At 39.4% G+C, this 115,343-nt stretch carries 107 protein-coding genes and 1 other annotated feature (2 of these 108 only partly in view); of the genes, 79 read left to right on the top strand and 28 right to left on the bottom strand.

Going from position 1 to position 115,343, the window contains the following annotated elements:
- Nucleotides 1-495 carry the 5' portion of an aldo/keto reductase gene (locus PO903_RS20425; RefSeq protein WP_069328987.1) on the bottom strand. Its footprint begins 489 nt before the window's first position, so the window shows 495 of its 984 coding nt (coding positions 1-495); it begins with the start codon at nt 493-495; its stop codon lies off the left edge, out of view.
- A complete protein-coding gene (locus PO903_RS20420) occupies nt 467-880 on the bottom strand; it encodes a MerR family transcriptional regulator (protein WP_069328988.1) in 414 nt (137 codons plus the stop codon). Before PO903_RS20420 ends, PO903_RS20425 begins: the two co-directional genes overlap by 29 nt.
- A 342-nt stretch (nt 881-1,222) precedes the next feature.
- On the opposite strand from PO903_RS20420, the gene PO903_RS20415 reads away from it, so the two are divergent.
- The 9 genes from PO903_RS20415 (at nt 1,223) to murI (ending at nt 8,564) form a co-directional block, all read left to right on the top strand.
- The gene (locus PO903_RS20415; RefSeq protein ID WP_273594421.1) at nt 1,223-1,531 is read left to right on the top strand and encodes a hypothetical protein; all 309 of its coding nucleotides are present in this window, start codon (nt 1,223-1,225) and stop codon (nt 1,529-1,531) included.
- 231 nt (nt 1,532-1,762) lie between these two features.
- Nucleotides 1,763-1,930, top strand: coding sequence for a hypothetical protein (locus tag PO903_RS20410; protein ID WP_161594182.1), 168 nt, complete (start codon nt 1,763-1,765; stop codon nt 1,928-1,930).
- Nucleotides 1,931-2,482: 552 nt separating this feature from the next.
- A complete protein-coding gene (locus PO903_RS20405; RefSeq protein ID WP_069328990.1) occupies nt 2,483-3,097 on the top strand; it encodes a hypothetical protein in 615 nt (204 codons plus the stop codon).
- 224 nt (nt 3,098-3,321) lie between these two features.
- Nucleotides 3,322-4,101, top strand: a complete 780-nt coding sequence (locus tag PO903_RS20400) for an amino acid ABC transporter substrate-binding protein (RefSeq protein WP_273594420.1) — start codon at nt 3,322-3,324, stop codon at nt 4,099-4,101.
- Nucleotides 4,102-4,252: 151 nt separating this feature from the next.
- Nucleotides 4,253-4,912, top strand: coding sequence for an amino acid ABC transporter permease (locus PO903_RS20395; protein ID WP_137220729.1), 660 nt, complete (start codon nt 4,253-4,255; stop codon nt 4,910-4,912).
- 15 nt (nt 4,913-4,927) lie between these two features.
- Nucleotides 4,928-5,674 (top strand): amino acid ABC transporter ATP-binding protein, encoded by a 747-nt coding sequence (locus tag PO903_RS20390; RefSeq protein WP_069328993.1) that lies wholly within the window; start codon nt 4,928-4,930, stop codon nt 5,672-5,674.
- 108 nt (nt 5,675-5,782) lie between these two features.
- Nucleotides 5,783-6,538: an SDR family NAD(P)-dependent oxidoreductase gene (locus PO903_RS20385; protein WP_069328994.1), complete on the top strand. Its 756-nt coding sequence runs from the start codon at nt 5,783-5,785 to the stop codon at nt 6,536-6,538.
- A 106-nt stretch (nt 6,539-6,644) separates the two neighbouring features.
- On the top strand, nt 6,645-7,628 hold the full coding sequence (locus tag PO903_RS20380; RefSeq protein ID WP_273594419.1) for an alpha/beta hydrolase: 984 nt from the start codon (nt 6,645-6,647) through the stop codon (nt 7,626-7,628).
- A gap of 141 nt (nt 7,629-7,769) precedes the next feature.
- Nucleotides 7,770-8,564 (top strand): glutamate racemase, encoded by a 795-nt coding sequence (gene murI / locus PO903_RS20375; protein ID WP_273594418.1) that lies wholly within the window; start codon nt 7,770-7,772, stop codon nt 8,562-8,564.
- 158 nt (nt 8,565-8,722) lie between these two features.
- On the opposite strand, the gene PO903_RS20370 is transcribed toward murI, so the two are convergent.
- The gene (locus tag PO903_RS20370; protein ID WP_273594417.1) at nt 8,723-9,154 is read right to left on the bottom strand and encodes a hypothetical protein; all 432 of its coding nucleotides are present in this window, start codon (nt 9,152-9,154) and stop codon (nt 8,723-8,725) included.
- 224 nt (nt 9,155-9,378) lie between these two features.
- On the opposite strand from PO903_RS20370, the gene PO903_RS20365 reads away from it, so the two are divergent.
- Nucleotides 9,379-11,655 carry a glycoside hydrolase family 3 C-terminal domain-containing protein gene (locus PO903_RS20365; RefSeq protein ID WP_273594416.1) on the top strand — a complete coding sequence of 759 codons (2,277 nt, stop codon included), beginning with the start codon at nt 9,379-9,381 and terminating at the stop codon, nt 11,653-11,655.
- Nucleotides 11,656-11,839: 184 nt separating this feature from the next.
- Nucleotides 11,840-12,301, top strand: a complete 462-nt coding sequence (locus tag PO903_RS20360; protein WP_069328999.1) for a GNAT family N-acetyltransferase — start codon at nt 11,840-11,842, stop codon at nt 12,299-12,301.
- 96 nt (nt 12,302-12,397) lie between these two features.
- Here PO903_RS20360 and PO903_RS20355 read toward each other — a convergent pair whose 3' ends face one another.
- On the bottom strand, nt 12,398-13,138 hold the full coding sequence (locus PO903_RS20355; protein ID WP_069329000.1) for an MBL fold metallo-hydrolase: 741 nt from the start codon (nt 13,136-13,138) through the stop codon (nt 12,398-12,400).
- A 354-nt stretch (nt 13,139-13,492) separates the two neighbouring features.
- Between PO903_RS20355 and PO903_RS20350 the strand changes: the two genes are divergently transcribed.
- Both PO903_RS20350 and PO903_RS20345 read left to right on the top strand, forming a co-directional pair.
- Nucleotides 13,493-14,047, top strand: coding sequence for a stalk domain-containing protein (locus PO903_RS20350; RefSeq protein ID WP_069329001.1), 555 nt, complete (start codon nt 13,493-13,495; stop codon nt 14,045-14,047).
- Nucleotides 14,048-14,222: 175 nt separating this feature from the next.
- Nucleotides 14,223-14,531: a DUF1292 domain-containing protein gene (locus tag PO903_RS20345; RefSeq protein ID WP_069329002.1), complete on the top strand. Its 309-nt coding sequence runs from the start codon at nt 14,223-14,225 to the stop codon at nt 14,529-14,531.
- A gap of 100 nt (nt 14,532-14,631) precedes the next feature.
- Here the strand turns inward: PO903_RS20345 and PO903_RS20340 are convergent, their stop codons facing one another.
- Nucleotides 14,632-16,116 (bottom strand): aminotransferase class I/II-fold pyridoxal phosphate-dependent enzyme, encoded by a 1,485-nt coding sequence (locus tag PO903_RS20340; RefSeq protein ID WP_069329003.1) that lies wholly within the window; start codon nt 16,114-16,116, stop codon nt 14,632-14,634.
- 190 nt (nt 16,117-16,306) lie between these two features.
- Between PO903_RS20340 and PO903_RS20335 the strand changes: the two genes are divergently transcribed.
- The gene (locus PO903_RS20335) at nt 16,307-17,590 is read left to right on the top strand and encodes an MFS transporter (protein ID WP_273594415.1); all 1,284 of its coding nucleotides are present in this window, start codon (nt 16,307-16,309) and stop codon (nt 17,588-17,590) included.
- Nucleotides 17,591-17,660: 70 nt separating this feature from the next.
- Here the strand turns inward: PO903_RS20335 and PO903_RS20330 are convergent, their stop codons facing one another.
- Nucleotides 17,661-18,293 carry a YktB family protein gene (locus tag PO903_RS20330; protein WP_273594414.1) on the bottom strand — a complete coding sequence of 211 codons (633 nt, stop codon included), beginning with the start codon at nt 18,291-18,293 and terminating at the stop codon, nt 17,661-17,663.
- Nucleotides 18,294-18,625: 332 nt separating this feature from the next.
- Here PO903_RS20330 and PO903_RS20325 point away from each other — a divergent pair, with 332 nt between their 5' ends.
- The 3 genes from PO903_RS20325 (at nt 18,626) to PO903_RS20315 (ending at nt 21,567) form a co-directional block, all read left to right on the top strand.
- Complete coding sequence (locus PO903_RS20325) at nt 18,626-19,222, top strand: YkzI domain-containing protein (protein ID WP_069329006.1); 597 nt, start codon at nt 18,626-18,628, stop codon at nt 19,220-19,222.
- A gap of 202 nt (nt 19,223-19,424) precedes the next feature.
- Nucleotides 19,425-20,837, top strand: coding sequence for an NADP-dependent phosphogluconate dehydrogenase (gene gnd / locus PO903_RS20320; RefSeq protein ID WP_069329007.1), 1,413 nt, complete (start codon nt 19,425-19,427; stop codon nt 20,835-20,837).
- Nucleotides 20,838-21,033: 196 nt separating this feature from the next.
- On the top strand, nt 21,034-21,567 hold the full coding sequence (locus tag PO903_RS20315) for a shikimate kinase (RefSeq protein ID WP_241669243.1): 534 nt from the start codon (nt 21,034-21,036) through the stop codon (nt 21,565-21,567).
- 72 nt (nt 21,568-21,639) lie between these two features.
- On the opposite strand, the gene PO903_RS20310 is transcribed toward PO903_RS20315, so the two are convergent.
- Nucleotides 21,640-21,948 carry a rhodanese-like domain-containing protein gene (locus PO903_RS20310; RefSeq protein WP_069329008.1) on the bottom strand — a complete coding sequence of 103 codons (309 nt, stop codon included), beginning with the start codon at nt 21,946-21,948 and terminating at the stop codon, nt 21,640-21,642.
- Between the two features lie 163 nt (nt 21,949-22,111).
- On the opposite strand from PO903_RS20310, the gene aroA reads away from it, so the two are divergent.
- The 4 genes from aroA to ptsP all read left to right on the top strand — a co-directional run bounded on the left by aroA (nt 22,112) and on the right by ptsP (nt 27,813).
- The gene (aroA, locus tag PO903_RS20305) at nt 22,112-23,407 is read left to right on the top strand and encodes a 3-phosphoshikimate 1-carboxyvinyltransferase (RefSeq protein ID WP_273594413.1); all 1,296 of its coding nucleotides are present in this window, start codon (nt 22,112-22,114) and stop codon (nt 23,405-23,407) included.
- 75 nt (nt 23,408-23,482) lie between these two features.
- On the top strand, nt 23,483-23,914 hold the full coding sequence (locus PO903_RS20300) for a CoA-binding protein (protein ID WP_069329010.1): 432 nt from the start codon (nt 23,483-23,485) through the stop codon (nt 23,912-23,914).
- A gap of 264 nt (nt 23,915-24,178) precedes the next feature.
- On the top strand, nt 24,179-26,053 hold the full coding sequence (locus PO903_RS20295) for a glucose PTS transporter subunit IIA (RefSeq protein ID WP_069329011.1): 1,875 nt from the start codon (nt 24,179-24,181) through the stop codon (nt 26,051-26,053).
- Nucleotides 26,054-26,055: 2 nt separating this feature from the next.
- Nucleotides 26,056-27,813, top strand: a complete 1,758-nt coding sequence (gene ptsP / locus PO903_RS20290) for a phosphoenolpyruvate--protein phosphotransferase (protein WP_273594412.1) — start codon at nt 26,056-26,058, stop codon at nt 27,811-27,813.
- A gap of 129 nt (nt 27,814-27,942) precedes the next feature.
- On the opposite strand, the gene PO903_RS20285 is transcribed toward ptsP, so the two are convergent.
- Nucleotides 27,943-28,470 (bottom strand): type 1 glutamine amidotransferase domain-containing protein, encoded by a 528-nt coding sequence (locus PO903_RS20285; RefSeq protein ID WP_069329013.1) that lies wholly within the window; start codon nt 28,468-28,470, stop codon nt 27,943-27,945.
- A 300-nt stretch (nt 28,471-28,770) separates the two neighbouring features.
- Between PO903_RS20285 and ytxJ the strand changes: the two genes are divergently transcribed.
- Together ytxJ and ccpA are read left to right on the top strand one after the other, a co-directional pair.
- Nucleotides 28,771-29,112 carry a bacillithiol system redox-active protein YtxJ gene (gene ytxJ / locus PO903_RS20280; protein WP_069329014.1) on the top strand — a complete coding sequence of 114 codons (342 nt, stop codon included), beginning with the start codon at nt 28,771-28,773 and terminating at the stop codon, nt 29,110-29,112.
- Nucleotides 29,113-29,226: 114 nt separating this feature from the next.
- Nucleotides 29,227-30,234, top strand: a complete 1,008-nt coding sequence (gene ccpA / locus PO903_RS20275) for a catabolite control protein A (RefSeq protein WP_069329015.1) — start codon at nt 29,227-29,229, stop codon at nt 30,232-30,234.
- Between the two features lie 199 nt (nt 30,235-30,433).
- On the opposite strand, the gene PO903_RS20270 is transcribed toward ccpA, so the two are convergent.
- Nucleotides 30,434-33,583, bottom strand: coding sequence for a transglycosylase domain-containing protein (locus PO903_RS20270; RefSeq protein ID WP_273594411.1), 3,150 nt, complete (start codon nt 33,581-33,583; stop codon nt 30,434-30,436).
- A gap of 173 nt (nt 33,584-33,756) precedes the next feature.
- Nucleotides 33,757-34,024 (top strand) — a binding site (T-box leader).
- A gap of 93 nt (nt 34,025-34,117) precedes the next feature.
- Between PO903_RS20270 and tyrS the strand changes: the two genes are divergently transcribed.
- Nucleotides 34,118-35,371 (top strand): tyrosine--tRNA ligase, encoded by a 1,254-nt coding sequence (gene tyrS / locus PO903_RS20265; protein ID WP_273594410.1) that lies wholly within the window; start codon nt 34,118-34,120, stop codon nt 35,369-35,371.
- 216 nt (nt 35,372-35,587) lie between these two features.
- Complete coding sequence (locus PO903_RS20260) at nt 35,588-37,645, top strand: methyl-accepting chemotaxis protein (RefSeq protein WP_273594409.1); 2,058 nt, start codon at nt 35,588-35,590, stop codon at nt 37,643-37,645.
- 142 nt (nt 37,646-37,787) lie between these two features.
- Here PO903_RS20260 and rpsD read toward each other — a convergent pair whose 3' ends face one another.
- Nucleotides 37,788-38,387, bottom strand: a complete 600-nt coding sequence (rpsD, locus tag PO903_RS20255; RefSeq protein ID WP_069329019.1) for a 30S ribosomal protein S4 — start codon at nt 38,385-38,387, stop codon at nt 37,788-37,790.
- A 400-nt stretch (nt 38,388-38,787) separates the two neighbouring features.
- Between rpsD and PO903_RS20250 the strand changes: the two genes are divergently transcribed.
- From PO903_RS20250 to PO903_RS20235, 4 genes are all read left to right on the top strand, one after another.
- Nucleotides 38,788-40,761 carry a sensor domain-containing diguanylate cyclase gene (locus PO903_RS20250; RefSeq protein WP_069329021.1) on the top strand — a complete coding sequence of 658 codons (1,974 nt, stop codon included), beginning with the start codon at nt 38,788-38,790 and terminating at the stop codon, nt 40,759-40,761.
- 176 nt (nt 40,762-40,937) lie between these two features.
- Nucleotides 40,938-42,053 carry an aminopeptidase gene (locus tag PO903_RS20245; protein WP_137220717.1) on the top strand — a complete coding sequence of 372 codons (1,116 nt, stop codon included), beginning with the start codon at nt 40,938-40,940 and terminating at the stop codon, nt 42,051-42,053.
- Between the two features lie 213 nt (nt 42,054-42,266).
- Complete coding sequence (locus tag PO903_RS20240; RefSeq protein ID WP_069329023.1) at nt 42,267-42,524, top strand: HPr family phosphocarrier protein; 258 nt, start codon at nt 42,267-42,269, stop codon at nt 42,522-42,524.
- 195 nt (nt 42,525-42,719) lie between these two features.
- Nucleotides 42,720-43,019: an Fpa/YlaN family protein gene (locus PO903_RS20235; RefSeq protein ID WP_069329024.1), complete on the top strand. Its 300-nt coding sequence runs from the start codon at nt 42,720-42,722 to the stop codon at nt 43,017-43,019.
- A gap of 72 nt (nt 43,020-43,091) precedes the next feature.
- On the opposite strand, the gene cax is transcribed toward PO903_RS20235, so the two are convergent.
- A complete protein-coding gene (gene cax, locus PO903_RS20230; RefSeq protein ID WP_273594408.1) occupies nt 43,092-44,156 on the bottom strand; it encodes a calcium/proton exchanger in 1,065 nt (354 codons plus the stop codon).
- 192 nt (nt 44,157-44,348) lie between these two features.
- Between cax and PO903_RS20225 the strand changes: the two genes are divergently transcribed.
- Entirely contained in the window at nt 44,349-44,711 is a 363-nt protein-coding gene (locus tag PO903_RS20225) for an Asp23/Gls24 family envelope stress response protein (RefSeq protein ID WP_069329026.1), read from the top strand.
- A 78-nt stretch (nt 44,712-44,789) separates the two neighbouring features.
- Here PO903_RS20225 and ftsW read toward each other — a convergent pair whose 3' ends face one another.
- On the bottom strand, nt 44,790-45,962 hold the full coding sequence (gene ftsW, locus PO903_RS20220; protein WP_069329120.1) for a putative lipid II flippase FtsW: 1,173 nt from the start codon (nt 45,960-45,962) through the stop codon (nt 44,790-44,792).
- Nucleotides 45,963-46,465: 503 nt separating this feature from the next.
- Here ftsW and PO903_RS20215 point away from each other — a divergent pair.
- The 6 genes from PO903_RS20215 to PO903_RS20190 all read left to right on the top strand — a co-directional run bounded on the left by PO903_RS20215 (nt 46,466) and on the right by PO903_RS20190 (nt 51,399).
- Nucleotides 46,466-47,665 carry a M20 metallopeptidase family protein gene (locus PO903_RS20215; RefSeq protein ID WP_273594407.1) on the top strand — a complete coding sequence of 400 codons (1,200 nt, stop codon included), beginning with the start codon at nt 46,466-46,468 and terminating at the stop codon, nt 47,663-47,665.
- Between the two features lie 82 nt (nt 47,666-47,747).
- Nucleotides 47,748-48,188, top strand: coding sequence for a YlbF/YmcA family competence regulator (locus tag PO903_RS20210; RefSeq protein WP_069329028.1), 441 nt, complete (start codon nt 47,748-47,750; stop codon nt 48,186-48,188).
- A gap of 82 nt (nt 48,189-48,270) precedes the next feature.
- Nucleotides 48,271-48,519, top strand: a complete 249-nt coding sequence (locus PO903_RS20205) for a YlbG family protein (protein ID WP_069329121.1) — start codon at nt 48,271-48,273, stop codon at nt 48,517-48,519.
- Nucleotides 48,520-48,912: 393 nt separating this feature from the next.
- Complete coding sequence (locus PO903_RS20200) at nt 48,913-49,350, top strand: hypothetical protein (RefSeq protein ID WP_069329029.1); 438 nt, start codon at nt 48,913-48,915, stop codon at nt 49,348-49,350.
- A gap of 207 nt (nt 49,351-49,557) precedes the next feature.
- Nucleotides 49,558-50,460 carry a selenium metabolism-associated LysR family transcriptional regulator gene (locus PO903_RS20195; RefSeq protein WP_069329030.1) on the top strand — a complete coding sequence of 301 codons (903 nt, stop codon included), beginning with the start codon at nt 49,558-49,560 and terminating at the stop codon, nt 50,458-50,460.
- A 51-nt stretch (nt 50,461-50,511) separates the two neighbouring features.
- Nucleotides 50,512-51,399 carry a PHP domain-containing protein gene (locus PO903_RS20190; RefSeq protein WP_273594406.1) on the top strand — a complete coding sequence of 296 codons (888 nt, stop codon included), beginning with the start codon at nt 50,512-50,514 and terminating at the stop codon, nt 51,397-51,399.
- Between the two features lie 167 nt (nt 51,400-51,566).
- Here PO903_RS20190 and PO903_RS20185 read toward each other — a convergent pair whose 3' ends face one another.
- Nucleotides 51,567-53,327, bottom strand: a complete 1,761-nt coding sequence (locus PO903_RS20185) for an Rqc2 family fibronectin-binding protein (RefSeq protein WP_273594405.1) — start codon at nt 53,325-53,327, stop codon at nt 51,567-51,569.
- A 124-nt stretch (nt 53,328-53,451) separates the two neighbouring features.
- Between PO903_RS20185 and dapF the strand changes: the two genes are divergently transcribed.
- From dapF to rsmB, 11 genes are all read left to right on the top strand, one after another.
- On the top strand, nt 53,452-54,288 hold the full coding sequence (gene dapF / locus PO903_RS20180; RefSeq protein WP_273594404.1) for a diaminopimelate epimerase: 837 nt from the start codon (nt 53,452-53,454) through the stop codon (nt 54,286-54,288).
- Between the two features lie 115 nt (nt 54,289-54,403).
- Nucleotides 54,404-56,296: a bifunctional homocysteine S-methyltransferase/methylenetetrahydrofolate reductase gene (locus PO903_RS20175; RefSeq protein WP_273594403.1), complete on the top strand. Its 1,893-nt coding sequence runs from the start codon at nt 54,404-54,406 to the stop codon at nt 56,294-56,296.
- Between the two features lie 32 nt (nt 56,297-56,328).
- Nucleotides 56,329-57,225 (top strand): YicC/YloC family endoribonuclease, encoded by an 897-nt coding sequence (locus PO903_RS20170; RefSeq protein ID WP_273594691.1) that lies wholly within the window; start codon nt 56,329-56,331, stop codon nt 57,223-57,225.
- Between the two features lie 63 nt (nt 57,226-57,288).
- Complete coding sequence (remA, locus tag PO903_RS20165) at nt 57,289-57,549, top strand: extracellular matrix/biofilm regulator RemA (protein WP_020615370.1); 261 nt, start codon at nt 57,289-57,291, stop codon at nt 57,547-57,549.
- Between the two features lie 67 nt (nt 57,550-57,616).
- Nucleotides 57,617-58,189, top strand: a complete 573-nt coding sequence (gmk, locus tag PO903_RS20160; RefSeq protein ID WP_069329034.1) for a guanylate kinase — start codon at nt 57,617-57,619, stop codon at nt 58,187-58,189.
- A 48-nt stretch (nt 58,190-58,237) separates the two neighbouring features.
- On the top strand, nt 58,238-58,456 hold the full coding sequence (rpoZ, locus tag PO903_RS20155; RefSeq protein ID WP_069329035.1) for a DNA-directed RNA polymerase subunit omega: 219 nt from the start codon (nt 58,238-58,240) through the stop codon (nt 58,454-58,456).
- 202 nt (nt 58,457-58,658) lie between these two features.
- Nucleotides 58,659-59,888 (top strand): bifunctional phosphopantothenoylcysteine decarboxylase/phosphopantothenate--cysteine ligase CoaBC, encoded by a 1,230-nt coding sequence (gene coaBC, locus PO903_RS20150; RefSeq protein WP_273594402.1) that lies wholly within the window; start codon nt 58,659-58,661, stop codon nt 59,886-59,888.
- Nucleotides 59,885-62,410 carry a primosomal protein N' gene (gene priA, locus PO903_RS20145; protein WP_273594401.1) on the top strand — a complete coding sequence of 842 codons (2,526 nt, stop codon included), beginning with the start codon at nt 59,885-59,887 and terminating at the stop codon, nt 62,408-62,410. Before coaBC ends, priA begins: the two co-directional genes overlap by 4 nt.
- A 65-nt stretch (nt 62,411-62,475) precedes the next feature.
- Nucleotides 62,476-62,955, top strand: a complete 480-nt coding sequence (def, locus tag PO903_RS20140) for a peptide deformylase (RefSeq protein WP_137220708.1) — start codon at nt 62,476-62,478, stop codon at nt 62,953-62,955.
- Nucleotides 62,956-62,962: 7 nt separating this feature from the next.
- A complete protein-coding gene (gene fmt / locus PO903_RS20135) occupies nt 62,963-63,913 on the top strand; it encodes a methionyl-tRNA formyltransferase (protein WP_273594400.1) in 951 nt (316 codons plus the stop codon).
- Nucleotides 63,910-65,349, top strand: coding sequence for a 16S rRNA (cytosine(967)-C(5))-methyltransferase RsmB (gene rsmB, locus PO903_RS20130; RefSeq protein WP_273594399.1), 1,440 nt, complete (start codon nt 63,910-63,912; stop codon nt 65,347-65,349). Before fmt ends, rsmB begins: the two co-directional genes overlap by 4 nt.
- An 85-nt stretch (nt 65,350-65,434) precedes the next feature.
- Here the strand turns inward: rsmB and PO903_RS20125 are convergent, their stop codons facing one another.
- A complete protein-coding gene (locus tag PO903_RS20125) occupies nt 65,435-66,310 on the bottom strand; it encodes an alpha/beta fold hydrolase (protein ID WP_273594398.1) in 876 nt (291 codons plus the stop codon).
- Nucleotides 66,311-66,501: 191 nt separating this feature from the next.
- Between PO903_RS20125 and PO903_RS20120 the strand changes: the two genes are divergently transcribed.
- From PO903_RS20120 to rpe, 6 genes are all read left to right on the top strand, one after another.
- Nucleotides 66,502-67,065 carry a TetR/AcrR family transcriptional regulator gene (locus PO903_RS20120; RefSeq protein WP_083243609.1) on the top strand — a complete coding sequence of 188 codons (564 nt, stop codon included), beginning with the start codon at nt 66,502-66,504 and terminating at the stop codon, nt 67,063-67,065.
- A 258-nt stretch (nt 67,066-67,323) separates the two neighbouring features.
- Entirely contained in the window at nt 67,324-68,370 is a 1,047-nt protein-coding gene (rlmN, locus tag PO903_RS20115) for a dual-specificity RNA methyltransferase RlmN (RefSeq protein ID WP_069329042.1), read from the top strand.
- Nucleotides 68,371-68,376: 6 nt separating this feature from the next.
- Nucleotides 68,377-69,150, top strand: coding sequence for a Stp1/IreP family PP2C-type Ser/Thr phosphatase (locus PO903_RS20110; RefSeq protein ID WP_069329043.1), 774 nt, complete (start codon nt 68,377-68,379; stop codon nt 69,148-69,150).
- On the top strand, nt 69,147-71,321 hold the full coding sequence (gene pknB / locus PO903_RS20105; protein WP_273594397.1) for a Stk1 family PASTA domain-containing Ser/Thr kinase: 2,175 nt from the start codon (nt 69,147-69,149) through the stop codon (nt 71,319-71,321). Before PO903_RS20110 ends, pknB begins: the two co-directional genes overlap by 4 nt.
- A gap of 80 nt (nt 71,322-71,401) precedes the next feature.
- Nucleotides 71,402-72,331, top strand: a complete 930-nt coding sequence (rsgA, locus tag PO903_RS20100; RefSeq protein ID WP_137220703.1) for a ribosome small subunit-dependent GTPase A — start codon at nt 71,402-71,404, stop codon at nt 72,329-72,331.
- A gap of 3 nt (nt 72,332-72,334) precedes the next feature.
- Nucleotides 72,335-72,997: a ribulose-phosphate 3-epimerase gene (gene rpe, locus PO903_RS20095; protein ID WP_273594396.1), complete on the top strand. Its 663-nt coding sequence runs from the start codon at nt 72,335-72,337 to the stop codon at nt 72,995-72,997.
- Between the two features lie 207 nt (nt 72,998-73,204).
- Here rpe and rpmB read toward each other — a convergent pair whose 3' ends face one another.
- A complete protein-coding gene (rpmB, locus tag PO903_RS20090) occupies nt 73,205-73,393 on the bottom strand; it encodes a 50S ribosomal protein L28 (RefSeq protein ID WP_069329046.1) in 189 nt (62 codons plus the stop codon).
- 440 nt (nt 73,394-73,833) lie between these two features.
- On the opposite strand from rpmB, the gene PO903_RS20085 reads away from it, so the two are divergent.
- Genes PO903_RS20085 through recG form a run of 3 tightly spaced genes read left to right on the top strand, consistent with a single transcriptional unit; the run spans nt 73,834 to nt 78,580 of the window.
- Nucleotides 73,834-75,627 carry a DAK2 domain-containing protein gene (locus PO903_RS20085; protein WP_137220701.1) on the top strand — a complete coding sequence of 598 codons (1,794 nt, stop codon included), beginning with the start codon at nt 73,834-73,836 and terminating at the stop codon, nt 75,625-75,627.
- A gap of 27 nt (nt 75,628-75,654) precedes the next feature.
- The gene (locus PO903_RS20080; RefSeq protein WP_273594395.1) at nt 75,655-76,515 is read left to right on the top strand and encodes a DegV family protein; all 861 of its coding nucleotides are present in this window, start codon (nt 75,655-75,657) and stop codon (nt 76,513-76,515) included.
- A 13-nt stretch (nt 76,516-76,528) separates the two neighbouring features.
- Nucleotides 76,529-78,580: an ATP-dependent DNA helicase RecG gene (gene recG / locus PO903_RS20075; protein ID WP_273594394.1), complete on the top strand. Its 2,052-nt coding sequence runs from the start codon at nt 76,529-76,531 to the stop codon at nt 78,578-78,580.
- A 220-nt stretch (nt 78,581-78,800) separates the two neighbouring features.
- Here the strand turns inward: recG and PO903_RS20070 are convergent, their stop codons facing one another.
- Entirely contained in the window at nt 78,801-79,334 is a 534-nt protein-coding gene (locus tag PO903_RS20070) for a hypothetical protein (protein ID WP_273594393.1), read from the bottom strand.
- 277 nt (nt 79,335-79,611) lie between these two features.
- Here PO903_RS20070 and PO903_RS20065 point away from each other — a divergent pair, with 277 nt between their 5' ends.
- From PO903_RS20065 to PO903_RS20020, 10 genes are all read left to right on the top strand, one after another.
- Nucleotides 79,612-80,643: an ABC transporter substrate-binding protein gene (locus PO903_RS20065; RefSeq protein WP_273594690.1), complete on the top strand. Its 1,032-nt coding sequence runs from the start codon at nt 79,612-79,614 to the stop codon at nt 80,641-80,643.
- Nucleotides 80,644-80,805: 162 nt separating this feature from the next.
- Nucleotides 80,806-81,741 carry an ABC transporter permease gene (locus PO903_RS20060; protein ID WP_137220699.1) on the top strand — a complete coding sequence of 312 codons (936 nt, stop codon included), beginning with the start codon at nt 80,806-80,808 and terminating at the stop codon, nt 81,739-81,741.
- Nucleotides 81,741-82,535: an ABC transporter ATP-binding protein gene (locus tag PO903_RS20055; protein WP_069329052.1), complete on the top strand. Its 795-nt coding sequence runs from the start codon at nt 81,741-81,743 to the stop codon at nt 82,533-82,535. The genes PO903_RS20060 and PO903_RS20055 overlap by 1 nt, the downstream gene beginning before the upstream one ends.
- A gap of 213 nt (nt 82,536-82,748) precedes the next feature.
- On the top strand, nt 82,749-84,422 hold the full coding sequence (locus PO903_RS20050; protein WP_175425217.1) for a sensor histidine kinase: 1,674 nt from the start codon (nt 82,749-82,751) through the stop codon (nt 84,420-84,422).
- On the top strand, nt 84,419-85,264 hold the full coding sequence (locus tag PO903_RS20045) for a LytR/AlgR family response regulator transcription factor (RefSeq protein ID WP_137220698.1): 846 nt from the start codon (nt 84,419-84,421) through the stop codon (nt 85,262-85,264). The genes PO903_RS20050 and PO903_RS20045 overlap by 4 nt, the downstream gene beginning before the upstream one ends.
- A 148-nt stretch (nt 85,265-85,412) precedes the next feature.
- Nucleotides 85,413-86,756: an L-lactate MFS transporter gene (locus PO903_RS20040; RefSeq protein WP_273594392.1), complete on the top strand. Its 1,344-nt coding sequence runs from the start codon at nt 85,413-85,415 to the stop codon at nt 86,754-86,756.
- A 325-nt stretch (nt 86,757-87,081) separates the two neighbouring features.
- On the top strand, nt 87,082-87,669 hold the full coding sequence (locus PO903_RS20035) for a HEAT repeat domain-containing protein (protein ID WP_273594391.1): 588 nt from the start codon (nt 87,082-87,084) through the stop codon (nt 87,667-87,669).
- Between the two features lie 311 nt (nt 87,670-87,980).
- A complete protein-coding gene (locus PO903_RS20030; RefSeq protein WP_069329056.1) occupies nt 87,981-88,928 on the top strand; it encodes a serine/threonine protein kinase in 948 nt (315 codons plus the stop codon).
- 126 nt (nt 88,929-89,054) lie between these two features.
- Nucleotides 89,055-90,107 (top strand): hypothetical protein, encoded by a 1,053-nt coding sequence (locus PO903_RS20025; protein WP_273594390.1) that lies wholly within the window; start codon nt 89,055-89,057, stop codon nt 90,105-90,107.
- A gap of 322 nt (nt 90,108-90,429) precedes the next feature.
- Nucleotides 90,430-91,161, top strand: a complete 732-nt coding sequence (locus PO903_RS20020; protein WP_069329057.1) for a YitT family protein — start codon at nt 90,430-90,432, stop codon at nt 91,159-91,161.
- Between the two features lie 51 nt (nt 91,162-91,212).
- On the opposite strand, the gene PO903_RS20015 is transcribed toward PO903_RS20020, so the two are convergent.
- Nucleotides 91,213-92,415, bottom strand: coding sequence for an MFS transporter (locus PO903_RS20015; protein WP_273594389.1), 1,203 nt, complete (start codon nt 92,413-92,415; stop codon nt 91,213-91,215).
- 122 nt (nt 92,416-92,537) lie between these two features.
- Here PO903_RS20015 and PO903_RS20010 point away from each other — a divergent pair, with 122 nt between their 5' ends.
- Nucleotides 92,538-93,095 carry an RNA 2'-phosphotransferase gene (locus tag PO903_RS20010; RefSeq protein WP_137220695.1) on the top strand — a complete coding sequence of 186 codons (558 nt, stop codon included), beginning with the start codon at nt 92,538-92,540 and terminating at the stop codon, nt 93,093-93,095.
- Nucleotides 93,096-93,216: 121 nt separating this feature from the next.
- Here PO903_RS20010 and PO903_RS20005 read toward each other — a convergent pair whose 3' ends face one another.
- The 3 genes from PO903_RS20005 to hxlA form a co-directional block, all read right to left on the bottom strand.
- A complete protein-coding gene (locus PO903_RS20005; RefSeq protein ID WP_069329060.1) occupies nt 93,217-94,233 on the bottom strand; it encodes an LLM class flavin-dependent oxidoreductase in 1,017 nt (338 codons plus the stop codon).
- A gap of 175 nt (nt 94,234-94,408) precedes the next feature.
- Complete coding sequence (gene hxlB / locus PO903_RS20000) at nt 94,409-94,981, bottom strand: 6-phospho-3-hexuloisomerase (protein WP_273594388.1); 573 nt, start codon at nt 94,979-94,981, stop codon at nt 94,409-94,411.
- A gap of 4 nt (nt 94,982-94,985) precedes the next feature.
- Nucleotides 94,986-95,618: a 3-hexulose-6-phosphate synthase gene (hxlA, locus tag PO903_RS19995; protein WP_069329062.1), complete on the bottom strand. Its 633-nt coding sequence runs from the start codon at nt 95,616-95,618 to the stop codon at nt 94,986-94,988.
- 281 nt (nt 95,619-95,899) lie between these two features.
- On the opposite strand from hxlA, the gene hxlR reads away from it, so the two are divergent.
- Together hxlR and PO903_RS19985 are read left to right on the top strand one after the other, a co-directional pair.
- Nucleotides 95,900-96,268, top strand: a complete 369-nt coding sequence (hxlR, locus tag PO903_RS19990) for a transcriptional activator HxlR (RefSeq protein WP_069329063.1) — start codon at nt 95,900-95,902, stop codon at nt 96,266-96,268.
- Nucleotides 96,269-96,488: 220 nt separating this feature from the next.
- Nucleotides 96,489-97,133, top strand: coding sequence for an SDR family oxidoreductase (locus PO903_RS19985; RefSeq protein WP_273594387.1), 645 nt, complete (start codon nt 96,489-96,491; stop codon nt 97,131-97,133).
- A gap of 193 nt (nt 97,134-97,326) precedes the next feature.
- Here the strand turns inward: PO903_RS19985 and PO903_RS19980 are convergent, their stop codons facing one another.
- The 3 genes from PO903_RS19980 to PO903_RS19970 all read right to left on the bottom strand — a co-directional run bounded on the left by PO903_RS19980 (nt 97,327) and on the right by PO903_RS19970 (nt 99,295).
- Nucleotides 97,327-97,506, bottom strand: a complete 180-nt coding sequence (locus PO903_RS19980) for a DUF2188 domain-containing protein (protein ID WP_137220693.1) — start codon at nt 97,504-97,506, stop codon at nt 97,327-97,329.
- A gap of 181 nt (nt 97,507-97,687) precedes the next feature.
- Entirely contained in the window at nt 97,688-98,653 is a 966-nt protein-coding gene (gene msrA / locus PO903_RS19975) for a peptide-methionine (S)-S-oxide reductase MsrA (protein ID WP_069329066.1), read from the bottom strand.
- Between the two features lie 243 nt (nt 98,654-98,896).
- Nucleotides 98,897-99,295: a LysM peptidoglycan-binding domain-containing protein gene (locus PO903_RS19970; RefSeq protein WP_137220692.1), complete on the bottom strand. Its 399-nt coding sequence runs from the start codon at nt 99,293-99,295 to the stop codon at nt 98,897-98,899.
- 333 nt (nt 99,296-99,628) lie between these two features.
- On the opposite strand from PO903_RS19970, the gene PO903_RS19965 reads away from it, so the two are divergent.
- The 3 genes from PO903_RS19965 (at nt 99,629) to PO903_RS19955 (ending at nt 101,483) form a co-directional block, all read left to right on the top strand.
- Nucleotides 99,629-100,591: a Gfo/Idh/MocA family protein gene (locus tag PO903_RS19965; protein WP_273594386.1), complete on the top strand. Its 963-nt coding sequence runs from the start codon at nt 99,629-99,631 to the stop codon at nt 100,589-100,591.
- Between the two features lie 33 nt (nt 100,592-100,624).
- Nucleotides 100,625-100,999, top strand: coding sequence for a protein YxiS (gene yxiS / locus PO903_RS19960; RefSeq protein ID WP_069329069.1), 375 nt, complete (start codon nt 100,625-100,627; stop codon nt 100,997-100,999).
- A 223-nt stretch (nt 101,000-101,222) separates the two neighbouring features.
- A complete protein-coding gene (locus PO903_RS19955; protein ID WP_273594385.1) occupies nt 101,223-101,483 on the top strand; it encodes an AbrB/MazE/SpoVT family DNA-binding domain-containing protein in 261 nt (86 codons plus the stop codon).
- A gap of 84 nt (nt 101,484-101,567) precedes the next feature.
- On the opposite strand, the gene PO903_RS19950 is transcribed toward PO903_RS19955, so the two are convergent.
- From PO903_RS19950 to PO903_RS19935, 4 genes are all read right to left on the bottom strand, one after another.
- Nucleotides 101,568-103,577 (bottom strand): sucrose-specific PTS transporter subunit IIBC, encoded by a 2,010-nt coding sequence (locus PO903_RS19950; RefSeq protein ID WP_273594384.1) that lies wholly within the window; start codon nt 103,575-103,577, stop codon nt 101,568-101,570.
- Nucleotides 103,578-103,579: 2 nt separating this feature from the next.
- Entirely contained in the window at nt 103,580-105,070 is a 1,491-nt protein-coding gene (locus PO903_RS19945) for a glycoside hydrolase family 32 protein (protein WP_273594383.1), read from the bottom strand.
- 105 nt (nt 105,071-105,175) lie between these two features.
- Nucleotides 105,176-106,156: a LacI family DNA-binding transcriptional regulator gene (locus tag PO903_RS19940; RefSeq protein WP_069329073.1), complete on the bottom strand. Its 981-nt coding sequence runs from the start codon at nt 106,154-106,156 to the stop codon at nt 105,176-105,178.
- Between the two features lie 165 nt (nt 106,157-106,321).
- Nucleotides 106,322-107,146, bottom strand: a complete 825-nt coding sequence (locus tag PO903_RS19935) for an AraC family transcriptional regulator (protein WP_069329074.1) — start codon at nt 107,144-107,146, stop codon at nt 106,322-106,324.
- Between the two features lie 292 nt (nt 107,147-107,438).
- Here PO903_RS19935 and PO903_RS19930 point away from each other — a divergent pair, with 292 nt between their 5' ends.
- From PO903_RS19930 to PO903_RS19905, 6 genes are all read left to right on the top strand, one after another.
- Entirely contained in the window at nt 107,439-108,518 is a 1,080-nt protein-coding gene (locus PO903_RS19930) for a Gfo/Idh/MocA family protein (RefSeq protein ID WP_069329075.1), read from the top strand.
- Between the two features lie 51 nt (nt 108,519-108,569).
- The gene (locus PO903_RS19925) at nt 108,570-109,337 is read left to right on the top strand and encodes a sugar phosphate isomerase/epimerase family protein (RefSeq protein ID WP_273594382.1); all 768 of its coding nucleotides are present in this window, start codon (nt 108,570-108,572) and stop codon (nt 109,335-109,337) included.
- Nucleotides 109,338-109,574: 237 nt separating this feature from the next.
- The gene (locus PO903_RS19920) at nt 109,575-110,543 is read left to right on the top strand and encodes a sugar phosphate isomerase/epimerase family protein (RefSeq protein WP_069329077.1); all 969 of its coding nucleotides are present in this window, start codon (nt 109,575-109,577) and stop codon (nt 110,541-110,543) included.
- Nucleotides 110,544-110,563: 20 nt separating this feature from the next.
- Entirely contained in the window at nt 110,564-111,295 is a 732-nt protein-coding gene (locus PO903_RS19915; RefSeq protein WP_069329078.1) for a ThuA domain-containing protein, read from the top strand.
- A 187-nt stretch (nt 111,296-111,482) separates the two neighbouring features.
- On the top strand, nt 111,483-112,169 hold the full coding sequence (locus PO903_RS19910; protein ID WP_273594381.1) for a uracil-DNA glycosylase: 687 nt from the start codon (nt 111,483-111,485) through the stop codon (nt 112,167-112,169).
- A gap of 182 nt (nt 112,170-112,351) precedes the next feature.
- Nucleotides 112,352-112,669: a winged helix-turn-helix transcriptional regulator gene (locus tag PO903_RS19905; RefSeq protein ID WP_069329080.1), complete on the top strand. Its 318-nt coding sequence runs from the start codon at nt 112,352-112,354 to the stop codon at nt 112,667-112,669.
- A 111-nt stretch (nt 112,670-112,780) separates the two neighbouring features.
- Here PO903_RS19905 and PO903_RS19900 read toward each other — a convergent pair whose 3' ends face one another.
- Entirely contained in the window at nt 112,781-113,503 is a 723-nt protein-coding gene (locus PO903_RS19900; protein ID WP_069329081.1) for a Crp/Fnr family transcriptional regulator, read from the bottom strand.
- Between the two features lie 333 nt (nt 113,504-113,836).
- Between PO903_RS19900 and adhE the strand changes: the two genes are divergently transcribed.
- On the top strand, nt 113,837-115,343 hold the 5' portion of the coding sequence (gene adhE, locus PO903_RS19895; protein WP_069329082.1) for a bifunctional acetaldehyde-CoA/alcohol dehydrogenase. 1,106 nt of this gene lie beyond the right edge of the window; the window shows 1,507 of its 2,613 coding nt (coding positions 1-1,507); it begins with the start codon at nt 113,837-113,839; the stop codon falls past the right edge of the window.

Here is a 115,343-nt window from a genome sequence, read left to right as displayed (position 1 = left end):
ATGAGCACGTTTAATTTGATTGACAGAAGCTTCAGATAGACCCAAACAACGTACTTTACCTTCTTCTACTAACTTTGCCATAGCTCCAACAGTTTCTTCTATGGGAATGTTAGGGTCAACACGATGTTGGTAATAAAGGTCAATATGATCGGTTCCTAGACGTCTAAGGCTCGATTCACAAGAAGATTTTACATAGTCTGGATGTCCGTTAACCCCTAAAAATGAGCCATGTTCTCCGCGCATTGAGCCGAACTTAGTGGCTAATACAATTTCAGAACGTCTTCCCTTGAATGCTTGTCCAATCAGTTCTTCATTAGCTCCGACTCCATAGGTATCTGCTGTATCTAAAAAATTAATACCTAATTCAACAGCTCGATGTAAAGTACGAATCGATTCTGCATCATCTCGTCCACTATAATATTCTGACATTCCCATACAACCTAGTCCTAATACAGATATTTCAATATTACTCTGTCCTAATGTTTTGGTGTTCATTCAATTTCACTCCTCGAGTAGTTTCAATTAATGTTTTGAAATTACCTATTTTATAACTTAATAAATCATAGGTAGATTGTATACTTTTTAATTCGTTTTCTACTTCTTTTTGTTGATATTGAAGAATGTTATAACATTCTTCATATTGTCCGGCATCAGAATAACTGAGATATTGTTTGATGTCTTGAAGAGTCATACTTGTTTTTTTTAATTTCACAATAAATAGAAGACGATCTAAATCTCTTTGTTTGTATATGCGATGTCCATTCATTTTTTTATTAGGTACAGGCATCAACTCTAACTTCTCGTAAAATCGAATAGTCTCAGTTTTAAGCCCTGTTTTTTCGCCTAATTCACCTATACAATAAACTATTTCTGTATTCATATTTTGATTCCCTACTTTCTAGAAAGGGTGAAAGTTAATGAATCCCGCGCTTAGGATGTCCTCATTCTACTACTTGAAGTGCACATCAAGTCAACAAAGAATATTTGAAGATATATTTAAACTATTTACGTGATAACATTTTACTTATTTTCTAGAACAATATCATTTTATGTATTAAAATAGATATATTTAAAAATAAGTGTTAGTAAAAATCTTGATATTTAAGGCTTTTTTTGTTATTTTAAAACTTTATTAAGTACTAAATAAATAACTACAAATCATAATGATTGAAAATAGTGATTATGCATTAAAAGTAGTTTTCAATAAAAGGAGCGACATCATATGATTCAGCGTTACCGTATTACAAGAGAGATGCAACAACCCGAAGGTGAAATAGATCCGATTACTTTGGAAGAGTGCAAAGCTTATTTTGCACTACAACCGGATTTTACGTATACTCCTGTGTTCACAGTCAAAGGAGAAGCGACGATGTCGATAGACGGAGACTTCTTTTTGTGGGATATTGGGACAGCTTCGATTCCTTTCCGCCATTATGAAGGCGATTTGTACGTCTCAGGTACCAATGAAGCAGTGATCCCGAAAATGATCGAAGTGGCTAGTGCATTACGAGCAGATATAGCAGAAGGTTAATGTATTCAACAGAAAGTCCCAATATTATTTTGGGACTTTTTTTGTTACCAAAATATTCGTTAAACAAGCGATTGAACAAAATTGATAACGATTACAATCAATCTATGTATCGAAAGAGTTGCTAAGTATTTCCAATATTTTAATCAAAATGTGTTTTAAACGTCTGTAATCGGGGTCATATTAAATAAGCGTATCATTCGAGAACGTATTAATTGATGTGGAGGAATAATGATGAACTTAGAATCTATGGCAACAACACCTTTAATGGAAACAAAAGATACAGAAAATAGTTTTGTCGATCAAGTACATGCTATTTTGAAAAACCGTCAGAATTCCGACTTAGCCGTTAGAGGTAAAATTAGTGAATTGGTAAGCAGATATACATCCACTACTAACTAAACTTCATACTATACGACTTAATTATAACTATAAAATCGTACCCTATATAAAAACAGGCTGAACTTCACTGTTCGCCTGTTTTTTCATGTGTACAGATATATTACACAATGATTCACTTGTGTATATTAGTAAATTACATACCTTATTTCTTCATCTCATACCAGATGGATTTGATCATAAGCAGACAATAGATCAGTACACTCTTTTACATTAGGTGTTTACATGATAAGAATGATCTTTTCAAATACGACAATGTCTTATCTAGAAAAAGATGAAAAAAAACCTTGATATCTCTGGATACTCCAACAAAATAACAGATAATATCCACATAATCGAAGAAAAAAAGGTTTTAAATTTTGGCTTGTTGTAAATATATTTGTTAATAACTGTGCTTCATTTGATTTGAATTGTAATTTAAAGGTTAAATCTTTGTATAGATTACATTTATTTGGATACGATGGTAGCTTAGTACATTTATTTTAAAGGTATCCACCTTGTCGAATAAACGATTTACTAGCCCAATCAATTCAACAAGAAAAGGGGTAGAATCTTATGCGTCAACAGCACCGATATGTCAATATGGATGTGCAGTACAATGACCAGATTCTTGATGTTAGTATTGTTTTTTATATGTATGGTAAGTTATCCAAATCGTATATCCGTTTTCGTTACAAAAAAGTAGATATCTTTGAGTTATTTGATAGTAAAGAAGAAAATCACCAACAAGCGGTAAAAACAATCTGTGAATTGATTGATACCATCGGAGTCGAAAAATATAGAAAATTCGATCGTGTCATGGGCGAATTGAAACGTATCTATAGTAGACGTATTATTGTAGACAATAAAGTATATGCTAACTTTTATGAAAGCGAGTTAAGTGTAGGCGAACGTTATATGTATAGTCGCGAAATTATGATGAATGATGGTAATCAATTAGAAGATCATTTGTTAATCGAAGATCGCGAAGATGTAGAATCCAAACAGCAAGTTCTGCGTAATTTGCGTCGCAAAGTTAAAAATTATTTTGAGGAAGTTGAAGTGTTACCACATCCTCAATATTTAAATACAAAATATAGCTTGGTATATCAAGATATTACAGACTGGATGGAACAAAATATTCCTACTTATTATATCCAACGTTTTATGAACGCATTGGAAGCTGTATAATATTGATGTGATGAGCACCCTGAAATGGGTGCTTTTTATATGCCATTTTAATCTTTAGAACTTCTACTAGTGGTTGAATACATACTCCAAATCATGAAATCACCAAATATCTTTTTGTTCTCTACTCTAGCGCTCGACTTCAATTCCATGCTATGTTATTATAGTGGTTCTGATAACGTGGTAACGAACTAAAGCGTTCGGTAAATTGTAAGGGGAGCGATCATATGAAACAGAGAAAAATAGCAGGATTATTATTGATATTTAGTGTGGTTTTATTGGTATTAGCAGGATGTTCTAGTGGAGCTAACAAAGATGATAACAAGCTAGTCATCGGAATTGATGATAAATTTGCACCGATGGGATTCCGTGATGAACAAAATAATATTGTTGGATTTGATATTGATTATGCCAAAGCTGCCGCAGCTAAAATGGGTAAGCAAGTCGAATTTCAACCGATTGATTGGTCTGCCAAAGAATCTGAATTAAATAGTGGTCGAATTGATCTGATATGGAACGGATATACAATCACAGATGAACGCAAGCAAAAAGTACTATTTACCAAACCTTATCTAGCGAATAGTCAAGTAGTTGCTGTGCTTGCTAACTCGCCAATCACTACATTCAATGATCTAGCTGGTAAAACGGTCGGTCTACAGTCGCTATCTTCTGCTTCAGATGCTTTAACAGCTAATCCGATCAAAGCACAGCTGAAAGAAGTAAGTGAGTTCCCTGATAACGTACTGGCGTTAAGTGATTTGAAAAATGGTCGCTTGGATGCTGTCGTTATTGATGAAGTGGTTGCTCGTTACTATATGTCTAAAGAACCGAATACGTTTAAATTATTGGATGAATCATTATCGCCTGAAGAATATGGTATTGGTGTGAAGCAAGGTAATGAAGAATTGCTTAATAGTCTGCAAAAAGCATTAGATGAATTAAATAGCGATGGTACAGCTAGCAAAATTTCAACTACTTGGTTTGGTGAAGACAAAGTTCTTAAATAATCATCAAGATGATGTATACATGTTTTGCAAAGCGTACAAGAGTACACCCATATAAAAGTCATCAGAAAACCGGTTGAGTGATACAACCCGGTTTTCTTTTGTAAATAATCAGATGTAAATTAAAAATGTTGAGATGTAGGAGTCGAATACGATGAGTGTAGATTACTTATTACAAATTATAGGACCTATGCTAGAGGGAGCTAAAAATACAATTCTTCTGTTTTTGATTGCAATTGTGTTATCTATTCCTCTAGGATTTGGAATTACATTGTTAGCCAATAGCAGTATCAAATTGTTATCGTGGTTAGCGCATACGTTTATTTATATTACTCGTGGAACACCATTACTATTACAATTACTCTTTTTCTGCTTTGGATTACCGATGTTGCCGATTATAGGCGATTATCTGGTGTTTGATCGTTTTGTAGCGGCAGGGCTTGCATTTGTACTGAATTATGCAGCTTATTTCGCAGAGATCTTCAGAGGCGGATTATTGTCGATTGATAAAGGGCAACATGAAGCAGCGCAAGTACTGGGACTCAGCAAATGGCAAACGATGACCAAAGTGATTGTTCCACAGATGATTCGGGTGGCGTTACCTTCACTTGCTAATGAGTCGATTACACTGGTCAAAGATACTGCCTTACTCTATGCTGTAGCGGTACCAGAACTGCTTCACTTTGCACAAACAGCAGTCAATCGTGATTTTACGATCACTCCATTTGTACTAGCAGGTATTATTTATCTATTAATGACTTTAGTATTGACGTTGCTATTCAAAGGATTAGAACGTCGATTTAAATTTGAATAAAAGGAATGTCTATCTATGACAATGATTGAAGTACAACAACTCAAAAAAAGTTTTGGCGATCTCGAAGTATTAAAAGGTGTGAATTTTACAGTGGAACCGGGTGAAGTCGTTGCGATTATCGGACCTTCTGGTTCAGGTAAAAGTACGATGTTACGGAGTCTGATCCATCTGGAAGAAGTGAACAGCGGTAGTATTTTATTTCAAGGTCAAGCTTTAGTCGAGAACGGCAAATATGCCAATGCAAACACGATCAAAAAAATAACATCACGTATGGGGATGGTATTCCAGCACTTTAATCTATTCCCTCATCTAACGGTACAACAGAACTTGGAATTAGCGCCCAAAGCGGTGAAAAAAGAAAGTGTCGCAGATATCCGTAAGCGCAGTGAAGTGATTTTGAATAAAGTAGGATTGTTGGATAAAGCGAATGTACTACCAGCTAATCTATCTGGCGGGCAAAAACAACGGGTAGCGATCGCAAGAGCATTGATGCTAAATCCAGATATTTTGCTTTTTGATGAACCGACTTCAGCACTTGATCCAGAATTGACAGGTGAAGTGTTACGAGTGATGCAGCAATTGGCGCAAGAAAAGATTACTATGGTTGTGGTCACACATGAGATGAATTTTGCTAGAGATGTAGCTGATCGAGTTATATTTATGGACAAAGGTGAAATTGCAGAATCAGGTACACCTGCTCAAATCTTTGGCAACCCACAGTTAGATCGTACCAAAGCCTTTTTAAGTCGAGTAGAAAAGTAAGTCTAATGAGCCAGTAATAGATAGCAGGCTAATTGAGGATTGCGGAACAGAGTAGGTTCATCTAAGATCATATCGTAATCATAAAGACTGATCTGATGGAGGCGTACGATGAATACACAATCAAAAGTAGCTATTATTACAGGTGCAGGAAGTGGACTGGGTCAAGCTACCGCTCTCAAATTAAGCGGTAACGGCATTACGGTCGTTGTGGTAGATATCTCGGAAACAGCTGGGCAAGAAACGGTATCGATGATCGAAGCCAAAGGAGGCACAGCGCTTTTTATTGCTGCTGATGTTAGCCAAGCACCACAAGTAGAGCATTTTGTTCAGCAAACAGTAGCTACATTTGGACGAATCGATATGTTTTTTAATAATGCAGGGATTTCCGGTCCTGGACTCAAATTAGCTGATCATAGTATTGAGCAATTTGATCAGATTATTAATATTAATTTACGTGGAGCATTTTACGGGATGAAATATGTTATTCCTGAAATGCTTAAAATAGGTGGCGGGTCTATCGTCAATACAGCTTCTACCGCAGGTGTAGTCGGTGTACAGACAGTAGCTCCTTACGCCGCTACCAAGCATGGAATTATCGGTTTGACGCGTACCGCTGCGATTGAATACGGTCAAAACAATATTCGTGTGAATGCAATTGCACCCGGTACAATCGAGACACCGATGGTAGCTGAATTCGGAAGACAGAATCCAGAGACAATGAAAGCAACCGTTGATAGTATCCCTTCGGGACGATTAGGCAAACCCGAAGAAATTGCGAATCTAGTATCTTTCTTATTAGGAGATGAAGCACCTTATATCAATGGTGCTGTCTATGCCATTGATGGAGCTGTAACGGCGCAATAAGATAGAATAGGTTATCGTATCAGAATTTGGTACAATACGTATGCAAGAACCCTTGAATCATCATTTCAAGGGTTTTTCTTATTTTGACATTATAGGAGCTGAAGATATGACTACACTAACATACACACGTCTTATTAACCGGACACTTGAAATTTTGGCAGAGCAGAGCAGTCAAGAAGCTTATACTTATATAACTGAACATGCGAATGAAGTAAAAGGTAACGATGCACAAGTGTATAATTTCCGTTATTCTTTAGCGGCTGCTTCAGGTATGAATACAGAAGCATTACAACTACTACAAGAAGCTATTTTGGAAAAAGGATACTGGTATTCTTCCACATACTTACTGGAAGAAGAAGATTTGAAGTCTTTACGTGATCAAGATGAATTTCAAAAATTAGTCGAATTATGTGTAGAACGAGAAACGTTAGCACGCGAAGAGTCTACACCTGAATTGAAAATTCTGTACCCGAATGATCAAGAAGATCATACAATACAACAGACGATTATTGCTCTACATGGTGATCAGGAAAATATCGAAATTGCAGAACCTTATTGGATCAGTCTGTTAGATCATCATTATCGTCTAGCTTTACCTCAATCTTCGCAAATTCTGTTCACCGATGCGTATGAGTGGGAAGATGTAGAGCAAGGTGTAGAAGAATTGAAATGGCATCTTAGTGATATTATGACCGAAGATGCTCTAAGCCCTTCAACTACATCCTTGAAGCCGATTGTGGGTGGATTCTCAGCAGGAGCAAGAGTGTCTCTATATACTGCGATTCAAGACCCTACAGCGTTCAGTGGCTTGATTCTGGTCGCACCGTGGTTACCAGAAGCTTCAGAATGGGAGAAAGGGCTAGCGGCATTACAGGAAGCTGGTGTTAAACTTTCGATTATGTGTGGAGAATGGGACGATGATTGTCTACCAGGTACGATGGAATTGATCGAAGCTCTACAAGAAGCGCATGTAGATTACCAATATATTGAGCTTCCTGAACTGGATCATGATTATCCTGAATCTTTCGCTCAGTTATTACACGAATCGGTAACTTATATTCAATCGACAGAACAAGACCAAGAAGAATGAATATTAAGGAATAAAGTCGAACAGTGAGCATTATCTATTAAATAAGGTTTGATTTTAAAAAATAAACAAGAAAAGTTATAATGAAAGAACGACTTTATTACAAAGACAACAAGTTGCCGTCTTGAAAGAAGAGTGAATAAATTGAAAATTGGTGTGTTGGACTCGGGGATTGGTGGATTAACTGTTTTACATGAGATGTTAAAAGTATTGCCAGAGGAAGACTATATTTTTTATGCAGATACTCAGCATGTGCCTTATGGTGAAAAGCCGAAAGATGAAGTGCGTCAGTATATTTTTGAAGCGGTAGATTATTTAGCTGCGCAAGATATTAAAGCGCTGGTGATTGCTTGTAATACAGCTACCAGTATAGCAGTCAATGATCTACGTCAAGCTTATGACTTTCCTATTCTAGGTATAGAACCAGCAGTGAAGCCTGCGGTTCAGAACAGTATGATTAAGCGCAAAAAGGTATTGGTCTTCGCAACCACATTAACATTACAAGAAGAAAAATTTCAAAATTTAGTCCGTTCTATTGATACTGCTGATATTGTAGAAAGTTTGGCTTTGCCAGGGTTGGTACAATTAGCTGAAAAGCGTCAATTCGCAGAGGAAGAAGTGCAGTCTTATTTGGAACAAGCGCTATCTGGACTTGATCCCAATCAATACGGAACGATCGTCTTAGGATGCACTCATTTTCCTTATTTTAGAGAACACTTGCATCATTTCTTTCCAGAAGAAGTAGATATTATTGATGGTGGAGAAGGCACAGCACGAAATCTATACCGTATATTACAAGAGCATTCTTCAATCGGTGAAGGAACAGGTAAGATAATGTATGTAGAATCTGGCAAAGTTATTCATGAGGCAGAGCAGTTAGAAGCTTATCATCAATTGTTAGTCAGATTATCGTCCCCATCCCCATTTCGCTCATCCTAAAAAATGATTCTATCCTCATATATACCAAGTAAAGCGCAGCCTATCATGATAAGCTGCGCTTTTTGCTGTACTAATCAGCATAAGATGTAGTGTACATCAGCAAATATTTTTTGGATAAGCAGTATTCTAAAAAGGGAGTACACTTTCCACAGCTTTGGTTAAGAAACCTGAGTAGGAGAAGTAGAAGCAAGAGCAGACGGTGTAGAATGACGAAGGGAACGGGTAGCTTTGATCGACATAGATTTACGTTTGGTTGCAGGAGGTCTAACCACAGATGTATTGACAGCATGAGAGGATGAGCTAGTGAACGTCTGAGGAATAACTTCTGCTCTCGTCGGAGAAGCAGTGTATCCTGTTAGACGAGGATGAAGCGGTTGAACAGGCTTAATTGTAGGCTTCAGCTTGGACTTCGCAGGTTGCCATGCCAAAATCTGATCTTCACGAAATGTACGTGGACTTCCTGTACGTAGACAGTCTGCATATACCAGACCTTTACGAATATGCTTAATCTCTATACGTCGTTGAGTCAATTGATTCGAACGATCCATATACACAATTTCTACAATTTCGCCTATATATTTAGATAACATATCGTATTCTCCTATCCGAACATTTGTTCTTATTTATATTCTTATTATATACGAACATACGTTTCTTTTTCAAGTGTTATTTAAGCCTTATTTATAATCATTCAGATAAGTACCAATTACATATGGATCGTACCATACGAACTATTGATTTCAGTCTATGCTTATATTGGGTAAGTGAAGTGATAACGATTTATGGATAAGTACAGTTATTCAAGGAGGACATAATGAAAAATAATATTCCACAATTATTATCTCAAATGACGCTTGAAGAAAAGGCGAGTCTTTGCTCAGGTCTTGATTTCTGGAACACACAACCGATCGAACGTTTAAATATTCCGTCTGTCATGATGACCGATGGGCCACATGGATTGCGTAAGCAAGGAAAAGAAGCCGATCATCTAGGGTTAAACGATAGTGTACCTGCGACTTGTTTCCCATCAGCAGCAGGCATGGCTTCTTCATGGAACCGTGATCTTATCCGTCAAGTAGGGGAAGCACTAGGTCAAGAATCACAAGCAGAAGATGTGGCTGTGTTGCTTGGGCCTGGAACCAATATCAAACGTTCGCCGTTATGTGGACGCAACTTTGAATACTTTTCTGAAGATCCCTATCTTTCTGCGGAATTAGCTGCTCATCATATTCAAGGGGTACAAAGTCAGGGTGTCGGTACATCACTCAAACATTTTGCCGCTAACAATCAAGAAGAACGTCGTATGAGTGTAGATGCGATTGTTGATGAGCGTACATTGCGTGAGATTTATCTAGCTAGCTTTGAAGGAGCGGTTAAGCAATCTCAACCTTGGAGCGTTATGTGTTCTTACAATAAATTAAATGGAACATATACAGGAGAAAATGAATTTCTGTTAACCAAAGTATTACGTGAAGAATGGGGATTTGAAGGGTTTGTAGTCTCCGATTGGGGCGCTGTGAACGAACGTGTAGATGGTCTTCGTGCAGGATTAGAACTTGAAATGCCTGCTAATAATGGTATCGGTGATGCCAAAATTGTCAAAGCTGTTCGAGAAGGACAACTGGATGCAGAGGTATTAGATCAAGCGGTTACCAAGATTTTGGAATTTATTTTCAAAGCGGTCGAGCAACGTCAAGCAGATGCTACGTATAATGCAGATGAACATCATGCACTAGCACGCAAAATAGGACAAGAAAGTATGGTTTTACTCAAAAACGAAGATCACCTTTTACCTCTTGCTAAAAAAGGAAAAATTGCGGTGATCGGTGAATTTGCACAAAATCCTCGTTATCAAGGCGGCGGCAGTTCCCATGTGAATCCAACTCAACTGGATAAAGCATTTGACGAAATTACTCAATTAGTAGGTGATCAAGGTCAGGTATCGTATACAGCTGGATATGATCTCGATAGCGATGATGTCCAGACCGCATTAGTCCAAGAAGCGGTACAACAAGCAGCAGAAGCAGATGTGGCTATTTTATTTACTGGCTTACCTGATCGGTATGAATCTGAAGGATATGATCGAACTCATCTCAATATTCCGCAAAATCATCAACAATTAATCGAAGAAATTGCTAAAGTACAACCTAATCTCATTATTGTTCTTAGTAACGGCTCACCTGTAGAAATGCCGTGGATCAACCATGCCAAAGCTGTACTGGAAGGATATCTGGGTGGACAAGCATTTGGAGGTGCAGTTGCGGATCTACTCTTTGGTGAAGTAAGTCCAAGCGGGAAATTAGCAGAAACGTTCCCTATGCATTTAAGTGATAATCCATCATTTTTATATTTCCCGGGGGAAAAAGATCGGGTCGAATATCGTGAAGGTATTTTTGTAGGTTATCGTTATTATGATACCAAGCAAGTAGAGCCTTTGTTCCCATTTGGTTACGGACTCAGTTATACGTCATTTGAATATAGTGATCTACAGTTAGACCGTCAGCAATACAGCGATCAAGATAAAGTAAAAGTGAGTGTGACGATTACCAATACAGGCAAAACAGCAGGTAAAGAAATTGTACAATTGTATGTAAGTGATCATGAGAGTACAGTGATACGTCCGCAAAAAGAATTGAAAGGATTCGCTAAAGTTCATCTACAAGCAGGGGAAAGTCAGACAGTACAGTTTACTCTCGATAAACGTGCGTTCGCTTATTACAATGTAGATATTGCGGACTGGCATGTAGAATCAGGAACATTTGAGATTCTAATCGGTTCTTCTTCTCGTGATATTCGTGTGCAACAATCGGTAGAGATACAATCGACAGTAGAACTTCCGATTACGATTGACCGTAATACAACGATGGGTGATATTACAACACACCCAACGACTCAACAACTGGCTAAAGAATTGTTAGAACGTTCAGGAATGGGCGAATTATTTGATTCTAGTGATGATATGATGTCTGCTATGGTCAAAGGAATGCCTTTACGTGCTATGGTGAACTTTGGACAGGGTAAATATACAGAAGAAATGTTAGCTAAAGATATCGAAATATTGAATCAAGCATTTGCAAATAATCAACGTTAATTTGTAGATAAAACAGCCTTTTTCGCTATGGAAAAGGGCTGTTTTTTGCTGTCATCAAGCTGTTTTGGATCAGCATAGAAATAGAATTTATCCACCATATCCCAACAATAGCCGTCTATATCTTCCATTTATATGATACAATTATAAAGAGTCCACAATGGAAAGATCGAAGGAGCAAAACAAAATGGCGATAGAAGTGATACGCGTTCAAACTCAACAACAACTGGAAGAATGTTTAAAAATCCGGAAACAAGTATTTGTTGTAGAGCAGAAAGTTCCTGAGAGTCGAGAAATAGATCAGTACGATCATTTGCCTAATGACGGTGTAGCTTACCACTTTTTATTGCAAAAAGATGGTGAAAGTATTGCCGCAGGCCGTATGATTCGTTATGAAAATGGAGCAGCTAAAATGCAACGTATTGCTGTGTTGCCTGGTTATCGTAGAGGTGGATATGGCAAATCTATTCTTTTGGGTATGGAAAATTATGCGCGTCAAAATGGATTTGAAAAAGCTTTACTTGATTCTCAATGTCAAGCTGAAGGATTTTACAATAAAATGGGATATATCACGATTTCTGAAGAGCCTTTTGATGATGCAGGTATTGCTCATGTTAGTATGAAAAAGCAACTTGTTGTCACGATCTAATCTTTTCACCTATGTATAGACATGAATGAACGTAGTAAAACCGCGCCAGTTGCATAGGGCACGGTTTTTTGTTTTGTTGATCTGTCGATAGGAGGGTTATGATCCTAACGTGTATATTTTATGCTGTTCTAAAAATGTCATTTCTTTTGTTTTGCCTACAAAATCATCTTTATCGTCGTTATAATGCATCAACAGAATAGTCGAACGTACTTGTTCTGGTAAAGACAGCAATTCATCTAACGTGGCATGAACAATACCCGGAGGATGTAATTGGCAATCATGCAGAATGGTCTGCACCCCTCGCTCATATACCAAATGTTCCAGCAGATGAGGTTGGAATTTCATATCTCCGCTATAAAAAATAGTCTCATTCAGTAAAAAGGAATAGCTATTCTTGCCATCGATATGCGGAGTCTGAATCAATTCAATATCCAGTCCTTCGGTTAAAGTAATCGGTTGCTCAGCCACAATCGGTCTCACATCAAACACATCTTCGATTCGTTCTATTCCTTCTTGTGTCATTCCACCAGACAACGTGTGCTCCCATAGTGGACGAACCAATGTACTTGCAATATATAGAACCGGTTTACGATTATAGATAAATTTCATTTGAAAGCCTAGCTCTTCCAGTCCTCCAACATGATCTCCATGAATATGAGTCACTAGAATCGCATCTATTTCATTGACCGTTTTGCCCAATTGATGTAAAGCCAGTGGAGCTGTAATACCGCAATCCACCATCAACGTATAGTCGCCTACATGAAGAAGGGCATTGTTATTATGATAATTTTTGGCAAAAGCATTACCTGTTCCTAGCATTTGTAGTTCAATAGACACAGTATTCCTCCTGTCTGTATTGTACGTATGATCTAGATATGTCTTGTATGATCATTAGACATTCTTCCTTCTCAATGTACCATGAATAGAACCAAGAAGGGAAATGATGAATATAATCCTGTTATAGCCAACCCACGGAGATACAACTTTAATTCATTGGTTTAATAAGAGTTAAAAGTGAAAATGCAGAAGAGTGACCATATGTCAAAAGGTTACAATTTTTTCACCGCAACTGAACGGGACTAATGGAGTATATATGTATAAGAAGATCAGCATAGAGATACAATGCTTTTATAATACAGAAAGAATTGGAGTCGATAAGCTTTTTCTAAATATAAAAGGAGGGGTTCTTACGTGATATGGAAAAGAGTTGCAGTCTGTGCATTAGCCTTTTTCTTAATGAGCAGTTCAGTGCTATTTGCAGATGCTGTAAGTCAAAAGATTAAAGTCTGGATCAATGGAAGTGAGGTTAGTGATGGAGCGTACATGATCGATGGCAAAACCTATGTGCCTTTGCGTGAAATTCAAGGGATTGTCGATTATGATAATGATGCCAAAACGGTCAAACTTACCAAACCTAACGTACATATCTTTTTATTCAAAAATGATACGGCGTTTGGCAACGTCAGTAAAGGAAAGCTCAAATTCAACGTATTTAGTCAAGTCGACAATTTACAAACGGATATTGTAGCTGTGAAAGTAGCGATTATCGATCCTTCAGGGAATCAAAAAGATATCCAAAGTCAGGATATTACACAACAAAAAGATAACTTCTGGTTCCGCACATATGATTTCACATACGACTTTAATAGCGCAGGCAAGTATACAGTCGGATTTTATATGAAAAAGTCCAAAGCTAGCGATTATGTACTGGTATCCCAAAAGGTAATTACGGCGCTTAATCAATAATCATGATGTCTGATTAGTCTCTCATCGATTAGGATCTGTTCAAGGTATGACTCTCAATTGACCTGTCTAGGGGAAAGTGGTAAGATACACAAGTATTATTTCATGAATCCAAGGTATTGTACCTATTTATGAACCTAAATGACATTCAATTTTATACTGAAAGTAGGTTATCCTAATGAGCGATAAACATGTACATGATGAAAATTGCAATCATGATCACGACCATGACCACGAAGCGGAAGAATATGTATTAACATTGACTGACGATGAAGGTAATGATGTAGAAATGGTTCTTGTTGAAACATTTGATGTGGGCGAGAAATTGTATGCACTTCTACTAGAGCGTGGCAACCCTGAAGCAGATGGTTATATCATGCGTCTTGAGGAAGAAGAAGACGGATTCGAATTGCAAAATATCGAAGACGAAAAAGAATGGGCAGCTGTAGAGAAAGCATACGGCGAGCTTATTGAAGAATCAGAGTAAGATTCATCACTTTATAACTAAAGCCGGAATGGATATTGTATATTTCTATACAGTATTCGCTCCGGCTTTTTTTGTATGTTATAGAAAGGTAATTAAACGTTTAGAAAATAGCGTCTGTCTCGACAATCACTTTGACATGATGAACCGTACGATCTTCAGGCCCTTTAACAGGCAGACCGACTTCTACATGATCGGTAATATAATCGATATTTTCTTGTGAAATGACTTCACCTGGTAGCAAAATAGGAATACCCGGCGGATATACATAAATAAATTCAGCAATAATGCGCCCTGCGGATTCTTTGAAAGGAACCACTTCTGTATCCCCGTAAAAAGCATCACGCGGAATCAGTGACAATTGCGGAATCTCTGGAATTTTGACCACCAATTCATGAATTTCTTTAGAACCGTCTGTGCTGTAATATTGAGAAGCCATATCCGTTAACGAACGTACCAGAATATCTACACTATCCTGTGTATCCCCTGGAGTCACCAGACACAAAATGTTATACATATCACTAAGTTCAATCTCTAGATTGTAATGCTCACGCAACCAGTTCTCTGCATCATAGCCTGTTATTCCTAAATGACGGATATGAATCGTCAGCTTCGTCGGATCGTAATTGAAGGTAGCTTCACCACCAAGCAATTCTTTACCAAAGCAGTATAATCCCGGAATATCATTGATCTTCTGACGTGTTTCTTGTGCCAGATTGATCGTGCGCTCTGCCATATCATGTCCGTGTAGCGCTAGATTACGACGTGACGTGTCTAAAGAAGCGAGTAGGATGTATGAAGTAGATGTTGTAGTCAGCATGCTAATAATGGTCTGTACGCGGTGAGGATTCACATGACCATTTTTTACATTTAGATTCAAGACAGAACTTTGAGTCATAGAGCCACCAAGCTTATGTACACTGGTAGCAGCCATATCTGCACCGGCTTCCATCGCAGAGACCGGTAAGTCCTTGTGGAAATGAATCAATACACCATGCGCTTCATCAACTAATACAGGAACACCCCGGCTATGCGAAAGATCCACGATTTCTTTCAAATCTGCACACACACCAAAGTAAGTCGGGTTAATCACAAGAACAGCTTTGGCATCAGGATGACGATCTAGAGCACGGCGTACCGATGAAGTCGTAATACCATGATCAATCCCCAAGTTCTCATCACGTGCTGGAGACACGAATACAGGCTTCGCTCCTGCAAAAATAATCGCAGACATGATTGATTTGTGTACATTACGAGGAACAATAATTTTGTCACCGGGTGAGCAGACTGACAAAATCATAGTCATAATAGCACCACTTGTTCCTTGAACTGAGAAATACGTATAATCAGCACCAAAAGCATCAGCAGCTAATTTTTGTGCTTGCTCGATCACACCCATAGGTTGGTGTAAATCATCCAGTGGTGCGATATTGATCAGATCTATAGAAAGGGTATTGTCACCCACGAACTCTCGAAATTCCTGATCACTTCCGATTCCTTTTTTGTGCCCTGGAATATGGAATTGGACGGGATTGCTTGCCGCATGTTCTCGAAGAGCGGTAAAAAGCGGCGTTTGCTGATGATCCATTAAAGCTGTCACAACCTTTCTGATGTCAAATAATGATTCATAGGCTAAAATGCTTATACAACATTTTGCCAAACAAAATGAGTATAGCAAAACGTGGAGGGAATGCAATAGTTATTATGATAAGATAAAATGCATGATCTATAAAGAGGTATACATTCAGGGTTAGACTTGAAGGGAGTCATCTTCATTAATGGTATCGATTTCGAATTCTATCACAGACCAGCAGAATCAAGCAAAAAAGCGTCAACGTCATATTTTTGTATTTGTATGCCTATGGCTCCTTATTTTTTTAGTGGAATTTGTTAAAGGTGGATTATTAGTCACTTTACTGCCTGTATATATGGGCCATGTACTTGGATTACCTGCGTTTGCAATCGGTATTGCTTTTGCATTGCAATATGTAGGGGACAATGCACTTCGAGGTCCTGCTGGCTGGTTAGCAGAACGATTGGGCTTCCGAATGATTATGTCGATCGGTATGATTCTTGTACTGGGTGCTGTTTTTATTATGGCAACCGAAAAAAGTACAGGCTGGCTAATCTTTGCTTGTGCAGTGATGGGGATAGGAAGTGCTCCTCTATGGCCTTGTGTGATGTCGCAGATTACCAGTCTTTCACAGGCTGATGGCAAATATGGAACATCGATGAGCATTATAGAAATAGCTTCTCTTGGAGGCGCCGGGCTTGGACCCGTAACTGTCAATTGGATCAGTGGCACATCGTATCAATCGACACTTTGGATGATGTTAGTCTGTATGACCGTAGTACTAGGAATTGCTTTATGCTTACCAGGTCGTAAAAAAGAAGTCTATGCTCTAGAAGCTGATCCTGAATCGGATGAACAGCTACAGCACCGATCAACTTCTCGAATTACAGGTAAGCAACGGATACAGCAATATGTATCGTTGATTCGTTCGCTACATATCCATCCTTTATTATATCCGGCATTATTTCTACAATCTTTTGCATTAGGTATTCTTACACCTATTATCACGTTGTATGTGGTCAGCCAACTCGAATTAACGCCTGCGTATTTTAACGGCTTATTAATTGTAGGTGGCGGTGTGACTGCACTGGGTCTGATTCCAGCAGGTCGTCTGATCGATCGTTTTGGCAGTCGCTTTTTTCTGCATATTGGGTTTTTACTTGCAGGTACGGCATTAGTCGGAATGGCTTCTACTAGAATTTTATTTTGGATATGGATATTTGTAGTGGGTATAGGTTTGAGTTATGCGATGATTTTGCCCGCTTGGAATTCGTTACTCGCTAAGCTTGTGCCTACGCAAGAACGAGGTATGATCTGGGGGTTGTTTTTGACGTTACAAGGATCAGGGCTTGTGATTGGGCCTCTAGTCTCTGGAAAGTTATGGGATAGTATCAGTCCACAAGCTCCTTTTTTTGTCAGTGCTAGTTCAATGTTTATTTTGTTTTGTATTCATTGGATCATGATACGTCATCGACCTAGTCTTAGATAAACATACCAAAACACCTTATGTGCTTACATCGCAGATAAGGTGTTTTTATAGATTCATATGAAGGTCGATATTAAAATGCCATTCGGTACAACGGAAGTAATTGTTCGAAAGTTTGTTCTACTTTTTCGATAAAAGCTTTGCCATCTTGAAGCAATGGATCATCTTTTTCGATACGTAATCCACATACGATCTCGGATTTTTTGACATGCTGTAATCGTTCTGCGGTATCCAACCAGTACTGGTCATCCAATTCACCCTGAATATTGGCTTGTGGTGACATATGATCTGTAGACCAGTAGAATTCATCAGGAATCATTTGTTTTACTTTTTTCCAATTGGTTTGTAATGCTTTACCAAAATCTACTTTACGTGGACTTTCATAGATAATTGCAAATACAATAAAGACATGACTGCCAAACATACCTACTTCAAAGTGAGGTAATGCTTTGTATCCACGTTTATTCGATGCCCATGCTACCCATGTATCTTTAGGTGGATTCACCGTACGACGAGCGTGTTTGGCAACATGTACATACATTTCTTCACCACATAGTGTAGCCAGATAAGGCTGTATCTGTTCACCGATTGTTGTGAGTTTAGGTCGAATCGTCTGAATCAACGCATCCATACGTGGCTCCAAACCATCGATAGTAAATACATCAAAGTCTTTCGAATCAAATCCTTTAAATTCAACATTATTCATATTTAAAATGCCCCTCTTTCCAAATCCATCCATATAAGTGTACCGATAAGCCGCGTTTATTATAGCATAAGAGCATACGATTATTTCATGAAGATTACATGTATCTGTATGCTTTAGTGCTTAGACAACCTTGTAAAGGGGTAAAATTATAATAAGTATACATTGTACTAAAGTTTGCATATACAACAATACTCTTTATAGTGCTTATTTCCAAAATAGCATTCGTTATTTATACTTTTTTTTGTATATTTTATCAATTAATCACAGAACAGCTAGAAAGATATATAGAATGACATACAGATCAACCAATTGTTTGAAAAGGAGGGATTATGATGAATAAAAGTTATGAAGTGGAATATTGTAACTTGGAATTGCGTTTTGAGCGGCGTGATATTCAAAATTTGATTCGTGATTTGATCAAAGAAGGATATTCACTGTATTGGAGAGAAACCGAGGATTCATTTATCGTATCGATCCGTACAGATGATCATATGACCAAATTACGTTTTCAACAAACACAAGAAGGATACAAATTGATCGGAGATTATCGTATCCATGATTCGCGTTTGTCTGAATGGATGGAGAAGTTAATCGGCGATACACGTGGGCATGCAATCGTCAAACGATTTAAAGATCAACAGATTCTTGTTGAAAACATATTGTTTGGTGAAGTGATTCGTATGGTCGAAATATCGGGTTTCGAACAGCGTGTATTATATCAAAAAGAATCGACGTTAACGCATGAAGCATTACACACACTTTTTTTATCGACGGAAGGTGAACAGAGATTGGAAAATATAGAGACGCAAATTGATGAATCGTTAGATCGATTGAATGAAGCGATCAAAACAGGCGATACTGAAAAAATTGATGAATGTAAAAAAGTGTTGGAAAATCTTCGTTTTGAACTTATTCGTTTGGAAAAGTAAACCTTAAAACGTGATCTCCAAAATAATTTGTTGAGATAGCCAAAATATTCACAATTCTTTCAACAATTCTATGAATTTTGGTCAGATCATGTTTTGAGACTTTCCTTATGACATTAAAACCTGTAAAATGATGAATTGAACCTACTTATTTTATGCAAAATCATGAATACAAAATATTGAAGCAAAGGATGGAGAACCAGAAATGTCTAAACAACAAATTGGTGTAATCGGTCTTGCCGTTATGGGTAAGAACTTAGCTTTAAATATTGAAAGCAGAGGCTTTACAGTATCTGTATTCAATCGTTCTCCGCAAAAAACGAACGATTTGCTTGAAGAAGCAAAAGGCAAAAACCTAACAGGAACATTTTCTATCGAAGAGTTTGTTAATTCTTTGGAAGTTCCACGCAAAATTCTAATTATGGTTCAAGCAGGATCTGCAACAGATTCTACGATTGAACAATTGATTCCTTTCTTAGCTGAAGGTGACATCATTATTGATGGTGGTAATGCTTACTTCCCAGATACGCAACGTCGTAGCAAAGACTTGGAAGCTCAAGGATTCCGCTTTATCGGTACAGGTGTATCCGGTGGTGAAGAAGGCGCACTTAAAGGACCTGCTATTATGCCAGGTGGACAAGAAAGTGCTTATAAATTGGTAGAACCTATTCTTACAGCAATTTCTGCTAAAGTTGATGGCGATCCTTGCTGTACATATATCGGACCAGACGGCGCTGGACACTATGTAAAAATGGTGCATAACGGTATCGAGTATGGCGATATGCAGTTGATTGGTGAAGCATATAACTTGTTAACTTCTGTTCTAGGAACTTCTGCTGAAGAATTACAATCTATTTTCAGCGAGTGGAACAAAGGCGAACTAGATAGCTACTTGATCGAAATTACAGCTGATATCTTCTCTAAATATGATAAAGAAACTGGCAAACCTATGGTTGACGTTATTCTTGACTCTGCTGGACAAAAAGGTACAGGTAAATGGACAAGTCAAAGTTCATTGGATCTAGGCGTTCCATTGTCTATGATCACTGAATCTGTATTTGCACGCTTCTTGTCTGCAATGAAAGAAGAACGTGTAGCAGCAAGTAAAATTCTAAACGGACCTAAAACAGATGCTTTCACAGGCGACAAAGCTGAATTTATTGAAGCAGTTCGCAGAGCATTGTTTGCTTCCAAAATCGTATCTTACGCTCAAGGTTTCGCACAAATGCGTGCAGCTTCTGACGAATACGGTTGGGATTTGAAATACGGTAATATCGCTATGATTTTCCGTGGCGGTTGTATTATCCGTTCTCGTTTCTTGCAAAACATCAAAGATGCTTATGACAAAGACTCCGGTCTAAAAAACCTATTGCTTGATGATTACTTCAAAGGTGTAGTTGAAGAATATCAAGATGCATGGCGTGAAGTTGTATCTATCGCTGTGAAATACGGTATTCCGGTTCCTGGATTCTCTAGTGCATTGGCTTACTTCGATAGCTACCGTACAGAAAGATTGCCAGCAAACTTGTTACAAGCTCAACGTGACTACTTCGGTGCACATACGTTCAAACGTTTGGATAAAGAAGGTACATTCCATCACGAATGGATGCAAGAATAGTCTACAATATCTGATAATCATTATTTTAAAGCGCACTGGAACTCCTATGCAGATAGGAAAAGCCAGTGCGCTTTTTTGATGTCTACTTTGTCTGCTTCTAAAGGGATTACATCGAAGAAACGAATGATTGTCTTATGTTTTACCTCTATGATATGATGGGTGGAATAGCATAGTTGTTGAAAGAGGTGTAGACATAGTGCATCAACCAAAAGATTTGTTGCATTCCAATATTATTCTGGTTGGAATGATGGGTACAGGCAAAACAACCGTAGGTACATTATTAGCTGATTTACTGCAATATCCATTAGTTGATATTGATGCAGTGATTGCAGAATCAGAAGGTATGAGTGTACAGGATATTTTCGCTTCCAAAGGAGAATTGTACTTCCGTGAACTTGAAAGCCAAATGCTTGCCAAAGTGTTGGAGCAAAAAGGGCAAATCGTGTCGACAGGCGGAGGTTCAGTGTTGCGGGATACCAATTGCCAGCTCATGACCAATAAAGGGCTTGTGGTATGTTTGACCGCTGATATTGATCATATTGTACAACGTGTAGGTGGAGACGATAACCGTCCATTGCTAGCAGGAGACACATATGAGCGAGTCAGTAGTATTATGGAGCAGCGTAAACACGCTTATGAATTTGCCCATGTCACTGTAGATACATCGCTTTTGAATCCAGATGAAGTGGCTACACATGTTTTAACACGTTACCGCGTTCAAGCTTTTTAATGTTTAGGTACGAAAGTAAAAGACTTGTTACATGAAGTCAACAAGTCTTTGATACAGATAAAGAATATTCAATTAAGATTGATTTTCAACCCAATCAATCATACCACCAGACATATTTAAGCAATGATCGTAACCTAATTGTTGTAGATATTCGCGCGCACGTTCGCTACGGTATCCGCTACGACAAATTAAAACAGTCGGTATTGTTTTATCGATTTCATTCAGACGATCAGGAATTTGACCCAAAGGAATATGTTTGGCACCATCGATCATACCCTGGTTCACTTCTTCATCTTCACGTACATCAATTAATTGCAATTTTTCTCCTGCCGCCAAGCGTTCGCGCAGTTCATCCGTGTCGATCTGAGTAGGATTAGACATATAGGTTATACCCTCATTTCTGAATGTGTTTTTAACATCTTTATCATACCGAAGCGTGATCTTTACTGTCAATTGAAGTGACAGCATAGCACAGAAAATGAGTTAAACAAAAGAAGTATAACTATAATGACCAATATTATTTTATTTAAAGGAGCAGAAAACTATGGATGTTATTGTTACCCCTACCCCTGAACTCAAAGGAGAAATTGGAGCGTTATCTTCTAAAAATTATACTACACGTTATTTGCTAGTAGCTGCTTTAGCAGAAGGAACAAGTACGATTCATTTCCCTGCACACAGTGAAGATAGTGATGCAATGCGTCGTTGTATTCGTGATTTGGGAGCTATTTTAGAAGAAGATGATGAGAAAATAGTGATTACTGGATTCGGGAGCAAGCCTGTAGATGTGAAAGAGTTAAATGTAGGTAATGCTGGAGCGGTATTACGCTTTTTGATGGCGATTGCTGCATTATGCCCTGAAGTGACGTTTGTGAATACATATCCAGATTCACTAGGGAAACGTCCACATGATGATCTGATTACATCTTTGGGTCAATTAGGTGTCGAAGTAGAACACCAGAATGGAAGACTACCAATTACGATACGTGGAGGTCAGCCGCGTGGTGGCAAGATTACTGTATCGGGTAGTGTCAGCTCACAGTATTTAAGTGCATTGTTATTTTTGACTCCTTTATTAGAAGAAGATAGTGAAATTACAGTACTACATGATCTCAAGTCCAAAGTCGTTGTAGGGCAGACACTTGAAGTATTAGCGCAAGCTGGTATTACGATTGAAGCAAGTGAAGACTTGATGACTTACAAAGTACCAGGTCGTCAAAAATATGTAGCTCAATCCTACACCGTGCAAGGCGATTATCCGGGATCAGCAGCTGTACTTGCAGCAGCGGCAGTCACCAAGTCTGATGTGATTATTCATCGCTTACCTGTAGAAAGTAAGCAAGGGGAAAAAGCAGTCGTAGATGTATTACAAATGATGCAAGTTCCATTAACTCATGAAAATGATGTTGTACATGTCAAAGGAACAGGCATACTTAAAGCAGTTGAATTTGATGGTGATGCGGCTACAGATGCTGTACTTGCGATGGTAGCAGCGGCTGTATTTGCAGAAGGCACTTCACGCTTCTATAATGTAGAAAATTTGCGTTATAAAGAGTGCGACCGGATCACAGACTATTTAACAGAACTTCGCAAAGCAGGTGCTAATGTAGAAGAGCGTCAAGCAGAGATCATCGTGCATGGTCGTCCTGAAGGAGTAGAAGGTGGCGTTACGATTGATGCTCATTATGATCATCGTGTTATTATGGCACTGTCTATTGTAGGCTTACGTGCCAAACAACCGATCGTTATTCGTGATGCTCATCATGTAGCGAAGTCGTATCCGCAGTACTTTGATCACATCCAAGCGCTTGGCGCTAATATAGAATGGGTACAAGGTTAATATAAGCAATAGGTATAGCTTGAATTAATCAGCGTACTGTTCTCTATTAAATACAGATCAAGGAGGAAGATGAAGATGGCTTTTACTAATCCTTCACGAGAAGAAATTAAAACGATTTTGGAAAACGTAGGCAATATCGCAGTGGTTGGATTATCTGACAAAATGGATCGTACATCGTATATGGTATCCGCAGCGATGCAAAATCGAGGCTATCGTATTATTCCTGTTAATCCACAAGCAGCAGGGCAGAAGATTCTAGGCGAAACCTGCTATGCGAGCCTTAAAGATGTGCCTGAACCGATTGATATGGTCAATGTATTCCGCCGTAGTGAGTATTGCGCAGACATCGCTAGAGAAGCGGTAGAGGTCAATGCTCAGACGATCTGGTTACAATTAGGTGTAGTGAATAACGAAGCCGCACAAATAGCAGAAGAACAGGGTATCCAGATGATTATGGATCGCTGTATCAAAGTAGAAGAAGCGATTGTACGTCCTGTACGAGCTTAATCAATTATAGATAAGTGTCTTGAAATATACGATAAAAATGAAGCACTCCATCAAAATATAGAAAAGCCGGTTGATCCAATCTTAGGCTTTTCTATATTTTTTTGTCTTTTCGATATCTTTTGCATAATAGATATAGAATAGATGAACAATTAGGTGTATGTTATATATAAAAATGAGGAAATCATGGCATTCCTATCATATGGAGACGCTTTGACAAAACATGGCCTACAGCGTACCATCAGGTATAGGAAGGGGGAGGGCGCGTTGAATTGGCTAGGTTCCCTGCAACAGTTCGGAAGAGCAATTATGCTTCCTACCATGGTACTTCCGGCAGCGGCTATTTTGCTCAGTGTAGGAGGCCTTCCATGGGGAGCATGGGGCTTACCTGTCGTTTCTGAGGTAGCTACGATAGCAGGTCAAAGTATTTTTCATTATTTACCGTTTATTTTTGCGATAGGTGTTGCCTTAGGACTGGCTAATCAAGCCGGAACGGCAGGACTTGCCGCTTTTGCCGGAATGGCATTATATGATCAGGTGACCAAGCATTTTAGCAGTGATTTGATACAGCCTTCCACATTGATTGGAATCATGATGGGTATCATAGCCGGGGCAGTGTACAGGCGATTCAAAAATGTACGTCTTCCCGAAGCGATCCAGTTTTTTGGCGGATCGCGTTTTGTTTTGCTGTTTATGGGGTTATTTTCTTCTGTATTTGCTTATGGCATGTTATGGTTCGCCCCGATATTACAACATCTTTTAAATGGACTCACCTGGGGATTGTCTACGATGGGCGGGTTCGGGTTATTTTTATATGGAGCGTTATACCGTATTCTTTCCGCTTTTGGATTGCATCACTTATTGAATAATATTGTCTGGTTTCAAATTGGGTCTTATGAGACGCATGGAGATATTGTTCAGGGTGATTTGCCACGATTTTTCAGTGGGGATCCGACAGCAGGTATCTATATGGCAGGCTTATATCCTGTGATGATGTTTGCATTACCAGCGACAGCTCTTGCTATTATTCAAGAAGCACGCGAAGATTTGAAGCCCAAAGTGCGTAAAACATTTATGCGGGCGGCGCTCGTTTGTTTTTTGACAGGGGTATCCGAGCAGATTGAGTTTGCTTTTTTATTTGCTTCGCCATGGTTATTCGGTATTCACATTGTGTTATCTGGACTAGCGATGTGGATCACCTATGCATTAGACATTCATCATGGTTTCTCCTATTCAGCAGGAGCGATCGACTATGTGCTGAATTATCATTTGTCTAGTAATGCATGGATGTTGATTCCGATTGGAATAGCCTATGGACTGGCATATTACTTTATTTTCCGCTTTGCGATTCGGCGATTTAGGATTCCAACACCTGGTCGTGAAGAAGCTTCTACATTAGGCGATTGGGTGGGTAATATACCTTATCAGACCCCGCTTATCTTGCAAGCATTAGGTGGCAAAGAAAATATTGTCAGAGTGGAAGCTTGTATTACAAGATTGCGATTAACGGTAGTCAATGACCGTGCGATAGATAGTCGTGCGCTGAAGTCGTTAGGTTCAGCCGGACTGATCAAATTAGGTGGCGGTAATGTACAAATCGTATTCGGCACGTATTCCGAATTGATTCGTGAAGAGATTCGGAAGTTGATGGATCGCGATCTGACACATGTTCAATTTTGCGCACCTGTACAAGGTAAAATGATTGCTTTATCTGAAGTGCCTGATCAGATTTTCGCAGGGAAATTAGTCGGTGAAGGTGTAGCCTTTTTACCTGAAAGTGGTGAATTAGTATCACCGGTAGCCGGAACGATTATGCATTTGTATCCTACAATGCATGCGATAGGTATTGGCACAACCGAAGGTGTTGAAATATTGCTTCATATCGGTATTGATACCTCTCAGCAAAAAGGCTGTTTTGAAGCGGTTGTTGCTGCTGGAGATGTTGTCGAAGCCGGACAGTTATTGATCAAATTTGATTTGGAAACATTGCAAAAAAACGCACCGTCACTTGCGACTCCGATGGTTATTACTAACCCTGATCGTGTCAGATCATGGAGTTATGCTCCATTTAAAAATGTGAAAAAAGGACAAGGGGCTGTAATGTCGGTAGTATTGCATGATAAGAGCGGTGGGGGGGACTAAACATGATCAAAGGAATTGCAGCTGCTGGTGGAGTAGCGATAGGAAAAGCATTTGTATTACCAACTTGGGAATGGGATGTGCCGGATCAGTGTCTAGATCCAACAGACCTTGCGCAAGAATTTGAGCGTTTATATGAAGGGATTCGTACATCCAAAACGGAAATAGAGCTCATGAAAAATGAATTCGAGGAAATCGCAGGCCCCGAAGAATCAAGCATTTTCGATGCTCATTTAGCTATTTTGGAAGATCCTGAATTTATGAATGAGATTCGCGGTATTATTGAACGTCAATACAAAGCGGCAGAAGTGGCTGTACAAGAAGCGATTAACCATTTTGTAACGATGTTTGATTTACTGGATGATGAATATATGAAAGAACGTGCTGCTGATATCAAAGATGTAGGTAACCGCCTACTCAAACATCTACTAGGTGCGCCTGAAGTGACGTTACCTACAGATACACAACCTTATATTCTGGTAGCTAAAGAATTGTCACCTTCGCAATTAGTGCATTTGAATCCACATAATGTACTCGGTATTGCTACCATTCTAGGTGGAAAAACATCTCATTCGGCTATTATGGCAAGAGCGATCGGGATTCCGCTTGTCTCTGGATTGGAAAGTCAATTAGATCCACCAATTCAGACCGGTGAAATGATTATTGTCGATGGAGATAATGGTAAAATCATTGTTCACCCTGATCCAAAAACAATCGAACATTATAAGCTAATTAGAACCGCTCAGGATCGCCGTAAACGGCAGTTAGAGATGTTGTCTACGGTAGATTCAGTTACTAGAGATGGCTTTCCTATGCGTCTCTCAGCGAATATCAGCTCTATTAAAGAACTGGATATTGCTTTGAAAAATGGAGCCAAAGGTGTGGGATTATTCCGTACTGAATTTATGTATATGGATCGCACTTCTTTTCCAAGTGAACGTGAGCAATTCGAAGTGTATCGGTTAGTTGCTGAAAAAGCCAAAGGGCAAGCAGTCGTTATTCGCACACTCGATATTGGTGGAGATAAAGAACTGGATTATTTCCCATTACCTGAAGAAGAAAATCCTTTCCTCGGTTATCGAGCGATTCGAATCTGTCTGGAACATACGGACTTGTTCAAAACGCAATTACTGGCGATATTACGTGCAAGTGCTTATGGTGCAGTCAAAATTATGTATCCGATGATTTCTTCGGTAGAAGAAGTACAACAAGCGAATGTAATTCTCCGTGAAGCAATGGATGAATTGGATCAACGTGGAATGCCATACAACCGTGATATTCAAGTCGGGATTATGATCGAAATTCCTGCGGCTGTTGCTATTGCTGATCTGCTGGCTGAAGAATGTGACTTTTTCAGTATCGGTACCAATGATCTAGTTCAGTATGTACTGGCTGTTGACCGTATGAATGAACATATTGCCCATATGTATAATCCGTATCATCCTGCTGTGCTACGGATGCTTCGGAGTACGATTCAAGCTGCTCATGCAGAAGGTATACCTGTAAGTGTATGCGGAGAAATGGCTGGAGATGAACGTTCGATTCCATTTTGGTTACAGATGGGTGTCGATCATCTAAGCATGTCACCTCAATCGTTATTGCGGGTCAAACAGAGCATATTGAATACCGATTCCAAGCAAGCTTCTCATCAAGCATTGTCATGGATGAAATTAAAAACATCGCAAGCGATCGAAGAAGGCATTCAACACTATATGAATACATTAACAGATTCGGATGCTTCATTTGCTTCTTCAACTTCATAAATAAGTACCATATCAAATGATACAAAAAGAAGCAGACCATGTAGTTTAAGGTCTGCTTCTTTTTTTGTATTATTTTAGAGTGTACGGTTATTCCATTTTAATATGCTTGCTCCAAAAGAGAGTTTGTAGTTACACTTTTGCTGCCAGAGCATCACAAAATGCTTTACCGTACGGAGGAAGATCTGGCGGACGACGAGCTGAGATAATATGACCATCCACAACAACAGCTTCATCTTTCCAAGTAGCACCGGCATTTTCCATATCATCACGAATACCTGGTGTAGAAGTAACTGTCACTCCTTGTAGAATACCTGCTGAGATTAGTACCCAACCTGCATGACAGATTTGACCGATCGGCTTGCGAGCTTCATGCATTTCTCGTACCAATTCTAATACTTTAGGATAACGGCGTAATTTATCTGGCGCCCATCCTCCGGGAACAAGAATGCCATCATAATCCGCACTGTCTAATTCGTCAAAGCTATATTCTGCTTCAGCAGGCACTCCATATTTACCCATATACTTTTTACCACGATCTGCACCTGCTAGATGAACTTCAGCACCTTCTTCACGTACACGGTATACAGGAACCCATAGTTCCAGATCTTCAAATTCCTCATCGACCAAAGCAATCACTTTCTTACCTGCTAATCTCATATTCTCATTCCTTTCAGAATTATATTGATTAATGATCATCATACCTATAGCTCAACTGCGTTTATTCGGGTTCATTGTATCAAAATAATGAACATGGATCAAAAGAGGTCAAATGAAAAGCAATGGTATAACTATGAAAAGAAAGTGATTATGAAAATTACATTTCATTAAATTCAGCTAAAAAAACGTTAACAATGACAAAAAAATGGATTTTTACACTGTTATTTGTTAAGATACTTATGATAGTTATTCATGAAAACGTTCTTACATTAATTAATAGCAAAAGGGGATGTGTGCATAATGGCAAGTGTAACTCAGATGACTACAACCGATCAGTTACAAGAAGCATTGAATCATACAACACAAAAACCACTGCTTGTTTTTAAACATAGTACTCGTTGTCCGATTAGCGCTGGCGCTTATAATGAATTTAAATCGTATTTGGAAAGTAATCCAAGCGAAGATGTTGATTATGGTTTGGTCTATGTAGTGGAGAATCGCGATGTATCTAACGCTGTAGCAGAAAGTCTGCAATTGAAGCACGAATCACCACAAGTGATTTTGGTTAAAAATGGCGAGCCGATCTGGAACACCTCTCATTCTAAGATTACAGTCAGTTCGCTACGTGAAGCGCTATCTTAAGCGATAACCAATGATTGCAAGTCATAGTATTTTAGCGTATCATGAATCTAAATGAAAAATGAAGCAAATTCTTGAAAACATGAAGAAAATTTATTGGTAATGGAGAGAAGGACCGTGACAGTAACCATTTACGATGTGGCACGTGAAGCTGGAGTATCTATGGCTACAGTATCTCGTGTAGTGAATAATAATCCCAACGTGAAGCCGCAAACGCGCAAAAAAGTTTATGAAGCGATCGAGCGTCTGGGTTATCGCCCTAACGCAGTAGCACGTGGACTTGCTAGTAAGAAAACAACAACAGTAGGCGTTGTTATCCCGGATATCTCAAATTCTATCTTTGCAGAAATTGCACGTGGGATAGAAGATATCGCAAATATGTATCATTACAATATTATTCTTTGTAATGCAGATAAGAAAAAAGAAAAAGAAATTCGTGTAGTGAATACATTGCTAGAGAAGCAAGTAGATGGTCTGTTATTTATGGGCGGAACCGTTACAGAAGATCATTTGCAAGCATTCCAATCTTCAGCTGTACCTATCGTTTTGTGTGCCACTCGTGATGAGAATGGATTGATTCCATCTGTAGATATCGATCATGAAGCAGCTGCTTTTGATGCTGTGAATACATTGATTCGTCATGGACATCGTGAAATTGCAATGATCAGTGGTACATTACAAGATCCTGCAAATGGATATTCTCGTTTCCAAGGATACAAAAAAGCATTGGAAGCAGCAAATATTGAATATAAAGAAGACTGGGTACGTATCGGTAATTATCGTTACGAATCTGGCGTAGAAGCTATGAAATATTTTATCGGTCTGAAAAAGCGCCCAACGGCTATTTTTGCAGCAACAGATGAAATGGCGATTGGTGCGATTCACAGCATTCAAGATGAAGGCTTGAAAGTACCAGACGATTTCTCTATTATTTCGGTAGATAATATTCGTCTAGCTTCGATGGTACGTCCACAGTTAACGACTGTAGCTCAACCGATGTATGATCTAGGTGCTGTAGCTATGCGTTTGTTAACGAAGTTGATGAAAAAAGAAAACGTAGAGAACACTCGTGTTATTTTGCCACACGAAACCATCCTACGCTTGTCTGTCAATCAATTAAACTAATATTGAATATCCGCAATAATCAAAAGCATCTTTTCCTTTAAGGAGAAGATGCTTTTTTGTTATATCTTTAGGCTATACCTACTCAACGGAACTAACTTGATAGATATTAATGATTGATTACAATTTTTAATAAAAGAAAAACAGCGAGTACCGATAAATATTAAATCGGTACTCGCTGTTCAATCAATCTATTTTTAGTTTATTTCCCTTTATACTGAACAGGTGATGATGGAGAAGAAGAACCACTTTCATTAACAGCTACTACATAAAACCAACCATCAATTTTACGACTGGAATTATATTGGAACTTGGTATCTGGTGTTGATCCAGCTAGATTATAAGGACCCCCACTCGTTTTGCTAAAGTATACTTTGTAATTAGTGGCAGTTTGCGATGGAGCGCCCCAAGAGATCACGACTGCACTTTTACCTGCGCCTTTAGCGCTAAGTGAAGACGGAGCCGAAGGTGCTGCTTTTGCTTTAGCAGGAGCCGCTTCTTCGGTAGTTGTAGCAGGCTCAGTCGATTCGCCTTCTGCTGGTGGCGTCGTGCCATTCGTTGCAGGTTCTTCAGTCGTTCCATCTGGTAATAAAGTGCCTTCATCTGGCTCTTCTACCGGTACTGGTGCTGCACTGTAATCTGCCGTATTACTTGGACTCGATTCATGTCCGCCGACATCAACGGCTGTTACATAGAAAGAGAAGTTACCATTTGCAGATACAAATGAATTAAATTGACTACTACCTAGCTGTGCAGACTTCTGATATTGATAAGAACCATCACCGGATGAACGGTACAGACGGTAACCTACCACATCTCCTGAACCACCTGAGTTAAAGGTAATTCGTGCATCGCTACCACTGGTCGATAAGCGCACATTAGTTGGTGGATTTGGTGACCCACCATCATCTTGCCTTGGATCGATCCGGGTTGGAGCATCTGCACCTGCATCTTCAGGAAGATAACGCCATAGCGCATATTTAGGACCTGACATATTAGCTAGAGCATGTTGCAGATCTTTGATTAATTCTGAAATAGGCATTTCCCGTTTGACGACTGTACGTTGATTGACCATATCATCTGGTGTGCTATCTTGAGGAATATAATTTACGCCATTGTACGTAATATATTTCGCATAAGCTACACCATCATCAAAGTCTTTAGGTACATATTTAGCATTGAAAATATCGGTCACTAGATTACCGGATTGTCGTGTAGCCGATGTTGGTAATTTACCACTAAATCCAGACACTGTCTGTGTGACAATACCATCTGGCTTTTTAAAAGCATCGGTTTTGAACAACTCGGGATCACTATCAGTAACTTTGTTCATAATCGTTGCCCATAAGGTACGAGCACGCTTTTTACCATCCTCGGACAAGGTATTTACAGGCTCACGATAACCTGCCCATACACCAAGTGTAATATCCGGTGTGAAGCCCATAAACCAGACATCAGCATAGTTCTGAGTGGAACCTGTTTTACCGACAATCGGTATTTTTCCGTATTTATTAAATAAGGTCTGCATCGTTCTACCTGTACCACGAGAATCTGTGATAACACTGCGAAGCATATCGGTCATAAGATAAGCGGTTTGCTTCGAAAAGACTCGTTGTGGATCAGCTTTATGTTTGTAAACGATTTTGTTATACGGATCAACAATTTTATCGATCATATAAGCATCATTGAATATCCCTTGATTCGGAATGGAGCCATAGGCATTGGTTAATTCTTCTACAGTCACTCCATATTTAAGACCGCCCAGTACTCCGGTTTGAGCAGAGTAATCGGTATCTTGAATCGTAGTGATACCTAACTTTTTGGAAAATGCCCAAGCTTTATCAATACCTACTTTTTGATTAAATAATTTAAGGGCAGGTATATTGAGCGATTCATCTAATGCAGTCCGAGCAGTGACTAGACCTTGATAGCGTCCGTTCGCATTTGCAGGGATATGATAGCCTTTACCGCCGTCTTTCAAAATAATTGGTGCATCATCCAGAATACTTGCCGGTTGCACCAGACCTGCGTCTAGAGCAGGCAGATAAGCAGCGATCGGTTTCATTGTAGAACCCGGTTGCCGTGTCATCTGAGTAGCATAGTTCATCTGTTCTTCCTGGAAGCTACGACCTTCAATCATACCAAGAATAGCACCTGTCTTATGATTGATCATCATAGCCGCAGTTTGCTCTTTGCCTTTGGTATTACTATCTGGTGAGAAATTACTACTATCTTCAGCGACTTCATGCATCGTGTTATAGACTGTTTTGTTAATTGTTGTATAGACACGATAACCACCAGTTAACAATTTCTGACGTGCATCTTCAAACAGTTGATTCCGTTCTTCAGAAGATAGAGTGGACATATCCAAATCTGGATTTTCCATTTTTACAATCGTTTGCGCGCCTTGTCGTTCAATTTCCATCATTAAGTAAGGATATTGAGAATACGCTTTGGCTGTTGGTTTGGCGAGTGAACTTTTGAGATCAAAGTTAATTGCTTCATTATATTCACTAGCTGTAATTTTACCTAGTTCTTTCATCCGTTCAAGAACCAGTTGTTGTCTGCCGACTGCACGTTTAAATCCTTTTTCATTGAATTTACCGCTGCTGTCAAAAGCAGAGTAAGCGGTTGGCAATTGAGGTAGACCTGCAATATAAGCGGCTTCCGCGATATTGATTTTACTGAGATCGTTTACAGCAAAAATACCTTTAGCTGCTGCTTTGATCCCAAAAATATTGTATCCGCTTGAACCTTTACCAAAAGGCATTTTGTTCAAATAAGCAGTCAAAATTTCATTTTTGGTCATAAAGCGCTCGATCCGAAGAGAAAGCAACATTTCTTTAATTTTGCGATCATCTGTTTTGTCCAAGTTCAAAAAGACCCGTCTCGACAATTGCTGTGTAAGTGTACTACCTCCGGTTTGGACGGATTCATTCAGTACACGCTGTTTGACAGCACGCAGCGTACCATTCATGTCAACACCTTTATGTTCATAAAAATGATTATCTTCTATGGAAATAATGGCGTCGATGACAGGTTGAGGAATCTGTTCATAAGTCACCAATCGACGATCTTCTTCTGTACGAAGTTGTCCGATCGGGGAACCGTCATTAAAATAAGCAAAACCGGTCACTGCATTTTCGTTGATTTTTTTGACTATTTCTTCACGCGAACGCACCGGTTCGTCTTTTACAATCGAAGAAACGTAGCCCATCAAAATACCTCCACCAAACAGGCAAATGGCAAACCCAGCAATAACTACCCATTTCAAAATAGTGAGTAATTTGCGGAATCTAGCATGCTTGCTAGTGGACTTATTTGTTGGACGCTTGTCCTTCTTTTCAGCCATGTAACTTCCCCCTTTTACCAGCCACTATTATATCATAAAAATTACGCTATAATCAGTTTCTTATGACCGATAAAAGCAGGATGGGCACAAAGTCGGATGTGAACAAGCATTGACTTGTTTGTAAAAGGTATGTTATAAAAGTGATACGTTGAAGAAATCTACAATTACATAACACAAAGACGAAGAAAGACACCCAGTAGAAGTGGAGATTACCGTTCTCAGAGAACCGATGGTTGGTGCAAATCGGCAAGCGGACTTCCTTTGAATTACAGGTCTGGAGTCGTTTGATATTAGTAGTTCTATTGATAATATCAAGCCGGAATGAAGATTCCGTTATATACAATGAAGTGAGAAGCTGAATATATCTTATGATTTTATCAATATAGGTATAGGATCAGTCTTCTAATTAGGGTGGTAACGCGAGGCCTGCTCGTCCCTTTATGGGGATGGGTAGGTCTTTTTTGATGCGCATTTTCAAGCAGGCACTCCAGCGGAAGTGATCCGTATACTATCGAATAAGGGAGCAAATGAATAATGAAATGGGAAGAATTAACGTCAGCGCAACAAGCAGAAGTCGAAAAGCAATTAAGTGTGATTCAGCGAGGAACAGCAGAGATTATTCCTGAAGATGCATTACGTCAGAAAGTGATCAAGTCTGTAGCAACAGGCAAGCCATTAACAGTCAAATTAGGTCTAGATCCATCTGCACCGGATATTCATATCGGTCATACTGTTGTTTTGCAGAAATTACGTCAATTTCAAGAATTGGGACATCATGTTCAATTAATTATCGGTGACTTTACAGGACGTATTGGTGATCCTACAGGGAAGTCAGAGACACGTAAGCAATTAACAGAAGAACAGGTTAAACACAATGCAGAGACATACAAAGAACAGATCACCAAAATCCTTGATCCAAGTAAAATGAAAGTATACTTTAACTCGGAATGGCTAAGTCCGATGAATTTTGCCGATGTGGTAAATTTGGCAGCCAAAGTTACAGTAGCCCGTATGCTAGAGCGTGATGATTTTACGAAGCGTTACCAGGGCGGTCAGCCGATCAGTATTCACGAATTTTTCTACCCACTAATGCAAGGTATGGATTCGGTAGCTCTTGAAAGTGATATTGAAATTGGGGGTACCGATCAGAAGTTTAACTTATTGATGGGACGTACACTGCAAAAAGAATACGGTAAAGCTACTCAAGTTGCGATTACTTTACCTATTATCGAAGGTCTAGATGGTGTTCAAAAAATGAGTAAAAGTCTGGGTAACTACATTGGCATTGATGAAGAGCCGAACGAAATCTTTGGTAAATCAATGAGTGTACCTGATGAATTGATGCTTAAGTACTATGAGTTAACAACAGATATTTCGAATGAAGATTTGGCTACACTCAAAGCAGGGCTTGCAGATGGTTCTGTACATCCACGTGATGCCAAAATGAATCTGGCACAAAATTATGTACGTATGTTCCATAATGAAGAAGCAGGAGTAGCTGCAAAAAATCACTTTGTAACTGTATTCCAACAACGTGCATTACCTGATGATATTCAAGAAGTAGTACTGGACGAGAGTGTACTAGAAAATAGACAAATCGGGCTGATCAAACTGGTAATGACGCTTGGATTTGCAACATCTACGAGTGAGGCTAGACGCAGTATTCAACAAGGTGCACTCAAAATCAACGAACAAAAGCATGATGATGTAAATGCACGTATTGAACTAGCTGATGGTGATATTGTTCAAGTAGGTAAACGTAAATTTGCTAAAATCAAAAAAGCTTAATCCAGCTTAATTCAAAAACAAAAACCTTTATGATCGCTTCGGTGATGATAAAGGTTTTTTTGTTGCACTTGTTTATAGACTTTTGAATATATACTCCTTATTTTATCTATTATTCGTTCAATATCTCAAAATGAAACTGTTAACTTTATGTATCAATTTGTCGATATAAGTAGAATGTGGATTTTATTATAGATATAGAGAGGATAGGTAATTACATTGCGTAGATTTAAGTTTAAAAGCATCCAAGCTCGCACATTGTTAACGCTACTCCCGATTGTTATTATTGCTCTTGTGCTCATTAGTGCGCTATCGTATCAATTTGCCAAACAAAAACTCAATACCGAAATCAACACTAATGCTGCAACAACATTAACAGGCTTGAATGAAAATTTAAACAGTCAGTTAAAACAGAATTCAATGATTGTATCATCACTCGCCGCCGCTACTGGAGAGTTAGGGAATGCAATTAGCGTTCCTGACTATTTTAAGCTAGCAGAACGCTGGCAAATGTTAAGTTCATTTACGTATGGAACTGGTATTTTCTTTGCTGAGAATGCGTATGAACAAGGCGTAAAGTATCGTTCGATATATGCGGTACGAGATGGAGACAAAATCAACACCACCACAGAATATGATGATCCAGCTTATGATTATTTAACACAGCCTTACTATACAGGTACACTGAACAATTTTGATAAGATTTATTATACAGAGCCTTTTACCGATTCTGTGAGCAAAATGAAGATGATTACAGCAGGGAAAACGATTCGTAATAATGATGGGCAAGTATTAGGAATAGTAGCCGCCGATGTGAGTATGAATAATATTAAAGATTATATTAACAATCTCAAAATAGGCACAGCAGGTCGTGCATTCTTAATCAGTAGTAAAGGTGAAGTACTTGCAAGTGGAAGAAAAGAGATTGTAGAAGATACTCCGTTACAAGATGAGAAAATAGATGGTATTCAAACCGTAGCTAATTTGATGAACAAAAATCAAACAGGCAATACCGTATTAAATATTCAAGGAGAGTTGAATACGATTTTCTATGCAACTGTTGCAGAGACAGGTTGGAAAATCGCTGTTATTTTACCGGATTCTGAAATTAAACAGCCAACTCAAGAATTGTTACATATTCTACTGATTGTAGGAGCCATAGGTATTATTGTAATTAGTGCTGCTATTTTGTGGAATAATATAGGACTGATTCGTGAAACACGTAAAGTAGTAGACGTAAGTCGTAAAATGGCTGTAGGCGATTATTCTGAACGCTTGTCTAATCAACGAGCCGATGAATTTGGACAAATGGCTACCGAATTTAATAAAGTATTAGAATCGACAAGTGGGATCATGGCGCATCTTAATCAACAATCCACTATGGTTCAAAATGCCGCAGCTCAGATTGCTCAAGATTCAGCTATGGCGGCAGCCGATGCAGGGCATAATGTAAAAGAATTGCATGAGATGGAAAATGGAGCCGACTTGCAGTTGAAAGCAGCAGATGAGAGTACAGTTGCAATGGAAGAAATGGCTATCGGCGTACAACGGATCGCTGAATCGGTACAAGAAGTATCGGAAGCTACAGTTGTGATTGAACAGAAAGCTGAACAAGGGAATAATCGTCTGAACAAAGCAGTAGAGCAGATTGATAGAGCCAAAGAAGTAATGGATGAAGCAGGACGTATGGCAGCTTCGCTTAATGAACGCTCTCAACAAATCAGCAGTATTATAGATATGATTCAATCGATTAACAAGCAGACTACATTGCTGGCGTTAAATGCTTCTATTGAAGCGGCGCGAGCAGGAGAAGCAGGTCGAGGGTTCGCTGTAGTAGCCTCAGAGATCAGCAATCTAGCTAATAATGTTGGAGACTCTGCCAAGTTGATTACAGAGCAGATCGTTTCTATGCAAGCAGAGACGTCTGCGGTAGTCAGTGGGATGAAAGACGGATCTTTACAAGTCACAGAAGGAATTACGATGCTCGAAGATACGAAGCAGATGTTTGCTTCGATCAGTGAGGATATCGAAAGTGTAGCGGGTGAGATTCAAGAAGTATCTTCTGCATCCGAGCAGATGTCAGCTGGAGCAGAAGAAGTTACTGCTTCTCTCAATAATCTAGCTGATATTGCTAAATCTTCAGCAGTACGAGCAGCCAGTGCAACAGAACGTTCTACACAACAATCGCAATCGTTACAGAAACTTGAAGCTTCTGCGCAATCATTAGATGCAGTCTCGGATTCTTTAAATGAATTGATTTCCAAGTTCCGAACTTAATAACATTTAATAGGGTGAGATCATATAATAAAAGAAATATAAAACCCCCATCGGTGATTACTGATGGGGGTTTGCTATATTCACGTATATAGACAAATAAAAAAGCTATCAGAGCGAACTCTGATAGCTTTGGATTTAAATCTTAACGGTTGTAGAACTCAACGATTTGTTTTTCGTCGATTTCTTGAGACAATTCAGAACGCTCTGGCAAACGGATATATTTACCTTCAACAGCGTTTTCGTTGTACTCAACATAAGCAGGCAAGTGTGAACGGTTTTCGATAGCTTCTTTAACAGAAGACAAGCTACGGCTTCTTTCACGAAGACCAATAACATCACCTGGTTTTACGGAGTAAGAAGCGATATCTACTTTTTTACCGTTAACAGTGATATGACCGTGGGATACCAATTGACGTGCTCCAGCGCGGCTGTTAGCAAAACCAATACGGTAAGCCAAGTTATCCAAGCGGCTTTCTAGCAAGAACATGAAGTTTTCACCAGCAATACCTTGAATTTTTTGAGCTTTAGAGAACAAAGTACGGAATTGTTTTTCGCCCAAACCATACATGTGACGCAATTTTTGTTTTTCTTGTAATTGCATACCATAGTTACTCATTTTACGACGTTGGTTCGCTCCATGTTGACCTGGAGGGAAAGGACGTTTCAAATCTTTACCATTGCCGCTTAGGGAAATACCAAGACGACGACTTAATTTAAATTTAGGACCAGTGTAACGTGACATTTATAATAAGCTCCTTCGTAATTAAAGTTTTATTTTGAAAATAAACATTCCGGGGCTTTGGGTCTGTGATTCATGTTGCCGCGTTTTGTTTGTCGTAGGCTTGGATAGGAAGCGTACTACTAGCAAAAATGTTCAGCCGCAGTCTTGCTAGCAACAAAAAGCGTGAGGGTGAAACAACGTTACCCCAAATTAAAGTCTATCCAGTCTTCATCAATAATAAATTATATAGGAAACAATCATCTGTCGTCAATAGGTTTGTAAATATTGTTTATGTAAAATTTTATGGAGGTATTGTTGAATTTAAATATTGAGTGCAAACTATAGTATAAAATTGTAGAATGGGTGTATTAATGTTAAGACATTTAGTGACTTACATTCGTTGTGAGAGGAGGCATTTTATATGTCAGACAATCAATGGAATTATCCGGTGCAAGCCTGGCGTACCGAACAAGGACATGCCTCCTATCCGGTCGTATCAACTACTGATAACACATTCTGGCTTCAAAATCTGGATATTAGTCCTGAAGATTTTCCGTATATCGAACCGTTGTTGCAAGAAAGCCTTAGTGATTGGCAACAACAGAATAGTTCTCAAACACGGATAGGTAATGCACATTGGTTTTTATTTAACCATATGCATAAATATATAGGCGGAGATCAGACAAGTGATCACTTGATACCACAGATAGATATAGCAGTCTTAGATCGTTCAATCTCTAATGAGCATCTTATTGAATATCAACAGGAACAGTATCAGTTTACGATTGTTCCTATTTATACACGTCATCATCAAAAACCATTTGCAATGATGGGTTGTATCCAATTATGTAATCAATCCCAGTTGTTATCTAAAGAAGAAATTAATATGCTTGTTTTACATTATAAAAGTTTGTTTTATCGGCGTTTTGAATATACATTTATAGCCGATATGCTTCATTCCAAAACGCTGGCAGAACGTGAAGCTCAGCGCCGTTCCGTATTATTCCAAGTCATCCAACGTATGCACGACAAATTTGAAGTGGATGCGTTGATTACAGAACTGTTTGCTATTGTGGGTCAGATGTATCCGCAAGTCGAATTTGAATTGCTGGTATCTCAGGACAATAAGAGTAACAATCCCAAAGTAAAACCTTTACTATTGCAAAATCCTAAAGAGGATATGTGTGTACGTGCTTTTACAGCAGGTCAGCCCTTGATTGAAGTGCATTCAGAATCTTCAGGGCTGTCTGATCGAATGGAAGTAGCGATTCCTTTAAGTGGCAAGCAAGCGATCTATGGCGTTTTTCATTTGTTGTCTGATTATCCTTTAGAAGAAGAAGATATTGAACTGATGCGCATTATGGCAGAAGCGGCTGGACGTACATTTGAAAATGCTAAATTATACGAACAATCGCAATTGCTCAATGAAGATCTACGTTTGATCAATGAAATCACTAGAAGGTTAAATCAAAGTCTGCAATTGAATGAAATTTTTGATATCGCAGGCAAAGAGTTATTAGACGTATTCAAAGCAGAAACGGTGGCTGTACTCCATCTGAATCCAGAAACCGAACAGTTCGAAGTCGTAACAGGCAACGTTCCAAGTATGGAAGGTAAGTCAGTAGGCAAAGATCATGGATATACCGGTTTACTTTACCGTACCAAAGAACCGGTGATTTTATCAGATTATTGTAACAATCCCAGTCTGGAATCTTTATTTATGAATGCATCGGGTTCTTGCTCAATGATTGCTTCTCCTTTAATCGGTGGTGGCGAAGTCAAAGGATCGATCTTTTTGGGCCACCGGAAAAGTCATTATTTTTCATATGGCAATTTTAAGCTGCTACAAGTCATTACAACGCATATTGGGCTCGCGGTTGATAATGCAACCCTACATGATGAAGTAAGACGTATGGCAAGCCGTGACGCGCTTACAGGGTTGTATCTACGTCGCTATCTGGATGAAAAGATTCAAAGCTATCAAAGTAAAGAGGATAGCGGTGCTTTGCTAATGGTAGATATTGATAAATTTAAACAGGTAAATGATACGTATGGTCACCAGATCGGTGATGAGATTCTCAAACAGGTGAGCTTAATCATTCAGTCTTCTATTCGTGAAGGTGATATTGCGGCAAGATGGGGCGGAGAAGAGTTAGCCGTGTATTTCCCACAGATTGATGCAGAGAAGACAGAAGTGATCGCTGAACGTATTCGTGAAAAAATCGAAAATGAAACTCATCCAACCGTAACCGTTTCTTGCGGAATTGCTGCGTGGGATCGAGAAGATCAAAAAGTCAGTGTAGAATCTTTGTTCTATCGTGCAGATATGGCACTGTACCAAGCGAAAAAAAGCGGACGGAATCGTATATGTATTGATGAGAGTCCAAGAGAATAACCAAAGGGTAGTTCTAACGATATGTGGCGATTAGCCATAGATCATAGAGCTACTTTTTTATTTTATAAGGGCAGATGAAGACAAGAAACTTAACATCGTGATACAATATTTTTTGAATAATTAACCGTTGTTCAAAAAAATGTTTTGAAAAAAACACCAAGAGGGGAAGATATACTATGCAAGATCCTAGAGTAAAAGTATTAGCCAAAAATTTGGTTGAATATTCAATTGATGTACAACCAGGCGAAAATGTATTGGTCGAAATGATCGGTACAGAGCGTGATCTACTGAACGCAGTGATTCATGCGATTGGCGAAAGAGGCGGTAATGTTTTTGTTCAATTAACAGATCGCAAAGTACAACGTGCTATGTTGATGAATGCAACAGAAGCAAGTATGAATACATGGGCTGCACTTGATCTGGAACGTATGAAGCAGATGCAAGGGTATATCGGTATTCGTGCAGGTGAGAATATTAATGATCTATCTGATGTTCCTGATGACAAACAAAAGCTATATAACAGCATTTACCAACATGCGGTTCATAGTGAGCAACGTGTTAAACATACTAAATGGGTCGTTCTTCGTTATCCAAATGCAAGTATGGCGCAACTCGCAGGTATGAGCACAGAAGCATTTGAAGATTTCTATTTTGATGTATGTAATCTAGATTACGCTAAAATGGATAAAGCTCAAGATGCTTTGGAACAATTGATGACTCGTACAGATAAAGTACGCCTAGTCGGTAAAAATACAGATTTGAGCTTCTCTATCAAAAACATCGGTGCTAAAAAATGTTCCGGTCAACGTAATATTCCTGATGGTGAAGTATTCAGCGCGCCGGTTCGTGATTCAGTTAACGGCGTTATTAGCTACAACACACCAACTGTATATAACGGAACGACGTTTGAAGGCATCACATTCCGTTTTGAAAATGGTAAAATTGTTGAAGCAACAAGTAATGATACAGAGAAATTAAATAGCATTTTGGATTCAGATGATGGTGCTCGTCATATCGGAGAATTTGCGATTGGATTCCATCCACACATTTTGCATCCAATGAACGATATTTTGTTTGACGAGAAAATCGCAGGTAGCTTCCACTTCACACCAGGACAAGCGTATGAAGAAACAGATAATGGTAATCGTTCTTCGATTCACTGGGATCTTGTATTTATTCAACGTCCAGAATACGGTGGCGGTGAGATTTATTTTGATGATGTATTGATTCGTAAAGATGGAATCTTTGTTTTACCAGAATTGGAAGCTCTTAATCCAGAGAACTTAAAATAATATTTGGATTGAATCTACAGTAAAAGATTGAAAATGGTAAAAGAGGTTATATATTGGTGTGAGCATCTTATGTGCTAACCCGATAAGATAACCTCTATTTATCACTCTTACCAGAAGTAAGAAATGGGTTGCATAAGAAAGCGTATTCAATTATGATGTAAATGGAAAACCTGAATTGTTGAAAAATTTTAGTCGGAGTAGGAGGGTTCTCAAATGGCAACAAGTAATACGAATAATGCCGCAGTAGTTGAAATCGCACAGACAGCAGGTCAGTTCACTTCTTCTATTGTTTTACAACATGAATCTAAATTTATTGATGTTAAAAGTATTTTGGGACTATTTACAACACTTGTAAAAAACCAAGATTATGAGCTTCATGTACATGGACCAGACGAAGAAGAAGCTAAAAAAGCAGTCGTTGCTGCTTTTGAAAAACATGGACTTGCTGTAAAACTTGCAGAAGGTCAATGATTAAGAGTGCTGATGATCCCTTGTGGATTGTCAGCATTTTTTGTTGGAATCGATCTTAAATAGATTCACGGATCAATTGTTAAAATCTAAGGTAAATTCCTTTAATTTCGTTAGGGGTTCTTGTATTAGCCTCCAATTTCGTCTAATATTAAGAGTAGTAGTGACTGACGATTCTCGAACATGGGGGGGAAGAGCATGACTTCATCTGATTTACAAGAACAGTTGAATATAAAAGCATTGAATCTTCTACAAGAAGATGCAAATAAAATTGAAAAATTAATTGAAATACAGATGGAGAATTTGGATACTCGTTACTGTCCTCTGTACGAGGAAGTTCTGGATACTCAAGTATACGGCTTTTCCAAAGAAGTAGATTTTGCGATTCGTGCCGGATTTGTTTCTGAGCCTGTAGGCAAACAGTTAATCAGCAACTTGGAACGTAATTTATCTGTGTTGTACGAAGCTATGAATAATAAACAACAGTCTGCTGAGTAGCAGACTTTCGTTACATAGAAACGCCTGTACCTTCATCTGAGGGTACAGGCGTTTTTTGGTTTGGAATATTATTTAGACGAGATAGAACGATACACCCAGAATAATATAAGTGACTAATAATAGTAATCCTTCATACCAGTTGGTCGAACCATCTTGAATAATGGATTTGGCGATAAATACAGACACCATAATAGCAACCAGTTCAAGTGTCGTAAATACAATATCCATCGTATTGCCTAAGAAAAAGCTAATAAAAATCAGTACAGGAGCAACAAACAGAGCAATTTGTAGACTACTACCTACTGCAATTTCAACCGATGCACCAATTTTGTTTTTCATCGCTAACATAATAGCTGCACTATGTTCAGCCGCATTACCAATAATGGCAACAACGAATGCACCGACAAATAGTTCACTGAATCCAAAGTCTGTCGTAAATGTCTCAAGCGTACCGACAAGCCATTCACTGACAAATGCAGTCATCACTGTAGCCACCACTAAAAACAAGATTGATTTGTTTTTAGACCATTTTGGTTGCTCATGATCTTCAGGTGCTTTGGGATCTTTGACATCTTCCAGATACTTTTTGTGTGTCACCATCGAGAAGATCAACCATGCAATATAAGCAGCAATCAACAATCCTGCGACAATTAAGCTAAGTGTATCGACTTCTTGAGGCGTAATAGAATGAGTATTTAAAAATAAAGCAGGAACAAATAATGCAATCACAGCTACGATCATCAATGAACCATTCATATTAGCTAATGCCACATTAAAGTTCTGTACTTTATGTTTGACTCCACCTGCAAAAATACTAAGACCCAATACCAGCAATAAGTTACCGATAATCGAACCAGTTAAGCTGGCTTTGACCATATCGTATAATCCTTCACGTAGCAACATAATAGCGATAATCAGCTCGGCGGCATTACCAAATGTAGCATTCAGAAATCCACCCAAACGTTGTCCTGCATAATGAGCTACACTTTCCGTAGCACGTCCTAGAAATCCTGCGACTAAGATAACTGCAATAGCCGATACTACAAATTGTAGAATAGGATTCAAATGTGCATAATGAGCAATAGCACTAAACACAAAAAAGATGGCTAATAAAATAGTAGATAAATGTTTCTTCATTGTGCACCCCTTTTTCTATATATTTTATGTAAATTCTTTAACATTATAACCAAAACAGTAGGGTATTTAAACCGATTGTATCGGATAAAGTTTAGATTTTGCTCGAATGCTGATACAATAGAGAAGAAAACATCAGCTCGATATGAAGTTATTTAGACAGATGACGTTTTAAGCTTTAGAGGAGGATGGGACATGACCGAATCATTACAATTGGAAATGGGTAGTATCAAAATTGCCGATGACGTCGTAGCAAAAGTAGCGGGCATGGCCGCGTTAGAAACGCCAGGTATTGCTGCTATGTCTGGAGGATTATCCGATGGATTTGCCAAACGTCTAAGTGGTAAAAATGTACAAAGAGGTGTGACTGTAGAAGTTGGACAATTGGAAGCAGCGATTGATCTGCGTATTATTGTTCTCTACGAAACTCCGATTCATGAAGTATGCCGCATGCTTCAACAAAATGTACGTGAAGCTGTAGAAAATTTAACCGGACTTAAAGTGGTTGAAGTGAATGTAAAAGTAGAAGGCGTCGCTTTTAAAGACGATATTTTGTAGAAATCTCAAGTCTAACCATATAAAAAAACGACGGATATGATCTCCGTCGTTTTTTTTACTTTGTATGCAGTTATTTTATTATTTCATGCGCATAGAGACCGAAGAACGACTACTTATGCGTGAATTTGTTGTTTGTGCTTTTTCACTAGCTACCCGATTCGTTTCGCGAGAAATACTTAACATGATCCCCATACTGGTCATCATCATAATTAATGATGTACCTCCATAACTGATAAATGGTAATGTAACCCCTGTAATAGGAATCGTATTCGTAACACCACCGATATTAATAAACGCTTGAATAGCGATCAGACTCATAATACCGACTCCAACGAGTGTTCCAAAGATATCGGGACATCGCAAAGCGATAAACAAGCCTCGCCAGATAAAGTACCCGTATAACAATAAGAATAAGCTGGTGCCTATAAATCCGAATTCTTCACCAATGACGGCAAAAATAAAGTCATTGTAAGGGTTAGGAAGATAGTGAAGCTTCTGAATACTTTGACCAAAGCCTGAGCCTGTAAATCCACCCACTCCAATAGCAGTTAGCGATTGAACAAGGTTGTAAGAACTTCCTTTTTCATCAGCCATGGGATCAAGAAACGCTTCAATCCGTCCTGCTTTGTAGCTACTTTCATTACTGCTGTTATCATCATGATTAAAGAGGGCACCTATACCAAGTACAAGTGATGCTCCCAGAACCAGTAAAAGAACAGAAGCCATAATATGTTTGACACTAGCGCCACCAGCAAAAATAATTAAACCTGCTGTTGCGACCAAAATCATACAAGAACCCAAGTCATTTTGTAAAAAGATTAAGCCAGCAATTAAGCCAACTACAACCATGACTGGAATATAACCACTGCGTAAATCTCTAAGTTTATCTCCTTTTTTGGAGATCAGAGCCGCTAAATACAAAATAACAGCTAATTTGGCAAATTCAGAAGGCTGAAGTGAAAATCCAAAAATATTCAACCAGCTTCGAGCACCGTTCAACTCTTTACCTACCATAAGAACGATAACCAATAGCGCTAAAGTAATCAGAAAAAAGGGCGCAAACCATTTTTTATATTTACTATAGTGAGCTTTCATAGCAAAAAACATACCGACCAAACCAATAACGGCGTATAAAATATGTTTTTTCGTAAAATACAAGGAGTCGAAGTTATAGTTTTTGTTCGTCCATGCGATGCTTGAACTTGCACTAAAGACCATAATAATACCGAAACAGACCAAAATGACGGTCATGATTAACAATTGAAAATCAGGAGCCCCTTTTTTGGTGATTGTCTGCGCAGGTTGCTGTATATTACGCACATTGGAACTTGATTGGGTATTTGTATTCCGATAGCGATTGGCTGTAGTCTGGTTGTTTAGTGTTCGTTGCGAAGTATGTCTGATTTTATTCATAACGAGTCTCCAAGGATAGAACGGATATGTACAGGTCATCATTCATAGAGGCAGTTAACAAACTGCTAATTTTCATGCACAAATCCTCCTTTTGTAATAAAAAACGTATATATGTTGTATTATCATATAAAATTATGGTTAAGTTCACTTTTCATGATAGTACGTTTTGTAGGTAGGCGCAAGCTTTGAAAAGCTATATTGACGCACTTATCAAGCAAATATGTTACGGTTAAACAGAAATTGGTCATATAAACTGTTATTTAACCAACACACAGGTATTGAAACTTACCAATATGTGTATAATGAAATAACGAGAATCACATTGAAAGGATGAAGAGCAGATGGGGAATTATAATTGGGAAGCTTTATTTCCAGATATGGTAGAATGGCGCAGGCATCTTCATCGTAACCCTGAGTTATCTTATCAAGAACACAATACAATGAAATTTATAGCAGACCAATTAATAGCTTTTGGTATTGACACACAGTCCGGTGTTGGCGATACCGGAGTGATAGGTACAATTAAAGGAAGTCTGCCCGGCAAAACAGTAGCGCTACGTGCTGATATTGATGCATTACCGATTCAAGATGAAAAAGAATGTGAGTATGCTTCACAAGTTGAAGGTGTCATGCATGCTTGTGGACATGATGGTCATACCGCAGGATTATTAGCAGTAGCTCGTTATTTCAGTGAAAATAGAGATACTTTGAAAGGCGAAATTCGTCTTATTTTCCAACCGGGAGAAGAAGTCTGTCCGGGTGGAGCGTTAAAAATGATTGCGGCAGGTGCGCTTGAAGGAGTCGATGTCATCTACGGTGTTCATTTATGGTCGCCTTTGCCAGTACACACGTTAGCAAGTGCAGCAGGGCCGATCATGGCATCTGTAGATGACTTTGTGATCGATATTACAGGTAAAGGTGGTCATGGCGGTATTCCTCATGTGACGGTGGATAGTGTATTAACAGGCGCGCAATTGGTAGTACAGTTACAATCGATTGTAAGTCGCAATGTGAATCCTCTTCAACCTGCTGTGTTAACGATCGGAACGATCAACAGTGGAACAGCCAAAAATATTATTGCCGAAACGTGCCGGATTACAGGGACAGTGCGGACGTTTGATGAAGAAACCCGTGCTGTTATTCGCAAACGGTTCGAAGAAGTGACTCAGCATACTTGCGCTATGAATGGAGCAACAGTAGAAATTGATTATATGATGGGATATCCACCGCTTGTGAATCATGCCGGAGAGACAGAACGCTTTTTCCAAGTAGCTAAAGCCGTATTTGGAGAAGAACAAGTTCAGGTGACACCACCGATGATGCCTGCTGAAGATTTCTCTTACTATGTTCAACAAGTGCCGGGCTGTTTTATTTTTGTAGGTGCTGGTAATGAATATAAAGGGATTACTTATCCACATCATCATCCTAGATTCGATATTGATGAAGCAGCGATACTGAATGCAGCCAAAATCTTAGTCTCTATGGCTGAAAATTATCTCGAACAGCAGGATGAAATACCATTTTTGGAAAAGCACTTCTAATCTGTTCTAGGCTTATGCTATGATAATAGAGACAACTAAGAAGATAGTTGTCCACTTTATATACAGAAACGAGATGAATTTCATGAGCGTAACCGAGATTAGGACGGTCGATATGGCCGAAGTCTTGACAAACGCCTATGAACTAGGCGATATGATCAACAATTCTATCGAAGTCGCGAATTACCTATATTGGGAAGAGCGTATGCTGGCTCACCCGGACGTTATAAGCTTGATGCACAAGCTCAACAGTAAAAAAGAATTATTTGAAGAAACACAGCGGTTTGGTCATTTCCATCCAAACTTCCATGAAGCCAAAGAACAGGTGGAAGCGGTTCAACGGGAAATGGAACAAATTGAAGCAGTATGGCGCTTCAAAGACGCTGAAAATAATTTGGATCAAATGTTATACGAAATGTCAGAACTGATTGCACATTCCGTTTCTGAAAGTATTAAAGTTCCAAGTAACAACCCTTTACCGAAAGGAGGCGGATGTGGTAGTGGAGGATCATGTGGATGCAGTTGAGAATGAGCAACAAGAACAAGTTCAAGTCCAGCAAGAACAAGTTCCAGAACAAGAGGAACAAGGGTTAGCTCTACCTGAACGTATCGGTTATATTATCTGGGTCAACGATGTCAAAGCAGCGCGCAATCTTGAAAAATATGGCTGTGTTCATTATATTTCACGTCGCATGCATTATGTGGTTATGTATCTGTACACTGAAAAAGCCGAAGAAACACTCAAAAATATCCGTCGTCTTTCTTATGTACGTAAAGTTGAACGCTCTTATCGTAATGAAATTAAGACCGAGTATACCAAAGCAGTACCGGATCAGACTCAATTTTACGGTATTTAATTAATCCCTTTGGGAATGATTACCTTTAGCAATAAACAAAAAGCGACCTTAAACGGTCGCTTTTTTATATTTAATTTGCAGCAAACGGTTTCATTTATGAGTGGTTAAAGGTATTTAATAAGTATTATTTACGATAATTTTGAAGAATTATCATTTATGGGTTAAAGAAACGTGACTAGCTGTCGATATAATATTTAGTGGGACTACAGAACTGTAAGATAACAAAGACAAATAAATTAATAACATGAAATGACTTTAAAAATGTCAAATATTTAGTAAAAAACGTTAAAAATGGTAGCTTTTTCGTCTTGTGTAGGGCGAACGATATATATATCTTAATAGGTATAAATACTTAGACGGAAAGACCCATACAGAATGGGGAGTGAATAGTTAATGAGAGATAAAGTAATGGAACGCTGGAGCACGTACGAACCTTTTCACGTGGAATTGGGCGAGAAAAAGGTAGCTGATATTGTGATCACGAATCATGCGATCAGTCGTTATAATGACCGTATTGCCAAAGCTCAAACCAAGCCAGAAGAGATCGCTTCCTTCATGTGGGAAACACTTAAACAAAATCGGATTATATCTTATTACCGCAAAGAAGAAGATGTATATTTGATCGATGAAGACCTTGTTGTTGTCGCTGAATTTGCTGATCTGCCGGGTGAATACGATCTTACAGGTAATCCACTGCACAAAATGATTATCGTTACATTTTTGGGTAAAATGTCCGAAACGATTGAACTGCGCGATCTTAAATCTTACTATTCTTGGTTAAGACACTCTCGCCGTATGACATTGATCAAAAACAGTCGTAAACGTAAATAAGGATGATAAACTTCATTCATGATAAACCTACCTTAATGGATGTTATGAACCCATTATAGTCATTTGCGCAATCATGCAATGAATATCCAATCCACTATAAATAGAGTCGGTATACTTTGAGAAGAAGCTGCTATTCAAGCAAGCTTCTTTTTTGTATGCTTATTTGAAAATGGTACACTATATACATAGCAAGGAGGGGAAACGGTAGTGGCATTTAATTTTCATCAATTGCATATTTTTTATACAGTTGCTGAACGAGGAAGTTTTTCAGCAGCAGCCCAAGCGCTTCATATGACTCAGCCTGCGGTAACGATGCAAGTTCAGTCGTTGGAAGATCATTTTGGCACGAAATTGTTTCACCGTACAACCAAAAAAATTGAATTGTCTGAAGCAGGACATGCTTTGATGCCATTTGCTTCTCAAGGTATCCATTTGATGCGAGAAACAGATGCGGTCATGTCACGCTTTACAGATACATTAGCAGGGCGATTGGTATTGGGGGCAAGCAATACGATTGGCGAATATGTATTACCACGTCTATTAGGTCCACTAGGTCAACGATATCCACATATGAAAGTGATGCTTAAAGTGATGAATACGACTCAGATTTTAGATGAGATCAGTCGTAATCAATTGGATTTTGGTCTAATCGAAGCTCCTGTTGAACATCCTGATATGACGATTAAGCCTGTGATGCAAGATGAACTAAAGCTTATTGTGCCAGGTAATCATCCTTTAGCCACGCAGGAGATAGTACAGTTATCCGATATGCTAACGTATCCTTTTGTATTACGGGAAAAAGGATCAGGTACACGACAGGTAATGGAAGAAGAATTGATTAGACATCATGTCGATCTCTCTCAAATTCAGACTGTCATGGAACTTGGAAGTACAGGCGCTGTTAAATCTGCTGTAGAAGCAGGATTAGGCATTACAATTTTATCCCCATCATCCGTAAAGCATGAAGTAGCATTAGGGTTACTGAAAGTACTAACGATTGAAGGGGTCTCCTTTCAGCGGCAATTTTACTCGATTCATCTCAAATCGACATTGCTAACCATTCCAGCAGTGACTTTTTTACAATTTGTGCAAGAGTATGAGTGGGTCTGAATAAGAAAGTGTAATCAATATATAAAGGAATAGAAGAGGAGTGAATAAGATATGGATATGTCTTCAAAAGAACGTTATGCAGATTTGCATACACATAGTCAGGCATCTGATGGGATGAATACCCCATCGCAAAATGTGAAATTGGCTGTAGAAGCAGGACTAGGTGCGATTGCTGTCACAGATCATGATACTGTTGCAGGTGTAGCTGAAGCAATCGAAGCAGGCAAGCTATATGATATTGAAGTGATTGCCGGTGTGGAAATTAGTACAAGAGAAGCTAACAAAGATATTCATATTCTAGGATATTATCTGAATACAGAAGATCCTATATTATTAGAGCGTCTGCAACAATTGCGTGAAGTTCGTGATCATCGTAATGTACAGATTTTGCAAAACTTACGTGACCTTGGCGTGGAGATTACAATGGAAGAAGTGATTGAACAGTTAGGCAGAGAATTAATGCCTGACGAAAGTATCGGTCGTCCGCATATGGCTGATGTATTAGTTGCCAAAGGATATGCAACGGATATGAAAGATGCGTTTAACAAGTACTTAGCAGAAGGTGCAGCCGCTTATGTCTCACCCCCACGTATTACTGCTGCTGATGCGGCTGTATGGATTCGTGAAGCCAATGGAGTTCCTGTAATGGCTCATCCGGGTATTTATGGTGATGATACATTAGTGGAGCATATTCTGGATCACAGTTCGATAGCAGGCTTGGAAGTATATCATTCCGATCATTCACCTGAAGATGAACAACGCTATTTGGAAATCGCACAACGTCGTGATCTGATTGTCACAGGTGGATCTGATTATCATGGGGAGCGCCAAGGCAAAGTATTTCATGGCCCATTAGGCGGTAAAAATGTACCGATGTCTACATTAGTTCAATTGCGTCAATTACAGACAGCGATCGAGACAGGCATTACAGCAGAATAATCACAACGTAATCAAATGGAATATTTCTGCATCATAAGAAAAATGATAAGAAAAAGAACGGCTTGAAGATCACCTGTAACAAAGGTGTTTCAAGCCGTTCTTTATTTGTAAATCATCATCGCAAAAGCAATATTAGATAGTTCTAAAATATCATTAAAACATACGGATTAAGATTTGATCGAACTTTCCAAACCTTTAACGACATCTTCTTCAGGTGTGATAAACAAAGTAGTCTGTTGCTCATAGATGACAAATCCAGGCTTCGCTCCGCTGGGCTTACGCACATGACGAATCAATGTGTAATCGACAGGCACACTACTGGATTCTTTAGCCTGACTAAAATAAGCGGCAAGCTGTGCAGCTTCTGCTAATGTAGCTTCACCAAATTGTTGACTACGGATAACCACATGAGAACCAGGAATATCTTTGGTATGCAACCATGTGTCATTGGAATGAGCTAATTTGTTGGTAATATAATCATTTTGTAAATTGTTTTTACCTACATACATTTCGATACCTTCACTAGACGTATAGACATGAAGAGTCGGACGATTGTCTTTACGTTTCTTTTTGGCACGTTTATTACGATTACGTACATATCCTTGCTCCGCCAATTCTTCACGAATCTCGTCAATATCTTGCAAAGAAGCACTGCCTAATTGTTGTAGCAACGAATCCAAATACTGAATTTCAGCATGTGTTTTGATTAATTGTTGATCGATAACCGCTAGACTGTTTTTGTATTTGTTATACCGTTTGAAATAACGCTGTGCATTATCAGAGGGTGTCAATTGCGGATCAAGAGTGATCGTAATTGGACGCTGTTCTTCATCATAGAAATTAATCAATTCGATCTGTTTATCGCCACGTTTTAGTTCATGTAGCGAAGCGAATAACAATTCACCTTGGATACGGAATTTTTCAGCACCTTCAGCTTCTTGAATATCTTTTTGTAGATTGTCTAACTTTTTAATATTTTTGCTGCGCTCATTTTGAAGAAAACGTAATAGATCACTTGTTTTCTGTTTTACGGTATCACGTTCTGCTTTGTCACCATAATAAGCTTCGATACATTGACTGATCGAATCGTAATGCTTTTCTTCCTCTTGAATCAGAGTCAACGGCACTGCTGAAAAAACGATTTTACCTTGAGCATTCAGACCACTGACAGGAGCGAATTCTCCTTTGGATACTTGCTCCATTAAAGTAGAAAAAGCTTGCCAGATATACTGTACATCTGGATACGGATTTTCATTTGCTCCATTAGCACTCACATCAGCTTGCTGAGCACGATATACAATTTCTTCAGCGATCAAAGGGCTCAGACCACTAAACGTATTCAAAATAAAACGAGCAGGCGGATCAATATTTTCACGATGCAGTTCCATAAACTGTTGTTCGCCTGTTTCTAACGGATTCAATTTGTGCTGATCTGGCGGTTCTACATAGCTGAATCCAGGCATAATCACACGGTAGCTACTAATAGCGGGTGTAATATGATGAATTCCGTCTAATATCGTATTGGTTGCCGGATCGATTACAATCATATTACTATGACGACCCATAATTTCGATAATTAACCGTTTGAATGAAACATCGCCTAATTCATCACGTTGACGCACATTGAAATGAATGACACGTTCCATACCTACTTGCTCAATGGATTCTATAATTGCGCCTTCACAATGTTTGCGGAGTAACATACAGAACATCGGTGCTTCTTGCGGATTCATAAATGATTGTTCGGTAAATTGAACACGTGGATAAGTAGGGTTCACACTTAGAATTAATTTGCGATTCCCACGTTGTGCACGAATCTGAAAAACAATATCATTACCTGTCGGTTGGTGAATTTTATTAATACGTGCGCCTTGTAGAGACTGAAGCTCATGAACAATCGCACGGGTAACAATGCCATCTAATGCCATATCTAATATTCTCCTATTCTTACTATCATAATCATCTTCTATCATGCCACAAACCCATAGCAATTTATAGTGCCATCATGTATGCTTACCCAATAGAATGTGTTTTTCGGAGGAGAGGATTGAGATGGAATTTACCAAAATGAATGGTCTGGGCAACGATTTTATCGTTGTTTATGGAGAGCCATCATTGCCAGCAAATGTAGCAGAATTGGCGATTAAGCATTGCAATCGTTACTTTGGTATCGGTGCAGATGGTTTAGTCTATATTTTGCCGTCCGCCAATGCAGACTTTATGATGCGTATTATTAATTCAGATGGATCAGAAGCAGAACAATGTGGAAATGCGATTCGTTGTGTTGCCAAATATGTATATGATCGCGGTCTAACGCCGCATACTGAAATTACAATAGAAACGATGGGTGCAGGTGTTCAATCGGTAACGGTTCAAGCCGAAGATGGCGTTGCGCATACCGTTCGTGTCGATATGGGAGCACCCATTCTGGATAGCACTTTAATTCCAGTGGCAGTAGAAGGTAATCCTGTGATGAATCAAGAGATTGAAGTGGAAGGACAGATTTTCCATTTTACAGCGGTATCAATGGGTAATCCTCACTGTGTTATTTATGTCGATGATGCAGTCAATATTGATCTGAATAAATGGGGACCACTGCTTGAAAATCATCCGTTATTTCCACGCAAAGTCAATGTAGAATTTACAACTGTACAAAGTCGTGATCGTATGGATATGCGTGTATGGGAACGTGGAGCAGGGCCAACACTGGCTTGTGGAACAGGTGCTTGTGCAACATTGGTTTCTTCGGTGCTTAATGGATATTCAGATCGTAGTGGATATGTATCTCTTAAAGGTGGAGACTTATATATCGAATGGGATGAGTCCAGTAACAAAGTCTATATGACAGGTTCTGCGGCTACGGTCTATACAGGAGAAACAACCGAATAACAGCTTACAAACAGTCTGGTTATATAATTTAGCTATATCACCGTTTGAACGTCTTATAGCTCTTGTTTTTGTGCTACATTAGAACGTAAATGAATCCAGTGGGGTGGACTATACAATGAAGCCAGATTTGCGTTCCAAATGGACAGATAGCGTGATTATAGGTGATGGAGCGATGGGAACCTATTTATATCAATTAGGATTTCCAGTAGGGATCTCTTATGAAGAACTTAATTTGATTCGTCCACATATTATAGAAGATGTACATCGTCAATATGTTAATGCAGGTGCTCAAATGATTGAGACCAATACATTTTCTGCTAATTATGACCGATTATCTAAATATGGGCTTGAAGATAAAGTCGATGAAATTAATCGCGCAGGGGTACGTATTGCCCGGGCAGCAGCTGGGGATCAAGCTTATGTCGTTGGTTCAGTCGGAGCGATTCGCAATGGCAAACGTACCAATATTCCGAGGTCTGAATTACGCCAATATTTTAGACAACAAGTATCTTCTTTATTAGATGAAGGTGTAGATGGAATTTTGTTAGAAACTTTTTTTGAAGTGGAAGAACTGGCGATTGCTTTACGGCAGGTACGCAAACTTACTGATATTCCTGTCATGTGCCAATTAACAGTAGAAGATGCGATTCGGACGTTAGATGGATTTGCTTTGCCAGATGCGTTTGCTTTGTTGACGGATGCAGGAGCCGATATGGTTGGTCTTAATTGCCGTGTGGGTCCTAATGGAACACTACATGCACTTGAAGCGATTCAAGGAAAAGTATCGTTACCGTTATCTGTTTATCCAGATGCAGGTGTCGCTGATTATGTTGATGGTGAATATCGTTATGGAGCAAGCCCGGCTTATTTTGGTCAACGGAGTGTTCGATTTGCCGAGTTAGGTGCCAGAGTGATCGGTGGATGTTGTGGAACTACACCTGAACATATCGCTGCAATCGCAAGAGCACTAGAAGGATATACACCGGGGACATTAGACTTTTCAAATGTACAAAAACCTACTCCACAGATCAGTGTAACCATAGAAAATGCAATTATGGATGAAAGTGATCGCAATGGAGAAGATGTACCTCCAACACTGGTTGATCTGGTGCGCGAACGTCCAACCGTTATCGTTGAACTGGATCCGCCTCGTGATCTGGATATCACTCGCTTTCTCAAAGGAGCAGCTGCGCTTAAAGAAGCAGGAGTGGATGCATTAACTCTAGCAGACAATTCGCTAGCAGTTACTCGAATGAGTAATATGGCACTTGGACATATTGTGCAACGTGAAGCAGGTATTCGCCCTTTGATCCATATTGCTTGTCGTGATCGCAATATGATCGGTAGTCAATCGCATATGATGGGATTCGATGCATTGGGTATTGATCATGTTCTAGCGGTAACCGGTGATCCGTCTAAATTTGGTGATCTGCCAGGAGCAAGTTCGGTCTACGATATGACTTCATTTGATATGATCAAAATGATCAAGCAATTGAATGAAGGCATTGCTTTCTCAGGTAAACCACTCAAACAACGTGCCAAGTTCGTTGTAGGGGCAGCCTTTAACCCGAACGTAAAACATCTCGACAAAGCAGTCGTTCGTCTGGAAAAGAAAATCGCTGCCGGTGCTGATTATATTATGACTCAGCCTGTCTACGATGTGCAGTTGATTGCTGATATTCGCGAAGCGACCAAACATTTGGATATTCCTATTTTTATCGGCATTATGCCACTTGCGAGCGGGCGTAATGCAGAATATCTTCATAATGAAGTTCCGGGTATCCAATTATCGGATGAAGTACGTGGACGAATGGCTGGACTCGAAGGCGAAGAAGGCAGAGCTACAGGCGTAGTGATCGCTAAAGAACTGCTGGATGTTGCTATGGAACATTTTAATGGAATATATATTATGACTCCGTTTATGTTTTATGATATGAGCGTACAGCTAACTGAATATATATGGACAAAAGCAAAGCGCCGTCCAAACCCCTTGTTTCACACTAGATAATCAATTACAATAGGATAACGGATGTGATGCCGATGTCATTCAGTATGACCGGATACGGTCAGTCCGCCGTGCAATTTGGCGGCTACAAAGTCCAGATTGAAGTCAAATCCGTCAACCATCGTTATTGCGAAATCGTGATGCGTATACCACGCGAATGGGGTCAAATGGAGGACAGTCTCAAACGACTGATTCAAGATGCGATCAAGCGTGGACGGATAGATGTATTTATGAACAAAGAGCAAGATACAGGGCAAGTTCCGTCTCTGAAGCTCAACTATGCGAATGTCCAGTCTTATTTACAAGCAGGTCAAGAGCTAACAGAGCGTTATGGCATGAATGGAACGTTGGATATTAACCAATTGCTTGCATTACCGGGAGTAATGACGACTGAGCAACCTTCGGAATTGGCAGATGAAGAAGGACAAGCACAGTGGCAACAGATTCTTGGTCAGGGGCTACAAGAAGCACTTCAGAATTTACTGGAAATGCGTGCACGAGAAGGGATTCATTTAGCTAACGATTTGCGGGAGCGTCTGAATTTACTAGAGCAGCATTATCGGAAGATGTGTGAATTAGCACCTACTGTAGTAGAAGAACATCGTGTACGTCTGGTACAGCGATTATCTGAACTTCAGGATGGAAGTTATCATTGGGATGATTCCAGAATCAGCATGGAGATCGCCGTATTTGCAGATCGTTCAAATATTGATGAAGAATTGACACGTTTGAATAGTCATTTTCAGCAGTGCAGGTTATTGCTCGAAAGTAATGATGCGATAGGGCGTAGACTTGATTTTTTGATTCAAGAAATGAATAGAGAAGTGAATACAATTGGTTCCAAAGCAAATCATCTGGCTCTGACTAATCATGTGGTTGAGATGAAAGCGGAACTGGAAAAAGTCCGTGAACAAGCTGCAAATTTGGAATGAATGCAAGTCAGCGACCTCATTTCGGCGTAAATGAGTCAAATGTATAGGGGGAAAAACCTGAAGATGGCCATCAAACTTATCAATATTGGCTTCGGAAATATTGTATCCGCTAATCGGATTATTTCTATAGTAAGCCCTGAGTCTGCACCAATCAAAAGAATTATTCAGGAAGCACGCGATCGTCATATGCTCATTGATGCCACATATGGTCGTCGTACTCGTGCTGTTATCATTACAGATAGCGATCATGTGATTCTTTCCGCAGTGCAACCGGAAACCGTAGCACATCGTCTATCTACCAAAGATGATGATCACGACGAATAAACAAAAAGAGGCTGTTGATCAATCCAGTACAGACCGTACGACGCAACAGCCTAAAATGGAGTGTACCATGTCTAAAGGATTATTATTTGTGTTATCCGGCCCGTCTGGTGTCGGTAAAGGGACGGTATGCAGTGCTCTTCGGACGCGCATGCCCGAGTTGATCTATTCTGTATCTGCAACCACTCGTCAGCCTCGTGCAGGGGAAGTGGACGGAGTGAATTACTTTTTCAAAAGTCATGAACAATTCCAGTCAATGATCCAAAATGATCGATTGCTGGAACATGCGGAGTATGTAGGTAACTTCTATGGCACTCCACGTGATTTTGTAGAAGATACGCTGAATGCGGGTAACGATATTTTCCTTGAAATCGAAGTACAAGGTGCTTTGAAAGTCATGGAGAAGTTTCCAGAAGGCGTATTTATTTTTTTGACTCCACCTTCGTTTGAAGAATTGGAACAACGTCTGCATGGGCGTGGAACTGAAACCGTAGATACGATTATGAATCGGATGACGGTAGCTGCTGACGAGTTGGAATTGATGAAGCATTATGATTACTCTGTAGTCAATGATGAAATTGATCTAGCATGTATGCGAATCCAGAGTATTATTGTCGCAGAACATTGTAAGATTACAAAATAAGTCCTGCGGAAGTTTATTTCGCAGAACACGAAGAGGTGTGTGTATCTAATGTTATATCCTTCTATTGATGAAATGATGACTAAAGTCGACAGTAAGTACTCTCTTGTTGTTGCAGCTTCCCGTCGTGCAAGACAATTGCGCGAAGGTAGCACTAGTGAATTGAAAGATGCTCATGCGAGCAAATATGTAGGTATTGCATTAGAAGAAATCTATAACGATATTCTTCGCATTGAACGCAGAACAGAAACAGAGTATGACGACGAGTAAGAAGTAAGGGTCTAGGTAAAGGGGTCCGCTATCTAATGTATAATTAAATACGGTCCCCGGCGCCACTTGCTAACAACCGAAAGGTTGTTATTTTTTTTGAAAAGTTCTCGAAATGATCACTGTTATTCCCTTTTTACTACAAAAAGCGGTATAATAAAGGGATGAATAATTGCTCAAACTAAACGAAAGCGGGGAGATAGAGATGCTGCAAGGTAAAAAGATTGTGCTAGGGATTACTGGCGGAATCGCTGCTTACAAAGCGGCAGCGTTATGTAGCGGATTGGTAAAACAAGGAGCAGATGTACATGTTATTATGACACGTTCAGCTTCCAAATTTATTACCGAACTTACCCTACAGACGCTCTCTCGTAACCCGGTTCATATAGATACATTTGACGAACGTGATCCAGAAGTAGTCACGCATATTAATCTAGCCGATCTAGCCGATCTGGTATTAATTGCTCCAACCACAGCAAATACAATAGCTAAAATGGCTCATGGACTAGCAGACGATATGCTTTCTTCAACTTTGCTTGCAACGATGGCTCCAATCATGGTAGCTCCAGCAATGAATGTACACATGTATCAGCATCCAGCCGTGGTGCAGAATATGAATACACTGGTTAGTAGAGGTGTGCTAATGATCGAGCCTGGAAGTGGAATGCTTGCTTGTGGTTATGTTGGCAAAGGACGTTTGGAAGAACCGGAGACGATTATTAGAGTAGTACAAGACTTTTTTCAAGCTCAGGCTCATCGTAATCAGTTAAGTCAAGCATTAGCAGGCAAAAAAGTAACAGTCACCGCAGGTGCAACCGTGGAACGGATTGATCCTGTTCGCTTTATTACGAATGATTCTTCCGGCAAAATGGGGATTGCCATTGCTAAAGCGGCTCGTGATATGGGTGCATCGGTACGACTGATCGCAGGGACGGTTCAAGTACCTTTACCTGAAGGGATCGAGACTGTACGTGTTCAGTCTGCTCAAGATATGTATGAGGCTGTATTAGGAGAATGGAACAGCACCGATATTATGGTTCAAACAGCAGCTGTTGCAGATTATCGTCCACGCACTGTATACGATACCAAAATGAAGAAAAAAGACGAGGGGCTTACATTAGAACTCGAAAAAACAGTCGATATTTTGGAAAGTCTGGGTCAACGCAAACAGGGACAATTCCTGATTGGATTTGCCGCAGAAACGAATGATGTGGCTGAACATGCTATGGGCAAATTAAAACGCAAAAACTGTGATCTATTAGTCGCTAATGATGTCACCACAGTTGGAGCAGGTTTTGGTACAGATACCAATGTAGTTCAGATTTATGATGCTGATGGATTAGTAGTGGATTTGCCTTTGATGAGTAAAGATGACGTAGCGATCCAATTGTTGAGTGTAGTAGCTAAACGGCTGAATGGAGTGTCTACCTCATGACGCTTATTGCTCAGGTGATTGTTGATGTACCTAGCCGGGGCACAGATCGTCCATTTGATTATATTGTGCCGGAATCGATGCAAGGATGGTTAGAAGTAGGGAGTCGTGTCGGTGTTCCTTTTGGCCCACGTACATTACAAGGATTTGTTATTGGATTAAGTGGAACATCAGAGACACCTGCTGCAAAGCTCAAAGCATTGCAGGAATTACTTGATCTTGTGCCTCCACTTTCAGAAGAATTAGTAGAATTGTCTGAATGGATGAGCGCCAAATATGCGTGTCATCGGATTACTGCCCTTCAATCGATGTTACCTGCGGCTTTGAAAGGTAAAGCAGAACGGTATATTCGAGTGGCTGAACGTGAATCTTGGGTAGGCGAAGATTCTCTTTTTGATGCTACAACATCTTTATTAACCGATGAAGAAGAACAGATTATCTCTCATATTCAAAAGCAACAAGAAGTGCGAATGGAATTGTTAAGTCGACGTTTTGGTGAACAAGCGCATATTATCAAATCGTTGTTACAACGAGGCATATTATTAGAAAGCCGTAGCATACGTGATAAAGTGCAAAAGAAAACTGTTCGAACGGTTTCTTTACATTTGCCAGAAGATGAGATTCGTACGATTATTGAAGAATTTCCTGCCAAAGCCAAACGTCAGCAAGAAGTACTAACGTATATCGCAGATACAGGCGGCGATGTACCGTTGAAAGAAATTATGACGGTGCTTGGCGTAACAGCCAGTACAGTGAAAGCTTTAGCCGACAAAGGATATATCGCTATTATGGATATGGAAGTGTATCGTGATCCTTATCAAGATCGTAACTTTACACCTACTACTCCATTTACATTAACCGATGAACAGCAACAGGTATATAACTCGATCATCAATCGGATTAACAAGTGGGAAAAAGGGGAATATTTAATTCACGGGATTACAGGCAGTGGTAAAACAGAAGTGTATCTGCAATGTATTCAGCGTGTGATTGAACAAGATCGACAAGCGATTATGTTGGTACCTGAGATTGCACTGACTCCGCAGATGGTTGAGCGATTCAAAGGTCGGTTTGGCGATCGTGTAGCAGTGATGCATAGCCGTTTATCCAGTGGGGAACGTTATGATGAGTGGCGCAAAATCCGTGAAGGCAAATCGCAAGTTGCTATTGGGGCACGATCAGCGATTTTTGCTCCTTTTTCTAATCTGGGCTTAATTATTATGGATGAAGAGCATGAGACTTCGTATAAGCAAGAAGAAAGTCCGAAGTACCATGCTCGTGATGTAGCTATTCATCGTGCTCATCAGCATAATGCAGTGGTTATTTTGGGATCAGCTACCCCTTCATTGGAAAGTTATTATGCAGCTAGATCCCAAGCAAATGATGAATTTATGCCAACCTTATTGGAAATTCATGGACGTGCACTTGGAAGTGAGCTTCCAGCTGTAGAGATTATTGATATGCGTGAAGAGTTGAAAGAAGGCAACCGCTCGATGTTTAGCCGACCGCTTCACCAAGCGATAGAAGATCGGCTAGAGAAAAAGCAACAAACGGTTCTTTTGCTTAATCGACGTGGTCATTCTACTTTTGTTATGTGTCGTACTTGTGGATATGTAGCTGAATGTCCGAACTGCGATATCTCACTCACCTATCATCAGCGCTCGAACAGTCTACGTTGTCACTACTGTGGACATGCTGAACCGGCTCCGCAAATATGCCCGGAATGTGGTAGCGAGCATATTCGTTATTTTGGCACAGGAACACAGCGTGTCGAAGAAGAATTGGCGAAGTTATTTCCCGGTATTCGTGTTGTACGGATGGATGTCGATACAACCACACAAAAAGGGTCACATGAGAAATTATTAAATCAATTCCGAGATAAAAAAGCGGATTTACTGTTAGGTACCCAAATGGTAGCGAAAGGATTGGATTTTCCAGATGTGACATTGGTCGGTGTTATTGCTGCCGATTCGGCGTTACATTTACCTGATTTTCGAGCAGCGGAGAAAACGTTCCAACTACTTACACAGGTAGCCGGTCGAGCCGGTCGTCATCATTTACCGGGCGAAGTGATTGTGCAGACGTATAATCCAGAGCATTATTCGGTCATACATGCCAGTCATCACGATTATCATTCATTTGTACGTGAAGAATTAAAGCATCGTCAGACATTAGGGTATCCACCTTATTGCCGTCTAGCACTGATTACCTTTTCTCATGAGAAGTTGGCTTTGTTAGTACGAATTGCTGAAAATTATACACAGATGATTAAAGATCAAGCCTCTAAATTGGGTTGGTTAGGTAGTCTGGAACGATTTTCAAATGAAGCTCTGGATGTATTAGGTCCTGTCGCTTCGCCAATCCCACGCTTAAAAAATAGATACCGATTCCAATGTATGATAAAATGGCGTGGAGATATGGACGTTGCCAAGCTTGCAGAGCATGTGGCAGAACAATTGCAAGACAGCGTACGTGATAAAGAATTATTAATCAGTATCGATGTCGATCCACAGGTATTAATGTAAAAAGGGTTTATGCAAAATAGTAACAACGCAAAAGTAGAGAGATGACATAAAGGACGGGATAAAGAATGGCTATACGTATTATTGTAACTGAACCGGATGACGTGCTTCACAAAAAAGCAAAAGAAGTGACTAAAATTACACCCAATGTACAAAAGTTGTTAACCGATATGGCGGACACGATGTATGATGCAGATGGTGTAGGTCTTGCTGCGCCACAAGTTGGGATTTTGAAACGTCTGATTGTAGTTGATGTAGGCGATGATAACGGATTGATCGAACTCATTAATCCTGAAATTATAGAAAGCAATGGCGAGCAATTAGGCACTGAAGGCTGTCTGAGTATTCCAGGTCTAAATGGTCAAGTTCGTCGTGCGTTGGAAGTAACGGTTAAAGGGTTAGATCGTAATGGTGAAGAAGTGACAATCACAGGTCGTGATCTATTAGCACGTGCTTTTCAACATGAGATCGATCACTTGAACGGTGTACTGTTTACTGATATCGCAGAACGTGTCTATGACCGTAAGCTAGATGAGGAAGGGGAATAAGTCTATCGTGAAAATTGCATTTATGGGCACACCTGATTTTGCTGTGCATAGCTTGAATGTTCTGATTGAAGAAGGCATGAACGTAGTCTGTGTCGTAACTCAACCCGATCGTCCTCAAGGTCGTAAAAAAGTATTAACGCCTACGCCTGTCAAAGCGGCAGCTGTAGAACATGGTATTCCTGTTCTTCAACCACAGCGGATGAGAAATCCAGAATCTATTGCAGAACTGGCCGCTTATGAACCTGATTTGATCGTAACGGCTGCTTTTGGACAGATTTTGCCCAAAGCAGTACTTGATCTTCCTCGTCTAGGTTGTGTCAATATTCATGGTTCTTTGTTGCCTAAATATCGTGGTGGTGCACCGATTCAGCGGTGTATTATTAATGGTGAGACAGTAACAGGGATTACACTGATGTATATGGCAGAGGGACTTGATACAGGGGATATGATCTCCAAGATTGAAGTTCCGATTACCGATGAAGATACATCGGGTACCTTATTTGCCAAAATGAGTGAAGCGGGAGCAACAATTCTTCGTCAAGAATTGCCACGTTTGTTAGAAGGTAAAGTTGACGCAGAACCGCAAAATGATGATGAATCAACCTATGCTCCGAACCTAACTCGTGAAGATGAACAGTTGGATTGGTCGAAAACCAGTCGTGAATTATATAATCAAGTGCGTGGTCTTGTACCGTTTTCCGGTGGATTCACGTTATGGAACGGTGAAGTATTCAAAGTATGGAAAATGAGCAAACCTGCTACCGATGTCACTTTAACAGGTGCTGTACTCGATGCCAAACCTGGAACTGTTTTAGACTTGTCTCCAGAAGGTATCGTTGTTCGTACAGGCGATAACACAGTGACACTTACAGAGATTCAACCTGCGGGTAAAAAAGCGCTCAAAGCGTCTGAATTTGTACGCGGAACGTCAATGACTAAAGGTACGGTGCTCGGGTGAATAATCAAAATCATAACAACAAATCCAAACGTCAACCGAATGCAGATAGCCCATTAGCAAATAGCACCAAAACGAAATCAGATCCAAAAAGCAAATCGGTTCGCCCCACAACAGCTCGTGAAGTAGCTTTGGAAGTACTTACTGCTGTGGAAGAAGAAGGTTCATATAGTAATCTTGTTCTCAATCAAATGCTCAATCGTATTCGTTTGGAACGTGCGGATATTGGACTCGCCACAGAGCTAGTGTACGGTACGATTTCACGTCTGAATACGATTGATTATTTCCTTGGACAATTTGTGGCTAAAGGCTTAAATAAACTTCAACCATGGGTACGTAATCTGTTACGGTTTAGCTTTTATCAAATCTATTATCTAGATCGTATTCCTGCGCATGCGGCTGTAAATGAAGCGGTTAATATTGCGAAGCGTCGTGGACATCAAGGCATATCAGGAATGGTTAATGGTGTCTTGCGTAATGTAATTCGTCGTCGTGAAGAATTAGTTATTCCGCAAGATTTGCCAGCAGCCAAAAGAATATCATTGCAACATTCATTCCCTGAATGGATGGTAGCACGTTGGATCAAGCAATATGATGAAGCGACAGCAGAGCAAATCTGTATTTCTAATAATGAAGCTCCATCGGTAAGTATTCGTGTAAATACGCATCGTACTTCTCGTACAGCGATGTTGGAATTGCTACAAAGTGAAGGATATGAGGTAGAAATTTCTCCATTATCTCCAGATGGTATTCTGGTACATGGTGGCGGTAATATGGCGTTAACATCATGGTATCAAGAAGGATTGATTTCGGTACAAGATGAAAGTTCGATGTTAGTGGCAGAAGCGGTACAAGTTCAAGCTGGAATGAATGTACTCGATTGTTGCGCGGCTCCCGGTGGGAAAAGTGTTCATTTGGCAGAGAAAATGAATAACAGTGGCCATATTGTAGCTAACGATATTCATGAGCACAAGCGTCAGTTGGTTGATGATCAGGCAGAACGTCTACAACTTTCGATTATCGAAACGACCGTTGGTGATGCCTTAACACTAGCAGAACGTTATCCTGCGGGTTCTTTTGATCGGATATTGTTAGATGCTCCATGTTCCGGTCTAGGTGTTATTCGTCGTAAACCTGATCTTAAATGGAATAAAAGTATGGCGGATATCAAAGAAATCGTACAGTTACAACAACAGTTGTTGCAGAATATGTCTACTTTACTCAAGCCTGATGGTATTCTGGTATACAGTACATGTACGATTGAACGTAGTGAAAATGAAGCGATTGTGGAATCTTTTTTACATCAAAATAAGCAGTTTGAAGTGGTTCCTTTTGCACCGATCACTACCAATCATGCTACAACAGGTGTACAGATTTTACCGCAAGATTTTCATTCAGATGGATTCTATATTGCGGCACTACGTAAAAACAGTCATTAAAATAAATGATATACAAAGAAAGCGCCTTTTGGGCGCTTTTTATGTTGGAAAAGAAATTCACTTTTAAACAGACAGGTCTGCATATTTATGAGGATGAACCGATTAATCGAGTCTCTAAAAAGTGTCGAATCAGATCAACGCTAATCGCTAAATCTTCTTCCAGTGGAAAATGCCCTGTGTTCAACAAATGAACATCTACATCTTCAAGATCATCCATATACGCTAAGGCTCCCTTGACTCCAAAAAACATATCATTTTTACCCCATGCGACAAGAACAGGTGGTTGATAAGTACGGAAGTATTCATGCCATGTTGGATATTGCTTCAGATTGTTCTGATAATCAAAATAGAGCGCCAGTTGAATCTCTTGATTACCTTCTCGATCCAGATGAATCTGATCGTTGTTCCAATTGTCTGGACTAATGGATTCAGGGTCACGCGTTCCATTTACATATTGATGTTTTGTAACTTCGATTGTTAATATGTCAAGCACATCTTGACGAATCGCAGCATCGTTAGGATTTTTCCAAAAAGCTTGGATAGGTGCCCATGCAGATTCAAGTCCCACTTCATAAGCATTACCATTCTGAGAAATAATCGCTTGAACACGTTCTGGATGCATAACGGCTAGACGATAGCCAACTGGAGCGCCGTAATCATGTACGTAGATACTGTACGTAGCCAAGTTTAATTGTTCAACAAAATCGTTGATCAGATGAGCAATACTGTCGAACGTATACTCGAAATCAGCCATTGGCGGTTGATCGCTGTTACCAAACCCTGGATAGTCAGGAGCAATAACATGGTAACGATCAGCAAGTTGAATCATAAGATTACGGTACATATGCGAGGAAGATGGGAATCCGTGTAGTAACAAAATCGTGGGATGATTGCGATTACCTGCTTCTCGATAAAAAATGTTTAAACCATTAACCAGCTCATACTTATGCTTCACGTTCATAGAGATCACCTCAGTTTTAGTTTTGAATTGCAATGTGTAATGGTGCTATCACTTTTTAAATTATACATACAGGTCTGTATAGTTTCAAGCTATTTTATTTGTATTTACATTGGAGTCGATTTAATATAAACTTACAGGTCTGTATATATTGATAATCAATTGCAAAAGCTTTTGGGAATAGAGGTTATGTGATGGTTAATAAAAGTAAAAAAGAACAGATTCTGCGAGTCGCTTCTGAACTTTTTAATAAACAGGGGATTCGTGCTACAGGTGTCGATCAAGTCGTCGCCGAATCTAAAGTCGCCAAAATGACGTTATATAATCATTTTCCATCCAAAGATGAACTTGTTTTGTCTTATCTGAAAAGACAGGATGAACAGTGGAGAGATTGGTTCGAATCTTCTGTTGATCGTCGCGGAGGTACACCACAAAATCGTTTGCTAGCTGTCTATGATGTGTTAGGAGAATGGTTTGTAGCGCCAGATTTTACAGGCTGTGCTTTTATCAAAACAGCTTCGGAATTTTCAGATGATAATCATCCTTACTTTGTAGCTTCTCATCAATATAAAGTGTATCTACGTGATTATATTGCATCACTGGTAGAACAGTGCAATGTTAAACAATCGCAAATGTTAGCTAGCACTCTATATATGTTAGTAGAAGGAGCTATAATGACTTATATGCTACAAACAGAGCCAGAGGCAGCTGTTCATGCTCGTGAAGCAGCACAAATTCTGATTCAGCAACTATCGTAATGGATCTTGGCTGGATATCTTAGGATAACGAAATATGCCTTGAATAAAGCGACTTTTGCTATGTTTATAAATAAATATGAGTCTATAATCTGTAAAATGAATAAAGTTGTGATAAATATGACGATATCTTAATGAACAGACTCTTTAGGGTTTGATTGTTTTATGCTAGAATAGTAAGGATGAAATTCAATGTTGACCGTCATGTAATCAGTAGTATCAAAAAATGAAAAGAATTTGAGAATAGGTGTGATAATTGTAATGAAACCTTTTATATATGATTATGCTTTGGAAGATCTACAGAACTGGGCAAAAGAAAATAATGAACCTGCTTTCCGTGCAGGACAAATTTTCGACTGGCTGTATGTGAAGCGTGTGACTTCGTTTGAGGAAATGACTAACCTTTCCAAGGAACTTCGCGCTAAACTAGACGACCAGTTTTCTTTTGTTCTATTGGATGAGATTACAAAAATGCAGTCTAAAGATGGTACGGTTAAGTTTTTATTTGGTCTGCATGATGCTCATGCGATCGAGACGGTTATTATGCGTCACAACTACGGAAATAGTATCTGTGTAACGACACAGGTAGGTTGCCGTATCGGTTGTACATTCTGTGCATCCACACTGGGCGGATTGAAACGTAATCTGACAGCAGGTGAAATTGTTGCTCAGGTTGTTCAAGCACAGAAGATTTTGGATGAAACAAATGAACGGGTAAGCAGTATCGTTATTATGGGTTCAGGTGAACCTTTTGAAAACTATGAAGCAACAATGACCTTTTTACGGATTATGATTCATGAAAAAGGATTGAATATCGGTCAACGTCATATCACTGTTTCTACAAGTGGAATCGTACCGAATATTTACAAATTTGCAGATGAAGATACGCAGATCAATCTAGCGATCTCTATTCATGCACCGAATGATAAATTACGTTCTAAATTAATGCCGGTTAACCGTCGTTTTCCTTTTGATGATGTAATGGAATCTCTTCGTTATTATTTGAAGAAAACAGGTCGCCGGATTACGTTTGAATATGCGTTGATTGGTGGCGTTAATGATCAACCTGAGCATGCAGAAGAATTAGCAGATGTTCTCAAAACAATGATGTGTCATGTCAATTTGATTCCTGTTAACTATGTTCCAGAACGTGATTATGTGCGTACCCCGCGCAAAGATATTTTTGAATTCCAGCGTATTTTATCAGACAAAGGTGTGAATGTAACGATCCGTCGTGAGCAAGGACACGATATCGCTGCTGCTTGTGGACAATTACGAGCGAAACACATGGAGTCGACTGCGAGGTGATCACATTTGATTAGAACAGCGCAACATAGTGATAGGGGACACGTTCGACAAGTGAATGAAGATTCAGTATGGATTGGTTCAATTCAACAGGAATATACATTAGGTATAGTTGCTGATGGTATGGGCGGACATCGTGCTGGCGATACAGCAAGTCAACTGGCAGTGCAGACGATTATTGGTGATCTGCAAGGGCTAGAAGCGGGCTTATCGCTTGAAGCATGTCGTGCCGCATTACATGATGCTATTTTACATGCGAATAATGTTGTTTTTCATACTGCTCAAATGGACGACAGTTACCACAATATGGGAACGACTGTTGTAGCTGTATTGCTACGCGGTAATAGCGGCATTATCGGTCATATCGGTGATAGCCGCGCTTATCTGGTAGGCGAAGAAGCATTACGTCTATTAACGCAAGATCATACACTGGTCAATGAATTACTCAAAAATCATCAGATCACCCAAGAAGAAGCAGCTGTTCATCCGCGCCGTAATGTATTAACACGTGCGCTGGGTACAGATGCAGAAGTTGTCGTTGAAATTGACGATATTCAGCTTAAAGTTGGCGAAGTGTTATTACTATGTAGCGATGGCTTAACCAATATGATTGGTAATCAGCAGATCGAGACCGTTGCGTTAGCAGGTATTGCACTTGAAGAACGCGCGAAGCATTTAGTAGCATTAGCCCTAGAAGCTGGTGGCGAAGATAATATTACTGTTGCCCTGTTCGAAATGGATGACTCTACAGTAGAGTTAAGCACGAAGGGGTGGGAACAATGATCGGACATACGCTAGGCGGCCGTTATGAAGTCATCGAGGAAATCGGTGGCGGTGGTATGGCGCTTGTATATAATGCGCGCGATGTGCTGCTTAATCGTCATGTTGCCATCAAAGTTTTGCGCCAGCAATTTGTATATGATGAAGAATTTATTCGCCGTTTTCGTCGTGAAGCTCAATCGGCGGCTTCCTTATCACATCCTAATGTGGTCAGCATCTATGATGTCGGACAAGAAGGCGATATTCACTATATCGTGATGGAATATGTACAAGGTTACAATTTAAATGAAGTGATCAAAGAACGTGCGCCTTTGCCTGTAGATGAAGCGATACGAATTGCTTCCCAAATCTGCGATGCACTAGATCATGCTCATCATAATCAGATTATTCATCGTGATATCAAACCGCATAATATTTTGATCGGACGTAATGGACGGGTCAAAGTAACCGATTTTGGTATTGCTCGTGCTGTCACCTCTACAACGATTACACAGACAGGCTCTGTGGTCGGTTCGGTGCATTACTTTTCACCTGAACATGCTAAAGGTGTGGCTACAGGCGAGAAGTCTGATCTGTATTCACTGGGTATTGTATTGTATCAAATGCTCACTGGGCGACTTCCTTTTCTGGGCGAAAGTCCTATTAGTGTAGCGCTTAAGCATTTACAAGATGAATTTGAAGAACCGCGGTTGATCAATCCGCTGATTCCGCAAAGTGTAGAAAATATTATTTTGAAATCTATGCGCAAAAATCCTTCGGAACGTTATAACTCGGCGCATGAAATGTTGCAAGATTTGGACACTTGTCTTTTACCAGAACGTCGTAGTGAAACCAAAGTGTATTTCCCTACGATTGATGATGATGAACAGACACGAGTTATATCCGCAATTCGCCCGACTTCGATTCCTGTTGGGGATGATGATCGTAAGTCTGATCGTGAAATGTCACGCTCGTCTGCGCCTTCGAAGAAACAGCGTAGATGGGTGAAGCCGACGATTTGGATTTCTGCGGTTGTCGTCTTGCTGGCACTGATGACGATTGCGACGATGTATGTTCGCTCGACTTTAGAAGTGGCAGATGTGGCTGTACCGAATCTGATCAATCAGACACAGGATAACGCTAAGCAGCTAGTGAAGGCTCAGGGGTTGGAAATCGGTCAGGTCACAAGTGAATACAAAGAAGGACAGCCTGCCGGTATTGTGATCGCCCAGAGTAAAGACGCGGGATCGATGGTCAAAGAGGGCGCTATAATTGATATTACGGTTACCGCTGAAAAAGAGTTATCCAAAATGCCTGATCTGAATGCCAAAACATATGAAGATGCACGTAAACTCTTACTTGCTGAAGGATTCAAAGAAGATCAGATAACACGTATAGATGCAAATAATGACAATGTAGATAGTGGAACCGTATTTGATCAGACTCCAGGAGCGAATGCAGATGTTGATCCCGCAACGACAACAGTCACGGTGACTGTAAGTAAAGGAACAGCTACAGCTTCAGTACCTGATCTAACCGGTATGAGTCAATCAGAGGCGCAATCCAAACTATCTTCTAACGGATTTGCTATAGGCGATGTAGGGCAAGAAACCAGCTATACTGTAGCGAATGGTAAAGTGACCCGACAAAATCCTGCTTCCGGTAATTCATTAAGCAAAGGAAGTAAAATATCGTTCTGGGTGAGCTCTGGGTATCCGCCAGAAGCATTCGACTATACGTACTCCGTATCTATTCCGCCAGCTACAGCAGGCAAATCAAGCAAAATCAATATTAAATATACCGATGCTACTGGTGAAAACAAAGATTGGGGAACCAAAACAATCAATTCACGTCAATCGCTAAAAGTGAATATGGTTTTGGGACCGAATCGAGATGGCGCTGTATCGATCTATCGTGATGGTGAATTTATTGATACGTACGCGATTGGGTATAACGAAGCGAAGCAAGGTACTGTACAAGAAACTGTAGTCGAACCAGACGCTCCTGTTGAAGTTCCACCGGTCGATAATGGTGGAAGTACAGGCACAGGCACGGGAACAGATGATCCTGCCGTAGATCCACCAGTAGACGGTCAAGGCACTACACCGACTGATCCAGCTACAGATGGAACTGCGACGACTGATCCAACAACAGAAGAAGGAACAGCGGATAGTGGAGATACCAGTACACCGTAATAGTGATCATGTATAAACCAGTAACCATAAGAATGCACAATCCAAAGAAATAAGCTTTATCCATGAGGGGACGTAATCACATGCTACAGGGCTTAATCGTCAAAGCTTTAAGCGGCTACTATTATGTACAACAACAAGTCGATGATATAGCCTCGGGCGGGGATCACCGGAAAACAGTTCAGTGTCGTGGACGCGGTATTCTTAAGAAAAAAGGGATTGCGCCTTTAGTCGGCGATCAAGTGTTGTATTCGTTAACTGAAAATGGAGAAGGTACAGTGGAAGAATTATTGCCTCGAAAAACAGAGTTGATTCGTCCACCTGTGGCCAATATTGAACAAGCTGTTCTTCTGTTTTCAGTGAAAGAACCGGATTTGAGTCTACATTTATTAGATAAATTTCTGGTTCATGTGGAAGATGCGAATCTAGAACCATTGATTTGTTTTAGCAAAATGGACTTGATCGATCCAGACGATACCCAAACATTAGCTGAAGTGGAGCAAGCACGTCTACTGTATGAACAAATTGGTTATAAAGTCATTTTGACCAGTGCGGAAGACGGTTTAGGTACAGCATCGATTCGTGCAGAATTATCGAATCGAATCAGTATGTTTGCAGGACAATCAGGTGTGGGTAAATCTTCTTTACTGAATGCTATTATTCCTGGAAGTACAATCAATACTAGCGAGATCAGTATGCGACTTGGACGTGGACGGCATACGACACGCCATGTCGAGCTGATAGAGCTTGATGGCGGTGGTTATGTAGCCGATACTCCGGGATTCAGTCAGATGAACTTTACACAGCTTGGTGTAGATTTAGAAGACTTGGGATCATGTTTCCGTGAGTTCAATGAATACTCAGACGGTTGTAAGTTCCGTGGATGTACTCATTTACACGAACCGGGCTGTAAAGTAACCGAAGCATTAGCTAAAGGTGAAATCGCAGAAAGTCGCTATAAGCACTATCAATTATTTTATCAAGAAATGAAAGATGAAAAACGGAGGTATTGAACGATGAATCCTATCAAAATTGCGCCTTCGATCTTGTCTGCTGATTTTGCCAAATTAGGTGCAGAAATCGCAGAAATCGAACGTAGTGGAGCAGATTGGTTACATGTTGATGTAATGGATGGTCATTTTGTACCTAATATTACATTCGGTGCTCCTGTATTACAGGCGGTGGCTCCGCATACAGGATTGTTTGTAGATGTGCATCTAATGATCGAAAATCCAGAAAATTATATTGCTGATTTTGTTAAAGCAGGCGCACATATGATTACTGTGCATGCAGAAGCATGTGTACATTTACATCGTGTTATTCATTTGATCAAAGAGCATGGTGTGAAAGCAGGGGTAGCCTTGAATCCTGCGACTCCGATCTCTGCGATTGAAGAAGTATTGGATGATTTGGATATGGTGCTTGTGATGACCGTTAACCCGGGTTTTGGTGGACAAGCGTTTATCCCACGTATGGTCGATAAAGTAAAACAATTACGTGATTGGGCTAACGCGAAAGGTCATACGGCTTTTCATATCGAAGTCGATGGAGGCATCTCCGCAACAACTGCCAAATTGGTCGTGGATGCAGGTGCAGATGTGTTAGTAGCAGGAAGTGCTATCTTTGGAGCTCCTGATCGTGCTAAAGCGATCCAAAGTATTCGAGATAGCTTGAACTAACCAACTCATGATCTTGTAGTGATTGCGTATATATCATAAAAAAACCAGTAACGTTATCAGTACGATAATAGTTACTGGTTTTTTATATAGGTGTATATGTATATTTGGAATGTTTGAGCCATACTTTAAAAATGAAATCAAAAAAACATCCCTATCGCTAGAGATGCTTTTCATCATTACATATAATACAAATGTATTAGCCGTAAATTATACGCGAGTCACTTTACCGGATTTCAAAGCACGGGTGCTGACATATACGCGTTTTGGTTTACCGTCTACCAAGATGCGAACTTTTTGAACGTTCACGCCCCAAGTACGACGATTGCGGTTATTAGCGTGAGAAACAGTATTACCACTACCAGGTTTTTTACCTGTTACATAACATTTGCGAGCCATAGTTACACCTCCTATTTCCAAAAAAACTGCATGAAAACAACACTTCTACCATATTAGCATAACGATTTGACTATAGTCAACAGTGTCAAATACTTTATTTATTTCTATGGTAGGTTATAGTACAATGTAAAATAGTCCGACGTATATCTTTTTGTTGGATCTTAAAGGTAACTGACTTGATGATTTCTGGATCGTTTATAAGAAATCGTCTATTCTTTATACCTTCTCGCCTATTTTTGGTACTTGGTACAAGGACAAGGTTCTAATTTGTAGTTATGGTGGTAATGGATAGAGTGGCATTGATAGAGAATAGTCTGTTATAGTCCTTATGAAATACAAATATGGCTTTTCAACAATCTTAACTACAACTAAAAATGAATATCCTGACCGAAATATGATCCGGCAGGATGTATAGGTATGATGAGGAAGGGGAATTTTCATTGAGTAAGCGTTTTTTAAATGGGACTGATTTTACCGCTATGGTACTGGCTGGAGCGGAGCGATTGCAACAACATGCAGAGCACGTCAATTCCCTCAATGTGTTTCCGGTACCTGATGGAGACACAGGCACTAATATGAATTTGACGATGACTGCGGGCGTTACAGAACTAAAGCGTAATCACTCGGCTGCTATTGGATCAACTGCAACCGTATTATCTAAAGGGTTATTGATGGGAGCACGTGGTAATTCAGGTGTTATTTTATCTCAATTATTCCGTGGATTCAGTCGTTCTGCGGCTTCATATGAAGAATTAAATGCGAATCAATTTGCAGCAGCTCTTCAAAGTGGAGTGGAATCAGCGTATAAAGCAGTCGTGAAACCGGTAGAAGGAACCATCTTAACGGTTGCCAAAGAAGCTGCCAAACATGCACTCTATTATTCACGTCGCACGACCGATATTACCGAGTTGATGGGCGAAGTGCTCAAGCGTGCTCAAGAAACATTGGCACAGACTCAAGAAATGTTACCGATCCTCAAGCAAGTAGGCGTAGTGGATTCAGGTGGACAAGGATTAGTCTATATTTATGAAGGCTTCTATAACTACTTACAACATGGTTATGAAGTGAATCAAGAGCAAGCGGATATCTATGCGAATATTGGAGAAAGTGTTCCGGTACAAGGTTCTAGCGTAGCTTTGGATAAAGCTAAAGGATTAGCGACCACTACTCCTGATCATTCTGCTCAATCTCGTATGGAGACCGAAGATATCGAGTTCTTGTACGATATGGAGTTTTTTATCAATCGTCAGATCGGTGATATCAAAAATGCTGCTTTTAATGAAGAATCTTTCCGTCAGGAACTTTCTAAGAATGGAGATTCAATTATTGTTATTGCCGATGATGAAGTCGTCAAAGTACATGTCCATTCCAAAGCACCCGGTGAAGTATTGAACCTGGCATTACGTTATGGTGAGATTACACAGATTCATATTTTGAATATGCGTGAGCAACATCGTGATCTATTATCAGCAGGACTAGATATTGCGCCATCACCAGACGTATTTGCTGAAATGCCACCACAACCACTGACTGCTCAGGAAACAGCTACACCTCCAGCAGAAGAAGTGGCAGCTTATGGATTTATCGCGGTATCGTCAGGAGACGGTATTTCTGATATTTTCAAAAGTCTAGGTGTAGATGCTATTCTATCCGGCGGGCAAACGATGAATCCGAGTACAGAAGATTTCGTCAAAGCTGTAGAAAGTATGTCAGCTGACCATATCTTTATTTTGCCAAATAACTCTAATATTGTACTGGCGGCTCAACAAGCCAAAGACTTATTAGAAGAAACACATCACATCACAGTTATTCCAAGTAAAAGTATTCCACAAGGGATTGCTGCGGCATTTGCTTTTCAAGAAGATGAAGATGTCAGTGTCAATCAGAGCAATATGAATGAAGCACTGCAACATGTGAAGTCCGGTCAAGTGACTAATGCTGTACGTGATACTGTTATTGAAGATATGAATATTAAAGAAGGACAATATATCGGAATTCATAATTCCAAAATTGTAGCCGCTAGTGATCTCATGCTAACCACCTGTCAACAACTACTGTCCAAAATGATCGAAGAAGGACAAGAAGTAGTGACTGTGTTAGTAGGGCACGATGCAGATGATCAAGACACCAGTGCACTTATGGGCTGGTTAGAAGAGACATATCCGGATGCAGAGATTGAGATGCATGAAGGTGGTCAACCCGTTTACCATTACTTATTCTCGGTAGAATCTTGAAAATAGGAACGATAGGAGGGAGAAACGATGGCACATACGATAATCGTGACTGATAGTACAGCAGATATTCCGGCTGCTCTAGCAGAACAGTATGGTATACGGATTATCCCGTTAAGTTTATTTTTCGGTGAAGAAACGTTTCAAGATGGTGTAGATATTCAGGCGACCGAGTTTTACCGTCGTCTGGTGTCTGTATCAGTATTACCAACTACATCACAGCCTTCTCCTGCCAAATTTGCAGAAATGTATGAGTCGATTCATGCACAGTATCCAGAGGCTTCCATTATTTCGCTTCATCTGTCTTCTGGGCTTAGCGGGACGTATCAATCTGCACTTATTGGGAAATCAATGATCGATCAAGATGATCATATAACGATATTGGACTCCAAATCAGCATCGTACGGTTTTGGTATGGCTGTGGTCCACGCTGCAAGACTTGCGGAACAAGGCAAAACAGTAGATGAGATTGTAGAAGGTATTGAACATATTTTGAAAAGTCGTTCGTTATACTTTATTGTAGATGATCTGGAAAATCTGCGTAAAGGTGGACGGATTGGACGAGCATCGGCTGTTCTCGGAACCTTGCTTAATGTGAAACCAATCTTATCGATCGACGAACAAGGACAAATCTATGCGGTTGAAAAAGTAAGAGGTCAGAAAAAAGCAATGGCACGTATCGTTGAAATGATGCGTCAAGAATTAAAAGTTGATAAAATTAATCTAGCTTTGGGACATACAGCTGATCCACAGTCTACCGAGCCACTGTTAGCGCTGTTCAAAGAACATTATGAGATTGGTGAACTGGTATTGCCAGACATCGGATCTGTAGTGGGAAGTCATACAGGAGCGCGCACATTAGGGATCTTCGCGTGGCCGGATCAGCCATAAACGAGGGATGAACATGAATATCAGTCTGGAACAGATTACAGTTCGGCAAGTGAACGGCGTGAGTGCTCTCAAAGAAGGAGAGCTTCACGCCTTTGACGTCTATACGATCCTTGATTTACTGGAATATTTTCCATTCCGGTATGAAGATTATCGTTTACGATCATTAATAGAAGTCAAAGATGGCGAAAAAATAACCGTTCAAGCCAAAATAGTAGGTCTACCTGTACTACAACGTTATGGTAAAAAGTCACGTCTGACCTGTAAAATGATGGTCGACGATTGGATGGTTACAGCGACATGGTTTAACCGTCATTATCTCAAAGAACAATTAACTTCCGGTCGTGAAATTATACTGACTGGCAAATGGGATCAACGCCGCTCACAAATGACAGTGCTTGATTCTGAATTTCCTGATAAGGGAACACAACGTAGTGGTAGTCTGCAACCTGTCTATTCGGTCGGGGGTAATATCACGCAAGGTTGGATGCGCAAAACGATTGGTAAAGCGCTCGACCAATACGGTGAAATGATTCCTGAGATTTTGCCACAAGAGATTATGCGTCGGTATAAGCTGGTATCACGCAAGCAAGCGATTCGCCATTTGCATCAACCTGGTGATATTGAAGAAGGTAAGCAAGCACGTCGCCGCATGGTCTATGAAGAGTTATTTCTGTTCCAATTAAAATTACAAGCGTATCGCAATATTAATCGTAAGCGTAATAGCGGAATTGTCCATACCACAGATAATGCAACGATTCGTGAATTTGTTCGTAGCTTGCCATTTGAATTAACGAATGCGCAGAAGCAAGTGGAATTGGAAATTCTCAAAGATATGCGTGAGCCTTATAGTATGAATCGTTTGCTTCAAGGAGATGTAGGTTCTGGTAAAACAGTAATCGCTGCGATCGCTTTATTTGCAACTGTGCGTTCAGGGCATCAAGGTGCACTGATGGTACCGACCGAGATTCTAGCAGAACAGCATATGCGCTCGCTCCAGCGGATGTTTGAGCCTTTTGATATTACAGTCGGGATGTTAACCAGTAGTGTCACAGGGCGCAAGCGGAAGGATCTACTGGCTTCTTTGCAAATGGGAATGATAGATATTCTGGTAGGTACCCATGCTTTGATTCAAGATGAAGTGTATTTCCGCAGTCTGGGCGTAGTGGTCACTGATGAGCAGCATCGCTTTGGTGTCAATCAGCGTAGTATTTTAAGACGCAAAGGATTCGATCCTGATGTGCTCACGATGACAGCTACACCTATTCCACGTACACTAGCTATTACCGCCTTTGGAGATATGGATGTGTCGACGATTGCAGAACGTCCTAAAGGTCGCAAACCGATCAGTACGTATTGGGTGAAACATAATATGATGGATCGTGTCAAAGGATTTATTGCGCGCGAAATTGACCAAGGACGACAAGCCTATCTCATCTGTCCACTTATAGAAGAATCCGACAAATTGGATGTACAGAATGCGATTGATCTGTATATACAAATGGATCAAGATTTTCCTAATTACAAAGTAGGATTATTACATGGACGTATGAGTGCAGCAGAAAAAGAAGAAACGATGCGTCACTTTTACAGTAACGATATTCAATTGTTAGTCTCAACAACGGTTGTTGAAGTTGGAGTAGATGTACCTAATGCCACACTGATGATTATTATGGATGCTGATCGCTTCGGCTTATCTCAACTTCATCAGTTAAGAGGACGAGTTGGTCGGGGTGAACATGCATCGTTTTGCATTTTGATTGCTGATCCGAAGTCTGAAAATGGACAAGAGCGGATGCGTGCGATGACTGAAACCGAAGATGGATTTGAAGTTTCTCGTCGTGATCTGGAAATTCGAGGGCCTGGTGAATTTTTTGGTACCAAGCAAAGTGGATTGCCTGAATTTAAAGTAGCCGATATGATGAGCGATTATGAAGTATTAGAAATTGCTCGTGTAGATGCTGTTAAATTAGTAAGCAACGAATTTTTCTGGACTTCACCCGAATACGCTGCTTTGCGGGATTATCTGGAACGTCAGCAAGTATTTCAAGGCGAGTTAATGGATTAAACGCAATAGACTCAAACTGGATATGAAAAAGGAGAATACGATGATCGTATTCTCCTTTTTTTTGCTATACGTTATAAAATACATATGATTAACATGTACAAATCGATATCTCAGCAGCAAATATTATTTTTTACAAAGATATCTCTAATTATAGATTGACGGTGTATAGGATAGAGCTTTAATATAGATTTAATATATATTTTCGATATCAAATATATTCTTACATAGCACTGTTAATAATCCTCTGTGCTTGATCTTTTGCCTCTACCTTATATTGTTCATATTGTGTTTGTGTAATTTGACCAGCAGCTAATTGTTGCTGCCAGATGATGCTTATGTTATTGATCAACAAATCGGTAATTTTCGTTTCTTCCATACCTTGATGCTCAGCGATTTGAGCAATTGTATCTCCATCTTGTAAATACTGTTTTAATTCCAAACTGTTCATACCGAGTAAACTGGATATTTCATCAAATAAATGGCCTATATTTGCTGTCGTATCAATAGATAATAGATTTCTTGTTGTTAATATAGTATGGGAAGCAGAGGGTATACGTTCTCTTTGCATAAGTTGGTGCATATCACGCCTTGGAGTCTGATTAACGGATAATGGAGTCGCTATCGTACGTTCCAGTCGGCTAGGAATGGTTTTGCTGATTGTCGCTGCATGAGCTTGTGGAATAATCAGTAAGGTTCCACTTACAGCTAGCGCCATTGCCATTGAACTGGTCGCCATTATTTTTTTGATATCCATCAGGCTCTCTCCACCTTTCTAACTTGATACTTTACGTTGAGGATATCCACTTAGCATACTTGCTGTAGATGAGAATACTCTTAAAAGTAAATTAAAATACGCTAAGAATATTTCATAGAATGTAAAGTATAAGGACTCTACCCTTTTTTATACTAAGACTTTTACTAAGTAAAGTTGCAACGCATTCAAACGGCATTGTAGTTTGAATGATGCAGTTCAGTTTACTGAACATATACAGCTTGAGACTAGAGACGAGAGGGGTTACAGACAAATGAATATGAAGCAGAAATGGATTTTACCTCTAAGTATGGTGCTAATGATCTTAACCGCAGTAGGGTGTAGTAACAGTGGAAGTGAAGGTGCTTCTTCAGGAGAGGCAGGCAGTACAGATAGTAAATCCTACAAAATCGGCATTTCGCAGATTGTCGAGCATCCTTCTTTGGATGAGACTCGTGAAGGGTTTTTAGCAGCACTTAAAGATGCGGGCATGGTAGAAGGTCAGAATTTAACCGTCGATTATAAAAATGCACAGGGCGATTCAACCAATAACTTATCGATTGCACAGACGTTATCTCAAAGTGACAATGATCTCGTGTTAGCGATTGCTACCCCTTCAGCGCAAGCTGTTGTCAGTCAGGTTAAAGATTCACCTGTTTTATTTGCGGCAGTAACAGATCCATTAAGTGCCAAGATCGTTAGCGATCTACAAAAGCCGGGTGGGAATGTATCAGGAGCATCGGATACGAATCCAGAAGCAATCACAGAATTAGCTGATTTTATCGGTACAGAATTACCTGATATCAAAACAATTGGATTAGTGATTAATGAAGGTGAACCTAATGCTGTAATTATGGCACAACGTGCAGAAGAAGCTTTCAAAAAGCACGGAATTACGATGATCAAAGCAGCAGTTACCAATACTTCTGAAGTTCAGCAAGCTGCACAATCATTAGTTGGTCGTGCAGATGCCTTTTATATTACACTGGATAACTCGGTAGTGAGCGCAGTAGATACTGTTATTCAATTAGCCAATGAGAACAAAATGCCTTTCTTTTCTAGTGATCGCGATACCGTTGAAAAAGGAGCTTTTGCTACAGTAGGCTTCAAATATTATGATCATGGTTATCAAGTTGGTCAAATGGCTGTAGACGTATTGAAAAATGGCAAAAATGTAGGTGATCTACCTGTAGCTATGCAAGAAAAGCTAGATTTGATTTTGAATCTGAAAGCAGCTGAAGCACAAGGTATTAAAGTGACTGATGAAATGAAAGCCAAAGTCAAAGATCCTGAGAACAATTTGATCCAGTAATAGTATAGTAGCGAGCACTATAGCTAAAAGTGAAATAGGATCACACAGAGTGGGGTGAGCTTCTTTTGAGTTCATCCCATTTTGCTACCGTAGGCTTGATCCTATCCGTATCAGCACCAGTGATCAGCAACGAAGCAACATGAAGAAAGGGCGGGCTAGAGTATGGAGTTATTTTTGAAAATAGGCGAAGGATCGATACAACTAGGTTTGTTGTATGCTCTGCTCGCATTAGGTGTATATATTACGTTTCGTATTTTGGATTTCCCTGATTTGACGGTGGATGGAAGCTTTACCACAGGCAGTGCGATTGCAGCAGTGATGATTGTTCATGGTTTTTCGCCGTGGTTAGCTTGTCTAGGAGCTTTTGCAGGCGGACTTGTAGCAGGAGCCTGTACAGGATTACTTCATACAAAAGGTAAAATTAATGGACTATTATCTGGTATTCTGATGATGATTGCATTGTATTCGATTAATTTGCGCATTTTAGGTAGTCCGAACGTGTCTATTTTTGGTAGCGATATGGTATTTGATCATATTTCTCCAATCACATTGATGCTGATTATTGTGATTGCATGTAAATTGTTGCTAGATGCCTTTTTGCGTACAGATATGGGATTGGCGCTACGAGCAACAGGCGATAATAAGCAAATGATTCGCAGTCTAGGCGCTAATACCGATACAACAACCATTATTGGAGTAAGTCTTTCCAACGGGTTGGTGGCTTTATCAGGTGCCTTTGTTGCTCAGACATCGACTTTTGCAGATGCGACATCAGGTATTGGGATGATTGTGATCGGACTAGCTTCAGTCATTATAGGAGAAGCGATTTTCGGTGCCAAAACGGTATTTAGAGCTACATTGGCTGTTATTTTAGGTTCGATTGTGTATCGGATTGTGGTCACAGCTGCTCTACGAATCGAATGGTTTGAAGCATCTGATCTCAAATTAATTACAGCGGTTATAGTTATTATTGCACTTGTGTTCCCGGCTGTTCGAAGCAAAGTGAAACAAAAAGGATTAGCCAAAAAGCGCTCTGCTGAACTATTAAGCAATATCCAGACAGCGCCCTATTCCAAACCAACCGGAGGTGAACAGTAATGTTGCATATCGAAAATGTATCTAAATTGTTCAATCCGGGTACTGTCGATGAAAAAATTGCTTTGATCGGTATTCAGCTTCATTTGAAGCCGGGCGATTTTGTGACTGTGATCGGTAGTAATGGTGCAGGCAAATCAACACTTATGAATATTATTTCCGGGGTAATAAAACCCGATACAGGTCTGGTTAATATCGAAGGGCAATCGGTAGGACATCTAGCAGAATATCAGCGTAGTCGCTGGATCGGACGTGTTTTTCAAGATCCAATGGCTGGAACAGCTCCTCATATGTCGATTGAAGAAAATCTAGCGATGGCTTATCGCCGTGGTAAAAATCGTGGCTTTTCATTTGGCGTGACAACAGCAAGACGTAATCTTTTCAAACAAGAGTTATCACGTCTTGGGATTGGATTGGAAAATCGGCTACGTGCCAAAGTGGGGATGTTATCAGGTGGAGAACGCCAAGCTTTGAGTCTATTAATGGCGACATTTACTCGCCCACAGATACTATTACTGGATGAACATACCGCTGCCCTTGATCCTGCACGTGCCGACTTGATTACATCACTGACCAAAGAAATTGTACGTGATATGAATCTAACGACATTGATGGTTACACATAATATGGAGCAAGCGATACGTCTTGGTAATCGTCTAATTATGATGGATAAAGGCAAAATTATTTTGGATATTGATGAAGAACGGAAAAAAGATCTAACGATCGAACGATTGATGTCTGAATTTGAGCAAATCAGCGGGACTAAAATGGCAGATGATCGTGTGGTACTTGGTTAAAGGTCTATATTAAATATTTGAAGATAAACCCAATCATTCTGTGATCTACAGAGCGATTGGGTTTATTTTGAAAGGTGTCACAATCAAAAGAAGCAAAATAGTGTAAAATAAAAAGAATGTAGTTCAACCATAATCATAACCAGAATCTAAACGAAAACGAAAGAATAAAAAAGTATATCCTATATCCTTTTTAACTTTATAGTGGAGGCATACATGCTTAATAATAATGTAACGTTAATTATCCTGTTACAGCTGTTTGAACGTGCAGCATTGTTACTGATTTGTTTATACTTTTTAACGAGGTTATCGCATTTTAGACAGATTTTTCAGAAAGATATATTATTCAAAAAAGATTTGCTAATTATTTCGATTATTTTTAGTGGATTTGCTGTATTTGGTACGTATACAGGTATAAATGTAGAAGGTTCACTGGTCAATGTACGAATTATAGCTGTGATGGCTGGCGGTATATTATTTGGTTGGCCGGTCGGGATCGTCACTGGTGTCGTCTCAGGGCTTCATCGCTATTTGATTGATATAGATGGTGTTACTTCAATACCTTGTCTGATTACCAGTATTACCGCAGGAATTGTCTCAGGATATATTCATCAAAAAGTAAAGCGTAATCGACGCTGGATTGCTGGTATAGCAGCAGGCATGTTTTGTGAAGCATTAACCATGTTTTTAATTCTAGTGATGGCAGAACCGGCTCAACTAGGTCGAGAAATCGTATCTATTATTGCTTTGCCGATGATTCTAGGTCAGGTGAGTGTAGGTCTAATCGTTCTATTTGTACAAGGAGTCGAAGGAGAAAAGGAAAATATTGCTGCAAGGCAAGCAAAGTTAGCCCTGGATATTGCCAATAAAACACTTCCTTATTTCAGGTCCATTAATAGCGAATCATTGCGCAAAATATGCGGTATTATCAAAGAGGATATTCAAGCGGATGCTGTAGCGATTACAGATACCAAGCTTATTTTAGCTTATGTAGGACTTGGCGAAGATCACTACAATATCGGGCATGAGATTATTACCGATGCGACCAAACAGACGATTCGTAGCGGTGAGATTATGATTAGCAATAACGATATGGAAGGCAAAGTGCCTAATATTCAATCGTTAATTATTATTCCTTTGACTGAAAAAGGGATCGTTACAGGTGCACTCAAAATTTATTACCGTAAAGCGCATAAAATAACATATTCTTTACAAACATTAGCAGTAGGTCTTTCTCAGATCATTTCTACATTGATGGAAGTGTCTCGGATTGAGCAGATGAAAGAAATGGCAAACAAAGCTGAAATTAAAGCGTTACAGACTAGTATTAATCCTCATTTTCTATTTAACGCTCTCAATGCGATAGCATCGTCCATCCGTATCGATCCTAACTATGCCCGTGAAATGATTATCAATCTATCCGGTTATCTTCGTCATAGTCTGGAATGGAGTGACCAATTGATCGATATTAATAAAGAACTCGGTCAGGTTGTGAATTATGTTGAGATTGAAAAAGCACGATTTGGTAATAAATTGACAGTGATCTATGATGTGGATGAAGAAGTAGAAGTGAAAATCCCCAGTCTTATTATTCAGCCATTAGTGGAGAATGCGATAGTGCATGGCATTTTGAAAGGTAAAGGTTCCGGTACAGTAACATTGTCGGTTAAAGATCATGGCGATCAAGTACTCATCAGTGTAGAAGATACAGGAGCAGGAATCGATCAAGATATTATTACGAATGTCTATAATGGTAAAATGCCTGAAAATCGAATCGGGCTTTCAAATGTGCATCAACGGGTCAAATTGATCTATGGTGAAGGATTACAGATAGAGCGTCTTGAACGAGGCACACGTATCCAGTTTAAAGTGAAAAAGGAGATGTCATGAAAGCAATCGTAGTGGAAGACGAATTTCTGGCGAGACAAGAATTAGAATATTATATCCGTACACATAGTCAGATTGAGATTGTAGGTAGCTTTGACGATGGAATGGATGTTTTAAAATATGTACAAGATCATGAAGTAGATGCTATTTTTCTTGATATTAATATTCCTTCGTTAGACGGTGTATTCTTAGCGCATACGATCAGTAAATTTTCACGTAAACCTTATATTATTTTTATTACAGCGTACAAAGAACATGCCGCAGAAGCGTTTGAAATCGAAGCGTTTGATTATATTTTGAAGCCCTATAGTGAGTCTCGTATGACATCAATGTTACGCAAATTAGAAAATACGTATGAACGTGATCAAGGTTCGCAGACTCTATCTAATCCGTCTTCTGAAAAAGAATCAACAGAGCAACATGCTGAAGAGACTCATTCTAATGCAGATCAGTCTACATTAGGTCAATCAACAACAGCCAGTACAACACATGTTCCTCATCATGCACATGTGTTGCAAGGTAAGATTAGCTTATGGAAAAATGATAAAATTCAGGTGATTCCTGTAGATGATGTGTATTATGCGTCTGCCAGCGAGAAAGTAACGAATGTATTTACCAAGCGAGCTGAATATACAGTCACTTCAAGTATTTCAGAATTTCAAAATACATTACCAGAGGAATACTTCTTCCGTTGTCATCGTTCGTATATCGTCAATATCACCAAAATCCGTGAAATTGTGCCGTGGTTTAATAACACTTATTTACTTCGTTTACATGATCTGGATTATGAAGTTCCAGTGAGCCGAAGTAAGGTCAAAGAGTTCAGGCAGATCATGAGTATCTAAAGGCATTTCATTCCGTATATACTGCATTTCATTCCTTTTTGAGAATGTTACATCAAAGGTAGGGTTATAATTTGGTCATAGGAAACAGAGAATTCTCCGAACCATATAACACTACAATTTGCGGTCCTTACGGAAAGGAACATCGATCATGAAAAACGTATCCAATCAAGCCAGTACAGCTCAATTACAAACCACTAAACCTCCAGTCAATCGTTGGTTGATTGCACTCGGTACAATTATTGTACAAATGGGTCTGGGGACGATTTATACATGGAGTCTTTTTAACCAGCCTCTTGTTGATAAATTCGGTTGGGGTCTCAGTTCAGTAGCGATTACGTTTTCGATTACCAGTTTTGCTTTAGCTTTTTCCACTTTATTTGCAGGGAAATTACAAGAAAAATGGGGTATCCGTCGTCTGATTGGTATCGCGGGTATTGTACTCGGTGTAGGCTTAATGCTTAGTTCGCAAGTCTCTTCATTACCTTTACTGTATATGTTAGCAGGGGTGATTGTTGGATTTGCAGATGGTACAGCGTATATTACATCGCTATCTAACTTGATCAAATGGTTCCCGGAACGTAAAGGGTTAATCTCCGGAATATCTGTAGGAGCATATGGAACAGGCAGTCTCATTTTCAAATATATCAATGGTGCTTTTATCGGTTCTGTAGGTGTATCAGCAACATTCTTGTACTGGGGCATTATTGTGCTACTAATGATCGTTATTGGTTCACGCTTTATTCGTGAAGCAAATGTATCCGGTGCACCAGCTCCACAAGCAAAAGCAGCACAACAACGCGTAGGTGATAGCCAACCATCTTCTATCAAACCAACAGCAACAGTAGTTGTTCATGATTACACAGTTAAAGAAATGCTCAAAACTAAACAAGTATACTTACTGTTTATTATGTTCTTTACCGCATGTATGAGTGGATTGTACTTAATCGGAATTGTCAAAGATATCGGTGTTCAATTAGCAGGTTTGGATTTGGCTACAGCAGCTAATGCGGTTGCTATGATCGCTATTTTCAATACAGCAGGACGTATTATTTTGGGAGCATTGTCTGATAAAGTAGGACGCATGAAAGTGATCTGCGGTACATTTATAGTGACAGCAGCAGCGGTTGCGGTTCTAAGCTTTATCCCATTAACATACAGTATCTTCTTCGCAGCTGTTGCAGCGATTGCATTCTGCTTCGGTGGTAATATTACCGTATTCCCTGCGATTGTGAGTGATTTCTTTGGACTCAAAAATCACAGCAAAAACTATGGTATTGTCTATCAAGGATTTGGTATTGGTGCATTAGCAGGTTCATTTATTGCAGCATGGATGGGTGGATTCAAACCAACCTTTATCGTTATCGGCATGTTATGTATCATATCCTTCTTGATTGCACTGTGGATCAAACCTCCAGTTGCTGGCGCAACCGAAGAAAAACAAACCGCAGACGAGAAAAAATGGAGTGCCAAACCGCATACAGCACGTAGTTAATAGGCATACTCTATTGTACTTGTAAGATGTAGATATGATTATGGAAATACAAATAATCATACATGTCATATTGATCACTCATTGTAAAATCTAAAAGCGCCTCTTATCCACTAAGAGACGCTTTTTCTATAGGTTCTATAAGTGTTAAGTAATTGTCGAACAATCATACCGATTTTTGATTTTTAAATATTATTTCGCCTCAATATGTAACTTGTATGATTACTTTTTCTTACAATTTTTACTATAATGATTCGTTTATATCCATATATCGTTATAACTTAAGTAAGACTAACTCTATCCCAAGATTAAAGGAGGAGGTATTCGTATGAATGATATTCGTTTGTGCACGAAACCTAAGTTACGTTTTTTTGATATATTGGAAGCGCTATCAAATTTGCAGTGTTTATCTACTTTAGAAGGAACACAGAAAACAAAGGAGCAACAGACGTCTGAATATTTCACATTTGTTATGGATGATCAGTCGACTTTGGTACATCTTATTAATGATCAATCGACCAGTATTCCTTATTTATTATTATCAGGCCCAGATCATCGGCAATTAGCTTATCATTTATATCAAAGTGGTATGGTGTATTCAAGCAAAGATATTCAATATCGTTGTCTACATGATCAACATGTTGATGATCGAATCGATGCGATTTGTCGTTTGGGTATTGCTTCGTATGATGAAGCTTCATCTGAAGTGTTAGACATTTTCCAATTATATCTTCGTGATCCCGATGTACGTGTACGTCAATCCGCCGTATTTGCTACAAGTTTTATCGGCTGGCGAGAGTTTGAGGATATGTTAGTCTATACTGCTACACATGATCCTGATTCCAGAGTAGCCGAAATAGCTGAGAGTGCTTTACGGATTATGCGAGAAAGCGATTGGATCTCAGAACGTGCTTAATACGCATGAGTCGTAGCTCAATTGAAGTATTATCGAGTAACGTTGATAACCTTCATGAAATGGGAGATACTATAAATAAATCCGAAAAGTAGTGGGAAAAACAGCAAATGTTCTGCGATATTAAGAAAAAAGCAGAACATTTGCTGAAATTAATGAAATTTGTCAGAGAAATTGCTCACAATTGTCAAGTTTCATGCTAAAATATTTGTGTAGACAGCCATAATCAATGACTGTTATCCATATTCTTCACCGGCAGGGCGTAATATACATGGGGAACCGCTATGCTGTGGGAAGGTGCGAAGGGGTGTAGAATGAATAAAATAATAGTCAATCCGGCCCTTGCCCGAAACCATACACTTGCGAATACATATCAGATTCGCCGGACATTATCGGTTAGTGAATTATCTATCGTCTATGTAGCCAGACATATAGAACAGGGTACACTTCATGTAATCAAAGAATTTTTTCCAAGTGCATTGGTACAACGTAAAAAGGATCGTCGGCATATTGATTGTCATGAACCTGGTCTGGGTTCTAAATATAGAGAAATGTTGGAAACGTTTCGTTCTGAAGCTGAAATATTGAGTCAGATCAATCATCAAGGTATTATTCGCTATGTACAATATTTTGAAGAAAATGGTACAGCTTACCTTGTCACTGAATATTGCAAAGGCATCACATTGGATCAATTTATGGAAGAACATCCTACAGAAGTAACCAATGATTTTCTAGTAGAACGACTGGTTCCTGTTATTCGGGCATTGGAATACATACATAGTCTTGGTTATATTCATCGTGATGTGAGACCAAGTAATATTCTGATTGGAGAAGATGGACAGACCAAGTTGCTTGATTTTGGTTCGGCTGTGCGTTATCAAGAACGAACGCATACGATTCTGACGACAGCAGGATATTCACCGATTGAATTTTATTCAGGTCGCTCGGTACAAGGACCGGTATCGGATATTTATAGTTTGGCGGCTACACTGTATTTCTGCTGTCAGGGTAAAGCACCGATTGATGTACCTAAGCGTCTATTCCATGATACATTAGAGCCATTGCGTGATATGAACAAAGTATCTCCTATTTTAACAAGAGTAATTCATTGGGGATTGGCAGTCTCTGCACAGAAACGTTGTGCTTCTCTCAAATGGTTCAAAGTCGCTATGCGTGCTGAACGACTGTGGGAACGCAAATTTATTTTGATGAATGGTAAAAAGAAACTAGCAAATGATCACAAATCAACGATCAAAAAATAAATATCTTTAAAGCCTACATCTTTTTAATATGTAGGCTTTTTGTATATTATGATACAGATTTTATAACAAGAAAATGGGTTATTCCAATCAGAATAACATAGCAATATATTGAAGGAGAATAAGGACATGCTTAAGATTACAGAGAAATTTATAAATGAATTACATTCAACAAAAGATATCAATTATGAGAAATTTCAAGGGTACATAAATACGATAATTCGTTATGGCAATCAAGAAGATGCAGAAGCATTATATTCTACTTTTATACAAGATTCTTTAAAGTATGAGAATGGACGATTAATAGAACCTATTATGAGATTAGGGGATAGCCATCTAGCCCATGTATTATATGAATTTTCTATTGTAGACAATGATCTGACAGAAGAAGCACCTTATGAAGTGTTACATGCTTTGGGTTATATGGGAGTAGAACAAGTTACACCTGTATTAATAAAATATGCATTAGAAAGTGAACTTTGGAGCACTTGTAAATTTGCCTGTCTAGGATTAGCTCATTTATCTGTTGAAAAATACCAGCAACAATTAAAAGATAGATTAGAACAGTCTATCAATAAACCTCTATTTGAGGAATTTTTACCTCTACTTAGTTTTCGTTTATATGATGATACTTTTGTCGAACATTTATATGAATGGGGAGACAAACATGCTTCTATAGATTGTAATGCAGGACTGATTCTAGGCATTGCTTTATATGGAAAAGAACAGAAAGAAACGATAAAGAACATCATTTGGAGCTCGAATTGGCAAGCCCATGATATGGGTACAGGCACAGGAAAATGGACTTATCAAGCGATGGGGCATGTTGGCTTAACATTTGAAGAATTGATCGGAGATATGAAGCGATTTTTGGTAGAAATTGAATCTGATCGTGAATTAGAATATCGTTTAGATGTTTTGCATTTTCTGTTAACGTTCAACTTAACGTATTTTTCCAAAGATATTAAATTTGCTAATACTAATCATGAGAATATTGAAATCCTATATACATTATTATATTCAAGTAGTAATGAGAATACAGACGATTCGATATTCAAATGTATAAAGGAACGATTTGATCGAGATGAGCAGTTCAGTATAATTGAAAGTTACAAACGCTTAGAAATTCAAATGGAAATGTATATACTCTTTGAAGTAGAACGCAAACATCTACTTTTTTAACATAGAATATACAATCTTAGAAAATCTTTTACACAAGCAAGCTGTTTAGCATTAAGCTTCTTGTGGTATAATAAATTTAGCTTTAGAATCTATTAACGAAAGGATCAGGATACCATGGGTCCCCGAAGGATACTTCCCCAAAGGACGGTTTGGAAACGTTATGATCTCTCTTATACTTAGCTCTTCCGTAGAGAACAAGTCACTATAGACCAACTCTAACGGAAGAGGGAATCATGTATGCGAAGGACAAAGTCCTCCAAGTTTGCCTCACGTAGGAGTCGGTCGATATCGATCAAACTTACGAGAAATAGAGGGAGCTTGTATGAGGAGAAAACAAATGGATAAAACAGTATTAAGGCAGATTGCCATAATACTGCTTGGAACTTTGATTTTAGCGTTTGCTTATTATCACATTAATGTTCAGAATCAATTGTCAGAAGGCGGATTTGTCGGCTTAGCCTTATTAGGTAAATATGCATTTGGATGGTCACCAGCTTGGACAGCCTTGTTGTTGGATATTCCAGTGATATTACTTGCATGGTGGTTGAAAGGTCGCAGGTTCATGTTATTTACACTGATTGGAGCACTATCGTTTTCACTATTTTACTCATTATTTGAGCAATTATCGTTGTTTGTGGTGGACCTGCACGGTAACCTGCTAGCAGCCGCAGTCTTATCTGGGTTATTAACCGGTCTAGGAGCAGGAATCGTTCTACGATATGGTGGGGCGACCGGAGGCGATGATGTGTTGTCCAAATTAATCAGTGATTGGAGTGGCTGGAAGATCGGTAATGTATTTTTTGCAAGTGATGCGATTGTGTTATTGATCTGTTTGTTCTATTTACCGCTTAAAGAAACAATGTATACTGTTCTTGCAGTATGGATTGCTGGTAAAGTGATCACATGGACAATGACAACATCTTGGCAAATACGTTATGTACTACCGATTAAGCGCACTTCCACATTAGCTGTATCTGTGAGTAAAGCAGCTGTAAAACCTATAGCATCTACTCCACAGTCACTACAAATCAATAATAAGAGCATCAAAGTATAAATAAAAGCCGTTCAGTAGATCTTAACGATCATTGAACGGCTTTTTGCTATTTTATTTGACAAGTGCTCTTTTTTCAACCAAATAATAACTAAGGATAGATCCTAAAATACCGACTACAGCAACAGCGCCACCAATCAGTGGAACGTAAGGTAAGCCGAGATGGGTAATAACAATGCCACCGAGAAAAGCACCCCCTGCATTACCCAAATTCAATGCAGAGTGACTGGAAGTGGCTGCAAGTCTTGGCGCTTCATGGGCTAGATTCATAATACGAATCTGAATACCTGGCATGATACCAAAGGCCGCTGCACCCCAGAGAAATACGAATAGAAGCGTTAAGATCTGATTGTGAAGAACAGTAGATAAGATAACCAGCAAGATCACTAGAATGGTAAATGTTACGATCAATGAAGGCATTAACTTCCAATCGGCTAGCTTACCGCCTATAATATTACCTAATGTTACACCTACACCAAACATCACCAGAATCCATGTGACACTATGTTCTTGGAATCCGCTCACATCGGTGAGTAGAGGCGTAATGTAGGTAAATACAGTAAACATACTTCCACAGCCAAAAGCACCAGTGAATAAAATAAGCAGAACTTGCGGATTGATCAGACTACGGAATTCTTTTGCAAGGCTAGAAGGCCCTGATTGCTCGATCTTTGGAATTAAGAAAAAGATACCGACTAGCGAAATCATTCCCATAATCGTTATCGCACCGAAAGAAGCACGCCAGCCTAAATATTGTCCGATAAAGGTACCGAAAGGAACGCCGATAATATTAGCGATGGTAAGTCCAGCGAGAACCATCGAGACGGCACTGGCTCGTTTTTCCGGTCGTACCAATCGTGCAGCTATCAATGAACTTGCTCCCAGAAAAGTACCGTGTGCTAATGCAGTAACTAGACGCGAAGCCATTAACAGACTATAGTTTGGAGCGATGACAGCAAGTGCATTACCCAGTATAAAAATAATCATAAGCAGACAGAGCAATTGTTTCTGCGGAATGCGATGCGTTAATACCGTCAGTACAGGAGCGCCGACAGCCACTCCAAGCGCATAGCTGGTAATGAGTTGCCCTGCTTGTGGAATAGTGACTTGAAGATCACTGGCTACATTAGGCAGTAAACCCATGATCACAAATTCAGTCATGCCGATCGCAAAAGCACCAGCAGTGAGACAGAATAGTGCTGCCGGGAAACGATCATTTTGCGGTGAAACTTGTTCTTGCGTAACAGATGGTTGCATACATTCTCTCCTATTTTCTGAAATGTGCTATTTTTTCTCTATATTTTCTGTATGTACATAGTAACATTTAAAATTCAAAGTGAGTATAGATGTACCCAAATCCAACTTAAAGGAGCTTTCTAATGTTAACAGCCAAACAAGAGGTGCAATTAAGTAAATATATGAGTTTGATTTTGCGACATACCCCTGAGCAATACGGCATTGTACTTGATGCTCGTGATGGTTCTTGTCCTTTAGAAGAATTAGTACATGTGTTACGTGAGCAAAAAGGATGGAGCGATATTACGGAAGCTGATATTCGTCAGGTTGTTGAACAATCAGACAAACAGCGTTTTGAAATCAACGATAATCGGATCAAAGCAAGATATGGGCATAGCCATACCCAAGTTCAATACGAACAAGGAACACCACCAGCGATCCTATATCATGGCACTCATGAACAAGCAGTAACAGCAATAGAGCAGCAAGGTCTTTTGCCTATGAATCGTCAGTATGTCCATTTATCAGCCAGTACACATTTTGCAGAATTAGCAGGGAAGCGTAGAGGATCATTAGTGCTTTTACAAGTAGATACGGTTCAAGCGATTGCAGAAGGTGTAACGTTTTATTTTGCAGGTCATGAAGTCTGGTTGTCCGGTCCCATTCCTGCGCATTGTCTTACACGTGTAACTAAGGGCTAATCATATAGATGTAGGGATAAGTCAATTCAATCTACGTCATAAAAGTCAAAGAAAAGGGGAGCGATTATACATCGCTCCCTTTATCATTTTAAGTTGTAATCTATTAGATCGTCGAAAAGACTTAAGCTTGTAGTTCAAACGCTTCTGCTAGTAAACGATATGATTTTAATCGAGCTTCCGTATTGTGGATAGCAGATACAACGAGCAATTCGTCAGTCTGAAAATCTTTGGCAAACTGAAGCATTTTTTCTTTTACTTGATCAGGTGTACCCACTACACGAAAACGACGAGTGTCTTGAATATGTGCGATTTCAGAATTGGTATACGGATATTCTGCTGCTGTTTTGGCAGAAGGGAGATAAGGCATCGGACGATTTTCACGCAACATCAAGAAATAGAGATCATTACTACGCATATGATATTCTGCTTCTTCTTCTGTCTCTGCACAAGATACTGTGATTGCTGCTAATGACTTGGGTGTAGAAGACATGAGTGATGGTTTGAAGCTTTCTTTGTAATGAGCTACAGCATCTTCTCCACCTACTGTTCCAAAAAACTGAGCAAACGCATAAGAAGCACCTGTCATCGCCGCTAGATCAGCTGTTCCGCCACTAGAACCGAGTAACCATAATTCAGGAGCAGTCTCAATACTTGGTTCAGCAATCAATCCAGGAAAACGATGATCTGCTGGCAAAGCATCATTCAGATAAGCAATCAAATCGACAATCTGTTGAGGATAACGATCTGATGCATGCATAGAAGGGAATTTGCCTTCTTGAAGAGCACGTGTAGCTAAAGGCATACCTCCAGGAGCACGACCTACACCCAGATCAATACGATTAGGGTATAAAGCTTCAAGTAGACGGAAATTTTCAGCTACTTTGTAAGCACTATAGTGAGGAAGCATAATACCACCTGAACCAACACGAATCCGTGAAGTTAGTGCGGCTACATGAGCGATTAATACTTCAGGGCTTGAATGAGCCAGACTTGGAGACGCATGATGTTCTGACATCCAGAATCTTGAAAAGCCTAAACGATCTGCTTCTTGCGCTAATTTTAATGTGTTGGCTAGAGCATCTTTGGCATCTTCGCCTTCGTTAATATGGGATTGATCCAGTACGCCTAATTTCAACATATATAGTCACCTCTGTATAGGATTAAAGTATGATCATTGTAACTTTTCAATACTACGTTACTTTAATAGTGTAACCTAAATAGTCTGTCTTGTCCCATCGCACACAAAAAATCCACAAAAGGAGGGGAATCCTTCTGTGGATTAAAGACATCAAATAAAGAGTATCTACATCGTTCTATTCTAAATTAGCATGATTGGTAAACATGGCCGCAGAGTCGCCACCACGATGCTCCATTAAGCGAAGCATTAATCCATCGAAAAATAATAATACAGTCTGTTCAAACAATGAACCCATCGGTTGAACTGTCTCATATTGATTATGATCAGCAGGATCTTTAGGAGAACCAGGCAATTTGACCGTTAATGCAGATTTCTGACCGATCGTTGATTCAGGAAAAATCGTCACTGCGGCAATCGTTACTTCAGCTTGTTGTGCTTTTTCAGCCATCAACACGAGACCTTGTGTTTCTCCTGAACCGGAAGCGATAATCAGCAGATCACCTTTTCCAGAACGCGGAGTAACCGTCTCACCAACCACATAAGCTTTCAGTCCCAATTGCATTAAGCGCATAGCCAATGCTTTTGCCATAAGACCGGAGCGTCCTGCACCAGCTACAAAGACTTGACGTGCTGACAAAATCTGTTGTACCAGTGCTTCTGCTTCGACTTCAGGAATAGCCGCAAGTGTACGTTCTAATTCTTGAATAATACGGTCGAAATGTTTGGAGATTCCTGCTTGGTTACTCATCGTATTACCCTTGAGTGATCAAGTCGCGGATTTTAGAAGCTACGCCAGCTTTATCGTCTTGACCTGTAATTCCGCCACCAACGATGATTAGATCAGGGTTAGCTTTGATTGCTTCTGGCAACGTTTCTAATTTGATACCACCAGCGATAGCAGTTTTAGAGTTTTTAACTACACTTTTGATTGTAGCTAAGTCTTCAAACGGATTTTGACCTGCTGCTTGACCGTCATAACCTGTGTGTACACAGATATAGTCTACGCCTAGTGCGTCTAATTCTTTAGCACGAGTTGCGATATCTTTAACATTGATCATATCAACCAATACTTTGCTACCTTGTTTTTTAGCTTCGTCTACACAACCTTTGATTGTAAGGTCATTACTTGCGCCTAGAACAGTTACGATGTCTGCACCAGCTTCAGAAGCTTTCATTACTTCATAACCACCTGCATCCATAATTTTAAGGTCAGCTAATACTTTCAAGTGAGGGAAAGCTTCTTTCATAGCTTTAACTGCATGAAGACCTTCGTTAATTACGATCGGTGTACCAATTTCTACGATATCAATAAAAGGCGCTACTTCTTTTACAAGAGCAATACCTTCAGGGATGTTAACCAAGTCTAACGCTAATTGAAGTTCCATAATATATAATTCCTCCTAGTTGTATGTTGCGTTCGTTCTACCTATCGTTCAATGATGACTCCTAATGATCAGATCATTATTCCACACAAAGTGGATAGCCATCATCGACGTATTGCTAGTATAAATCAAAAGGTGCTATTTCCGTAAGTACGCACTTTTTAATTACATAGTGTCTAAAAGTATACTGTCAGCACTTTTTTAGCTATAATAGAGAGATCATAAAGAAATAGAACTGTGTAGCAGACCATACTAGAGCATATGTTATTATCCCAATTGGAGGAATCTCAATCATGCGTGAACGTATATTTAATTGTGAGAAAGAATTAACCCTATCGGTCATCGGGGGAAAATGGAAGATGTTAATCTTATGGCATTTGGGTAAAAGTGGCACAAAACGATTCGGCGAACTCAAAGCTTTGATTCCTGGAATCACTCAACGGATGTTAGTCAGTCAATTGCGTGAGCTGGAAGAAGACTTGATTGTTCATCGTGAAGTCTATCCTGTTGTTCCGCCTAAAGTAGAATATTCGTTAACTGAAATGGGCGAAACATTGATGCCAATTTTGGATGCGATGTATAACTGGGGTAAACATTATATGGATGTAGCAGAGATCGAACCTGTGGAGATCAAGCCTGCTTCATGGAATTAATTTATAAACTGGATAAATATAAGTCAGTACAATAAAAGCGAGCAGAGATCGGTAGTTAATGACCGTGTATGCTCGCTTTTTGCTATATATAAAAAGTGTATATGATCGTTAGCATATGACTTCTGTGAGGACAATTTAAGGCAATATAGAATAAATAGTGTGTAATTGGGGTATACATAGTAAAGACCGAATCTTTTTTGCCTATAGGAGGACAATAACAATGAATATCGCAATTATTGGAGCTAATGGACAGATTGGTAAAATCTTAACTACTCAATTAGCAGCAAATCAACATAAAGTCAGTGCTGTTATTCGCAAGCCTGAACAAGCAGAAGCATTAGAAAAAGTAGGTGCACAAGCTGTACTTGCTGATCTTGAAGGATCGGTAGAGGATCTGACCAAAGTACTTCAAGGAGCAGATGCAGTTGTTTTTGCAGCAGGATCTGGTGGAAGTACAGGTGCAGACAAAACGTTACTGATTGATCTGGATGGAGCTGTCAAGAGTATGGAAGCTGCGGAAAAAGCAGGAATTTCACGCTTTATTCTAGTCAGTGCATTATACGCAGAAGATCGTACACAATGGCCAGATGATATGAAAACCTATTATGTAGCCAAACATTATGCGGATAAAATGTTAGAAGCAAGTTCACTGGATTACACGATTATTCGTCCGGGTGGACTATTAAATGATGCAGGTACAGGTAAAGTTAAACTGGTTGAACATTTAGGAGAAAAAGGCAGTATTCCACGCGAAGATGTTGCTTCAGTGATTGCTAGCATTTTAGACCAGTCCAGTACGTACCGCCGTTCGTTTGACCTTGCATCCGGTGACGATACAGTTGAGCAAGCGATTCAATCTGTATAAAAGAATATTATATTGAAGTAAACAGCTGAATTTATTGATCATATCAAAGCAACAAAAAAGCACAGGCTTATATAGTCTGTGCTTTTTTCATTATTTTTATTTATGATCGATTAAAAAAACGTTGTCTACAAAAAAACGGGGGATAATGAATATTCATACTCATTATCCCTCGTTAGGTAGTATTAAGATTGTTTTAATCTGATTTGGGATGATCTTTATCCCATTCTTCAGCTTTGGCAGTAGCAATAGCGATCGCTCGACCTTCTTCATAACCTTCATCGAGTAAAGCATTGGCAATCTCAATCGCTTTATGACGTACACGAGTATCTAAATTTTTCATAGATGGGGGATAATCTCCGTTAGTCCACGGCATTATAAACACTCCTTTAGATAAGATAGAATACGTAATCACATGCTCCATAAACATATTTGCATCGAAAAAAAGATGCTATGTATTCATTTTACCCTTTTCAGATCAGACGAAACGGTACTATGATCAAACAAAAAGGCTCTCACCTTAGAGGTAAGAGCCTTTAGCTATTCATCTATTAAACTTAAGCTTCTTGGAACATCGCTTTGTATTCGCTATATCCTTCAGCTTCCAAATCTTCTTTCGGAACAAAGCGTAGAGCTGCCGAGTTAATACAATAACGTAGACCATTCGGTCCCGGACCATCGTCAAATAAATGACCTAGATGAGAATCAGCTTCACGGCTACGTACTTCGGTACGAACCATAAAGTGGCTCAAATCCATATTTTCTTTGACTTGATAATCACGAATTGGACGGCTAAAGCTTGGCCATCCGCAACCGGAATCGAATTTGTCTAGTGAACTAAACAATGGCTCGCCTGATACGATGTCGACATAGATACCTTCGCCATGATGATCCCAGAACTCATTTTTAAAAGCAGGTTCTGTTCCATTTTTTTGTGTAACATGATATTGAATTTCAGATAATTTATTTTTTAGATCACTTTTATCAAGTTTGGTAGACCAATGCTCGTTGATAAAAGCATCTCGACCGGAACCTTTACGATAGCGTTTGTAGTGACCTGTATTTTTTTTGTGATAATCTTGATGATATTCTTCAGCTTCATAAAATGTTTGAGCTGGTTCGATCGGTGTAACGATCGGCTTATCAAAGCGACCACTAGCAGCTACTTCTTGTTTGGAGATTTCTGCTAACTCTCGTTGTTCTTCTGTGTGATAATAGATCGTTGTGCGGTAAGAAGAACCACGATCGTAGAATTGTCCACCTTCATCGGTAGGATCTATTTGTTGCCAGTACAATTCTAACAATTTGGTATAAGGGAAAATAGCTGGATCGTATACGATTTGTACAGCTTCAGCATGACCTGTCGTTTCAGTACATACTTCTTTGTACGTAGGATTTTCGGTGTGTCCACCTGTATAACCGGAGCGAATACTGATGATGCCTGGTAGTTCTTCAAAAGGAGATACCATGCACCAGAAACATCCGCCTGCAAAAGTAGCCTTTTCATATTGTGAGTTGCTCATTTATCGTTCACTCCATTTCTTTAAATAAATAATTAAAATTTAAATCATATATAATATCTTACACTATATAAAACCCAAAAAAACAGTGCATTCAAACATTAGGTACGTAAAAACTGTTGATTTGGATGATATCTATTTATAAATACAGGGAGAAAAAACCGCCGACATGTAGCCATGTGAGCGGTTGGTGGTTATATTTTAATTGTTATTAATTATCCGTTTGGCCGATCAGATGGATAATTCTTATTTTTGCGGAATAGTCAATTGGTATCCAGCAGGCAAAAGATTGTTAGCAGCAATCAATTCATCTACAGTGACACCGTATTGAGCAGCGATTTCAGTCAAGCTAGCACCTTGAGGAACAATCACAGTTGTTGCTGTTTTAGCAGGTGTTACAGCTGGAGTTGTTTCTTCAGTTGTTGTGTTAGCTGTTCCGAACATAGCTTCTACTTGTTTTGAAACTGCTGTTTGGTAAGCTAAGTTATCTGCACGTTGTTCTGCTTTATCTTTTGCTTTTTGGTGATTACTTGTATCTGCAGCAGCTGATACTTGACTTGCTCCTAGTGGTGCAACCAAAGCAACAGCACCCAAGCTAGTAGCTAAAGCAGTAGACAATAAAACTTTTTTAAATGTGGATTTCATATTAATTTCTCCTCTGTAATTACATAATTTTTTATAACTTACTTTCATTTAGTAACTTTATTATATAAATATACCACCATCATTCGACAATTGCAATAGATTGTGTATATTTTCTTGATGTTATTTTTAAATGGTTTGCTTATCGTGTTGTATACTCTTATTATAAGCTTTGCGATTAAATTCACATGAGGGATAGCTTAAAACCATATGAAATTTCAATATAAATCCAATAAAGATAAAATAAAGTGACTTTTATATTCGATCGGTTACCTCTATAGTAGAATAAGATGTAACCATAATATCTATACTTATGATCAAAGGAGAATCTATAGTATGAAAGAACACGATCACAAAAGTGGTAAGCGTAAACGGATTGCTTTGATCGGTATAGGGGATATTGCTCGTAAAGTATATTTACCATTACTTATCAATCGTGTAGATATAGAAGTAGTCGGTGTAGTCAGCCATTCTCAGCAGACTGTGCGTCAGACGATGGATACTTTTCGCTTAACACAGGGGAGTACTAGAGTCGAAGATATTGAAAAATGGGAATTAGATGCTGTATTTGTACATAGCCCTACATTCACTCATTATGATATTGTAATGAAATGTCTAAGTTACGGATTGCCTGTATATGTAGATAAGCCATTGTCTTACGAAATCGAAGAAGCCCGTCATATGACTGCAACAGCAGAGCAGAAAGATCTATTGCTAGCTGTAGGTTTTAATCGTCGGTTTGCTCCATTATATATGAATGCTTATGCCTGGCTGGCAGAAGCAGGTGGTTTCGAATTATGTGAAGTGGTCAAACATCGTACCCGTCTCCAAAGTTTACCTGCCAAAGAAACGGTCTATGATGATCTGATTCATATGTTGGATTTATTAATGTGGTTGGGTAATGACACTTATGCTGTAATGGCTCATCAGCTTCGTCAGCAAGGGAACGGTAATGGCCCTATGCTTCATGCTTCGGGAATGCTTTCGTTAGGGAACGGGCGTTATGGGAGCTATACGATGGCACGCAGTGCAGGGATCGATATGGAACGATTGATTTTGCACGGCGGCGGACGTTCTGCAGAAGTGATGAATATGGATAGCGCTTATTTATATGAAAAAGATATGTTACCTCAGCATCAACAATTTGGAAGCTGGGAAACGATATGGGAACGGCGCGGGTTTATGGGCGTGGTTGATCATTTTCTAGATCGCTTATCGACACCTGAACAATGCAGTATACGTGCAGACTTGGTATTAGAATCACATATTTTAGCAGACCGATTAACATCAGATTTGTAAAAGAAATCTTCAATATAGAAAGGATGCAATAAGATGGATGATTATGATTACGACAATTTAACAAGTAAAGAGCAGCAGAAATTACGAGAAGAGCAGATTGTACAAAGTTATCGTCAAGATGAAGATATGATGATTCTGGTATTCGCTCAGTGGTGTGTGAATCGTGGATTCGATGCCAAAGAATTATATCAGACGGCTTATCCTGATCAAGTGGACAATCCGCGTCTGCAACAAGGGATTAATCTTACCGTTCCTAAAGAAGAAGCAGGCGATATTCCTGATGACACATTATTTGGTGTGTTGTCGATGTATGGAAATGAAGATTTAGCGTTAGTGATTAGTGAAGCGATAGAGACAAGAGCCTCAACAGAGCGCCGACTTGCTTCCCAAGAAACAGAAAAAGAGTAGAATACCCATGTGTACAAAGCTTTTGTTATTTCCTGAAAATTAAAGGAAATAGCAGAAGCTTTTATTTATTTTTTGCAAATTTTTAAATTTTAACTTGGCATATGACACTTAATATGATTTAATAATAACTATTACGATTTGAAAAAAATGTAGAAAATTGTAGAATGATATATAATAGTGTCATATAGGGGTTATATAAATATATAATTGGAGGAGAAATAACATGATGAAAGCAACTGGTATTGTAAGAAAAGTAGATGAATTGGGACGGGTCGTTATTCCTATCGAATTGCGTCGTGTCATGAATATCGATGTAAAAGACGGTTTGGAGATTTTTGTCGATAGTGATCGCATTATTTTGAAAAAATATGAGCCTTCTTGCATCTTCACAGGCGATTCAGAAGACTTGATCTATTTCAAAGGTAAAATGATTAGCCGTAATGCTATTGAAGAGTTGATGGAAGCTTACCGTACTCAACTTTAAGATTCAACTTTGGCTATAAATAATACGAAACCTGATCCTACGCAACATTTGTATATGCGTAGAATCAGGTTTCTTTTTTGATTTTTATGAATGAATAGTATAGGTGACTTGCATAATAGAATCTTGATTAGCACGTACTTGCTGAAGTTCAGCAGGTTGACTATTCTGAATATGTTCGATCCCGTCGGGCACAATCACAGGTGTAATAATAGATAGACCTGAAGATTGAATCATAGCAGTATCGAATTCGATCAATAATTGTCCTGCTTGAATGGTATCCCCGGATTGTATATGAAGGGTGAATCCTTGTCCTTTCAAAGAAACCGTATCCAGTCCAATATGAATTAATAATTGTACACCACTACTGTGCTCAAGAATAATCGCATGCTTACTCTTATCCATCACATGGGCGACTGTTCCATCGAACGGAGCATATAACTTGCCTTCATCCGGTTGAATCGCAATTCCTTCACCCATATGCTTGCCTGCAAAAGCAGGGTCAGGTACATTTTCGAGATGAACCAATGTACCGCTGATAGGAGCGATTATATCTAACACCTTAGTGCTTGTAGCAGAAGTATTTACTTGATTAGAGTGCGAAGATGTAGCTGTTTGATTATCATTAGAAGCAGATGATACAGATTCAACTTGTACAGCAGTAGGGATAGAACCGGAAGCAGTTCCTGATACGGTTGCTGTAGATGCTGTGACTACTTTGTCTTTATAACCAAATAACCATGTTAATGTAAAGGCTATTGCAATCGCTACTACATTACACAAAATATAAAGTGGAAGTTGGCTATTCAAATACAGCAATGTTCCTGGAATCACTGTAATTGCCATACCTGTTCCTGCTAAATGGAACAAAGAAGCCATAAATCCACCTACACCGCCACCGATCAATCCCATAATAAATGGCTTCATATATCGTAAGTTCACTCCAAAAATCGCAGGCTCTGTGATTCCTAGAAAAGCAGAGAACGAAGAAGGAAGGGCTAATGCTTTGAGCTTATTGTCTTTGGTTTTGAGACCTACAGCTAGACAAGCTCCACCTTGAGCCGCCATCGCACAGGTGATAATAGCGTTAAATGGGTTAACTCCTGTTCTTTCTAATAATTGAATCTCCAAGAAGTTGAAAATGTGATGCACACCTGTAACTACAATAATTTGATGCAAAGAACCGATTAATAGCCCTGCAATTCCATAAGGCATATCTAATACATAGATCGTAGCATTCAAAACAACAGATTCCAGTGAGTGGAAAATAGGACCGATTGCGAACAGCCCAAGTGTAATCATAATCAGTAATGTCAGGAATGGAGTTAAGATTAGATCAATCGCTTCAGGAATCCGCTTACGTAAAGCTTTTTCTAATTTGGCTCCAATCAGACCGATGACAAATGCCGGTAAAACAGAACCTTGATAACCGACAACAGGAATAAATCCAAACATCGTTAATGGATGAGCAGACCCATCGGCGACCGAATAAGCATTAGGTAGAGCAGGGTTGACGAGCATAAGACCAAGTACAATCCCTAATACAGGACTTCCGCCGAACACCCTAAAAGCAGACCAGGCAACAAGTGCAGGTAAAAAGGCAAATGCAGTATCCGTTAAAACTTGTGTAAATAAAAGAAAGTTAGCTGGAATATGATCAGGTGTAATACCGAATAAAGCTAGGATCTGAGGTTGTGTTAATAATCCTCGTAATCCCATAAATAAACCGGTAGCGACAAGAACCGGAATAATAGGAACGAACACGTCGCCAAATGTACGAATAGAACGTTGGAAAAAGTTGCCGGCATTTTTACTTTGACTTTTAATATCGTCTTTGGAAGTGCTCTCGACACCTAATTTCTCAACTTCTTCAAAAATACGATTAACTGTACCTGTACCGAAAATAATCTGATACTGTCCGGAGTTGAAAAAAGCACCTTTAACTTTATCAATATTTTCAGTACGCTCCTGATCAATCAGCTCTTCGTTATGTACCATAATCCGCAAGCGGGTTGCACAATGAGCAAAAGATGCAATATTATCTTTACCTCCGACAGCTTCGATCACCTGTTGAGCAATTTTTTGATTTTCAGACATGATTACTGTTCCCCCTTATCGATCAAATCCCATTGTGTAACATCAAAACAAGCACTCCCATGTTCCGCAAATAAAGCAAATCCTGTACTGTTCAATTGTGGAAAGATGCGTGAAGTGAATACGTTACGACCATCATTGACAAAAACTTCAATCGAAGAAGTATCCATAAATAAATGTAGCGTTACTATTCCTTCTTCTAGCGGTAAACTACAGCTTCGAGTCGTTCCATACTCCAGTGCAAGGGATTGACCGGACAAGGTGCGATCTAACGTTAGTTTTTCAAGTGCAGGTTCGTAATACAGAACTGTTTTTTCATCTGTGCCCACTCGTACTTCGATCCCTACTTTATCAGCTTGAATATCACTGATCTGAATAAGCATTTCGTAATGAATACCTTCTATAGAAGAAATCAGATCACGATGATGATGAACAGTGCGATGTAAATGAGACTGTTGTCCACGTAGCTGACTCAGTTCTGCAACTGGACGCTGTCTAAGCTGACCATCTTCAATTGATAATTCACGTGGCAACGTGAGACAGTGTGCCCATCCTTGAGTATCTGTAGGATAGTTGATCTCTGGCATTCCAAGCCAACCGACGAGCAGTCTGCGTCCATCGGGTGCAAGTGTAGTCTGTGGAGCATAGAAATCGAATCCATGATCTAACTCATAAAACTCTCCATGATCAAACTGTCGCGTATTCAGATCGAGCGGAGTACCGATCATATAACCGGACTGATAAATATTCTGAAAATGATCTCCAATGGCTGCTAACCCTTGCGGAGAAAATAAAAATACACCTTGCTGATCCAATTCAAAGTAATCCGGACACTCCCACATATAGCCAAATGAAGGTAATGCCGTATTTAACTCCCCTTGAAAAGTCCATTCTTGTAGATCAGGTGATTGATAAAGAACTGCACATCCTGTCTGATCGATCCGCTGTGCTCCAATGACACAGTAATAATATTCTCCATCTTGCCAGACTTTAGGATCACGGAAATGATCGGTATACCCAGCAGGTACTTTGTCGATAACAGGAGGGAGCTTGGTGATCACACCTTGTTGATCCATAGTCGCCATACATTGAAATGGATAACGCTTCCAATCTGTGTTACGCGTATTACCGGTATACATTAGATACAGTAGATTGTCTTTTTCTATAGCGCTTCCAGAATAGGCCCCATGAGAATCATATATCGTATCTGGAGCCATACCGATCCCTTTATTATTCCAATGCACCAGATCAGTAGAAGAAGTATGATACCAGTATTTGATACCATGTTGTGTGCCTAGTGGGAACCATTGATAGAAAAGATGATATTCTCCATTAAAAAAGGAAAATCCGTTAGGATCATTTAGTAACCCTGCTTCAGGTTGAATATGAAAAGCTTGTCGCCACGGACTCTGATCGGCTAATTGCTTTAAGGCTTCCCATTCGCCAGTCTCTGCTTCATGAAGCTTACGGTACAACTGAGTTCTGTTCATTTTCATAGTGTGTTCTCCATACTTATTCATCATATTCTTTTTACGGAACCGGTTCCAAATTAGATTAAAAAAATACATCGGAACCGGTTCCAATGTATTATAAGTCGGGATTTAGCGATTGTCAACGCTTTCTCTGACAAGTAGTTCGCATGTTGAAATGGATGTGTTTTGTACCGATTGCCCTTGAATCATTTGAATTAGGTTAGTCGCTGCGAGTTGCCCGGCTTCTTTGTAATGAAATTTGACGGTAGTCAAAGCAGGATGCATAAGCTCAGTGATATCGTACCCACCGAATCCGGTCACTGATAAGTCAGTCGGAATATCAATTTTTCTAGAAAGTGCGGCTTTGAATACACCAATAGCTATATTATCGGTTGCTGCAACCACAATAGAAGGAGTCCACTGATCAAGTAGATGATGGGCTGCAATGACCGCTTGATCCATACGAAATCCTGATTCGTAATAACGAATATCATAATCTGTATACTCCTGAAGAGCTTGTTGAAAGCCAAGTTTACGCTGAATACCTACTGCATCATCTTGTTCAGTGACCCCTAGATAAGCGATCTGACGATGCCCTTTAGACAGTACATATTTACCTAGTAGATAACCAGCTTGACGATCATCATGAATAACACTATGTAGCTGTTTATCATCTTGACCAATCAAGACAACAGGAATATTGCATTTGGCTATCGCTTGACGATGTTCATCTGTGATTTGAGCCGCCATAAATAGTAAGCCTGAAATCTTTTGCCGAGAAAATTCATAAATAGCTTCAATCTCACGCGTGGTTTCTTGATTAGCATTAGCTAGTAGCATCTGGTACTGCTCTTGACGTAATGTATCATCGATCCCCATTAACATTTGAGAAACAGCAAAAGAATCCAGTCGTGGTACAATAATGCCGATAATACTTGTTTTTTTCGCTTTTAAGCTTCGAGCAAATGTATTCGGTACATACTGATGTTGTTTAATAATGCGTTCGATTTTTTCTTTGGTTTCTTCACTCACCGAGCCGCCATTGAGGTACCGAGAAACAGTACTTTTGGCAACACCAGCGGCTTGAGCGATATCAATAATCGTTTTCATAGTTATATACTCCTTATAAAGATCAAAAATGATCGTATATCTACTTATATTTGCTATAGTTATATTCTGTTTATTATACATGAAAAAAGAGAGATTCTTTAGATCAAAGAATCTCTCTGTCATTGATTATCTACCCTAAGCGTTATCAGCCAATTGAAGACTAATTTAAGTGATATGTTCACGTTTGGAAATACGGAACTCTTTGGGTGACATGCCAAAGCGAGAACGGAATACACGATGGAAATACGTATAATTGGCAAATCCTGAAGATTCAGCCACTTCCTCTAACGGCATCGGACTGAAGACAATTCGCTCTTGTGCCATATTGAGACGAACATCAAGCGCATACTGCATAATCGTGGTATCAAAAGCTTCTTTAAACAAATGAACAGCTCTAGAGACACTAATTCCCACATACATAGCTACATCGTCTAATTTAAAAGCAGTCGATGCATTTTCTTCGATATAGTTTTTAATTTGATAAGCTAGATACGTTTTGGGACCACTGATCGGTTGTTCTGATAAATACCGATCGATCGATAAGCATAGAATTTTCATATAATAAGATAAAATCTCAGGATAAGGATCATCGATTCTTCTTTTTTCCATCGAGATCTGTCGTAATAGATCAACGATATTATCGCTAAGTGGAATTTTTACTTTAGCCGGGCGTTCGGTATGATTCCACCATCGATCTGCCCATTCTCCTCCAAAAAAGATATGGTAATCTCCGCTTTCTACTATCGGTAGACCTGCTGCGTTCGGCGCATAATCAATTTTCAATTCATACGGTTCGTCTGGAGCATATAGATGGAGATCGCCTACTTCCACTTCGTCCATACCGCCTTTGTAACGAAGCAAGCAATTGCCTTCAGTTTGAAAACGGAATAAGTAACTTTTGACACCTTCGGGCTCATTCATATAAAAAGGTTTTCGATGAAACGAATAACCTGCGGTGTAAACTTTGCAAATATCTCCAGTTAATTCCATTAAAAATCCTCTTTTCAGCAACAAATTTAAAATTTGACCAAATAGTTCATGTTTTAATCATATTATTCATTTTAATTGACACGAAATAGTAATACTATTGTAACAAGCTTATAAATCATCATGATCTTACAATAAACAAAAAGGACAATGGTATGTATAAGTCCATCATACATAAAGGGTTTATCATAGCATTGCTAGATTGTCGTTTGACAGGACAATCCTACGTTTACTTATAACCAGAGGAGTAGCTTTTCTGCACCTAGAAAAACACATGCCCAAAGGAGGATGACCTGTGGAACGAATGAAAGCTGGTTTAGTCGGATGTGGTAACATCAGTGAAATTTACTTGGAAAATCTACAATCAAGTCCAGTCGTTGAGATCGTAGCCTGTGCAGACATGGTGATCGAGAAGGCGCAAGCAAGAGCTTCACAATTTAACATTGCAAACGCATTCACGCCGGAGGAATTATTTGCACAGGAAGATATTGAATTGATTATCAACCTGACTATTCCTGCCGCACATGCCGCGGTGAATCTAGCAGCACTTGCAGCAGGCAAACATGTATATGCTGAAAAGCCATTTGCTGTATCGCTAGAAGATGGTCAACGTACACTATTACGAGCCAAAGAAGTGGGTCGTCGTGTAGGAAGTGCACCGGATACATTTTTAGGTTCAGGCATAGAAACAGCACGCAAAGCGATCGATGATGGATTAATCGGTCGACCGATTGCAGCTTCTGCTTTTATGATGAGCGGTGGCCCTGAATCATGGCACCCTGATCCTGAATTCTTCTACGCACCTGGTGGTGGACCTATGTTCGATATGGGACCTTATTATCTAACGGCACTCACAAGCTTACTTGGATCGATGACAAGAATAAGCTCGTCAGCTGGTATTCAGATTCCTGATCGACATGTTGCGAGTGGTCCTAAAGAAGGTACACCATTACGTGTACAGACGCCTACACATCTGGCAGGAACAATTGATTTCGAAAACAGTGCAATCGTTACCATGGTGACCAGTTTTGATATCAAAGGAGGCTCTCAATTGCCTCGAATTGAAATCTACGGTACAGAAGGTACACTGGATATCCCTGATCCTAACTTTTTCGATGGTGATGTTCGTATAAGACGCGCAGGTTCAGAAGAGTTTGAGATTGTACCTCCTGTTTTTGAAGGGACTCGTAATGAACGTGGTAAAGGTCTAAACGAAATGGTTACAGCGATTCGTAACAATCAACCTCATCGTGCTAGTGGTGAACTGGCATATCATGTACTTGAAGCAATGCATGCTTTTCAACGTTCTTCTCTAGAAGGCAAGCATGTGATTATCAAAAGTCGTGCAGGATACAGACAAGGCAATAGTTATTAAAGATGAATGATGCTATTACAACTATCATAAATTGTGGGAGTGAATGGAGCAATGGTTAAAGTTGGATTGCAACTATACACCGTACGAGATGATTTGGAAAAAGATTTTGAAGGTACGATTGCTAAAGTAGCAGCACTTGGATATCAAGGTGTTGAATTCGCTGGCTTTTACGGACGTACTTCTACCCAAATCAACGAATTACTCAAAAGGCACAATCTTGAAGTCGTTGGTTCTCATACTCAATATACAGAACTACTGGAAGATGCTCAATCTTTAATCGATTATAACAAAGAAATAGGCAATCGTTATATTATTGTCCCTTTCTTATCAGATGAGCACCGTAAGAATTGGCCTGATATTTTCGCTAATCTACGTAAGCTTGGCGAATTGTGTAATCAAAATGATGTGGTGTTGTTATATCACAATCATGAATTTGAATTTACTGAAAAATTAGGTGAACACACTGTATTTGATGCTATGTATGAAGAAGTACCTGCATCGTTATTGCAAGTTGAATTAGATAGTTGCTGGGTACAGTACGGTGGTTACGATCCTATAGAATATATTCAAAAATACGCTGGACGCTTACCGATTGTTCACTGGAAAGATTTCAAACGCACAGATAAAGGTGCACAGACGGTCGAGCTTGGTGAAGGTGAAGTACCTGTAGCCGCTATTGCAGATGCTACTGAAAAAGCAGGAGCTGAATGGTTAGTGGTAGAGCAAGACTCATGTTTACAACCGCCTTTACAAAGTATTGAGCAAAGCATGAACTGGGTGAAATCTTACGGTGCCAAAAGTGGAAAAGTAAGTGTATAATCAAACTCTTGCTGTTCAATCCCAATAATTATACTAAAATGGATATAAATCGCATTTTAGGTGAACCTTATGACATGTTTCGACGTATTATTTAATAGATAGAGCTTTTACTACATTCTCATTTGTTCGATTGGACGAATACAGAACTTACAGCTCACTCTATTGGAATCAGATTCAAGTGATAAGTTCACCAGACTGCGTTCATAAAATTAATGAATGAAGCTGGAGGATGGACAAATGAAATTAGGCGTATTTATGGTATTACTCAACAATATGGGCTTTGAAGAAGCATTGGATTATGTAGCTGAAAAAGGCGTTAAAATGGTAGAACTAGGATCTGGTGGTAACCCGGGTAATGTTCATTGTAAACCAGATGAGTTACTTGCTGATGAAGGCAAGCTTAGAGCATTTAAACAAGCGATTGATTCTCGTGGATTAACCATTAGTGCATTAAGTTGTCACGGTAATCCGCTTCATCCGCAAAAAGCGATTGCGAAAGAATCGCATGAAGATTTTATCAAATCCGTTCAACTGGCACAGAAGTTAGATGTAGCAGTTGTTAATACATTCTCCGGTTGTCCGGGAGATAGTGATGATGCGAAATATCCGAACTGGCCTGTAGCACCGTGGCCAAATGATTTCCAGGATCTTATGAAATGGCAATGGGAAGAAAAAGTCATTCCATACTGGACAGAAAATGGTAAGTTCGCTGCTGATCATAATGTAAAAGTAGGGCTGGAACTGCACGGAGGTTTCTCTGTTCATACACCGGGTACACTTTTACGTCTACGTGAAGCGGCTGGCGAAGTGATTGGTGCGAACCTTGATCCAAGTCATATGTGGTGGCAAGGTATCGATCCTGTACAAGCTATTAAAATTTTAGGAAAAAATAATGCAATTCATCACTTTCATGCTAAAGATACGCTGGTAGATACCGATAATGTTAATATGCACGGTGTAACAGACATGCAAGACTACACAAAAATGCAAGATCGTGCTTGGCAGTTCCGTACAGTAGGCTTTGGACATGATAACAAAACATGGGCTGATATTATCAGCACGTTACGCTTAGTTGGATACGATTACGTTGTAAGTATAGAGCACGAAGATGGTTTGATGTCGGTGAATGAAGGTTTTACAAAAGCTGTCCATAACTTGAAGCAGGTTTTGATTGAAGAAGAACTTGGTGAGATGTGGTGGGTCTAATATAGAGGAGGAAGTTTTTTATGATTAATGTAACGGTCTGGAATGAGTTTGTACATGAGAAAATCCGTGATGATGTCAAAGCAGTATATCCTGATGGGATTCATACTGTTCTGGCGGATGGGCTATCGAAGGAAGGCTTTGCCTGCCGTACAGCTACACTCGATCAGCCGGAACATGGTTTGACAGAGTCTGTCTTGAACTCTACTGATGTAATGTTGTGGTGGGGACATACGGCTCATGAATTAGTAGATGATGATATTGCAGAAGCGGTAGCAAGACGAGTAAATGAAGGCATGGGATTGATTGTTCTGCATTCTGGACATTTCTCCAAACCATTTAAACAATTAATGGGAACCAGTTGTGATCTGAAATGGCGTGTAGCAGACGAGCAAGAAATTCTATGGTGTGTGAATCCTACGCATCCGATTGCTCAAGGCGTGAACCCTTCGATCACTTTGGATAAAGAAGAAATGTACGGTGAATTTTTCGATATTCCTGCTCCTGATGAATTGGTATATCTAAGCAACTTTGAAGGCGGAGAAGTGTTCCGTAGCGGTTGTACGTATCGCCGTGGACATGGTAAAGTATTCTATTTCCGTCCAGGTCATGAGACATATCCAACATATTATAATCAGGATATTATGCACATTATCTCGAATGCTGTACGCTGGGCGTATCCTGCAACTAATACACGTCCTGAATTCGGACGCCAAGAACCTACGCGTGCACTCGGTAGTAAAGTAATGGTGTAACTGTCTACCTGAACAGCCTGATCCTGAATTCCAGACTGTGTTAATCATAAAAAATAAATATTTCAAAAGTGCGCGTGTATGGTTAATAGCCTACAGGCGTACTTTTTTTGAGATTTATCCCTTTAGATCCAGTATCCATAATACTTAGCACTCTAACATATAGTTAGATATAGAAAGGAGTGCATTTATGTCTAAAGCACAAATAGAATCACAAATCGGCAATGTGAAGCTATCTCCAGCACGAATTAGTGAATGTCTGGAACGAGTCGCCGGACATCGATTAGAAGGATTTTTGGGTGGTTATGGCAAATTTCCGGGATCGCTGATGATGGTGGGAGAAGCACCCGGTGCGAATGAAATTGAAAAAGGGATTCCTTTTTGCGGACAAGCAGGTAAAGTATTAGATGGTTATTTTGAAGCGCTAAATATCACTAGAAACGATCTGTATATTACGAGTGCTGTACGCAGTCGTCCTTATAAAGACAAAATCATTCAAGGAAAGCATCATGCCGAACGTTCGAGTCGTTCTAATCGCACACCAACATCTTACGAAGTATTTGCATTTGCACCTATTTTGGATGCTGAGATTGAGGCAGTACAACCTCGGATCATTATTACGCTGGGCAATATTGCATTGCAACGATTACTTGGCAAAGGGCATCAGGTATCGAATGTGCATGGTCAAGCTTACCGAAGTCGTATTCAACAAGTAGATGCAGATCATATGGATCAAGGATATCACTGGTCTGATCAAGAATACTGGATTTTTCCTATGTATCATCCAGCAGCAGTATTGTATAATAGATCATTGACTGATGTTATTGCGAATGATCTCGTTATTTTGCGTAATTGTATAGATGAGATTCAAGAATGATGACCTGAATTTTAAATAATATTCAGTATTCTTTAATTATGTAATGTTTTCGTTCTCTTTTCAGGTAAAATATGCTAAAATATATGTACTAACTAATCGTAAGTTAACATCACAACGTGATGAAATACGAGCTTATGACTATCCGATCCCGTGTTTCGGAACAATTGAAGAGGTGAGAAAACATGGAGCAACACCAATTGGGATTATGTCCCCGTTTTGAGACCGCGTTTTCATTTTTAGGTAAACGATGGAACGGTCTAATTATTCAATCATTAATGAGTGGACCTAAGCGTTTCAAAGATATTTCTAATCTTATTCCTATGATGAGCGACAAAATGTTGTCAGAGCGGATGAAAGACTTAGAAGGTAGTGGAATATTGATTCGTCAGGTCTATCCAGAGACACCTGTTCGAATTGAGTATGAGCTAACGGACAAAGGACGTGCACTTAAGCCAGTGATGGAGCAGATTCAGAACTGGGCAGAGCATTGGGTCGAGTAGATTTCGATGTGTTAACCAAAAAAAGCTTTCCGCTATGAGTAACACACGGAAAGCTTTTTTGGTATTTTAATTGTCTCAACAGGTAAATGCATAAGCACACCTAAATATTCATTAAATTCTGCATATTTCTTTAGGGCACATTTCGCAGTGACATACTTCTTGTAGCGCTTCAAGATCATGAATAATGATCATCCCGTGCTCATATTCAATACTTTCTTTTTTACGCAAATCACTAAGCATCCGGTTGACACTTTCACGAGTAGCACCAATCATATTCGACAAATCGGTATGTGTAATTTTTTTGTTAATCAAAATCGAACCTTGATCGTTATAATCTTGACCATAGGTATTGCTTAAACGAATCAGAGTGGAGCAGAGAGCACCTGGTTTACCGTATAACATTAAGTCACGCACTTTAGTCTGTGTTAGACGGTGATGAGTACCCATCCATTTCATAAAGTCGATAGCAAAATCACAATACTGACAGATCATCAATTCCAATTCTTTGTGTTCAATAACAGCGACTTCAGTATCTTCTAATGCTTCCGCTGTAAATCCAAGGCGTGTACCTGAAAATGGATCTGCTTGACCGATCATGTCGCCTGCTTGATACATATATAGAATCAATTCTTTACCTTCATCAGTAGATTTGGTTAATTTAACCCGTCCACTTTTAAGGAAGTATAATTTATCGGATAAGTCGCCTTCCCAGAATAAATGTGAACCTGCTGCAATCGTGCGTTCTGTAGAATGATTAAGTAATCTTTCCTGATTAATTTCCGAAAAGCATGCTGTATTATGACGTGGTTGAGTATGTTCTAAAGAATTGTTCATTATGGTTCGCCCCTTTTTGTTTCAATTATACGTGAAATTAATCATAATGCATAACATTTTAGGAAAAAAACTGGAAATTAAATGATTAGTTAAATTCTACGTTATATAGGAAAGATAATGAACTCATGTATACGTAAAAGTAATCTATACTTTGTGATTAATTTCACTATTATCATACATCTTTTTATATTAAAATGCAAAAGGAAAAAATAAAATAAAACAAATTTAAAAAATAAAAATTGATTGTGAAAAATATCACATTATGATTTATGTCTCTATGCTATGATCGGTGTGTAGACAAAAGCAATACACATTCTGAGGAGGATGAGAGAAATGGCTGTTAAAAATGATGCTAGTCGTAACGTGGAATTGAGTGCACAGGAAGAAATTCAAAAGTTAATCGATAAAGCGAATAAAGCACATGCCGCATTTATGAATATGGATCAAGAACAAATTGATAACATTGTACAAGCAATGGCATTAGCGGGCTTGGATCAACATATGTATCTTGCCAAACTAGCTGTTGAAGAAACAGGCAGAGGCGTATATGAAGATAAAATTATCAAAAACATGTTCGCTACTGAATATGTATACCATGGTATCAAAAATGAAAAAACAGTCGGTATTATAGAAGATAACGATTATGAAAGCTTCCAAAAAATTGCTGAACCTGTCGGAATCATCATGGGGATTACACCGGTAACGAACCCAACTTCGACTACCATGTTCAAATCTTTGATCTCAATCAAAACACGTAACCCAATCATTTTCGGCTTCCATCCATCTGCACAGAATTGTAGTAAAGAATCCGCTCGCATCTTACTTGAAGCGGCTGTCAAACATGGTGCACCTGCGGATTGTATCCAATGGATCGATGCTCCTTCAATGGACAAAACAAATGCATTAATGAATCATCCTGATGTAGCGTTAATCTTAGCTACTGGTGGTGGCGCAATGGTTAAAGCAGCATATAGCTGTGGTAAACCTGCACTTGGCGTAGGTCCTGGTAACGTTCCTGCTTTTATAGAGAAAAGTGCTGACTTGCAACAAGCAGTGAATGACTTGATTCTTTCCAAATCATTTGATAACGGTATGATTTGTGCTTCTGAACAAGCAGTAGTTATTGAAGAACCTGTTTATGAAAAAGTGAAAAAATTAATGATCGATAACGGTTGTTACTTTGTAACTAAAGAAGAAGCAGGCAAATTAACGAACGGTGCAATGAATACAGACAAATGTGCAGTGAACCCTTCTATCGTAGGTCAATCTGCTGTCAAAATTGCTGAACTTTGTGGAATTACCGTTCCAGCCGATACCAAAATACTGGTAGCAGAATTGGAAGGCGTAGGTACTAAATTCCCATTATCTGCTGAAAAATTAAGCCCTGTACTGGCTTGCTATAAAGTTAAAAACGCGGATCAAGGGATTGAACGTGCTGCACAAATCGTAGAATTTGGCGGTATGGGTCACTCTTCAGCTATCCATTCTAATAATGATGAAGTTATTCAGAAGTTCTCTAATCGTCTACAAACTGGACGTATTATCGTGAACTCTCCTTCTACACATGGTGCAATTGGTGACATTTACAATACGAACTTACCATCTTTAACACTAGGTTGTGGATCTTATGGTCGTAACTCTACTTCTTCTAACGTAAGTGCTGTGAATCTGATTAATGTGAAAAGGGTGGCTCGTCGTACTGTGAATATGCAATGGTTCAAAATACCTTCTAAAGTTTATTTTGAAAAAGGCGCAACTCAATACCTTGCTAAAATGCCTGATATTAGTCGTGTAGTGATCGTAACAGATGCGATGATGGTACAACTTGGTTATGTTGAAA

The organism is Paenibacillus sp. PK4536 (assembly GCF_028594455.2).
Lineage (GTDB): Bacteria > Bacillota > Bacilli > Paenibacillales > Paenibacillaceae > Saccharibacillus > Saccharibacillus nuruki.
This window is presented reverse-complemented; position numbering and strand designations above follow the sequence as displayed.

Excerpts from the sequence above, each read along its gene's own strand:
- PO903_RS20420 (WP_069328988.1), bottom strand. The coding sequence starts at position 880 with ATGAATACAGAAATAGTTTATTGTATAGGTGAATTAGGCGAAAAAACA.
- PO903_RS20415 (WP_273594421.1), top strand. The coding sequence starts at position 1,223 with ATGATTCAGCGTTACCGTATTACAAGAGAGATGCAACAACCCGAAGGT.
- PO903_RS20410 (WP_161594182.1), top strand. The coding sequence starts at position 1,763 with ATGAACTTAGAATCTATGGCAACAACACCTTTAATGGAAACAAAAGAT.
- PO903_RS20405 (WP_069328990.1), top strand. The coding sequence starts at position 2,483 with ATGCGTCAACAGCACCGATATGTCAATATGGATGTGCAGTACAATGAC.
- PO903_RS20400 (WP_273594420.1), top strand. The coding sequence starts at position 3,322 with ATGAAACAGAGAAAAATAGCAGGATTATTATTGATATTTAGTGTGGTT.
- PO903_RS20395 (WP_137220729.1), top strand. The coding sequence starts at position 4,253 with ATGAGTGTAGATTACTTATTACAAATTATAGGACCTATGCTAGAGGGA.
- PO903_RS20390 (WP_069328993.1), top strand. The coding sequence starts at position 4,928 with ATGACAATGATTGAAGTACAACAACTCAAAAAAAGTTTTGGCGATCTC.
- PO903_RS20385 (WP_069328994.1), top strand. The coding sequence starts at position 5,783 with ATGAATACACAATCAAAAGTAGCTATTATTACAGGTGCAGGAAGTGGA.
- PO903_RS20380 (WP_273594419.1), top strand. The coding sequence starts at position 6,645 with ATGACTACACTAACATACACACGTCTTATTAACCGGACACTTGAAATT.
- PO903_RS20370 (WP_273594417.1), bottom strand. The coding sequence starts at position 9,154 with ATGTTATCTAAATATATAGGCGAAATTGTAGAAATTGTGTATATGGAT.
- PO903_RS20365 (WP_273594416.1), top strand. The coding sequence starts at position 9,379 with ATGAAAAATAATATTCCACAATTATTATCTCAAATGACGCTTGAAGAA.
- PO903_RS20360 (WP_069328999.1), top strand. The coding sequence starts at position 11,840 with ATGGCGATAGAAGTGATACGCGTTCAAACTCAACAACAACTGGAAGAA.
- PO903_RS20345 (WP_069329002.1), top strand. The coding sequence starts at position 14,223 with ATGAGCGATAAACATGTACATGATGAAAATTGCAATCATGATCACGAC.
- PO903_RS20340 (WP_069329003.1), bottom strand. The coding sequence starts at position 16,116 with ATGGATCATCAGCAAACGCCGCTTTTTACCGCTCTTCGAGAACATGCG.
- PO903_RS20335 (WP_273594415.1), top strand. The coding sequence starts at position 16,307 with ATGGTATCGATTTCGAATTCTATCACAGACCAGCAGAATCAAGCAAAA.
- PO903_RS20330 (WP_273594414.1), bottom strand. The coding sequence starts at position 18,293 with ATGAATAATGTTGAATTTAAAGGATTTGATTCGAAAGACTTTGATGTA.
- PO903_RS20325 (WP_069329006.1), top strand. The coding sequence starts at position 18,626 with ATGAATAAAAGTTATGAAGTGGAATATTGTAACTTGGAATTGCGTTTT.
- gnd (WP_069329007.1), top strand. The coding sequence starts at position 19,425 with ATGTCTAAACAACAAATTGGTGTAATCGGTCTTGCCGTTATGGGTAAG.
- PO903_RS20310 (WP_069329008.1), bottom strand. The coding sequence starts at position 21,948 with ATGTCTAATCCTACTCAGATCGACACGGATGAACTGCGCGAACGCTTG.
- aroA (WP_273594413.1), top strand. The coding sequence starts at position 22,112 with ATGGATGTTATTGTTACCCCTACCCCTGAACTCAAAGGAGAAATTGGA.
- PO903_RS20300 (WP_069329010.1), top strand. The coding sequence starts at position 23,483 with ATGGCTTTTACTAATCCTTCACGAGAAGAAATTAAAACGATTTTGGAA.
- ptsP (WP_273594412.1), top strand. The coding sequence starts at position 26,056 with ATGATCAAAGGAATTGCAGCTGCTGGTGGAGTAGCGATAGGAAAAGCA.
- PO903_RS20285 (WP_069329013.1), bottom strand. The coding sequence starts at position 28,470 with ATGAGATTAGCAGGTAAGAAAGTGATTGCTTTGGTCGATGAGGAATTT.
- ytxJ (WP_069329014.1), top strand. The coding sequence starts at position 28,771 with ATGGCAAGTGTAACTCAGATGACTACAACCGATCAGTTACAAGAAGCA.
- PO903_RS20270 (WP_273594411.1), bottom strand. The coding sequence starts at position 33,583 with ATGGCTGAAAAGAAGGACAAGCGTCCAACAAATAAGTCCACTAGCAAG.
- tyrS (WP_273594410.1), top strand. The coding sequence starts at position 34,118 with ATGAAATGGGAAGAATTAACGTCAGCGCAACAAGCAGAAGTCGAAAAG.
- rpsD (WP_069329019.1), bottom strand. The coding sequence starts at position 38,387 with ATGTCACGTTACACTGGTCCTAAATTTAAATTAAGTCGTCGTCTTGGT.
- PO903_RS20250 (WP_069329021.1), top strand. The coding sequence starts at position 38,788 with ATGTCAGACAATCAATGGAATTATCCGGTGCAAGCCTGGCGTACCGAA.
- PO903_RS20245 (WP_137220717.1), top strand. The coding sequence starts at position 40,938 with ATGCAAGATCCTAGAGTAAAAGTATTAGCCAAAAATTTGGTTGAATAT.
- PO903_RS20240 (WP_069329023.1), top strand. The coding sequence starts at position 42,267 with ATGGCAACAAGTAATACGAATAATGCCGCAGTAGTTGAAATCGCACAG.
- PO903_RS20235 (WP_069329024.1), top strand. The coding sequence starts at position 42,720 with ATGACTTCATCTGATTTACAAGAACAGTTGAATATAAAAGCATTGAAT.
- cax (WP_273594408.1), bottom strand. The coding sequence starts at position 44,156 with ATGAAGAAACATTTATCTACTATTTTATTAGCCATCTTTTTTGTGTTT.
- PO903_RS20225 (WP_069329026.1), top strand. The coding sequence starts at position 44,349 with ATGACCGAATCATTACAATTGGAAATGGGTAGTATCAAAATTGCCGAT.
- ftsW (WP_069329120.1), bottom strand. The coding sequence starts at position 45,962 with ATGACCGTCATTTTGGTCTGTTTCGGTATTATTATGGTCTTTAGTGCA.
- PO903_RS20215 (WP_273594407.1), top strand. The coding sequence starts at position 46,466 with ATGGGGAATTATAATTGGGAAGCTTTATTTCCAGATATGGTAGAATGG.
- PO903_RS20210 (WP_069329028.1), top strand. The coding sequence starts at position 47,748 with ATGAGCGTAACCGAGATTAGGACGGTCGATATGGCCGAAGTCTTGACA.
- PO903_RS20200 (WP_069329029.1), top strand. The coding sequence starts at position 48,913 with ATGAGAGATAAAGTAATGGAACGCTGGAGCACGTACGAACCTTTTCAC.
- PO903_RS20190 (WP_273594406.1), top strand. The coding sequence starts at position 50,512 with ATGGATATGTCTTCAAAAGAACGTTATGCAGATTTGCATACACATAGT.
- PO903_RS20185 (WP_273594405.1), bottom strand. The coding sequence starts at position 53,327 with ATGGCATTAGATGGCATTGTTACCCGTGCGATTGTTCATGAGCTTCAG.
- dapF (WP_273594404.1), top strand. The coding sequence starts at position 53,452 with ATGGAATTTACCAAAATGAATGGTCTGGGCAACGATTTTATCGTTGTT.
- PO903_RS20175 (WP_273594403.1), top strand. The coding sequence starts at position 54,404 with ATGAAGCCAGATTTGCGTTCCAAATGGACAGATAGCGTGATTATAGGT.
- PO903_RS20170 (WP_273594691.1), top strand. The coding sequence starts at position 56,329 with ATGTCATTCAGTATGACCGGATACGGTCAGTCCGCCGTGCAATTTGGC.
- remA (WP_020615370.1), top strand. The coding sequence starts at position 57,289 with ATGGCCATCAAACTTATCAATATTGGCTTCGGAAATATTGTATCCGCT.
- gmk (WP_069329034.1), top strand. The coding sequence starts at position 57,617 with ATGTCTAAAGGATTATTATTTGTGTTATCCGGCCCGTCTGGTGTCGGT.
- rpoZ (WP_069329035.1), top strand. The coding sequence starts at position 58,238 with ATGTTATATCCTTCTATTGATGAAATGATGACTAAAGTCGACAGTAAG.
- coaBC (WP_273594402.1), top strand. The coding sequence starts at position 58,659 with ATGCTGCAAGGTAAAAAGATTGTGCTAGGGATTACTGGCGGAATCGCT.
- priA (WP_273594401.1), top strand. The coding sequence starts at position 59,885 with ATGACGCTTATTGCTCAGGTGATTGTTGATGTACCTAGCCGGGGCACA.
- def (WP_137220708.1), top strand. The coding sequence starts at position 62,476 with ATGGCTATACGTATTATTGTAACTGAACCGGATGACGTGCTTCACAAA.
- PO903_RS20125 (WP_273594398.1), bottom strand. The coding sequence starts at position 66,310 with ATGAACGTGAAGCATAAGTATGAGCTGGTTAATGGTTTAAACATTTTT.
- PO903_RS20120 (WP_083243609.1), top strand. The coding sequence starts at position 66,502 with ATGGTTAATAAAAGTAAAAAAGAACAGATTCTGCGAGTCGCTTCTGAA.
- rlmN (WP_069329042.1), top strand. The coding sequence starts at position 67,324 with ATGAAACCTTTTATATATGATTATGCTTTGGAAGATCTACAGAACTGG.
- pknB (WP_273594397.1), top strand. The coding sequence starts at position 69,147 with ATGATCGGACATACGCTAGGCGGCCGTTATGAAGTCATCGAGGAAATC.
- rsgA (WP_137220703.1), top strand. The coding sequence starts at position 71,402 with ATGCTACAGGGCTTAATCGTCAAAGCTTTAAGCGGCTACTATTATGTA.
- rpe (WP_273594396.1), top strand. The coding sequence starts at position 72,335 with ATGAATCCTATCAAAATTGCGCCTTCGATCTTGTCTGCTGATTTTGCC.
- rpmB (WP_069329046.1), bottom strand. The coding sequence starts at position 73,393 with ATGGCTCGCAAATGTTATGTAACAGGTAAAAAACCTGGTAGTGGTAAT.
- PO903_RS20080 (WP_273594395.1), top strand. The coding sequence starts at position 75,655 with ATGGCACATACGATAATCGTGACTGATAGTACAGCAGATATTCCGGCT.
- recG (WP_273594394.1), top strand. The coding sequence starts at position 76,529 with ATGAATATCAGTCTGGAACAGATTACAGTTCGGCAAGTGAACGGCGTG.
- PO903_RS20070 (WP_273594393.1), bottom strand. The coding sequence starts at position 79,334 with ATGGATATCAAAAAAATAATGGCGACCAGTTCAATGGCAATGGCGCTA.
- PO903_RS20065 (WP_273594690.1), top strand. The coding sequence starts at position 79,612 with ATGAAGCAGAAATGGATTTTACCTCTAAGTATGGTGCTAATGATCTTA.
- PO903_RS20060 (WP_137220699.1), top strand. The coding sequence starts at position 80,806 with ATGGAGTTATTTTTGAAAATAGGCGAAGGATCGATACAACTAGGTTTG.
- PO903_RS20055 (WP_069329052.1), top strand. The coding sequence starts at position 81,741 with ATGTTGCATATCGAAAATGTATCTAAATTGTTCAATCCGGGTACTGTC.
- PO903_RS20050 (WP_175425217.1), top strand. The coding sequence starts at position 82,749 with ATGCTTAATAATAATGTAACGTTAATTATCCTGTTACAGCTGTTTGAA.
- PO903_RS20045 (WP_137220698.1), top strand. The coding sequence starts at position 84,419 with ATGAAAGCAATCGTAGTGGAAGACGAATTTCTGGCGAGACAAGAATTA.
- PO903_RS20040 (WP_273594392.1), top strand. The coding sequence starts at position 85,413 with ATGAAAAACGTATCCAATCAAGCCAGTACAGCTCAATTACAAACCACT.
- PO903_RS20035 (WP_273594391.1), top strand. The coding sequence starts at position 87,082 with ATGAATGATATTCGTTTGTGCACGAAACCTAAGTTACGTTTTTTTGAT.
- PO903_RS20030 (WP_069329056.1), top strand. The coding sequence starts at position 87,981 with ATGAATAAAATAATAGTCAATCCGGCCCTTGCCCGAAACCATACACTT.
- PO903_RS20025 (WP_273594390.1), top strand. The coding sequence starts at position 89,055 with ATGCTTAAGATTACAGAGAAATTTATAAATGAATTACATTCAACAAAA.
- PO903_RS20020 (WP_069329057.1), top strand. The coding sequence starts at position 90,430 with ATGAGGAGAAAACAAATGGATAAAACAGTATTAAGGCAGATTGCCATA.
- PO903_RS20015 (WP_273594389.1), bottom strand. The coding sequence starts at position 92,415 with ATGCAACCATCTGTTACGCAAGAACAAGTTTCACCGCAAAATGATCGT.
- PO903_RS20010 (WP_137220695.1), top strand. The coding sequence starts at position 92,538 with ATGTTAACAGCCAAACAAGAGGTGCAATTAAGTAAATATATGAGTTTG.
- PO903_RS20005 (WP_069329060.1), bottom strand. The coding sequence starts at position 94,233 with ATGTTGAAATTAGGCGTACTGGATCAATCCCATATTAACGAAGGCGAA.
- hxlB (WP_273594388.1), bottom strand. The coding sequence starts at position 94,981 with ATGAGTAACCAAGCAGGAATCTCCAAACATTTCGACCGTATTATTCAA.
- hxlA (WP_069329062.1), bottom strand. The coding sequence starts at position 95,618 with ATGGAACTTCAATTAGCGTTAGACTTGGTTAACATCCCTGAAGGTATT.
- PO903_RS19985 (WP_273594387.1), top strand. The coding sequence starts at position 96,489 with ATGAATATCGCAATTATTGGAGCTAATGGACAGATTGGTAAAATCTTA.
- PO903_RS19980 (WP_137220693.1), bottom strand. The coding sequence starts at position 97,506 with ATGCCGTGGACTAACGGAGATTATCCCCCATCTATGAAAAATTTAGAT.
- msrA (WP_069329066.1), bottom strand. The coding sequence starts at position 98,653 with ATGAGCAACTCACAATATGAAAAGGCTACTTTTGCAGGCGGATGTTTC.
- PO903_RS19970 (WP_137220692.1), bottom strand. The coding sequence starts at position 99,295 with ATGAAATCCACATTTAAAAAAGTTTTATTGTCTACTGCTTTAGCTACT.
- PO903_RS19965 (WP_273594386.1), top strand. The coding sequence starts at position 99,629 with ATGAAAGAACACGATCACAAAAGTGGTAAGCGTAAACGGATTGCTTTG.
- yxiS (WP_069329069.1), top strand. The coding sequence starts at position 100,625 with ATGGATGATTATGATTACGACAATTTAACAAGTAAAGAGCAGCAGAAA.
- PO903_RS19955 (WP_273594385.1), top strand. The coding sequence starts at position 101,223 with ATGATGAAAGCAACTGGTATTGTAAGAAAAGTAGATGAATTGGGACGG.
- PO903_RS19950 (WP_273594384.1), bottom strand. The coding sequence starts at position 103,577 with ATGTCTGAAAATCAAAAAATTGCTCAACAGGTGATCGAAGCTGTCGGA.
- PO903_RS19945 (WP_273594383.1), bottom strand. The coding sequence starts at position 105,070 with ATGAAAATGAACAGAACTCAGTTGTACCGTAAGCTTCATGAAGCAGAG.
- PO903_RS19940 (WP_069329073.1), bottom strand. The coding sequence starts at position 106,156 with ATGAAAACGATTATTGATATCGCTCAAGCCGCTGGTGTTGCCAAAAGT.
- PO903_RS19935 (WP_069329074.1), bottom strand. The coding sequence starts at position 107,146 with ATGGAATTAACTGGAGATATTTGCAAAGTTTACACCGCAGGTTATTCG.
- PO903_RS19925 (WP_273594382.1), top strand. The coding sequence starts at position 108,570 with ATGGTTAAAGTTGGATTGCAACTATACACCGTACGAGATGATTTGGAA.
- PO903_RS19920 (WP_069329077.1), top strand. The coding sequence starts at position 109,575 with ATGAAATTAGGCGTATTTATGGTATTACTCAACAATATGGGCTTTGAA.
- PO903_RS19915 (WP_069329078.1), top strand. The coding sequence starts at position 110,564 with ATGATTAATGTAACGGTCTGGAATGAGTTTGTACATGAGAAAATCCGT.
- PO903_RS19910 (WP_273594381.1), top strand. The coding sequence starts at position 111,483 with ATGTCTAAAGCACAAATAGAATCACAAATCGGCAATGTGAAGCTATCT.
- PO903_RS19905 (WP_069329080.1), top strand. The coding sequence starts at position 112,352 with ATGGAGCAACACCAATTGGGATTATGTCCCCGTTTTGAGACCGCGTTT.
- PO903_RS19900 (WP_069329081.1), bottom strand. The coding sequence starts at position 113,503 with ATGAACAATTCTTTAGAACATACTCAACCACGTCATAATACAGCATGC.